We start from the raw sequence: 115343 nt of genomic DNA, 5'->3' as shown, positions 1-115343 counted from the left end.
TAATCATTTATAGGTCTGCACTGCCTGGCTGCTATAGCGGAGCAGCCAGGCAGTGCTATGACTTTGTGGCTGTTTATGAGGAGGATTCTATGAAAAGATCAGTACTTCTTGCCATCCTACTGCTGGGTTTGGTAGTGTGTCTTGCTGGGTGCGATAAACATAATCAAGACCGTAATTTGCTGACTGACGGAAAAGAAAAGACTCAAGCACCGGTAAACACAAATGTGGATGAAGGAAAACTTGCCAATGCCCAAATACCTGTAAGCGAGAAGCATGGCAGAGAAAACAATGTAACAACTGCTAAAAATGAAAAAATAGAAGTAATAGTAACTAAGGATTTTGGAAAAGAGAAACTCTTAGAGGTTAAAGTTAATTTTAAAAAAAATATGTCTGTAATGGATGCCCTTCTTCTGGCCGGCGCTGATGTAAAGACCTCTTACGGAGGTGGGTTTGTCAGCGGTATTAATGGCTTATTGACAGATACTGGCGGGGTATCAGGTGTAAGAAAAGATTGGTTTTACTATGTTAACGGGATTTTTGCTGACGTTGGAGCTTTAGATTACGAACCCAAACCGGGTGAAATCATCTGGTGGGATTATCATCCCTGGAAGCTGTCTCAAGGTATACCTGCTGTTGTCGGCTGTTTTCCTGAACCATTTTTGCACGGCTTTAGGGGTCAAGTTAAGAAGACTACCATCATGTGTGGTTCTGGCGAAACAGAGCTGGCTATAAAATTAAAAGAAAGCATGAAAGATTACGGTATTTTAAGAGTTGATGTACAGGAGATTAATGCTGAAATGCTTACGCAGAGAGAAGGCCCCACTATCCTTATCGGCGAATGGGAGAAGCTAAAAGATATTGCCTGGATGAAAGAATTAAACAATGCTTACAAAAAAAATGGCACCTTTATTCACTTTACAGAAAGTAGTATCGAATTATTGGACTATCAGGGGGAAGGGGTTAAGAAATTGCAGGGGAGTGCCGGAGTAATCGTTGCTACTGGTGAAGGCAGCGGTGATGACAGTCCGCTTTGGCTTATTTCTGGTACGGATAGAAGAGGTTTTGAGGAAGCTGTAGATGTTTTAGTTAAGTGTCCCCAAAAAATTATGGGCATGTACAGTGCTGTTGTTTTGCCCGGAGAGATTATTAGACTACCTTTGTTGAGGGATTAAAGATGTTTATTTACAGAGAAAGAGATAATCTAATTTATAGAATCCATCCTTTAACCTCAATTTTCTATATCTTTACAATAGCCCTGTTATCTTTGGTTTTTTCCCATCCGGTTTTTCTTTTGGCCCTTTTTCTGGCCCTGGGTATGGTTATAGTATCTGCAGAAATTACCAGGGAGTGGGTAACCTGTCTCAAATTTAGCCTGGGCTTTATTTTAATTATTATAATGGTAAACTGTCTTTTTGTAAGAGCTGGTACTACGGTACTCTTAGTAGGGCCAGTCATGCCGGGAATCGGGAAGATTAGAATAACTTTGGAGGCTCTGTGCTATGGAGCAGGGATGGGGTTGAGATTTTTCGTTATTATCAGTGCTTTCTGTCTATATACACATGCTGTTCATCCCGATAAAGTTTTAAAGCTTTTAGGCAAGTGGGGCAACAAAACAGTACTGGCATTGAGTCTTGCAACTCGCTTGTTCCCTTTAATGACCAGTGATTTTCAAAGAATTATGGAAGTGCAGCGCTGCCGGGGAGTAAACTTTCAGGAAAATCATTGGCAGAAAAAACTTAAAAAACTTGTGCCTGTCATTAACATTATGCTTTTGTCCAGTCTGGAAAGGTCTTTTCAGCTTGCTGAATCCATGCAGGTCAGAGGATATGGTTTGGGCAAGAGGTCCCATTATACTGAGGAATTATGGCATCCTAGAGATATTCTGATTATTACCTTTGTTGCTATAGGTATTATTATGGGAACCTGGTTAGTCTTTGCCGGCTGGACTAGTTACCGGTATTATCCCAGGTTACAGCCAGTAGATTTACAAGAGATCGTAATGGCTGGATTTCTGAGTATCTTCTTCATATTTCCTGCCTGTCTGAACTGGGGGTGGAAAAAATGGCCCTTGTTGAAGTCAAGGATTTGACTTACTATTATCCAGAAACGGATAAGCCAGCGCTAGATAAGATAAATCTTTCTATCAATGAGGGAGAATTTGTACTGATAGTAGGCGGTTCCGGCAGTGGAAAGTCTTCTTTGGTCAGGGCTTTAGCTGGACTTATACCTGACTTTTATGGCGGGAAATATGGCGGCAGTGTTAGTATTGCTGGTGTTGAGTTAAGGCAGATGGGTAGAGAGAGCCTTGTACAAAAGGTTGGCATGGTATTTCAAGATCCTGAAAGCCAGCTTGTCATGACCAATGTGGAACAGGAACTGGCCTTTGGCTTAGAAAATCTGGGCTTACCCAAGAGCCTCATGAAAAGAAGGATTATGGAAGTTGCGGAGGCTTTAAGTTTAACTCCTTTACTAAAAAGTAATACTCCCGAATTATCAGGGGGGTTAAAACAAAAAGTAGCCCTTGCTTCCATTCTGGCTATGCAGCCGGATATTTTAATCCTGGACGAACCCACTTCCCAACTGGACCCAGTGGCTGGAGAAGAAATACTCACCATCATTAGAAGATTGAATGAAGATAACGGCATTACGGTTATTCTGATAGAACAAAGGCTGGAAAGGTGTTTTCATCTGGCTGACAGGTTTTTAGTAATGGAACAGGGCCAGATTGTTTATAACCATACTGATCGGGGAGAAATCGCCAAATGGGCTGTAGAGAATAAGAGCCCCTTTATTCCGCCCTTGGCCAAGCTCTTTACTGTTGCTGGGTTTTCAGAAATCCCCCTAACAGTTAAGGAAGGGAGAAAATTGTTAAAAGCAGTTTCTTCAGTTAGTAACCAAGAATTTAAAAAAGAAGAGAGTAACCCTAGAACTGTTAGCTCAGGCAAGAAAGAACCTTTGGTAGAAATTGAAAAAATGTGGTTTGCCTACGAAAACGGCACCGAAGCTTTACAAAATATTAATTTCAAAATTTATCCAGGAGACCTGATTGTTTTAATGGGAGAGAATGCTGCCGGGAAGACTACTTTATTAAAAAACATCAGGGGTCTACTAAAACCTACAAGGGGAAAAATAAAAATTTTACACCAGGATATCCGCGAAACAAGTGTAGAACAGCTGGCGGGGATAGTGGGTTATTTATCTCAGAATCCCAACGACTATCTTTTTTTGCCGACAGTTAGGGAAGAGCTGGCTTTTACCTTACAAAACCTTTGTTTAAAGGATAATGGTAAGATTGATAAATGGCTGGAAAGGTTAGATTTAACCAGGTATGCCATGTCAAACCCCAGGGATTTAAGCTCTGGTGAAAGACAGAGAGTAGCTTTAGCTTCTGTATTGGTAGCCGAGCCTCAGCTTATCCTTCTGGATGAACCAACCAGAGGTCTAGATTATGAATTAAAGAATAACCTTGGTCAATTATTATTAGAATTACAAAAAGAAGGTAAAGCCCTTTTGGTAGTGACCCATGATGTAGAATTTGCGGCAGAATTTGCCCAAGAAGTTGTTTTAATGACCCAGGGTACTATTATAGCCAGGGGCAGTAAGTATGAGATGTTGACCCAGTCTACTTTTTATTCGCCCCAGGTTAGTAAATTATTTAACAAATTCGATGATACAGTAGTAACTCTTAGGGAAGGAGAGCAGGCTTTAAAAAGGCTTATCATTGCTGCGAGAAATTTATATTAAGTTTTGAAGCAAGGAGGCAGAACCTTATGGTTAAAAGCAAAATAAAATATATTGTTAGTTTACTACTGGTTTTCCTGCTTCTAATGACTAACCCGGTTATAGCCGCTTCGGGATCTGCTGACAAACAGGTAGCAGAGAATATTAAAAAAGCTGTTGCTTATTTGGCTGCTGTGCAAAATTCCGATGGTGGTTTTCCGAGTGAGAAAGGCCGTAAAAGCAGTATGGGTATAACGGCTTGGGTAATAATGGCCCTAAGGGCTGCAGGAGAAGATGTAAAAAGCAACAAATGGATGAAAGGTGGCCGAAATCCATTAGATTATCTTAATACAGGAAGTAATCTTCTTGAAGCCACGAATGATTATGCCAGGACTTTGTTAGCTTTAACGGCAAGTAAGTGTGGGGCTGAATTCAATGGCATCGATTTGGCTGAAAAAATCATTTCCTTTCAGCGGGACAATGGGCAATTTGCTCAACCAGACTTAGGGGAACTAGAACTTGTAAACAGCCATATGTGGGCTATTATTGCTTTGGCTTCTGCAGGACGGGAAATCCCTAATAAGGATAAAGCCAGGGAATGGCTTTTATCCCAGCAAAATGAGGATGGCGGATTTGGCTGGGCCCTTGGAGGGGAAAGTGATCCGGATGATACAGGAGTTGCCATAACGACTCTTGTGTTATTGGGAGAAAATCCCCAAGACTCTACGGCCATACAAAAGGCTCTTAAGTATTTAAAAAAGTGCCAGGAGGCCGACGGCGGTTTTGTATGGACAGGGCAAAGAAGTAATGCGGCTACTGATGCCTGGGTAATCCAAGGGCTTGTAGCTGTTGGAGAAGACCCTTTTAGTGTTGGTTGGCAAGCCAATGGAAAGAACCCTGTAGCCCATTTATTAAGTTTACAAAACAGTGACGGGTCTTTTAGCTGGATGAAGGATGTTGTCTCTTCGCCAGTACTGATGACTGCGTATGCTATAATGGCTTTGGCACAGAGACCTTTTCCAGTAAATATAGATTTTTTACAAAACTCTGAGGGTGCACAAAAGTATCCCTTTACCGATCTGGATAAACACTATTGGGCTTATAATCCTATAATGGAGTTAATCCAGGCTAAAGTTTTGGGTGGATACCCTGATGGTACTTTTCGACCGGAAAACCCTGTAACCAGGGCTGAATTTACCAAATTTATGGTTTATGGGCTAGGGCTTGCTGCCTTAGAAAGTAATTCTGCCCGGCATTTTAAGGATGTTCCTATGGAGCACTGGGCTCATACAGTCATCTCCATAGCCTATGACCAAGGATTTGTTAAAGGGAAAACGCCGGAAACCTTTGATCCTGAGGGGAAAATTACAGGCGCAGAACTTGCTGCTATGCTTGTGAGAGCACTCCCTTTAGATGAGCAGATTCTAATTAAAGCAGGTCCTTACTGGTATTCTGGGAGTGTAGACATGGCCTTGGAAAAAGGATTGTTATATCCAAGCTTTGACCATAAGAATTATGTCACCCGAGCCCAGTGCGCCTATAGTATTGCAAAACTAAGAAGCCTGACAAAAAACCAGTAAGCTAAGTAAATCACTAAGCAGTTAAGCTCAACTAAAAGTTTCATAGTTTTAGGGGCATGTACAATGAAAAAAAACTTTTGGCTAATCGTAATTCTTGTTGTTGTTTCTCTCTTGGGCATTAGTATTATCTCTTTAGACAATATCAATTGGGCAGTTCTTTCTGCGGTGATACTAGCGTTGGCTTTGCTTGCTTTTTTCTGGCGCTTTGAACAAAAGGAGGTCTCTGCCAAGGAAGTTGCACTAGTAGCGACCATGGCAGCCTTAGCCGCAGTTTCCAGGATCCCTTTTGCGATAATTATGAGTGTGCAACCCACCACTTTTATCGTAATGATTACTGGTTATGTTTTTGGAGTTCAGACAGGTTTTATGGTAGGAGCTCTGGCTGCACTGGTTTCTAATTTCTTTTTAGGGCAGGGGCCCTGGACACCCTGGCAGATGGTTTGCTGGGGCTTGTGTGGAGTGACAGCTGCCCTTCTAGCCAAAAAAGAAAAAGAGTTTAATCTAAGAAATTTTATCATTCTTGGAGCTTTCTGGGGCTATCTTTTTGGCTGGATTATGAATATATGGCACTGGGTTGGCTTTGTCTATCCCTTAACACTGAAAACCTTTATGGCTACTTATCTTGCCAGTTTTCCTTTTGATACTTTACATGCCCTTGGTAATATTGGTTTCTCTTTAACTTTTGGCCGCACATTTTACAGTATCTTGCGGCGCTTTAAAAATAAAATTAGTGTAATTACTTTAGATTAGACTACTTGCATTGAACAAAGGGGTTAAACCCTAAGATTCAGTAGAATATATTGAATTTATCAGTAACCCAAAATATGAGAACGTTTTTTTGTAAAGCGTTAAATAAAACCAGAGATAATAAACATGCAAAAACATGTTGAAAACCTAAATGTTATTACAGAATAGGGCGTAAATTGATACAAAATTTATTTTTAATCAACAAAAATTACTATTTTCTCCAAAGGGTACTGGCAAACCTTAGCGAATATTTTTATTGAGCCTAAATTAAAGTAGTATACTTAAATTGGGTTTCCCAGGAAGAGCTAAATTACTAATAAAATTTCGTGGTGATAAATTTAGGAGGCGTCAAGTGTACATCGATATTGTAGTGCTCGGTTTGTTAATGGGATTACTAATGGGAGGAAGAATTAAGAACTTGGGACGGTTACCCTTAAGGGGGACAGGCTGGTTTATACTCCTGGGAGTCATCGAAGCCAGCATGCAGTTTACTCAAACTCCGGAAAGACAGTTCCTTTATAAATCGTTAATTATGTTTGCTGGTGCCTTAATGATGTTGTTATTATGGGCTAACAGGCATATTCCCGGCGTCAAGTTAAGTTTAATCGGTCTTTTCTTAAATTTTCTTGTGATGGCGGCAAATGGCGGACGAATGCCTGTCTCTCAGTGGGCGGCAGTGATTTCAGGTCAATCAGATTATCTGCCTGAACTCCTTTCAGATATAAGCGCCCGTCACGTAATTATTGGGTCTGCCACAAAGCTGGTCTTACTGGCTGATATTATACCACTGCCCCCCCCTTACCCCTTTCCCAGAGTACTTTCCATCGGTGATGTAATACTTTTTGCAGGGATAATTAGAATTATCATTAAGGGTATGTTAGAGAGGAAGAGTGCGGCCACAGCCGATTAAAACGAGATTCTTAGGTCCTATAAATACGGAATATTCCGATTGTATTAACCCAAACATTTTTTGTTTGAAGGAGGTGTGGAATGATGGTTCGCTGGATGGTCGTATTGACAGCTTTAGTATCCATGCTGATGACAGCCGCTTCCGGCTGGCGCTGGTAACTGGAAATGGTATAAGTGATGTGGCAGCCTCATTCTGACCTTGGCATCCTGGAATCCTCATTATTTTAAAATGAGAGCTGCCACATTCGAAACGGGCAATCCCAATGAACTACCAAAAGATGCAATATTTTTGTCTATAATTAGTATAAATACTCAATACTCTCTGGTTTTGTCCGAAAAGAGGTGGGATTTATGAGGCATCTTTGGCCTTTCGTAATTGGAATTGACATTGTTGCTGCGGCTATCATTTTTTACAGCCTCAGGGGTCCCTTGATTGACTCAATGAATATTATCTGGCAGTTACTGTTTGCTTTATTGTTTATCCTGGCCGAATTATACCCACTAAACATTAACCAAGACGGCGATATGACGGTAAGCAGTTCATTGCAAATTGCCGCCTTATTAATTGCGGGGTTAAAGGTAACACTTATCGGCCTGGTAATCGGGGGGATTGTTTATGGCCTTATTCAGAAACGTCCCCTTATTAAAACTTGCTTTAATACAGCGCAAACCATCATTTCCTCTGCTGTTACGTATTATGTGTTTACAGCAGTGGGTGGACAAGCAGGGCTTTTGACGGCCCATGCCTTAATCATGCCGGTTGCCTATATGCTTCCTAATACGCTCCTGGTTTCCTGGATTCTATCTTTATCACAGCGACTGCCCCTTTGGCTAACTTGGTTGGAGTTAAACAAGGATACCGTTGCCCACAGCGCCATTTTGGGAATCGGAGGGCTCACTTTCGCCGGGTTAGTGCTTTCATACGGTTGGCTGGGCAGCTTATTAGTCATTGTGCTTATTATTTTTTTGCGGACAATTTTATATCAGGCCAGTCTTAATCTTCGTACCATGCAAGCACGTTTTGTCCAGACTGTTAAAGTTCTGATGACGGCCTTGGAATTACGGGACCCTTATACCCATGGTCACTCCAGCCGTGTGGCGGTGTGGTCCCGTAAAATAGCGCAGGAAATGGGGTTAGCGCCCAAAGAAGTGGAAATGATTGAAATGGGTGGACTTATGCATGATGTTGGTAAGGTTGGCGTACCTGATACCATTTTGAATAAACAGGGAAAATTAGATTCGGATGAATTTGAACTGATAAAGAACCATACCACCTTTGGTGAACAGATCTTGTTAGGTATGGAAGGAATGGAAACTGTCGCGTCTATGGCCAGACAACATCATCTTTACTATAACGGTGACAAACGAGGCTATAACGACCAGGTTGTGGGTGAGAATATATTTATTGGTTCCCGTATTTTGGGTGTGGCCGATGCCTGGGATGCCATGACAACAGACAGGCCCTACCGGAAAGCCCTTTCTCTCGAGAAGGCCGTAATCGAACTCATCAAAAATAAAGGAACCCAGTTTGACCCACAAGTGGTGAATGCCTTTCTTAGAGTACTACAGCGGGAAGGTGTTATCCCTACGGAGCAGACTTTGTTGGAAATCTTGGAAAAAAAACAAATTTATTATGCTCCCACCCAGGCAAAGTGATTGGGTGGGTTTTATTTTTTTAGATAAACCCAGGGACGAGCAGGAAATTAATTATGTTTAAAAAATTGTCAAAAGAAAAAGGGAAGAATAATTTTTTGTAGAAATTTAAATATAGAGGTGATAGAAATTGTACATTCAATTTTATGGAGCGGCGGGAACTGTAACAGGTTCATGTTTTCTCATTACCACAAAGAATGAACGATTTTTGGTAGATTGTGGTATGTTTCAGGGGTCTAAAGAATTAAAAGAAAACAATTATAAGGATTTTCCTTTTAACCCCTCGGAAATAGATTTTGTTGTGTTAACCCATGCCCATATTGACCATAGTGGTTTAATCCCCAAGCTTTATAAAAAAGGTTTTCAGGGTTTGGTTCATACAACTAAGGCCACCCGGGAATTATGCGCAGTGGTTTTACCGGACAGCGGTCATATTCAGGAAATGGAAGTTGAACGGAAAAACAGGAAGTTTTTAAGGATGGGTTATTCTTTGATCGAACCAATTTATACAGTAAAAGATGCAGAAACTTGCCTGCAAAATTTTAAAGGCTATCACTATGAAGAGATGATAGAGATCACGCCAAATGTTAAGGTTAGATTTCAAGATGCAGGACATATTTTGGGTTCTGCTTTGATTGAAGTTTATCTTACGGAAGACGGCATCAGTAAAAAAATTGTTTTCTCTGGGGATATAGGGAATATCAACCAGCCCATCGTGGATGATCCCACAGTCATCAGAGAGGCGGACATCATAGTCATGGAATCTACCTATGGGAACCGTTACCACCTGGAAGCAGAGGATAGGCTGGAAATTCTTACACGTGTCGTAAAGAATACCATGAAAAAGGGCGGTAATTTAATTATTCCTGCTTTTGCCGTAGAAAGAACCCAAGATCTTATTTACCATCTCATGGAATTAAAGGACAAAGGGGTTTTACCGGAACTCAACATCTATATTGATAGTCCTATGGCTGTAGAGGCTACAGAGGTATTTACCAGAAATCCACAGTTCTTTGATGAGGAGGCCCTGGCCATTTTTCAGAAAAAAGGTGGGCAAAACCTTTTCACGGGTGAAGGGATCCATTATGTACGTACGGCAGAGGAGTCTATGCAACTTAATAAGATAAAGAGCGGGGCTGTGATTATCTCTGCCAGCGGGATGGCTGAGGCCGGCAGGATAAAACACCATCTTAAGCATAATCTCTGGCGTCCTGAATGCACTGTCCTCTTTGTAGGTTACCAGGCGGAAGGAACATTGGGCAGGCGTATCCTGGACGGCGAAAAAAAGGTGAAAATCCATGGTGAAGAGGTTGCTGTCAAAGCGGATATTGTAAGGATTGATGGCTTTTCAGCCCATGCTGATCAAAAAGGTTTGGTGGAATGGTTAAAGGGTTTTCAAAAAACACCAGATAAGGTTTTCCTGGTTCACGGAGAAGAAGATGCCCTTAATACCCTGCAAAGAGTAATTCTAAGTGAAACCGGTATAAGAGCCGAGATTCCTCATTATGGAGCAAGATATGATATTGCCAGTGATACAATGGCTAATGAGGACACTAACATCTTTAAAGCGATTCCGGCAACAACCAGCCAGGAATTATTACATGCTTTTAACACCATTAAAAGGCGCATTGAGGAACTGGCTAAAATGCCCGAAAAAGACACCAGGCTGTTACAGCGTCTTTTAGCACAAGTCCACGAAGTGGAAAGAGAAATCAACAAGGCTGTTTAAGATGGAATGGACCCTTTATTTGTTAAAATGCGCCGATGGTTCGATTTATACAGGTATTACCAAGGATTTAGAACGCAGGTTAAGGAATCATCAAGAGGGGAAAGGTGCCAAGTACACAAGGGGTCGACATCCTTTCTCCTTACATTTCACGTATAAGGGATTGACGTACCGCCAAGCCCTGCAATTAGAGTACATCATTAGGCGGTTACCTCACGATAAGAAAGAAGACCTGGCAAGATATGGCACTGACTACGTATTAGGATTATTAACTGAAAAATAGGAAAAGAGGGGGCGTGACAAAGCCCCTTTTTTGATGGGCTAAATCAGTATAGGCCAGGTGACACAAGGACTCATTGACACTTTATTATGTACGTGGTAGGATTTATTGAGATTGGAATGGATGGGAGAGGGGTGTATACATCATATGAGAGTAATCATCATTGGCGCGGGAAAAGTTGGCTATAACATTGCTCAAATACTGGCCTACGAAAACCAGGATGTGGTAGTCATTGAACAAAACGAAGAAAGAGCGCGCCATCTGGAAGAAAATCTTGATGTCCAGGTAGTGATAGGCAGTGGTGCCAGCTGCCGGACTTTGGAAGAAGCAGGGATCAAAGAAGCCTCTCTCCTGGTTGCAGTTACCGAGATTGATGAAGTAAACATGATCGCCTGTATGATGGCCAAGCAGTATGGGGTTCTCAAAACCATTGCCCGGGTGAGGAATCCGGAATACGTAGAAGATAATAAGCTGAACAAAGGAGCGATTTCAGGAATTGATCTCATTATCAATCCTGAACTGGTAACAGCCAAGGAAATAGCCAAGCTCATTGAAGTACCGGAAGCTTTGGATGTGGTCTATTATGCGGACGGAAAAATACAGTTACTGGAACTAAAAATCCCCGGCCATGCTCCTGTTGCCGGTAAAAAAATGAAGGACCTGAAATTTAACTGTCCTTTTTTAATTGTGGCCATCGTTAGGGAAGGCCACATGATCATACCCCGCGGTGATGACGTGGTATTACCCGAGGATATCATTTTTATCCTGGGTAAAACTAAAGAAATGATTCGAATTGAGAGATTTTTAGGAACAGAAAGACAAAAAGCCGAACGAGTAATGATCTTAGGTGGTGACCTTACCGGGTACCACCTGGCGAAAATATTGGAGGAAAGAAAGATCTCGGTCAAGGTTATTGAAAAAGACTATAAAAGATGTATGGAGATTTCCAAACATTTGGAGAACACACTGGTATTACACGGTGATGGTACTGATCTGGACCTTCTTAAAGAAGAGGGGGCAGGAGAAACTGATGTATTCGTTTGTCTTACCGATGACGACAAACTGAATCTCTTAGTTGCTCTCCTATCCAAACACCTTGGTGCAAAACGGACCATTGCCCAGGTGCGACGCTCCGACTACATTAGCCTCATGGAGGGTGTTGGTGTTGATGTGGGGATAAGCCCCAGGATACTGACGGCCAACGCTATTCTACGCTTTATCAAAAAAGGGGTTAATGTTGTCTCTGTAACCCTGCTAAGTCAAGCTCAGGCTGAAATGATGGAGTTAGTTGTTACCCCCGAATCAAAGGTAGTAAACAAAAAGTTAAAAGAATTGGTCTTTCCCACCGGCGCCATTATTGGATCTATTTACCGCAATAACCAAGTGATTGTACCAACAGGGGAAGATTACTTGAAGTCCGGTGACACAGTGACCGTCTTTGCCCTACCCAAGGCCATAGGCAAGGTTGAAGAGTACTTTACAGCTAAATAAAGGGGTTCTAAGATGAATTATCAAAAAATTATCTCCTCATTAGGTATTATGTTAATGATTATCGGCGTCTCCATGGTATTGCCCCTGATGTGGTCCTTATATTACGGGGATTCTGACTGGCTGGCTTTTTTGGGTAGCAGTATAGTTACCTTCCTGGCTGGTTTTGTCGCCCATAAAGCAACTAAACTGGAAGGGACTTTTCACAACCGTGAAGCCTTTATCGTAGTCACTTTTAGCTGGCTGTTGGCTTCGGCCTTTGGCGCCATACCTTATATTTTAACCGGTACTTTTACCTCCTATGCCGACGCCTTTTTTGAGACTATGTCCGGTTTTACCACAACGGGAGCCAGTGTTTTGACTGATATTGAGTCTTTACCCCATGGAGTATTGTTTTGGCGTAGTTTAACCCACTGGCTGGGTGGAATGGGTATTGTTGTGCTGTTTATCGCTATTTTATCCTCCCTGGGCACGGGGGGCATGCAAATGTTTAGGGCGGAATCACCGGGTCCGGTAGCGGAAAAAATAAAACCCCGTATCAGTGAAACGGCTAAAATCTTATGGTACACCTATCTCCTGTTTACTATAGTTGAAACCTTGCTGCTCTGGTTACTGGGGATGCCCCTTTTCGATGCTTTGTGTCATACTTTTGGGACCTTAGCTACGGGGGGATTTTCTACTAAGAATGCCAGTATCGGCTATTATACTAATCCTATGATTCACTGGGTTATAACAATTTTTATGTTTATGTCCGGTGCTAATTTTGCGTTGTACTATCAGGCTCTCAGGGGCAGGAGTTTATGGACTTTTTGGCGTAATCCGGAATTTAAATTATATTCCTTGATTGTACTGGCTTCCATTGCTTTTGTCTCCTTCGATTTATTTCTTGCAGGAATAAAGGGAATAGGCAATATTTTAAACCTGGCAAGTTTTCAGGTTGTTTCCATCATTACAACTACAGGTTATGCTACCGCCGATTTTGACCGCTGGCCTTTTTTCTCCCAGGCTATCCTGGTGGCTTTAATGTTTGTAGGAGGATGTGCAGGTTCTACTGGCGGTTCTATTAAAGTGGGACGTATCCTGGTTTTACTTAAACAGTGCCTCCTGGAATTACAAAAGGTGGTTCACCCACGGGCCATTATGAACTTAAAAATTGGCGCTAAAAATGTTCCTCATGACATTGTGATAAATATTCTGCAGTTTTTCTTTATTTACATCTTAATAACAATTTTCGGTACAGTTTTTATGGCTCTGCTTGGATTAGACCTGACCAGCGCCTTTACTGCTGTGGCAGCAACATTGGGTAATGTTGGCCCCGGCCTGGCCAAGGTGGGTCCGGTACAGAACTATAGTTTTATACCGGCCACTGGCAAATATATGCTTTCTATCTTTATGCTGCTGGGCCGTTTGGAACTGTACACGGTACTGGTGCTAATCCTGCCTTCTTTCTGGAAAAAATAATAGAAATAAGGAATTATTTGTTTATACTTGAGGAAGTGGAGTATAATATAACTGATAATAATTTTCACGCAGGTGATGTAATGCCGATTAAATTGGAGGATATTAGAACACGTTTGCATGCCAAGGATTATAAGTTAACGCCGCAAAGACAGCTTATTGTTAAAGTATTCTCGGAAAATCCCAATGAACATCTTAGTGCTGAGGATGTTTACGGCTTGGTAAAGGAGGAACATCCTGAAATAGGCCTGGCTACAGTGTATCGTACCTTAGACCTTTTAGCACAGTTGGATATTTTGCGGGTGATGAATTTTGGCGATGGCCGAAGCCGCTATGAATTGACGGATATTGATGACCATCACCATCACCACCTGATTTGTCTCCAGTGTGGTACTGTGGCGGAATTCAATGACGATCTTTTAGAATCCCTGGAAGCAGTGGTACAAAAAAGGAATGGTTTCAAAGTCCAGAATCACCAGCTAAAAATGTATGGTATTTGTAAAGAATGTCAAAGTAAAGAAAATGAGAAATAAGGAAAAAAGCTAAGAACAGTTGATTCTTAGCTTTTTTGTTAACACTGCCAGCATTGTATTATTCTCCGGTGTAACAACCGGTATGGATATTAATAGACCAAAATCTGTTTGTAATATATTCCATAGTGACTACCGGTTCATTGGGTTCAATTGGTTTCCCGCATTTCAAACAATACTCTTTTTTCCTGGCCTCATTTAAAAAGATACTCCGTTCTATCCGGGACCACTTTTGCCAGCTTTTCCAGCCTGTTTTACATAAGGCTGCCCTGTTTTCCAGGTCAGCAAAAACCCATTTCAATAAACGGTGAAAACCGAAAGCATAACGGGCGTGTTTCACGAAATTCTCAGGTAATCCGAGGCTAATTACATAACGATTAAAAGCTTCTTCTACTTTTTCCTGCAGTGTACCTTCAATAATTGTACTTTTCCACCGGTAGCCTTGATCTGATAACCAGCCGCGTAAGCTGTCAAACATATAGCCACGGCATATCTCAATGGGCTCATCGTGTGATACGGAAAACCTTTGAAAAGCTTCCCGCACAATATCTATAACACATTCTTGATATTTTTTTTCAGGGAAGAGAGGCGGCTGATAATAAGGTAGAGGAATGATATCAAAGTAATATTCCCTGGTTTCTGCGCGCATGACCCCGATACCGGTCCCGCCGATTAAGCTGCCGCTGCCTGCATCATCTATCTGAATCATTTTTTGCACCTCACCTTTTAGTATGGCTGGTAAAGCTGATAAGTATTAGGTCCCGGTAAGGAAGGGAGCAGGTAGAAATTGACGATGTTTCCTGTTACAAAGTATAATAGAAAAGAATGAATATATAGTGTAATCATTCGGAAAGTTACATAATGTGGTAATTTTTCCCGCTAAGATACAGCATTTGAGGAGGCAAAAGGGTGAAGACAAAAGAATTAGATGGCCGGCTATGGTTAAAGTTAATCGTAACGGCCAGTAAATACCTTGAAGATAGAAAAAATCTGGTGGATTCCCTAAACGTGTTTCCCGTTCCTGATGGAGACACGGGAACCAATATGAGCTTAACTATGGCCTCGGCTGCCAAAGCAGTTTTACAAAAACAAGACGAACATATTGGTAACTGTGCCAAACAAGTCGCTTATGGTGCTTTGATGGGTGCCAGAGGCAACTCTGGTGTTATACTTTCTCAATTATTTGCCGGTTTTGCTAAAAGGGCGGAAGGATTAGATTCTCTCGGCCCTCAGGTGTTTTCTGAAGCATTGGAGAGTGCTGTACAAGCAGCCTATAAAGCCGTGATGAATCCAGTAGAAGGGACAATACTCACCGTGGCCCGGGAAGCATCTGAAGCCGGTCGTGAAGCTGCAATCCAGCCTCATGCCACCATTGATTCAGTATTAGAAGCCGCACATAAGGGAGCCATAGCCTCTTTACAAAGAACACCGACTCTTTTACCGGTATTAAAACAAGCAGGCGTAGTAGATGCTGGCGGCCAGGGTCTGGTGTATATTCTGGAGGGTATGCTGTCCTCCCTTAAAGGTTTAGATGTTTCGGATTTAGTGATAGAAACAGAAGAATTTAAACCAGCGGTGGCGGCAGCGGGATATGCGCCCAATGGTGATGTGCTGGAGTACCAGTATTGTACTGAATTTATCCTGAAAAAAACATTAAATGACCTGCCCCTTGATACGATTAGGAAAAACCTTACCGATAAAGGAGACTGTCTTCTGGTAGTGGGAAATCCTGATACGGCCAAAATACACATTCATACCAATTACCCTGGGACGGTACTGGATTATTGTATAAATTTTGGTTCCCTCCATGAAATACAGATACATAACATGAGCGAACAAAATAAAGAGATGCAGCTTAAAGCGCGGGCCAAAAAACATTTAGGACTTATCGCTGTGGCCGTTGGCAATGGTTTGGTAGAGATCTTCAAAAGTCTAGGGGTAGACATTATCATATCTGGTGGTCAGACCATGAATCCCAGCACAGAAAATTTCGTGGAAGCCATTGAGAATATTTTGGCGGAAGAAGTCATTATTTTACCCAACAACAGTAACGTCGTCCTGGCTGCCCGGCAAGCGGCCAAACTTTCCAGTAAACCCGTGGAAGTTATTAACACAAAAACAATACCCCAGGGTATTGCCGCACTAATGGCTTTTAATGCCGAGTATGACCTTATGGCCAACAAGTCCAAAATGGAAGACGCAAGTAAAGAGGTAATTTCTCTGGAAATAACCTATGCGGTACGTGAAGCCCAGTTTGAAGGGCATGATATCCAAAAAGGACAAATACTTGGGCTGGTAGATGGCAAACTAGTCACCACAGGCAGTAACGTGAAAGACACAGTGGAAACTGTTATTGATAGGACCTTGCGGAACGACCATGAATTGGTGACGATTTATTATGGCGAAGGGATTGGGGAAGAGGAAGCACACAATCTGGTAGAATACCTGGCAGATAAGTATCCGGGCATCGATTTTGAATTACACTTTGGTGGCCAACCCTTGTATTATTACCTAATATCCTTAGAGTAAAAAATGAGGTGTTATGATGAGTCAGGTAAAGATTGTTACTGACAGTACAGCCGATTTACCTCTGGCCTTGATAAAGGAATTGGGTATTACTGTTGTACCTCTTAAAGTCCTCTTTGGGGAAAACGTTTACTGTGAAGGTGTTGATATCAGCGCCAGGGAATTTTACGAGAAATTGAAGGAAAGTGATAAGCTCCCCACCACATCCCAGCCTTCACCGGGAGAATTTCAGGAAGTATTTAATAGTCTTTCGGCGGACGGCTCTTCTGTAATTTCCATTCACATTTCCGCTAACATGAGTGGGACATACCAGGCTGCCTTGATTGCGAAAAATGCTTTGCCTGGTAGAGATATCACCGTCATTGACAGTAAACTTGTTTCCATGGCCTTAGGTTTGGTGGTGATTGAGGCTGCCCGGGCGGCCAGGGCAGGCAAAAATAAATTGGAAATTATCAATATTGCCCATAACGTAATGAATAAGGTAAATACATACTTTGTGGTGGATACTCTGGAATACTTGCAAAAAGGAGGGCGTATTGGTAAGGCTCAGGCCCTTTTGGGCACCATGTTGAATATCAAACCCATACTCACCCTCCAGGATGGTTTTGTGGCATCTTTTGAAAAAGTAAGGGGAAAGGGGAAAGCATTAGAACGGATTTTAGAACTGGCCCGTAAATTTTCCGATGCCCATGAAGGCCGCGAGATTCGTTGTGCGCTGGTCCATGCTGATGTGCTCGATGAAACAATTGCCTTCCATAAACGTATGATTTCCGAACTCAGGTGTAGTGAACACATTATTTCTGATATCGGGGCGGTAGTAGGTACCCATGCTGGTCCCGGCACCATAGCCTTGTTCTTTTATGCCGATTAACCGGCATTTTTCTTTATATGCTGGAGTTGTAATAATATGATGGATAAAATGAACAATCTCATTTTATGTCTGGGAACATCAACGAAAGAAAATACTCTTTTGACATTTTCTCCCGGGCAAAAGTTTATGGCTACCGTGGTTTCAAGGGAAGGAAATAACTATATTTTGCAGTTGGGGGCCCGGTTAATTGTTGCCCAATCCCATATCCCCCTGGAAATCGGCCAGGTTATGCGCCTTCAGGTTTTAAGCCATGAAGGCCAAAAGGTTCTCTTTAAAACTATACCGGCCGGGATGGAGGAAAAAGAAGTTAAAAAAGAAGATCCTTTAAAACAATTGATGAAAAAATATGGGTTTTCCATCGATAAAGAGATGACAAAAATTGAAACAGCTTTAAGAAGAATTCCGGTTGCCCAAGGAGAAGCTTTGCGTTATTTGGTGGATCCCCATATCATGTTGGCTTTACTTTTCCCCAATAATAAACAAAAGGGTGGCTATGAGTCCATAGAGATATTACACTATGGGCAGAAAGCTAAAGATAAGAAGATTTTTGAAATTCACATGCAGATGGATTATAAAAAATTAGGACATATCCAGATTGTGCTCACAGTAGTAGATGGATATACCTATGTCCAAATGTGGCCGGAACAGGAAGATACGGAAATTTTACTTAAGGAGCGCATCGGTATTCTGAAGACAGCCACTACTATTTGCCAGGTCGTCCCCGCACCCATGGGTCCTTTGATTCGAAAAGAAGTGCGAGACAGTATTGATTGCACTGTATGAGGTGAGAAAATGAAAGGTAAAAAACAGGCTGCAGCTCTGGACTATAATCTGGAAGAGCCCCAAGGGGCACCGAAAGTCATAGCTGTGGGTGAGGGTTTGATGGCGGAGAAAATCTTAAGCGTAGCCCGGGACCACGGGATACCTATCCTGGAAAACAGGGAAATAGTGGCGAAACTTATAGAAGTACCCCTGGGGACGGAAATTCCTCCTGATCTGTATGAAGCGGTAGCCCGGGTTCTTGCTTTTTTGTACCGGCTTGATCAAGAAAAAAACAGTAAAAACAGGGAAGAAAGCTAAAAAGCTGGCTTCCCTGTTTTTATTTAGTTTATGTAGTTATTTTAGATAAGCTTCATGGGTGAACCACAACAATCTGCAGCACAGTTGGATTGGGCTCTGCATCTATCACAATAATATGTTCCCTGCTGCACCATGGTTTGTCCACAGCAGAATCCCGGAAGTCTTGACTTTTTACCGCATACTGGACATGCGTAACCAGCCAATTTAGGTCACCTCCTTCAATAATTTCCCATTTATAGCTTTACCAAAAATTTAGTAAATATTACCAGCAATATACAAAAATATAATGGAAATCTCATAATTTTATTAGGAAATATCATACTAGAAATAGCACTATAAAATTAGGTGATATAAATGAAAAAAAATTGGCGACAGGCTATCTGTATTATGCTGGTATTTTTGCTGGCAGCGGGTTGCAGTAGGGTACCTCAATTAAGACCTAAGAAACAACAAGAAGAGCAAAACAAGACCAAAATTGCCGTAAGCATACCCAATTCCACCAACGAAAACTATATAGTTTTGAAAGAAATCATGACGAAAAAAGCTGGAGAAGAAAAAATGGAGATTTCCTGGCTCGATGCCCAGAATGATCCCCTGAAACAGGACAAGGATTTGGAAGAAGCACTGAAAGAAAAGGTTAAAGTTATTATTGTACAGCCGGTCAACCCCGAAATGTTAACCAAGAAGTTTGGGGATATCCAGAAAAAAGATGCGAAGATTATCGCTCTTGGTTCTCTACCGCCAGACAGCACGGCTGATGCCTTTATCACCCCTGATTTTGAGAGGGCCGGGGAAATGCAGGCCCAGCAAATGCTACAAACTATTAAAGGAAACGAGCCTTATACGGTTTTGTTGCTGAGGGGTTCACGGGGGGACCCTATTGCTGAACGTATTGTAAAAGGTAATTTGAATGTTTTGCGTGAAAATAAAAACATAGGAGCCATCTGGACGGAGGAAATAGTAAACTGGGATCCTTCATTGGCCTTTAATGTTGTGAAAAAGTATCTGGAAAACAATAAAATTCCTCAAGCCATTTTAGCTTCCTCACCCGAATTGTCATTAGGTGCCTTGCAGGCTCTGGAGCAAAAAGGTATGGCCGGGAAAGTTAAGACTTTTGGTATTGGCACCGACCAAAAAATTGTGGAAGCCATGGAAAAGGGATACCATGCAGCAGAGATCGATATCATGCCTGAACTGGTTGCTCAAGTTTCGCTTCAAGCGGCCAAGGATTTGGAGAAAGATGAGCCCTGGGAATACGAACAGCTTATAAATAACGGAAGCCATACGGTACCCGCAAGGTTTACACCCATTCGCGCCATAACCAAAGAAAATCTTTCGCTGATGAAAGAAAGGCTGGAAACTATCAAGAAACAACGGGAGAAAAAAGAGAGCCCGGAAAAAAAACCTGGCGGTAACCAAGGGGGGGGGGAATCAACAAAGCCAGCAGCAAGAGGGTGGGAGTAATCAACAAGGACAAGGCCAAAAAGGTAAAAAGACTGTAGTCAAGATAAAAACCAAAGATGGGCAGGAATTCCAGATGAATATCACCGGGGAAGTGGAAAGTATAGAAATAAAGGGTGAAGAGGAAGGTAAAAAAGAAAGAGAAGGTCAGCAGCAGGGAGGATCGGGCCAGAATCAAGGTGGTTGAAAAAACCACTTTGATTTTTGTCGTTAGTAACCAATATTTGTTGCTCAACTTCCTGTGCTGCGTATATAATTATCTGTGCAAGATTATTGGACAAGGGGATGAGAAGACATTGCTGCAGACAAAATGGGGCGGGACCCTTTTAGTTTCGGGAGGACATTTTTGGGTAGATTTCTATGTAAATATGTTACCTCCTTTGTTGCCTTTTATAGGCATATTATGGGGCTTAAATAACACCCAACTAGCCCTGGCTGTAACGGTACAAACTATAACAGCCAATTTCCTGCAGCCCGTATTTGGCTATCTCATTGACAAAGCAAAGTGGAACTGGTCATTAGGTCTGGCCTTAGCGGCTATTGCCATACCCATGAGCCTGCTGGCTTATGTGCAAAATTATCCTCTGTTTCTCTTTTTGGTGGCTTTGGGAGGATTAGGCTCAGCCTTATATCACCCCTTAGGCGCTACTAAAGCCGTAGAGGGGGCAAATTCACACAAAGCCATCAAAATGTCTGTGTACAGTGCGGGTGGCAATTTCGGCTTCGCTTTTGCACCGGCCATCACTGCACTTATTGTGGCCAAATGGGGTTTAAACGGCCTTGTATATCTGGTCATTCCGGGACTTATCTGGATTATGTTGCTCCGTCTTATACCTAAATCCGAATCCGAAAAAATATATGAAGAGCCGGTTTACTGTGCCAATGATGGCAGGAATTACCGTTCGTTGTGGATGCTGAGCGGCATTGTGGGTTTACGTTCCTGGCTCGTAACGGCTACAACCACATTCATTCCCCTTTGGCTGGTGGCTCAGGGAACAGATGAAAAGCAGGCCGGGTTGGTTCTTACTTACTATTTACTGGCCGGGACATTGGGAGGTTTTCTTTGTGGTTATATCTGCCCTCTGTTAGGCAAAAAGAAAACACTTGCGGTCTATTTCTTATTGACGCTTGTGGTCCTGCCACTTTATTTTTACGTCAGCCCCCCTTTACGTAACTGGGTTCTGGTGATATTGGGCCTCATCATCCATGGTACAGGGCCCGTCACAGTGGTTATTGGCCAAGAACTATTACCGGAACGGGCAGGGTTAGCCTCAGGTATGACCATGGGCTTTGCCTTCGGCCTGGGCGGGATAGGCACTTCTCTCACCGGAATGTTAGCTGATAAAATGGGGTACATACCTGCTCTTTTAATGACAGCTCTTCTTCTCATACCAGCCCTCATTTTAACTGGTTTCCTAAAGCTATCGGAAACCTCAGCAGTAAAGAAAGAAGAAGGGGTATTATTATGAACCCCTGTGTAGAATTTGTACCCATTAACATAGAAGGAAAAACGGGAATAGATGTGGTTATACATTCGGAAGAGGCCACCCTGGCAGATTATCTTTCGGCTTTAGAAGAATATATTGAGAGGGGCACGTACCAGAGAGTACGGGCGGAGACTGGAAAATGCGAGGGCTGTGATGTCTGCTGCCAGGAACGAGTCCCCCTTACCAGTTTAGATGTATTGGTACTACAAAAGGGCCTAGCCCCCGGGCTGCCTTTGGGGGAATTTTTCAAGAGGTTTACTAATGTTTGTGTTTCGGGCCCTGTGGTGGATATTACTCTGGCCAGGCAGAGTGACGAGAAGTGTATCTTTTTAAACAGGGAGACCCGCCGCTGTTTAAACTACAATGAACGTCCTCTGGTCTGCAGGACCTATATCTGTACGCCTCTTGCCCCTAGAGCGAGAAAATTAAGGGATACCATTGTCAATACGGGAGAGGACGAGTTAGTACGGTTGTGGTTCAGGTCATCTGTAAAAGATGGGTTAGTGATTCACGAAGCCTGGGACCCGGAAATAAACGAAGAAGACTGGTCAGAAAATGCCTGGACCGGTAAAATAACTCCCCAACAGGTCTATTTAAAGGATATTGTCCCGTCAAGTTTGTGGAACGAGCTGTATGAGAAAGGTGAGTAGTTTTGTTTAACATTGTCCTGGTTGAACCGGAAATTCCTGCCAATACGGGGAATATAGCCCGAACATGTGCGGTTACAGGCTGCAGCCTGCATCTTGTAGAGCCTTTGGGTTTTTCCATTGATGACAAACATTTAAAACGAGCGGGTTTGGATTACTGGCATCTTTTAGATGTACACATCTATAAAAGCCTGGATGAATTCCTTGTGAAAACTAATCCTGAGCTATACTTTTTAGCCACTACCAAGGGTGCGCAATGCTATACAAAGATATATTACCCACCAGGCGCCTACTTAGTTTTCGGCAAAGAGACCAAAGGTTTACCGGAGAGTTTATTACACAAATATCCGGACAAGTGTTTCCGCTTGCCCATGCGGGAAGACGCCCGTTCTTTAAACCTTAGCAATTCTGTTGCTGTTATGGTTTATGAAGCTCTAAGGCAGCACGATTTCCCTGGCTTGAAATGAAAACGACGTTATCCGATTACCGCTTTCCGACTTCCGACATAGCGAGACTTGTGCCTGTGGCATTACCGATTTTCCAATTTTTATAGCAAGTCTTTTTATTAATATTTTTCTTCAACAAAAAAACTCCTGAGATCTCAGGAGTTTTTTGTTCGGTAAAAATCAACTGTTCGGATATCTGATATCGGATGTCGAAGCGGCGAAGTCGCATTACCTTTATAGTAGTAGTGGTACGCCCGGTAGGAATCGAACCTACGCACCTGGCTCCGGAGGCCAGCGCTCTATCCACTGAGCTACGGGCGCCTAGTGGGAGAAAAAATAACATTATTGAGTATATACCATAAAAGAAGAATTGTCAAAGGTAAATCAAGGATTTAGACGGGTCCATCTATGGGAATCCCTTTCATAGTATTTTTGCATTACCCGGGTAAAAGACCGGTTTAAGTCTAAACCCTGGGCATTGGCAAAACACAAGATAATAAATAAGATATCGCCCAGTTCTAGTTCTAAATCAGTTTCGGGCTCCTCAGGTTTTTTTGGTTTTTCGCCATATAAATGGTTGACCTCCCGGGCCAGTTCACCCACTTCTTCCATTAGACGTAAAGTCATGGAGGAAGGCTGCCAATAGCCTTCGGCGAATTGCCTTATCCAGCGGTCTACCTCCAACTGCATTTCCGATATGTCCAGGTTTCTCACCTCCACACATATTCTGGCACAGATTCCGGTGAAATACAAGGCAAGTTGTATTCTAACCACTGAGAAACACTTTTAGGCTGGCAGAAAAAATAATAGGCATTCGCTATGATGTTTGCTAAAATGGAAAAGTGAAAAAGACGAAGGAGAGAAAGCAAGTGTACCTTTTTAACAGGGCGAAAAATTACAGTGTCAAACTAGTGGGTGACGAATTGTGGGCACAGGTGAGTCTAACCGATACAGCACATGAAATGGTGCTTGAAGCCAAAGCCAGTCTGGCGGATTTAACGATCATAGATGTAAAAGCATGGATGGTTCGTACTCCGCACACACTATGTAAAGACGTAGAAAAACGTATCCAAAGCTTAAACGGTATCCCCATTAAGTCGGGCATAACAAAAATTGTTCAGCAAAAACTGGGTGGTCCCCAGGGCTGTTATCATTTGGCCGATTTATTTTTAGATATGGTGAAAGTGATCAAACAAGGGAAATACAGTTGGGTCCATCATCATTACAGTCCGGAAGAGAGAGTACATATTTTTAATCAGGAATTAAAAGATACCTGCTATTATTATTCCCGGAACAGGGAAGAACAGGAGGGCGACTTAAATGCTTAAAGAATCGCAGATTCGCGACATCAATCTTGCCCCTAAAGGAGAGCAAAAGCTCAGTTGGGTGCAAAAATTTATGCCTATACTTAACCAGATTAAAGACAAGTTCAGCGCCGAACAACCCTTCGCCGGGAAAAAAGTGGTTATTTGCCTGCATCTGGAAGCAAAAACAGGTTATCTTGCGCAAGTGATAAAGGCAGGAGGTGCCGAAGTTACCGTAGTAGCCTCCAACCCTTTGTCCACCCAGGACGATGTAGTGGCAGCCCTGGTACAAAACGGCATCCGGGCTTATGCCTGGCATGGGGCTACTGATGCCGAATATCACCAGCACCTGAAACTTGCCCTGGAGACAGAACCCAACTTAATCATTGACGACGGGGGGGACCTTGTTTCACTGCTTCATGGGGAATATCAGCATTTAATTCCCGCTGTCACCGGGAGCTGTGAGGAAACCACTACAGGTCTGATCAGACTGCGCAGCATGGAAAAGACTGGAGTCTTAAAAATACCCGTTGTCGCCGTCAACGATGCTTATATGAAATATTTATTCGATAACCGTTATGGTACCGGACAATCGGTTTGGGATGCCATAACAAACACCACCAACTTAGTAGTGGCAGGGAAGAATGTGGTAGTGGTAGGCTACGGCTGGTGCGGTAAAGGCGTGGCCTTACGGGCCAAAGGTTTGGGGGCCCGGGTAATCGTCACGGAAATAGACCCTATCAAAGCCAATGAGGCTATCTTGGACGGTTTTGAAGTACTGCCCATGCAGAAGGCGGCTGCCCTTGGTGACTTCTTTATTACCGTAACCGGCAACAAGGCTGTGATCCGCAAAGAACACTTCAGCGTGATGGCTGACGGCGCAATATTGGCCAATGCTGGCCATTTTGATGTAGAGATCAGTAAACCCGATTTAAAAGAACTGGCTGTGTCGGTTAGAACGGTCAAGCCTAACGTAGAAGAATTTGTTTTACAGGACGGACGAAAACTCTTCTTGCTGGCCGAAGGCAGGCTGGTCAATTTGGCCTCCGGAAACGGGCACCCTGTGGAAATAATGGATTTGTCTTTTGGCATTCAGGCCTTGTCGCTGGCCTATCTAGAAAAGAACCGGGAGCAGCTGCGCCCGGGAGTCATCCCTGTTCCCACTGAGATTGATCAGGGCGTGGCCAGGCTCCGCTTAGAAGCCCTGGGCCGCCAGATCGATGAACTAACACCGGAACAAAAGCAATATCTCAATGACTGGGCGATGTAAGAGGAGAGGGGACACACCTGCTTATCTTAGGAGTTACTAGTTATTGGTGATTTTTGTCGGACTTCGGAAGTCGGAAAACGGAAAGCGGTAAAAGGGAAGGGAATGTCCCCAATTACTTCTTTTGAGACAGGAATGTCCCCAATAGAGGAGGTTTTATGGTCCAATTTAACTGGGTTTTTTTAGACCTGGAAACTACAGGCCTGCAGCCTGAAAGGGATAAAATCATTGAAATTGCCGCCCTCAGTATGGATGAAAATGGTGAAAAACAAATATTTCACCACTTGCTTAATCCGGAGGTGCCTTTACCACCGCATATTACAAGACTGACCGGCATAACCGGGGAGATGATAAGGACCGCGCCGACCATGGCTGACATCAAAAAGGACCTGTTAGAGTTCCTGGGGCAGAAAGTAATTGTGGCCCATAATGCAGCCTTTGATCTCGGCTTTTTGGAAAAAGCCTTAGGATTTCCTCTTCCGAATTTATACATCGATACCGTGGAATTAGCCAAACTGCTTTTACCCCATACACCATCGTACAGCTTAAGAAATCTGGTAAGAACTTATCAGTTGAATCAGGAACCTGCTCACCGGGCCCTGCCGGATACCAGGGCTCTGGAAAAATTATTTTACGCCTTAACAGATACCCTAAAAAAACTTCCGATTTATGCACTCCAGGAGATATGTTCTTTCCTGCAGGATAACCCCCAGGGCTTGTCCTGGTATTTGCAGGAAATCCTCAAAGACCAGATAAGGCATTATGATTTTACACAACAGTTGGAAACAGCCTGTGTAGAAGAAAATGAAAAGAGTAGTACGGCAAAAAATAAACGTGCCTTCCAGTGGAGTGTGAAGGCCCTGGAAGAAATGTTTCTACCGGGAGGATATATTGCCGGGCAGCTACTCAATTATCAAACTCGAACACCACAAATCCAAATGTTAAAGGCCGTAGCCAAAGTATTAGAACAAGAGCGCCACCTACTGGTTGAAGCCGGGACGGGAGTTGGTAAATCCCTGGCCTATCTCGTACCTGCTTTAGCCTGGGCTGTTTCCCAGGGAGAAAAGATCGTAGTGGCCACCCACACCATCGCCTTACAGGAACAACTGGCCCGTGGTGAAATAAAATTTTTAGAAAAAGTCCTGCCTTTTCATTTTAGTGCCGCAGTTCTAAAAGGGAGAAACAACTACCTGTGCCTTCATAAATGGCGAGAATTCAAGGAAGCTGTACATGGTTTAAGCTGGCCGGAAAAACTTCTGATGTCCAGGATTAGTCTTTGGCTTAGGGAAAACGGTACAGGCGACAGGGATTCTATAAACTTAAGAGGCTGGGAAAAGGAGTTTTTTCAGCAAGTTTCTTCAGTCAAAGATATTTGTTTGGGAAGTAACTGTCCCTTTATCGGGGAGTGTTTTTACCAGCGGGCTAAGCAAAAGGCCCTGGAAGCAGATTTGATAATTGTGAACCATTCCCTGCTCTTATCTGATTTAAAATTAGGTGAGGCCCTCTTACCTAAATATCAGTATTTAGTGGTGGATGAGGCCCACCATTTAGAAGAGGAAGCTACAAAACAATTCACTGAAACTTTTTCTCTTTATGCATTACAGAAAAGAATAGGTGCCCTGTTGAAAAAGGACAATTACCGCAAATTTGGTTTGTTTTCATTTATCCAGTCCCTGTTAACCAAGGAAGTGCAGGACTTAGGTCACATCCAGAACCGCCTGGCAGATGCGCAACATCTGGCTGAAAATATAAATATGCAAATTCATGATATTCTTTGTGTGCTGGAGGAGAATCCTTCCCTTGAACTAAGCCGTGTGCAGGAAGGGGTTAAACACGCTGCCTGGTGGGAAACGCTGAATATTCTTTTTGCTAACCTGCGCTCAAACATTGTAGGGCTCTTAAGGGAACTGCAAAGTCTTTATGATTACATTGCTGCAGAATTAGATTATGCCACCTGGGAAATTCCTTTACGCCACTTGAAGGCTCATATCAACGAAAGTGTCGTGGAGGCTCAGGTAATCGAAAATTTCTTTGCTGCCGGAGGAGAAGAAAAAGTTTACTGGTTTGAAAGGGATAATGCCCTTAAAGATCTCCGTCTCCACATTACCCCTATCAAAGTTGCCCAGCAACTTTATGATCATTTGTTTATTTCAAAGACCGGCACAGTCCTTACTTCTGCCACCTTAACCGTTGATGGAAGTTTTGCCTTTCTCATTGAACAGCTGGGCTTACCCGAAGAATTGGTGGATACCCTGCAGATACCTTCGCCATTTTATTATGATGAGCAGTCCCTGCTCCTGGTGGACAGCAGCTTACCCGATCCGGGCAAAACCAGTGAAGAACTGTATTCCTTAGCCATTCAGGAAGCTTTGCTAAAAATTTTACTGGTCACGGGCGGCAGAACCCTTGTTTTGTTTACTTCCTATAAGCAGCTGCGCCTAATGTTCGATGTCCTTCATGACCCTCTGCAACAGGCAGGATTAGAATTATTCGCCGACGGCATCAATGGCAGCAGGTCATTGCTCGTGGAGGAGCTTAAAGTAAACCCCCAGGCGGTGGTTTTTGGAGCCAATGCTTTTTGGGAAGGAATTGACCTGCCCGGCGCCGCTTTAACGTCCGTAATTATGGTTAAACTGCCCTTTGCCCCGCCCAATCTTCCCCTGGTAGAAGCCAGGGTTGAGGCTTTGACCCACGAAGGCAAAGATGGTTTCTATGGTTACAGTTTGCCCCAGGCCGTATTAAGATTTAGACAGGGTTATGGCAGGCTCATCAGAACTGTGGAGGACTGGGGTGTGATTGTTGTTCTGGATAACAGGATTGTCAAAAAACGTTACGGAAAAAAATTTATTAACTCCCTGCCGCAACAGAAATACTATGCAGGAGATACCGGCTTTGTCGTTGAACAGGTTCGTAAATGGTTCAAGACTTCCGGGGGATAAATTTCAACTTTTACTTTAACGGTCCTGTAAAAGATGGTAAAATGAAGGCAAATTATAGAGAAGAAAGGAACAGAGCATTGGATAAAAGAAAATGGATCATCGTACCGGACGCTATGCCTATGCTTGCTCTTGGCATCGCGTTAACTTTAATCATATATTTCTGGCTGGGGTTTCCGTGGGCATTTATACCTTTTCTTTTCGTGATATTTACGTTGTACTTTTTCCGTAATCCTGAACGGTGTGTGGAGTGTAAGGCCGAAGATGTCGTATCCCCTGCCGACGGTGTGATTTTGGCGGTGGAGGAAGTTAGGGAAGATAGATTCTTAAATGGTCCGGCGGTGAAAGTAAGTATTTTTTTAAATATCTTTAACGTGCATGTCAATAGAAGTCCTATTGCCGGCAAAGTGGCCTATGTTTTTTACCAGGCCGGAAAATTTCTTCCCGCTTTTAAAGGCCACGCTTCTCATTTGAACGAAAGAAATTATGTTGGCATTGTTAGTGAGAATAATCCCCGCAATAGAGTTTTGGTTGTGCAAATTACAGGTTTTATCGCCCGCAGAATTGTTTGCTGGGTAAAAGAGGGGGAGGTATTACAACAAGGTGAAAGGTTTGGTCTTATAAAATTTGGCTCCTGTACCGAAGTATATTTACCAAAAGGGAGTCATATATTTGTGCAAAAGGGACAAAAGGTTAGAGGAGGAGAGACTATTATCGGGAGGTTCTATAATGAGTAAAAGGTTAATACCTAACATAGTTACCCTGGCCAATCTGTTTTTTGGGATTACATCCTTATGGTTAACTATGGAAAGTCAGTATAAAGAAGCGGCAGTGGCCATTTTATTTGCTATGGTCCTGGATGGGATGGATGGCCGCTTAGCCCGGCGTCTTCACGTTACTTCTGACTTTGGCAAAGAGTTAGATTCCTTGTCAGACTTAGTTTCTTTTGGGGTGGCACCTGCCCTGTTAACATATGGTAGTATATTAAATACCATAGGTTACTGGGGGTTATTAATTGCCATTATCTTTGCTCTCTGTGGTGCCATAAGACTTGCCAGGTTTAATGTTTTAAACATTAAGACACATTTTGTGGGTGTGCTTATTACGATTTGCGGGCCGCTTATGGCAATTTTCGTGCTCCTCTCTAATAGATTGCCCCTCGAGTTTTATGTCATCATGTCCATCGTGTTGTCTTATCTTATGGTTAGCAATATTAAAGTACCGAAGTATTAGAGGTGGTGGTTTGCCACCTCTTTTTATTTGGCATTAGTCGCCCTTGTCACACATATATATTATTGGGGACATCATTGGGGACAAGGGGTGATATTATGCTCTTTTTTTGCTTGCTGTCATTGTTAATGGGTATATTTTTTAATGAGGAAGTACTCCTTTACCGGTTAAGCAAGAATCTTTCCTATCCCCACGAGGGGTGGCTCTTAGTCAAGCATAATAAAGGGGTATTTTTCTTTTTCTTCGTCATTTTTGCCGCCATTTTTAAATCCTGGTTATGGTGTTCTGTCTTGATCACATCCTGTGGGGCCTGGTGGCTAATTCCCGCTGGGATATTTATTATGGCTAATTTTCTGGTGGTTTCCCTGGTAAAAGGGCTTTATTATTCTGCCTGGCTCTCTTTTCTTGGGATGACTATAGCCCACAATGCCCTGTGTTTTCAAGGGTCTTTCACCATGGCTATTGTCTGTTTTTTATTTACGCGCAATTTTACCTGGAGCGTGCATATCTGGCGTGTTAGTTTGGGGCTGGTGACTTTATTTCATGTGCCCTGGCCTCAAGGCTTTTATTGGAGTACCCTTATCATTCTTTGCTACTTATTTTCGAAAAAACGGTCACCTTTTATCTTAAACTTAATAAGATAAATAGAGAATCTGGTGTGATGGAGGGTGACAGTTCATGAAAGACATTAAAGCTTTATATTTTATTCCGCTGCCTAACTTTTTAAAAAACATCTTAAAAAAGGTCATTAAATAAACAGGGGTGACTGGAGATCACCCCTGTTTATTTATTACTGGGGACATTCCTGTCCCCATAGATAACCCAAGCTCCGGCAGGTGTGTCCAATACCGATGGGGACATTCCTGTCCCCATAGGTAACCCAAGCTCCGGCAGGTGTGTCCAATACCGATGGGGACATTCCTGTCCCCATAGATAACCCAAGCTCCGGCAGGTGTGTCCAATACCGATGGGGACATTCCTGTCCCCATAGGTAACCCAAGCTCCGGCAGGTGTGTCCAATACCGATGGGGACATTCCTGTCCCCATAGGTAACCCAAGCTCCGGCAGGTGTGTCCAATACCGATGGGGACATTCCTGTCCCCATAGGTAACCCAAGCTCCGGCAGGTGTGTCCAATACCGATGGGGACATTCCTGTCCCCATAGGTAACCCAAGCTCCGGCAGGTGTGTCCCCTTTCCTTAATTAATAGTATTCACCAAAAGATTGTTTCCCGCATATAAAAAGCTACTACGAGCATTTTAAGGAGGTAGCGGATATGTTAAAGAACCACAGTCTATTAACCATGAGGGTTGCCCTTATTTTAATTGGTGTGGGTGGGTTTTTAGGTCTTTTAACCTTCATCCTGCCTTAGCCTAGCGGGAAGCAAGGCCGATACCAATGATTCCCCCTAAGGCACCCGCTGCAAAAGAAAAGGCAAACTTCTTCCCTAAGACATAAAGAGAAAAACCAGCCGGGTTCCAGACAAGTCCAATGATTATGAGCAGTACGAAATAGGTGAAGCTTATGGCCAGGCCATGGATTAAACCCTTAGAACCTGCTGCCCGGGCACCAATAGTGGCCCCCAGAAACATGCTGACAAAGAAGATAAAAGTGGAAAAACTGGATAAAAGGTTTTCAGACAGCGATGTAAATTGAAGAATTAGGCTAACAATTAAACCTAATAAAATTGTTATGATAAGAGACCACATGATACCTTTGATAACTGAACGGAACTGTAAACCCTCGCCAGTATGATAATTTTCTCTCAATTGCCTCACCCCCAGCGATCTTTTTAACATATCCTTATGCTGGATACCTGTAAATATGAATTAATTAACAATGAGGTACAAAATAAAACAAATATGGAAGGAAATGTAAGTTGAGCGTAGAAAATAATAATTAAAATTTATTTTTGTGGGGGGTTAGGTTAGTGTTGAGTTTAAAGGAAAAATTTGCTGTATTCCGTTTAAGGAATATGTCCTTTTTTTACCGACTGTTAGGTAGGTACCAGGTGGCCATAGATTATTTGCAAAAAATAACGCAAACTGCACATGCTTCAGACAGGGACTGGTGGCACTTGGGTCTTTTATTATCCCAGCTAGAGAGGTGGGAGGAAGCCGCCCAGTCCTTCCAAAAGGCAGTACAAATTAGCCGGCGTAAGGCCCAATATCTATACTGGCTCGGTACTGCCCAGGAAAATTTAGGTAATACAGCAGAGGCCGAAGTCCTGTATGACGAGGCAGTCCTTGGCAATTATGGTACTGCCCTGGCCGCTAAAGGACATATCTTAATGAAAAAAGAAATTTATGAAGAAGCCCTGGAGTTGTTCCGGGAATATTTGAAAACCAGCCCCAAAGATACTGAAGTGTTAAATGCAGCGGGTTTATGTTTTTTTTATCTGGGTGATACAGACAAAGCAGGACATTATTTGGGACAAGCCCTGGCCTTAAAGCCACGTGACCAGACCATTTCACATAATTTAGGCCTGACTTATATTAGGCAGCAGAAGTATCCAGAGGCTTTACAAATATATGAAAATATGGACCAGCATCATGACAAAGAGATCTGTAAAAGCATGGCCTTTTGCTACGGATGTGTAGAAAAATGGGAAGAAAGCCTGCAGTATTACCGGAAAGCCCTGGAAGTTGATCCTGATGACCCGGAAACAAAACTTAACATGGCCAGTATTTATGCTAAAAATGGAGAATCCACCAGAGCATTGGAAATACTTAAGGATTTGCTGCTGTCTAACCCCCAGGATACGGATATTTTAAATAACCTGGCCTGGACCTACGAAAACCTCCAGCTCCTGGAGGAAGCCGAGCACAATTATTGGCGAAGTCTTGCTTTATCACCCGGCAATCCTTATGTTATCTACAATTTAGCTTGCTGCCTCAAAAAACAGGAAAAGTATCTGGAAGCCATTGATATCTTGGAACATCTGGGCAAGATGAAGGGCTGGCAAAAAATTGCCTGGACAACTATAGCGCAAATTTATGAAGGCCTAGAGGCCAAATCCCTGGCCGTGGATTATTATAATAAAGCGTTAGGTTTAGAATAATCTTTGATTGTGATAGAATAAGATGGAAGATCTTTAGAAAGAGGTTAGTAAATGGACGAGGCAAAAATCCAAAAAGCGGTCAGGATGATTCTCGAGGCTATTGGCGAGGATCCGGAAAGGGAAGGTTTGCGGGGAACCCCTTTACGGGTAGCGAAGATGTGTGAGGAGATATTCTCGGGAATGAAAGAAGACCCCGGTATGCATTTGGAAGTATGCTTTACGGAAGAACATGAAGAAATGGTCCTGATCAAAGATATCCCCCTTTACTCTTTTTGTGAACATCATCTCTTACCATTCTTCGGTAAAGCCCATGTAGCCTATATACCGCGCAAAGGTAAAATAACGGGCCTGTCGAAGTTGGCCCGTGTTGTGGAGGGATATGCCCGGAGACCCCAGCTTCAGGAACGCTTAACCACACAAATAGCTGACTCCATCATGAAGGTTCTAAACCCGCTGGGCGTTATCGTGGTTATTGAAGCGGAACACATGTGTATGACTGTGCGTGGGGTCAAGAAGCCTGGCAGTAAAACCATCACTTCGGCGGTAAGAGGATTATTCCGCAGCAATAATGCCACCAGGGCCGAGGCTCTTTCACTTATCAGGGGGAAATAAATTTGAAAACTTCAAGGAGGATAGCGTGAAAACATTCTCGACAAGCGTCGAAGACCCCTGAGCTTAAAAAAGGGTATAGCAAACAAGCCCTAACGGAAGCAGAGCGCAGAAAGATTAAGCAGGCAGCGTGATATGTTCGGGGTTTACGATACCATGGGCAACCAAGAGTTTAGCAGCTTGCCTCAAAGCTTTCTCCTTTTGCTTATTGCGAAGCTCCACCGGCATATCAACATGGTAGAGGTCACAAGGATTGAAGACTTCACCTGATTGGAGCATATGATAAGTGGCTGTAAGTATCATTCTGGCAATGGCGATTATGGCTCGTTTCTTCCCTCGGCGCTTGGATATCCGCTCATATTTGATACGGTAGTAAGCGGAAGAATTCGATTTTACAGCGGCATGGGCTGCTTGCACGAGCGTGGGCTTGAGATAAACCCCGGCCCTCGTAATGCGAACGGACTTCTTTTTGCCTGCGGATTGATTGTTGCCGGGCGTTAGTCCCCCCCAGCAGCATAAGCGTTTCGAGGATGAGAACTGAGACATATCCGTACCAATTTCGGAGAGGATCGTAATGGCTATGTTACGGTCAACTCCGGGAATGGTACACAGTAGGGCAATGGCGCTTTCCAAGGGTGCAGCCAACCGGGCGATGGTTTGGTCGAGGTCGGCAATGAGCTGCTCCACGAAATCCAAGTGTTTGCGGACGAAACGGATGCGTGTCTTCTGTTCCGCAGACATTTGAAAACCCTCAATAGATTCGATGACCTCGTCGGCTTTCTTCTTCAAGGAGCGTTGCAGCAAGGAAACGCAATGTTTTGGATCGAAAGAATCCGAGTTTACAAGGTAGTCCGTGATGGAAGAGGCAGATTTGCCAAACATGTCGGAAACGACAGCATCAAGGGCGACATTGCAAACGGTGAAAGCGTTCTGAAAGCGGTTCTTTTCGCTGGATTTACAGGAAACGAGCTTGAAGCGGTATCGCGTATACTCCCGCAAAATGCGGATGTTCTTGGACGGGATAAAGCTACCGGGAACCAGACCGAGGCGAAAAAGATCGCCGATCCACTTGGAATCCTTGACATCATCCTTGTTGCCCTTAACAGCAGCAACCCACTTGGGGTTGGCGACGGTAACCCGGATGCTGTCCTCCAGCAAATTGTATATGGGAACATAATACTTCCCGGTGCTCTCCATGCAAACGTCAAAGCAGTTGTTGTCAATCAGCCACTGCTTAAACGCCAGAATGGATTTGTTAAAGGTAGAAAAACGCTTTTTTTTGTAACTCGGAACGATACCCTGCGTTGTGATGAGCGTAGCGACGAGAAATGTCTTGTGTACATCGACGCCACAACAGATGGGATAAACGATTCTCAGAATTCTCCCTCCTTGCAATGAAATTGTGAGGGAGAAGACAGTGACTGGATCGCCGCACATTTAACGCTGAGTTAAAACAATGATTAGCGTGCGGCCTCATGGCACCACTTATTTGTGCTTGTAAGGCGATCCTTACACTGGTTTTTATACTGATTTAAGCCAAGAGGCAGTCTGCAACTCGCCTCACCGTGCTTTGTAGTGTGCCTTCTCCTCAGACAGATTGTACTGTAATCAGGGTGGGTGTGCACCTGTTTTCATTACTATTTGTGTCGCCCGCACCGGCGGCGCGAGATGGAGGTTTTTATGGAAATAACTGAAGAAAAGTTAGAACTTGTGGCCACCAAAAGTTTTGCAGAATACGAAGAAATGTATAAAGTTATCGATTTTCTTAATAAAAATCTAAAAGAAAAAAGAGTTATGCTAGGTCTTAAAAAGGATAAAGAAAAGAAAAGGCTGTACATTAATATTTACGAGTTCTAACCTAAGTGGACTCATCCGGCAAAACAGGAGGAAGATATGCAGATTTTAGTGACCAATGACGATGGTATTATGGCGCCGGGCCTTTTAGAACTGGCCAAAACAATGACAAAACTGGGAGAAGTCATTGTAGTAGCACCGGCGGAAGAAAAGAGTGCCACCGGACATGGCATTACTATTCACCAGCCCCTGCGAATCAAAGAATTTCACTTACCCGGTATAGGGCAAGCTTGGGCCGTAACCGGCACACCGGCAGATTGTGTAAAACTTGGTCTTAAAGAACTGGTCTCTAAGGAATGCAGCCTGGTCATTTCCGGAATTAATAATGGCCCTAACCTAGGGACCGATGTTTTGTATTCAGGGACAGTCTCTGCAGCCATTGAAGGTGTACTTTTAGGTATACCTTCGATAGCTGTTTCCCTGGCTTCATATGAAGCAGATGATTACAAACTTTCCGCAGAGGTAGCTTTATTTGTGGCAGAACAACTGTATGCCAACAAGGAGACTTTGCCGCCGGATACCCTTCTGAACATTAATGTACCCCCGGTGCCCAGAGAGCGGCTCAAAGGTTACAAAGTTACCAAACTGGGGATTCGTGAATATGAAAATGTCTTTGATAAACGTACTGACCCCAGGGGGCGGCCCTATTACTGGCTGGCTGGCGACATCATTCCTTCGCGGGAAGAAGACCCGGAAATTGATTTGGTGGCTGTGGAATACAATTTTGTCTCAGTAACACCCATCCATTTTGATTTGACCAATTATCGAATTATCAATAAAGTAAAAGAGTGGGGAATTGAAGCGGTAAAACCCTAAAAGCCTGATTAGACAGGCTTTTTTATTATATTTTGTTTCACCTGTTCTATAATCAGACGGATATATTTATCACCGGTCAAGAACATCACCAGGTAAAAAATACCGGTAAAAAGGAATGACAGAGTTAATAAGACCATGAGATTCTGCTCAATCATGGGTGCAAAGGTGAATAATAAAAAGATTAGAATCATGCTGCTCAAAAAAAGCCTCACGTACAGAGTGTGATTAAGCGTAAATTTGGTTTTGTTTTTAACAACACATAGATTAATAAAACAGGTAATAACGTAGCTTAAGATATAACTGAGGGCAATTGCCGTTTCTGCCATGTCCGGTTGGGCACCGAAATAATAAATTCCGGAGATACGGATGAGCCCCCCTAATAAAGTGGTGAGAAAAATAATTTTTACGTAACCCAATCCTTGTAACATACCTGACATGGTTTGTGACAAATATAAGAAGATACAGCCGCAAGACATAATTTTCAGCAATACGCCGGCCTGTGTTACATTAAATAACAAAGCGGAGAGGGCAGGACCCCAAAAAAATAAAACCAGTATACTGGGGACCCCTGCCAGCAGGGTGATCCCGATAGCGTCTGCTGTACGCTGGCTCAAAAAGTTTGCCTGTTTTCGGCTTTGGGCTTCAGCAATGGCTGGTACTAAGGTGGTGGCCAGGGAGAAGGTTAAAATAGAAGGGATGGAGATGAGGGTAAACACAATTCCTGTTAATTCACCGTAAAATGAGGTGGCCCGGGAAAGAGAAAAGCCTGATTTCATTAACTGCTGTGGAATCAAACTGGCCTCTACGGCCATACAAAGCGTTATTACCAGCCTGGTGATGGTAACTGGTATCCCGAAAGAAAATAATTTGTGCAAGACTTTCAAGGAAGGCCAGACAATGAGCCGACTAACGTCCACATTTCGCCTGTACCTGTGCCAAATGTAGACTAAGCCTGCGATTTCACTGAGAAAAATGCCGCCGGCCAAACCAACCGCCGCCCAGGTTAAACCATAGGGAACTAATATAATTACCAGGGACAACCCCGTTATAAACCGAACTACCTGTTCCACAAGCTGCGTCAAGGCCGTTGGTCTCATATCCTGGGTACCCTGGAAATAGCCCCGGAAACCTGAAGATACTGCCACCAGAAGGAGAGAGGAGATAAGTACCAGAAAGCAGGGGATGACCCGGGGATCGGCGTATAATTTACTAATGATAAAAGGTGAGAAAAGGATTAAAAGAAATGACCCGCCGGTAGATAAGAGGATGAGGAGGGTCAGAGCCATTCCTAATATTTTTTGGGATTCTTTCTCGTTATTTGTTTCAGCAACGCTCTTGGATACGGCCAGGGGGATTCCTGCGTTGGTGATGACCATGGCTGTAATATAAAGAGGGAAAACCATGTTAAAAACTCCCACCCCCTCGGTGCCGATGATTCTGACAATAATGATTTGATAAATGAACCCTATTATTTTCACCAGGCCGTTGGCCATAACCAGGATAAAAGCTCCCTTCAGAAAAGAATGTTTAGCCATAATAATCCTCCAACGTTTTACACTTAAAAATAACTATGTCATTACGGAGAAAAATATCATCACTATTTCCGGGAGAGCCATGTAAAAGCATAAAAAAAGACTGCCACATGCAGCATTCTCAGTTTTAATCATAAATTTTTCAATGGAGCGGGGAAGAGATGCCCCTGCACCTTATAGATAACCCATAGTAACCTGTTGAGAAAAATACAAAAAATATATTAAAAGAAAAAAAGGGGAAATAATATAAGCAAACAGAGCCATAACCTTCCATTTGGTAAAATTGCCGGAAATTTGGTGTAATTTTATGATTAACAAAAAGAAGGATTTTTTAAACTTGTGATTAATATTATTAGTTAAATAAACCACGTTTGTCCTTATTGCCTACAGACGAACGTAATAAAAAATTCTTCCAAAGGAGGGGCTCATATTGCGAACCTATGACAGTAAGAAACTCAGAAATGTGGGCATATTAGCTCATGGAGGTGCGGGTAAAACCTCTTTAACCGAGGCCATACTGTTTAATGCCGGTCACACCACTCGTTTAGGTAAAGTTGATGACGGAAATACGGTTACGGATTATCTTCCCGAGGAAATCAAACGTAAAGTTACTGTTAGTACAACCCTTGCTCCTGTAGAATGGAAGGACACAAAGATCAATATTCTGGATACACCGGGTTATGCTGATTTTATAGGTGAAGTCAAAAGTGCAATGAGGGCTATTGATAGTATTATCATGGTGGTGTGTGGTGCTTCCGGCGTGGAAGTCCAAACCGAAGTACACTGGGATGCCGCTGAAGAGGCTAAAATACCTCGTCTGGCCTTTATCAATAAACTGGACCGGGAAAATTCCAACTTTTACCGGGTGTTAGACGATATGCAGCAGCGTTTCGGTAACCATGTGGTGCCTATTATGCTGCCTATCGGTGCGGAAGACAGTTTTGCCGGCGTTGTCGATATTCTTAAACAAAAAGCCTACAAATTTGACGGAAATAAAGTAAAAGAAGAGCCCATTCCCGATAACCTGAAAACCGAGGTGGAGAAATACAGAGAGGCTTTAATGGAAGCCGCGGCTGAAGGCGATGACGAGCTTCTCATGAAATATTTGGAGGGAGAGCCCCTTACCGATGAAGAGATTTACACTGGTTTGAAGGCCGGTGTTATGAATGCTAAAGTAGTTCCCGTCTTTTGTGGTTCTGCCTTGAAAAATATCGGTATTCAACCTCTCATGGACGCTGTTTTGGAACTGCTGCCCTCTCCTGTGGATCATGCAGAGGGAAAAGACTTAACCAAAGAACCTCTGGCTGCTATTGTTTTTAAGACCCTGGCCGACCCCTTTGTTGGTAAACTCAGTTTTGTGAAAGTTGTCAGCGGTATCTTGAAAGGTGATAGTACGGTTTACAATGTCAATAAGGAAAAAGAGGAACGCTTTGGTTCATTAATGGTCATGCGGGGTAAAAACCAGGATACAGTGACGGAAGCATATCCCGGGGATATTGTAGCTATTGCCAAGCTGGCTGTCACTGTAACCGGTGATACACTGGGTATAAAAGACAAAACTCCAATTCTCCCGGGTGTTAACTTCCCTGCTCCCACCTACTCTGTAGCTGTAGAAGCAAAATCCCGTAATGATGAAGATAAAGTAGGTAATGCACTCTACAGGTTATTAGAGGAAGATCCCACCTTAAGACTGGAGAAGAATACGGAAACGAAACAAACAATTCTCACCGGTATGGGTGAGCAGCACCTGGATATTATCATGGAAAGACTGCAACGAAAATTCGGGGTAGAAGTAAATCTTTCTACGCCGCGTGTACCTTATCGTGAAACCATCCGCGGCACTGCTGAATATGAATACAAACACAAGAAGCAGTCGGGCGGACATGGACAGTACGGACACGTTAAGCTCCGTTTTGAACCCCTTCCTGATAAAGAATTTGAGTTTGCCGAAACCATTTTTGGCGGTGCTGTGCCTAAGAACTACCATCCAGCTGTAGAAAAAGGCGTGCGGGAAGCTATGGTAGAAGGAATCCTGGCCGGATATCCCGTGACCAATATCAAGGTAACTCTCTATGACGGTTCTTATCATGAAGTTGACTCTTCTGAAATGTCCTTCAAGATTGCCGCCAATATGGCTTTTAAAAAGGGTGTAGAGAAGGCGAGACCTGTTTTAATGGAACCTATTATGAACGTGGAAGTCTATGTACCTGAACAGTTCATGGGAGATATTATCAGTGATTTGAACGGTAAGAGAGGACGCATCATGGGTATGGAACCAAAAGGAAAATGGCAGGTAGTAAAAGCCCAGGTTCCCCTTTCCGAAATGTATCGTTACGCTATTGATTTAAAATCCATTACCCAGGGGCGTGGTCATTTCAAGATGGAGTTCTCCCATTATGAAGATGTACCGCAGCAAATTGCCAAAGAAATTATTGAAGAGGCCATGAGAAACCAGGAGAAAACCAGTTAAGTCAGGCAGGCACCAAAAAAAGGGAGTGCAACACTCCCTTTTTCTTTTGGATATCTTAACACGAGGGAGACAATGATTTGCCTAAAATACTATGATATAATTATTTCCGAGCTTCACATCCCCACGGCTGGGTATAAAAAAAACACCCTGTACAGGTGTTGTATTTAAAGTTTTGGCAGGGGCAGTAGGACTTGAACCCACAACCAACGGATTTGGAGTCCGCTACTCTACCAATTGAGCTATACCCCTGCGCGTGTTACGTTTAATATTATAGGTGAAACAGGCTATGATGTCAATAAAACATTATTAACAATTGATGGCATAATGAAATGAACCAAAATCAAGCTGAGTAAATGGTAGACAAGTATATGGTTTAAGCATTATAGGAGGCAGATGGATGATTTTACTTAGTTTAGCTCTCATGTTCACTGGTTTCTATCTCCTGAAAATACTGATAGTGCCCCCAGTACTCTATAAGGTATCGCCTGTACTTATCTGGTTTATCTTTAGTATTGTACTAGTCATATCTTTTAGTCTTAGTATTAGACTATGGAAATGGTATGACCGTATTCTCAATATTTTTTCTAAAAAATTGCGGGTGGTTGATATTTTGACCTGGGCTATTACCCTTTGGGTATGTATCGATTTATTCAGGGATGAGTACCTTCGGCTGGGACAGGTTTTATTAAAAATTGGCACGGAGAATGTTAGCCTCGCTTATTTACCGCTCTATGCAAATCTTTATACCTGGGGAGGTTTAACATCTTTAGGATTTATGATTATTGGTCTCTTACGCATTTTTATCAATGATAATATTTTACAGGATTAAGGGGGGAAAGCAATGAGCAATAAATTCTGGTGGTCGTATTTCCTGGAAACTTTGGGGGCCGGAATGGTTATTTACGGGTCTGCATCAGCCTGGGGTAAAAAGGGCTTAAACATAATCAACGGCGTAGAAGACTGGTTTGGTGCCGTCACCTTATTTTTAGGTCTTGTTACTTTATATAATCTTTACCTGGCCAAAGAAAGAGAAAGGCATTCTCTTTTAGCAATCGGTATAATCGTACCTCTTACTGCCGCCTTAAGTTTTTTTACTATGCCCGTCCGTTATCATATTGGTGGATTCAATTTGGCTACCAGTATTCAACTGGCTTTTCCTGGTGTTTATATTGCTTTTGTGGGTGGCATCATCATACTGGTGGCAGGATTAGGTTTATATCTTAAAAAAGGTCAGTCTAAATAAATTTTGTACGGGGGAATGTTAATTAGTTGAGGTGCCAGGCACCTCAACTAATTAACATAAATTTAACATAAAATAAGAGGAGCGTTGCTCCTCTTGCTTTTTTAAGGGGAAGATACTATAGCATCCGGTTATAGTCTACAGGCAAAGCCTTGATATCGGCACGGCTCAGATAATATTCCAGCTTTTGCAGGATAAGGTTTCTTTCCTGGTTAAGTACCCCGGCCAGGCTAAAATAATTAGAAACATGATTAGCGCGGTAAATGCATTTATCCAGGTTAACATGCTGCATTAATAAGTATAATTCCCTTAAGGTTTCCCAGGGAGTCAAGAAGATAAACCTGCCTTCTTTGATTTTCCGTAAAAGGGGAGCCCCTTCTTCCAACAGCAAGGTTAAAGAAGCAAGGTAATGGGGATTAATTTCTGAAGCTACCCGTGCCGTTTCCAGGGCATGTTCTTCCCACAGTTCTTTACCCCCCAGTCCCGAAATAATGGTGGCTGATAATTGAAGTCCGCTTTTTTTAACCTTCTGGCCTGCCTCAATCATTTCCAGTGGAGAAACGCCTTTATTGACGAGTTTTAAAATTTTTTCACTGCCGCTTTCAATCCCTAAGTAGACAAGGCCTAACCCTTCTTGATAAAGGGTTTCCAGTTCGGCAGAGGTTTTGCTAAGAATGTCTTTCGGTCCCCCGTAGATACTAACCCGCTCTAGCGAAGGGAAGTTTTCATATAATAGCTTAAGGGTCTTGACAAGGGTTTCCGTAGGCAGAGCCAGGGCATTGCCATCGGCCAAAAAGATTCTTTTGGTACGGGGGTATTCTTGAGATGCGGTGTTAATCAGTTCACTGATTTCCGGCCAGTCTTTCTGCCGGAATCTTTTTTGTTTGTACATTGTACAAAAAGTACAAGCGTTATGGGAACAGCCAATAGTGACCTGTAAAATTAAACTGTAGGCTTCACTGGGCGGCCGGTACAGCGGGTAATCATAATTCAAGAAAAGCTACCTCCCGTTCTATCTCCGTAAAAGAGTTATTTCATGGTTCCCCATAAAACCAGGAAGACACCAATGATTAAAGCCATGAGTTTAGGAAGTGATATTTGGGAAGCCATATTGGCAATTCCCAGGAGACTGATACTTAAAAAGATTATAGGGTTTACAAGACCGACGAAAGCATTGATTCTTAAGGCATCAGGAATGGTGTTGAATTTTAGCATTAAAAGAGCGGCACCGGTAGAAATGACGGCAATAAGGATACGTAAAGCAAACATCAATTTTATTGTAATATCTTCACCCATGTGAACTCCACCTTTTGCATAAAATTTTATTGATTTACTAATTTATTAATAATTATATCTTATTACGTAAAGAAAATCGAAAATTTTTAATAACTTAGTTGGAATCATTTACATAAAGGCAAAATAGCAAGTGGTGTCGAATAACACAGAATCATTATATTTGCGTGAAGAGGAGATGTAAAGTGTTGATTCGTCTAATTTACGAGGATGAAGAGGTTACGAAAATAAAAGAAAGTATACAAAATTTAAATGTAAAACAGCTCCGTTTTCTAGAAGAAATTATCCGCAGGGAAAAAATGAACCGAAAAAAGGATGTTTTTAACCAGTGGGTAAAAGTGTTAAACGAGTACGTAACAGATAAGAAGGAAGAATAACCTGCATATTACGTGAAACAACTCCTGGTCATTGACTAAGTACGGAAAGTAAAGATATAATGGTAGAAAAAACCAGGAGTGATGGCCTTGTTAAATTTAATTTTTCATGGACATGCTTGTTTTAGGTTAGTGAACAGTACATATGATGTGATCATTGATCCCTTTATCACCAATAACCCGCTGGCTGATGTAACGATAAAAGATCTTCATCCCACACATATCCTGGTAACACATGGTCACGGTGACCATTTAGGTGATGCCATAGCCCTTTCTAAGGACACGGGTGCTCCCATTATCGCTCCCAATGAACTGGCCCTATACTGCCAGTCCAAAGGCGCTAACATTCATCCCATGCATATCGGGGGTTCTTATCAATTTTCTTTCGGCAGGGTTAAATTAACACCTGCCTGGCACGGTTCGGCCGTGATCGATGAAAAAGGCATTACTTATACCGGTACACCCTGCGGATTTCTTGTGCACATGGACAATAAGTATATTTATCACGCCGGAGATACGGGACTTTTTGGCGATATGAAGCTGATCGCGGAGATGTACCCTCTCGCCTGTGCCCTTTTACCCATTGGCGATAATTATGTCATGGGTCCCGATGATGCCTTACGGGCAGCCACCATGCTCCAGGCCAAACTGACAGTTCCTATGCATTACAATACATTTCCTGTCATAGCCCAGGACCCCGACCAGTTTGTGAAAAAACTCAAGGATTTGCATTTAAAAGGTCAGGTCATGAAACCAGGGGACAAAATAATACTCAACGATTAAAAGATAGCGCTCAGCTATCTCTTTTATTTTAATGGATTTACCAAAGACCAACACAATAAAATCACAAATTCCCAACAACTTTCGCCGGGAAAGCAGGAATAATCTCACTCCTACCGAAGAGAGTAAAACAAGGGAGTGATTACAATGGACCAGATCTACGCCGTGGCCTTACATCAGATTTTTGGGCTGCAGTTTAATAAACATTTCCTTCCATTATATGAGTACTATGGTTCCTGGCAGGAGATGTGGGAAAGGGGACACCAAGCTCCGCCACCGGGAAATATGCCTTTATACATGTGGGAAAAGTTTCTGGAGCGCCGTAAAACACTTAATCCTTTAGCCCTGGTGCAAGAATTAGAGAGGAAGAAAATTAAGGTTGTTACCCGCTTAGAAGAAACATTTCCGGCTACCTTGTTGCAAATTGCCAACACACCGTGTATGCTATATTATCGTGGTGATCTTAACTTTTTACAGAAAAAAGCCCTTGCCGTTGTCGGTGCCAGGAAAGCCAGCCCTTATGGTTTAACTCAAACCAAAACCATCGTTCAAGAATTAGCGCAGCATGATTTGGTGATTGTCAGCGGCCTGGCCCGGGGGATTGATGGTGCGGCTCACGAAGCAGCCCTTGCCGCCGGTGGAAAGACAGTTGCCGTATTAGGGTCAGGAGTGGATATACCGTATCCCCGCGAGAATAAAGACCTTTATCATAAAATTGGCGAGGCCGGTTTATTGCTCAGCGAATTTCCTCCCGGTACCCAGCCCCTGGATATCAATTTCCCGGTACGTAACAGGATCATCAGTGGGTTAAGTTCAGGTGTTTTTATTGTGGAGGGACAGGCTAAAAGTGGGTCTCTGATTACATGCGACTATGCCCTGGAACAGGGTAAAGAAGTATTCGCCCTGCCTGGTCCTGTTACCAGTCCTTTGAGCATGGGCCCCTTACGCCTGATCCAGCAGGGTGCTAAACTTGTCATCTATGCCCAGGATATTTTGGAAGAATTGGGTTATGAATATACATATAATTTATTTAACAGGCATCAGGAAAAAATAATAAACATAACCCGTGAAGAAAAAGAGCTTTTAAATATAATTGCCTGGGAACCGCTCCATATTGACAGTATTTTGGCCAGGTGGGATATACAAAGGGGAAATGTTTACGAAATTTTGTTAAAACTTGAATTACAGGGTTTAATAAGACAGCTTCCAGGAAAGTATTATGTAAAGATATAAAATCAAATGATTGTTTTTATATTGGGGATATTCCTGTCTCCTCAGAATGACCAAAACTTCAGCAGGTGTGTCCCCTGACCTTGTTACTTCAGCAGGTGTGTCCCCTTACCCTTTTATTTGAGGTGATAGATTTGACAAAAGTTTTAGTCGTTGTGGAATCTCCAGCCAAAGCCAAAACGATTGGTAAGTTTTTAGGAAGAAATTATACCGTACGGGCCTCTATGGGTCATGTGAGGGATCTCCCCAAAAGCCAATTCGGGGTAGATGTGGAGAATGATTTTTCCATAAAATACATTACGATTCGCGGCAAAGGGGAGCTTTTGCAAGAATTAAAAAACACTGCTTCCAAAAGTGCTAGGATACTGTTAGCCACTGACCCCGACCGGGAAGGGGAAGCTATCGCCTGGCACCTGCAGCATGTCTTAAAAATACCTGAGGATGCTCAATGCCGTATTGAATTTAATGAAATAACAAAAAAGGCGGTTACCGAAGCTGTTAAAAAACCCCGCCAAATTGACCGCGACCGGGTCGAGGCCCAGCAAGCCCGCCGGGTCTTAGACAGGTTGGTTGGCTATAACCTGAGTCCCTTGCTCTGGCGGAAAATTAAAAAGGGTTTAAGTGCCGGACGGGTCCAGTCTGTCGTTGTACGTCTTATCTGCGACCGCGAAGAGGAAATCAACAGTTTTATTCCTGAAGAGTTTTGGTCTATCACTGCCAGACTAAATAAAGATAAAACGGCCTTCGAAGCCAAACTGGTTAAAATTAACGAGGATAAAGCCGAGCTTAAGAATGAACAAGAAGTTAATGAGATAATTAAAAAAATAGGTAAGAACAACCTGACTGTAGATTCTATCAAGAAACGACAGCAAAGGCGTAATCCCGCGCCTCCTTTTACAACCAGCAGTTTACAGCAGGAGGCTTCTCGCAAATTAAATTTTACAGCCAAAAAGACCATGATGATAGCCCAGCAGTTGTATGAAGGACTGGATTTGGGCAAGGAAATTGGCTCAGTCGGTTTAGTCACCTATATACGGACTGATTCCACCCGGATTAGTGAAGAGGCACAAAAAGAAGCCCAAGAATATATCCTGGAAAAGTACGGGAAAGACTATCTCCCTGAAAAACCCCGGGAATATACGACTAAAGGGAAAATTCAAAATGCCCACGAGGCCATCAGGCCTACCTATGTGCAGAGAACGCCGGAAGAAATTAAAAAATTTCTTTCAAATGAACAATATAAGCTGTATAAACTCATCTGGGACCGGTTTATCGCTTCCCAAATGGCCTCGGCCCTCCTTGATGTAACGACAGTCGATTTGAAGTACGATTATTTTACCTTCCGGGCAACGGGGTCTATTCTCGTCTTCCCCGGTTTTACGAAAGTTTATATCGAAGGCCGGGATGACAGTGAAAAGGACGAAAATAATATTTTACCGCCCCTCGAGGTAGGAGAAGAAATCAAAGTAAATAAAATAGTGCCCAAACAGCATTTTACCCAGCCCCCACCTCGCTATACTGAGGCCACACTCGTTAAAACACTGGAGGAAAAAGGGATAGGAAGACCCAGTACTTATGCGCCTATCCTGGATACCATTGTTACCAGGGGCTATGCGGTAAGGGAACAGAAACAGTTTCATCCTACGGAACTTGGCTGTGTCGTCGTTGATTTATTAAAAAAGTATTTTCCCGAAATCATTGATGAAGAATTTACGGCCCAAATGGAAGAAAAACTTGATTCTATTGAAGAAGGAAATGTAGATTGGAAAAAAATACTCATGGATTTTTATCAACCCTTTCTGCAAGAATTGGAGTTTGCAGATAAAGATATTGGACGTATTGCAGTAGCGGAAGAAGAGACGGAAGAGAAATGTGAAAAATGCGGGCGCAATATGGTAATAAAGTTTGGACGTTATGGTAAATTCCTGGCCTGCCCCGGATTTCCCGAGTGCCAGAACACCAGGCCCCTCTTGGAAGAAACAGGAATAACCTGTCCCCAGTGTCAACAGGGGAAAGTGGTGCTTAGACGCAGTAAAAAAGGGAAAAAGTTTTACGGCTGCAGTAGTTACCCGGAATGCAAGTATGTTTCCTGGGATGAACCTACCGCAGAAAAATGCCCTCGCTGTATGAGTTATATGGTCAAGAAGCAGGGTAAAAAAGCAGGAGAAAGACTGGTCTGTTCTAATGAGAATTGCAAATATGTCCAAACTATAGATAAGTAGTAGGAATGGTGAAAACTAAGGAGGGCTCTTTTTGGATGCTGTAACCGTCATCGGGGCAGGACTTGCCGGTAGTGAGGCGGCCTGGCAAATTGCCCAAAGAGGTATCAAAGTGAAGTTATATGAGATGCGCCCGGATAAAATGACACCGGCTCACCATACTCCCTATTTCGCCGAATTGGTCTGCAGCAATTCACTGCGGGCCAACAATCTGGAAAATGCCGTAGGCCTTTTAAAAGAGGAAATGCGCCGGCTTAACTCCCTCATTATGCTTTGTGCCGATGAAAATGCGGTGGCGGCAGGGGGAGCTTTAGCTGTTGACCGTACGGGATTTTCCCAGGCGGTAACGAAGAGGCTCCAGGAGCATCCTCTTGTGGAAATCATCAGGGAAGAAGTAAAAATGCTGCCCCGGGATGGAGTCACTGTGCTAGCCTCGGGTCCTCTCACCAGCGAGGCTTTGGTCGATGATTTGCGAAAACTTACAGGCACTGATTACCTGTATTTTTATGACGCTGCTGCCCCCATTGTTGATGGTGAGACCATCAATTATGACAAAGTTTTTTGGGGTTCTCGCTATAACAAGGGAACCGCTGATTATCTCAATTGCCCCATGAATCAGGAAGAGTATGAGCGATTCTACCAGGCCCTTATCTCGGCAGAAGTGCATAAATTACATGATTTTGAAAAAGAAATTTATTTTGAGGGTTGTATGCCGGTGGAAGTTATGGCCAGCCGGGGGCCTCAAACCCTTTTGTTTGGCCCCCTCAAACCTGTGGGGTTGGCAGACCCAAGGACCAATACTCGTCCTTATGCCGTTGTCCAGCTCAGGAAAGACAATGCCGCGGGAACCCTTTTCAACCTGGTGGGTTTTCAAACCCATTTAAAATGGGGAGAACAGCAGAGAGTTTTCCGGATGATACCGGGCCTGGAAGAGGCAGAATTTGTACGTTACGGTGTCATGCACCGTAATACATATATCAATGCGCCACAGCTACTGGAAATGACAACGCAGTTGAAAACAAGACATAATCTCTTGATTGCCGGACAGATATCAGGGGTGGAGGGTTACGTGGAATCTGCGGCGTCCGGATTAATCAGCGGTATTAATGCATCACGCCTGGCCCGTCAGCAAGAACCCCTGGTCCCGCCGCGTAATTCGGCCATTGGTTCTTTGTTGTATTACATTACACATGCTTCAACAGGGGACTTTCAACCTATGAATATAACCTTTGGTCTCATCCCGCCCTGGCCGGAAAAAATCAAAGACAAGAAAGCAAAAAATCTCCGGATTGCCAAACGGGCTCTGGAAGAAGTTGAAATGTGGAAAAACAAGGTTACTTGAGGGGGATAGATAGATGCTTTTGGCACCTCTGGTAGATACCTTTTTCTATTACTTACAAGCCGAAAAGAACATGTCCTCTAAAACCATTAAAGCCTATAACAGTGACTGGCAAGATTTTTTTAATTTTCTAGAAGAGGAAATGAAACTAAGTTCTCACACCGCACATGTGGAAGATGTTGATCACGGAGTGGTAAGAAAATACCTGGCCTTTTTAAATCATAGGGGACTAACCAAGACGACTATGGCCAGGAGACTTGCCTCCCTAAAAAGTTTCTTCCGTTACTTGCTGCGGAAGGAAATTATTTTACAAAACCCCCTGGTTCATGTGGCTACGCCTAAAATACCCAAAAAGTTACCCCAATATTTAGAACAAAAGGAAATGGCCAGAGTTTTGGAACAGCCTTCCTCTGCTACGGAAACAGGTATACGTGACAAAGCTATCCTTGAACTGTTGTATGGTGCCGGTATACGAGTCAGTGAACTGGTGATGCTGGACACGGAGCACCTGGATTTAAGATACGGGTTTGTCCGTGTTTTCGGCAAAGGAAGCAAAGAAAGGCTTGTGCCCATAGGAAAGCCCGCCATAGAAGCTCTGGAGCAATATCAAAAGGTGGCCCGACCCCTTTGGGCCAACCCGGATAATCCTGCCCTATTTGTTAATCAAAAGGGCGGGCGTTTGAGTGACAGGTCAGTCCGGACATTTGTCCGAAAATACTGTCATGGAGCACAAACCAAAGAATGTATTTCACCCCACGGTTTCCGGCATAGCTTTGCCACGCATTTACTGGATAACGGAGCAGATTTACGGGTTGTCCAGGAATTATTAGGTCATAGTAAAATTTCCTCAACGCAAGTGTATACCCACGTTTCTCGCAGTAAATTACGAAAAGTATATCATCTGGCCCATCCCAGGGCCTGAGGGAGGGAAAAGCGTGTTTCACGGTACTACTATAGTTGCGGTCAAGAAAGACAAAAAGACGGCTGTGGCCGGCGACGGTCAGGTAACCCTCGGACAAAATACTATTATGAAACATACGGCCAAAAAGGTAAGACGCCTTTACCAGGGTAAGGTAGTGGCCGGTTTCGCCGGTTCGGTAGCCGATGCTTTTATGCTTTTTGAGAAATTTGAGAAAAAGCTGGAGGAATACCGGGGAAACCTGTCACGGGCCGCAGTGGAATTGGCTAAAGAATGGCGTACGGACAGATACATGCGTCATTTGGAAGCTATGCTGATTGTGGCTGACAGTACCAATTTATTAATCATCTCCGGCACAGGGGAAGTCATAGAGCCTGATGACGGCATTGCTGCCATAGGTTCGGGAGGAGCCTATGCCCTGGCTGCGGCTAAGGCTTTAACCAGGCACACCAGTCTCACGGCGGCAGAAATAGCCAGGACGGCCATGGAAATAGCCGCTTCCATTTGCGTTTATACAAATGAAAATATTATTATTGAAGAAGTATGAAGAGGGGATTAAAAATGTTAGAAACTTTAACGCCCAAAGAGGTAGTCAAAGAGATTGACAAATACATCGTGGGACAAGAAAAAGCCAAAAAGAGTGTCGCTATTGCTTTAAGAAACAGGTACAGGCGGAGCCAGCTACCTCCGGAATTAAGAGAGGAAGTAATGCCTAAAAATATTTTGATGATTGGCCCCACTGGCGTAGGGAAAACCGAAATCGCCAGAAGACTGGCTAAATTAGTCAATGCTCCTTTTATTAAAGTGGAAGCTACCAAATTCACGGAAGTGGGGTACGTGGGTCGTGATGTAGAATCCATGATCCGTGATTTATTAGAAGTTTCTATTAGAATGGTCAAACATGAGAAAGTCCGTCAAGTTGAAAAAAAAGCTTCCGAGATTGCCGATGACTTGCTGGTGGAAATCATGGTGCCATTACCTCCCGGTGACCAGGCCATGAAGAATCCTTTTGAGGTTCTCTTTGGTAACAATCCAGCTCCTGCAGAACAAAAAAAACCCCAGGAGGAAAATATTTTAAGGGAAAGGAAAATAATAAAAGAAAGACTATTAAAAGGCGAATTGGATCAGGAATATGTGGAAATAGAAGTTGAAGACGCCGTGGCTCCGCCCCTGGATATGTTTGTAGGGGGAAATATGGAGGAAGTGGGACTGAATTTTCAGGACCTCTTTGGCAACATGTTCCCCAAAAAGAAGAAAAAGAGGAAAGTCACGGTAAAAGAGGCCAGAAAAATCTTAACACAGGCTGAAGCACAAAAGCTAATCGATATGGAGCAGGTAACAGCAGAAGCTATAAATAATGCCGAACAAAATGGTATTATTTTTCTGGATGAAATCGATAAAATAGCAAGCCGGGAGTCCTACGGCCCAGATGTATCACGAGGGGGTGTCCAGAGAGATATTCTGCCTATTGTTGAAGGTTCCACTGTGATGACAAAGTACGGACCGGTAAAAACAGACTATATCTTGTTTATTGCCGCAGGCGCTTTCCATGTCACCAAACCATCGGATCTTATCCCGGAACTCCAGGGACGTTTTCCCATTCGGGTAGAGTTAGACAACCTTAGTTGTGAGGACTTTAAGCTGATTTTGACCCAGCCGCGCAACTCTCTGATCAAACAATACACTGAATTATTAAAAATTGAGGGCATTTCGCTTGAATTTACTGAAAATGCTATTGATGAAATAGCAGATATTGCGTATACTGTAAACGACCAAACTGAAAATATTGGTGCACGACGGCTTCATACCATTATGGAAAAGTTACTTGAGGACATTTTGTTTAATGCCCCCGATCTGGAAGACAAGCACATCTTAATTGATAGCGACTATGTCCGGGAAAAACTGCAGTCCATTGTCAAGAACGAAGACCTAAGCCGTTACATTTTGTAATTAAAAACAGGAGGAAGATAAATGAAAAGTTTATTGGAAAAAACCCGTACTATTAACAAACTGCTGCAAAAAACAGCAGGCAATCCTGTGGAATTTACAGAGATGGCGAAAGTATTAAGTGATTTAATAGATGCCAACATCTATATTGTAGGCAGACGAGGTAAAATTTTAGGTTATGCTTTTATGGATGGTTTCCAGTGCAAAACCATCGAAGATATTGTCCTCAATACGGAAAGGTTCCCGGAAAACTATAACGAAGATCTTTTGAGGATTACCCAAACCCAGGCCAATCTGAAAAAAGAGAAAGCGGAATGTGTTTTTGGTGTTGCCAGTGAAGGAGGGTGTCTCTTTGAAGGTAAGATTACCACCGTTGTCCCCATCATGGGCGGCGGTGAAAGACAAGGTACGCTTCTTCTAGCCAAATTCGACCAGGAATTTACCCATGAGGATTTGATTCTGGCGGAATACGGGGCCACTGTAATAGGTATGGAAATTCTCCGGGCCAAAGCTGAAAGGATTGAAGAAGATGCCCGGCGTAAAGCTGCGGTACAGATTGCCATTGGAACTCTCTCCTATTCGGAATTAGAAGCTATTGAGCATATCTTTGCGGAGTTAAAAGGTAAAGAAGGGCTGTTGGTTGCCAGCAAGATTGCCGATAGAGTAGGCATAACCCGTTCCGTCATCGTTAACGCCCTCAGAAAGTTTGAAAGTGCCGGCGTGATTGAATCAAAGTCTTTAGGGATGAAGGGTACTTACATCCGTATCTTAAACGAAAACCTATTAGATGAGCTGGCTAAATTACGCTAAATATCAAAAGACTGTAGAACAAAAATCTACAGTCTTTTTTTGCGTTTTTCTTAACTAACAGTCTAGCAAAATCATACATTTATCAATTAGAATAAAAAGGAATTTTGCATTATAAGGCGAATTTAGTATCAGATGTCAAATCTTTTATCTTTAAGTAAAACTTTGTATAATAAGGTGGTTTTATGTTAAAAACAAACACCATGAATCTCCTGGAAAAAGCTTTGACCGGCAGTTCATTGCGTCACAGCGCTATCGGCAATAATATTGCCAATGCCAACACACCGGGCTATAAAAAAATTGAAGTAAGTTTCCAGCACGTTTTAGAAAATACATTAGAACCCCGGCAGACTCTCAAAACCACAAGCAAAAAACATTTGCCCATGGCTAACGAGGAGTTGCAACCCTTTATACAGGAAAACAGGGAAACAACTTTACGGAATGATGGCAACAACGTGGACATCGACATGGAACTTTCTGCTCTGGCTGAGAATAACCTGTACTTTAACAGCCTGACCCACTTGCTGTCTTCACAGCTGGCACTCTTAAGACAGTCTATTTCGGAAGGGAGACGCTAAGCATGAATCTCTTTAATCCCCTGAAAATAAGCGCATCAGGGCTAAGTGCTGAAAGGCTGCGGATGGATGTGATATCTGCCAACATTGCCAATGCCAATACAACCCGTTCCCCCCAGGGGGGGCCTTACCGGAGGCAGGTGGCCTTACTGTCACCGGGTATGTACAACACCAATAATTTCAAAAAGACTTTGCAGAATGCCATGCAAAATAATTTCCCCTATTCCGGTGTCCGGGTAGAGAAAATTGTCACCGACCCTACGCCCAATAAAAGAGTGTATGATCCCAAACACCCCGATGCCTCTGCCGACGGCTACGTGGAGTATCCCAACGTCGATGTCATGAAGGAAATTGTGGAGTTGATCACTGCCTCCCGGGCCTACGAAGCCAACGTCACCACCTTAAATGCCACGAAGAACATGGCTTTGAAAACACTGGAAATCGGAAGAGGTTAGGAGGTAATATATGGAGATTAATAAGATTACTTCAACACTGACTACCCCTCTCCTGGATAAAGAAACTCCCAAAAATTCCCCTTCGGAACAAAATTTTGGAGCTCTTTTGGCCGAGTATCTCGGCAAAGTAAATCAGGCCAATCTCCAGGCAGAAAAACTCAGCCAAGATTTAGCCTTGGGCAAGAACGTAGAATTACATCAAGTCATGCTGGCAACGGAACAAGCAAGTCTCGCTTTACAGTTAACAGTACAGATACGTAATAAAGTCATCGAAGCATATCAGGAAGTAATGAGAATGCAGGTGTAATCTTGAGGTGATAAAATGGGTTTTTGGGCGCAGCTTACGGAACAAGTAAAAAACTTGTGGCGCAAATTTAGTTTATGGCAAAAAATCATGCTCAGCGGTGTGGGTGGCATTGCTCTAATTGTCATCATTGTCATGAGCTATTATGCTCAGCAGCCGAAAATGGAGCCGCTGTTTACCAATCTGGATCCTAGAGACGCCAGTGCCATTACAGCAAAGCTGAAAGAACAGAAAGTGAATTATAAATTAGCGGATGACGGGAAAACCATTCTGGTTCCGAAGGAGGATAAATATCAACTGCGCCTGGATGTGGCAGGAAAGGTTAACTTAGGCGGGGTAGTTGGATTTGAGTCCTTTAACGAGACCCGTTTTGGGGAAACGGAAAACGATAAACGAGTAAAGTTTTTAGTGGCTTTACAGGGCGAACTCACCAGGACCATTGAGGAATTAGACGAAGTAGACTCTGCCAAAGTACATATCGCTCTTCCCCAGCCAAGCCTTTTTATTAAAGACCAGAAAGAAGCCACCGCTTCCGTTCTCTTGCGCCTGAAACCCTATGCGCAGCTAAAACCTGAACAGGTTAAATCTATTTTGGCTTTTGTCAGTCATAGTGTGGAAGGCTTAAAACCGCAAAATGTTACGGTGATGGATGTAAACGGCAACCTGCTTTCAGAAGGGCTTGCCGACGGACCGGGTGCCAATCTCTCCCGTATTTCGGCCAATCAACTGGCTATAAAACAACAATATGAACAGGATTTAGCCCGTTCTATCCAGAGTATGCTGGAAAGAATGCGGGGACCGGGTAAAGCTGTGGTCAGGGTTAATGTCACTATGGATTTCGACCAGGTGGAGAAACGTTCCGAAACCTACGGCGATGCCGTGTTAGTGAGCGAACATGCCAAAGAAGAGTCGTCGAAGGGAAGAACCAATGGCACAGGTGGTAACCCTGCCGATGCCAATATGGGCGGGCCCAGTTATGGAAATATGGGTTCATCCGGTGACTCGGAATACCAGTCCAGTGAAAGAACCCGTAATTATGAAGTCAGCAAAACCGTAGAAACAAAAGTGGCTGCAACAGGAAAAATTACGAAGGTTTCTGTTTCCGTATTGCTGGACGGAGAAATTCCCCAGCAGGAACAGGAACAAATTACCAATGCTGTGAAAATGGCGGCAGGTGTTGACTTAAGCAGGGGAGACCAGGTTTCGGTGGTGGCCCTGCCTTTTAATAACGAACTGTCGAAAAAACTGGAAGAGGAAATGGCCCTGGCCGAAAAAGCTAAGCAAAGAAATGAATATATCAAAATAGCTTTAGCTTCTTTGGGAGCCCTGTTAACCCTGGGACTTATCTATTTTATCGGCCGCAATCTGGCCAGGCAAAAAACACAGGTTCCTGTCAGCGGCTTTCAGCAAGTTGCCGCTATGGGTGATCTTGAAGTAGATTTATCCTTATCGCCGGAGGCTTTGGAAAAGAAGGCTCTGCGTACGCAAATAGAGAAACTTGCCCAAACGAATTCAGAAGATGTAGCACAAGTACTAAAAACATGGTTAGTTGAAGAGTAGGGGGAAAGGAGATGGCTAACAAGCAACAGCGTTTAACAGGGCGACAGAAAGCAGCCATCCTTCTCATTAGTTTGGGACCAGAGAAGTCGGCCCGTGTTATGAAACATCTCACGGAAGAAGAAATAGAACAGTTAACCCTGGAAATAGCCAATGTGAGAAAAATTCAAGGAGAGCAGTTAGATGCCGTTCTAGAGGAATTTAACCAGATCTTTATGGCTTCCCAGTATATTGCCCAAGGCGGTATAGATTATGCCAAGCAGATTCTGGAACGGGCCTTAGGTACAGAAAAAGCCTTTAGTATTATCAACAGGCTTTCCTCCAACCTGCAGTTGCGACCTTTCGACTTTGTGCGCAAGACTGACCCCGGTCAGCTCTTGAACTTTATCCAAAACGAACATCCCCAGACTATCGCTTTAATCATGTCGTATTTGGACCCGCAGCAGGCCGCTGTCATCCTTTCGGCTCTGCCCACTGACCGCCAGTCCGACGTGGCCCGGAGAATTGCCATTATGGACAGGACTTCTCCCGAAATCATCAGGGAAGTGGAAGGTGTCCTGGAAAAAAAATTAGCCACTCTGGGCACCCAGGACTATACCATCGCCGGCGGCATCAATGCCATCGTACAGATTTTAAACAATGTGGACAGGGCTACGGAAAAAACTATTCTGGAAACCCTGGAGGTACAGGACCCTGATTTATCCGAAGAGATTAAGAAACTGATGTTTGTCTTTGAAGACATTACGAAAATGGATGACAGAAGCATTCAAATGGTATTGCGGGAAGTTGACAGCAAAGACCTGGCTTTGGCCCTTAAAGGTTCCAGTGAAGAGGTCGCCAGTAAGGTTAAAAAGAACATGTCCAAGCGGGCGGCGGAGATGCTGGACGAAGATATTGCCTTCCTGGGGCCGGTGCGTTTGCGAGATGTAGAAGAAGCACAGCAGCGTATTGTTAATGTCATCCGGAGACTGGAAGAAGCCGGTGAGATCATTATATCCCGTGGTGGAGGAGATGAGCTGATTGTCTAAGATCATAAAGGCAAACTTCGTGAAAAATGAAGGCCGCACCAAATTACCTGCCGCAGATAATCAGGACATTCCTCTGACCCGTGATACTGCCCAGGCTATTTACTTGGAAACTAAAGTGATGATTGAAGAACTAATTGCCGAAGCCCAGCAGAAAGCCGATGAAATTACGCTGAAATCCAGGAGTCAGGCTCAGATGATCCTGGAAACGGCTCATCAGGAAAGCCAGGACATTAAAAACAGGGCTTATGAGGAAGGCTACCGCCTGGGATATGAAAAAGGTTTGGCAGAGGCCCAGCATGAAATTAAAGAACTGCACGGGCATGCCCAGGAATTAATCGGTGCCTTACAACAAGAAAAACTGAATATGCTAAAAGCTTATGAATCTGAGCTGTTAGATTTAGTTATGCTGATAACAGAAAAAATCTTAGGTGTAATCGTTGAGGTCAAACCGGAAATTATTAACGGTGTGATCTCCCGTACTTTAAGCCAAACTGCGGAAAACGGAAAGATTATGGTAAAAGTGAATCCTTTCCATATACCCTATTTGAATATCTCCCGTGAGCAGGCTTTCGATTTTCCCGATAATGTTGTGATCCAGGAGGATGTATCCGTTAAACCCGGGGGATGTGTCATCATCTCCGAAAATGGTATTATCGATGCCCAATTGGAAGGTCAGATCGCTCTCTTAAAACAGGCTTTACGGGATGTGGCCGGTACATGCTAGAATTCGCCAGATTAAAACAAGCCGTCAAAGAAACTAAGACCATACAGTTTAAAGGCCATGTCAGCGAAATCATCGGTTTGATCATCCATGCTGCCGGCCCCAGGGCCAGCATCGGTGAGTTGGTATATATTGATAACGACATAGAACTTATCCCAGCGGAAGTGGTGGGTTTTCGCGAAAAGAAAACACTGCTGATGCCTCTGGGGAATTTAAAAGGTATCTCGCCGGGCAATAAGATTATTGCAACCGGTGGTTCTTTAAAGGTAAAGGTTGGCCCTCATATAGTGGGACGCGTTCTCAATGGTTTGGGAGAACCCCTTGATGACAAAGGAAAAATTTCCTGGGATCTTGAGTATCCCCTGGATGCGGCACCGCCCCACCCTTTAAAACGAAAAAGAATCGTTGAGCCACTGCCTTTGGGAGTGAGAGCCATCGACGGCCTGTTGACCTGTGGCGACGGGCAGCGCTTGGGAATCTTTGCCGGAAGCGGTGTGGGCAAAAGTACTCTTTTAGGCATGGTGGCCAGGAACAGCGACGCCGATGTCAATGTCATTGCCCTGATTGGGGAAAGAGGCAGAGAAGTTCGCGAATTTATGGAAAATGACCTGGGCGAAAAAGGCCTGGAACGTTCCGTAGTCATCGTGGCCTCTTCCGATCAACCCGCCCTGGTCAGAATAAAGGGAGCCTTTGTGGCCACAGCCATTGCTGAATATTTTAGGGATCTGGGGGCCAGAGTCATTTTGATGATGGATTCCGTAACCCGTTTTGCCATGGCCCAGCGTGAAGTTGGATTGGCCATCGGGGAGCCCCCCGCTACCAAAGGGTATACTCCTTCTGTATTTGCCTTATTGCCCAGGCTGCTGGAAAGAACCGGTACATCGGAGAACGGAAGCATCACAGGTTTGTACACAGTCCTGGTGGACAGCGATGATATGAACGAGCCCATTGCCGACGCTGTACGGGGGATACTGGACGGGCATATCGTGCTCTCCAGGCAGCTGGCCGCTTTAGGCCATTACCCGGCTATAGATGTGTTAAACAGCATCAGCAGGGTAATGTATAATATCATAGAACAGCAGCATTTTGATGCCGCCGGCAGGTTCAAGGAACTCCTGGCCGTTTACAGTGAAGCCAAAGATTTAATTGATGTGGGAGCATATCAGCAAGGGACGAACAAGAAAATAGATTTAGCCATGAGTCTGATCGATGTATTAAATGATTTTTTAAGACAAGGGATCGACGAAAGAAGCGGTTATGAGGATACTTTGCAGCAGTTAATGGCTATCCGGGATAGAATAAACATTTTCTAAAAGGAGGACACTATGTTCAAGTTTCGCTTAGCCAGTGTTCGAAGGCTCTATGAATATAAAGAGAAGAGATGCCAGGAAGAAGTGGGACAATGTATAAACAGGCTGAGGCTGGCCGAACAAAAACAGGGCGAACTTGAACAAATGGTGAAAGAAATCCAAGGGGAGCTGGCCCGTGTCCAGGAAGGAAATGTATCTCTAACGGCGGTAATGGTTAACAGTTATTACCTTGAACATTTACAGGAACTTTTAGAAAGGCAAACAGAGCTCGTAACGCAAAGATATACCGAACTCAGAGATGCACAAGGAAGGTTAAGAGAAGCTGTGAAGAACCGGAAAATCATAGATAAAATCCGGGAAAAACAATACCGGCGCTTCATGGTGGAAGAAAATAGAAGAGAACAGATTTTTATCGATGAACTGGCATTAGCCGCTAGGAGAAGATAATTCTCATGCAAGGACAACAGAGTATTTCGTTAAAATTAATAATTTTGTGTCTCATTGCCATTGTATTGGGCGGGTTATGGGCCGCTGACAAAGCTGGGTTAATTGATTTACGCATTGCCTTGCAAAAAATACCGGTCCTTAGTAAATATGCAAAAGAGCCTGCCCCTGTTCCAAAAATCCCTGTTATTTCACCCATTGAGCAGGAAAATCAAAAACTGAGAAGTGACCTTAAAGATTTTGAAGCTAAGATGATGGCTTTGGAAAGCGAAAAAACCAAAATGCTGGAGCAGATTTATCAGCTCCAGCAAGAGGTAACCTCTCTCCGCGCATATAAAGAGAACAACGAAAAAAAAGCCATTCACGCCAAACAACTGGCTCTTTATTACAGTGAAATGAAACCGGAAGCTATTGTCAAGGTCATGGAAAATTTAGATGATGATACTGTGATTACCATACTTCCTTTGCTGAATAAGGAACAAACGGGAAAAATACTGGCATTAATGGAACCCCAGCGGGCAGCACGAATCACGCAGCTGTTATTGGGGAACCAGTAATGAGTGATAACAAACTCTGGAAAGGAGGTGAGAATGTGTTAAACGTAAATAATGTTTTATTGGGGCAGCTGGGACAAACTGTTAAAATCCAGGAAAATGTGCAGGTGGAAACTGGCGGGGACTTTCTTGGTATGCTGTTTTCTATCCTTTCCAATGGGAATATGACAGCCAATCAGGATGAGCGAAAAGAGAGACTGCAGGAAGTAAATGTTCAACCGGATGGAGCCACCTTTATTCAGCCGGCTTTGCTGTTTCACAACCCATATCTTGTTGAGGACGTCCAGATGCCGGGAATGAATAAAGGTATGGACTTGCTGCAGGGAGAAACGGCAGCCTTTAAAGGTACTGAGTTCCAGCCTGCGGCTCTAGGTATTTTCCCGGAGTATCCTAAGGCGCTTCCGGTTTTAACCGCTCAAACCATACCGCCCAGGCAATTCCCGGTTACAATGAAGGAAAATCCCATACCTACCCAGAATCCGGTCCCTCATCTGTCCGGCCTGGACAATAGCCTGCTAAACCCTCAGTTAGTTCAGCAGCTAGGTATAAACAGGATGGAAGTGAAGAAGGAAAATGAGAAGGGCGAGGCTCTGGTTTTTACCGCTGGACAGGTTGAAAACAGGGAAGTGATACTTGTTACCCGGCAGGCGGCTGTGAACACCGCGAAAGTCTCACCGGAACTTCTTAAACCTTTAGTTCCACCTGTTGGAAAGACAGAAGAATTACAGGAAGCCACTAACCAGCCGGAACTAAAAGGCGACAATAATCTGGTATGGAAAGACACAACACTAACGGCTCTACCGGTCGATGGTGCCCCTCCGTCTGAAGAAATACCCCAGCATCCTGTGAAAGTACCTGTCCAGGAATTTCCCAAAGAATTCCCCAAGGTAGTGTTTTCCCGCCTTGTTTCTGGAGGGAAAAACGCCGCCAGCGAAGTGGTTATTCACCTGGAACCACAGGATTTAGGCAAGATGGTGGTAAAATTGCTTAGCGAAGAAGGGGTCGTCTCCGTAAGAATTATTGCGGAACACCCAGTGACCCGGGACCTCCTGGAAAACGGTTTGCAAGCCTTACGTCAGTCTTTCTCCGAACAAGGGCTTAAGCCCGGCAGGATGGAGATAGAGCTGGGCGGCCAGTCCTTAAGCCAGCAGCAGTTTTACCAACAACACCAACAACAGCAACCATCCTGGAACAGAGGAAACTATTGGGCGCAGAACTGGTTACGGGCCGACAGCGGCTACCTTTCCGAAAGTGAACAACCAGGGGAACCAAGGATGCAAATGATGAGTCGCGGATCAGTAGATTATACGGTGTAAAGGAGTGAGGATATGACGGTAACCGCCGCAACAAGTGTGCAAAACACAAATTCCCAAACTGCTCTCAAGGATAAAACCTTGGGTAAAGATGATTTCTTGAAGCTGCTCGTCACCGAGTTGCGTTACCAGGACCCCATGAAACCCATGGAAGATAGGGAGTTTATTACCCAGATGGCCCAGTTTTCTTCGCTGGAACAAATGCAGAACATCAATAAATCCCTGGAATCGGGTTTAATGGCCCTGGCTGAAGCGCAAAAGGGTTTGGAAACAAAATTAACAGGGATAATGCAACAATTAGGTTATCTCATGGCCGGAAATGAACTGAAGCAAGGGCTGAACCTCCTGGGACACGTGGTTACTTTTAAGAAAGGTACGGAAGAGCTGTCAGGCATAGTGACAGCATTGAAACAGAAAGACGGGCAGTACGTGGCTGTGGTAGACGGAGAAGAGGTGACACTGGATAAAATTACATTAATCAAGTAGGTGAGATCATGGTAGACAAACCCTTTATCATACCCCAACCCATACAACCTGTAGGCAAACCAGCGGTCCCCAGACAAACACCTGCGGGTGTAAAAACACCCTTTAACCAGGTGCTGCAAGAAGAACTGCAGAAAGGGGAAGAACTGAAATTTTCCCGCCATGCCCAGGAGAGACTGGATTTACGGAAAATCAAACTGACACCTCAACATCTGGAAAGGCTTAACGTGGCGGTGCAAAAAGCCCAGGCCAAAGGGGCCAGGGAATCCCTGGTTTTAATTGACGACCTGGCTTTTGTGGTCAGCATTAAAAACAAGACGGTGATCACGGCCGTAGATGGTGAAAGTCGTAAAGAAAACGTCTTTACCAACATTGACAGTGCCGTCATCATTTAAATTAGACGGGCTGGACCTCTCAGAGGAAGCCCGAAACCGATGATTGACAGAAATCGGTTCTTTTGAGTTTCTAATTAAAAGGAGGTCATTTATTTATGATGCGTTCACTTTTTGCCGGTGTTTCCGGCTTGAAAAACCACCAGACCCGTATGGACGTCATTGGCAACAACATTGCCAACGTCAACACCGTCGGTTTTAAAAAGAGCCGGGTTACTTTCCAGGATATGCTAAGCCAGACCCTGCGCGGGGCTTCTACCCCCCAGGGGAACAGGGCAGGTACTAACCCCATGCAGGTTGGTCTGGGTATGTCCTTAGCTTCCATTGATGTGATTCATACTCCCGGCAGTCCCCAGTCCACAGGAAAGAATACAGACTTGTCTATCGAAGGGGAAGGCTTCTTCATGCTAAGTGACGGGCAAAATATATATTATACCCGAGCGGGCAATTTCGATTTCGATTACAATAAGACATTTTATAACACTGCAAACGGCATGATTGTTCAGGGTATTATGGCAGACGCTAATGGCGGGATTGATCCCAAGGGGGCCATTACGGATATTAACTTGGCATCAAAGTTATCTACGATTCCCAGTGCAACTACAAAAGTGGAGTTTGCCAAAAACCTTGATGCAAGGGCAACTGCCCCTACTAGTTTCAGCAGTACAATTACGGTATATGATTCACAGGGTAATACTCACACTTTAACAGCCATATTTACACCAAGTGGCACAGACAACGAGTGGAACGTGGATGTGGAGATAGACGGTATCATTGCAGGGCCGACAAGTACCATAAGCTTCAATACAGATGGGACATTTAACTCTGGTACATTTAATGCTACTCTGCCGTTATTGCCTGGTGCCAATGATTTGAATATATCATTGGACTTTAGCAAAATGACCCAATTTGCGGGAGATTTTACCGCTTTGGCCTTTAATCAAAATGGTTATACATATGGTGACCTTCAGAGTGTTAGCGTAGATACTACCGGTACCATTACCGGTAGTTACTCCAACGGACAAAGCCGCAAACTGGCCCAAGTAGCCATTGCCACTTTTACGAACCCATCTGGTCTGATAAAAGCAGGGAACAACCTTTTCCAGTTTTCCAACAACTCCGGCGAGCCTGATAAAGGGATCCCCGGTATTTCCGGCAGAGGTATCATCAAGCCCGAGACCCTGGAAATGTCCAACGTGGATTTATCCCAAGAATTTGTGGATATGATCATTACCCAGCGGGGTTTCCAGGCCAATTCCCGGGTAATTACCACTTCCGACCAGGTTTTGGAAGAACTGGTGAACCTGCGTAGATAATAATAAATAAGAAAGCCCCCACCCTTACTACGGGGTGGTGGGCTTTTCAGAAAGAGGGTTAAGATGATTACATTAACCAGACTTAACGGCGATATCATCACGGTTAATGCCGAGCTGATTGAAACAGTGGAAGCCACTCCCGATTCCATAATTACGCTGACTACGGGTAAAAAGTTTGTGGTCAAAGAATCGGTAGAGGAAATCATTGCAAAGACCATCACTTACAAGCAAGCTATCTACCATAGAGCAGTTTCCCTGTAGAAAGAGGGGGTTTCATGGATCTCGCAACGATTATTGGCGCAGTATCAGGAATCATCTTAATTGTAGCCTCAATTCTTGTGGAAGGTGAACTATCCTCCTTTTGGAGTTTGTCTTCGGCGATGATTGTGTTGGGTGGCACCATGGCCGCTACCCTCATCAATTATCCCCTTTCCCAAATTGTCAGTGTGATGAGTATAGTGAAAGTTGCTTTTAAGGGAGAGACCCAGAAGCCTGCAGAGGTTATCATAACCCTGGTAAAACTGGCGGAAAAAGCCAGAAGAGAGGGGCTTTTAGCCCTGGAGGCGGAAGCGGAAGAGTCGAAAGACGAATTCTTGAAGAAAGGTATCCAGTTGATTGTAGACGGTACTGATCCTGAGCTTGTCCGTAATATCCTGGAGACGGAGATAAGTTTTGTGGAAGAGCGTCATAAAGTGGGGGCAGGCATCTTTGAAGCCATGGGTGCCAGCGCACCGGCCTTCGGTATGCTGGGAACCCTGATCGGCCTTATTCTCATGCTGCGTGACCTCAACGACCCCAGTAAATTAGGCCCCGGCATGGCGGTAGCCTTAATCACCACTTTTTACGGTTCCCTCTTAGCTAACCTGCTTTTTTTACCTATCGCGGGCAAGTTAAAACTCAGGAGCAGTGAAGAGTTATTAATCAAAGAAGTTATGATTGAAGGGATCCTCTCTATCCAGGCTGGGGAAAACCCCCGTATTGTGGGTGAGAAGATGAAGGCCTTCCTGGAGCCCAAAGAAAGAATGCGTTTGGAAAAGCTAAGGGAAGAGGGTACGGCCCATGGTTAGGCGCAGACGTAAACAAGATTCGCCTCCCCCGGGGGCTCCCCTCTGGCTCACTACATACGGTGATATGGTAACGCTGATCCTTACTTTCTTTGTCCTTCTCTATTCCTATTCCTCCATCGATGCCGTTAAATGGCAGGCTGTGGTGATGTCCATCAAAGGGGCTTTAGGTGTATTGGACGGCGGTAATACCTTAGTTACTGGGCCGGCCATGGAACTGGCCGAGAGTGGTCAAGGGGTAGGTAAAAAGGATTTGGACGAATATTTACAATCCCAAAAAGAGATGCAGAGTCTCCAGGAAATTAAGAAAAATTTAGAAGCTTACCTGGAAGAAAAAAAACTCCAGGCACAAATAACGGTAAACTTAGAAGAAAGAGGTTTGATTTTAAGGTTTCAGGACAGTGTGCTTTTTGCCAAGGGCAAGGCTGACCTGTTGAATGATTCTATTTCTACCTTAAAACATGTCAGCGGGATACTGAAAGACATCCCCAATGCTGTCCGCATCGAGGGCCATACCGACGATTTACCCATCAATACACCACAATTTCCTTCCAACTGGGAATTATCCACCACACGGGCCACCAACGTGCTAAGGTTTTTAATCACTCAAGGATTAGACGGGCGTAAATTATCAGCCGTTGGCTATGGAGAATACCGTCCTTTGGTGCCAAATAACAATAGTGAAGAGAACCGCCGCAAAAACCGCCGCGTGGATATTGTCATTCTCCGTGAGAGTATTATGAAAAATGAACCCAAATAGCAAAGGAAGTGTTCCAAATGAATACCAAGGAAGGTCTTGCCAAAAACATACGGTTGATTTTACTGGCTGTGGTTATCCTCTTGCTTGGTGTTTTCGTCTTTTGGATTGTTAATCTGTCCCAGCCCACAAAGGGCCAGGAAACGGAAAACAAAAAGGTTCAATTGGGTCCCATGTTTGAGACAGAATCTTTTACGGTAAATCTTTCCGAATCCACAAAACGTTATATCAAAGCCCAATTTGCTTTAGAATTATCTAACAGTAAAGTAAAATCAGAACTGGAAGAAAAACTGCCCCTCTTACAGGATGCTATTATTACAGTTTTAGCCAAACAATCCCTGGAGGTTTTAAGCACACCCGAAGGAAAAGAAAAACTGAAGGAGTCGGTAATGGAGGCCGTTAATTCTTTCCTGGAGAAAGGTAAAGTACAAAAAGTATACTTTAAAAGTTTCTTGTTTAGCTAGATATATACTAATCTAGCTGTGCGGCTGCGTGGGAGGTGAGTAAGTGAGTGAGGTTTTATCCCAATCGGAAATAGATGCGTTATTGTCAGCCCTGCAGTCGGGGGAAGTTGACGTTGAAGCAATTCGTGAAGAACAAAACACAAAAAAAATCAGGGTTTACGATTTCCGCCGTCCCAATAAATTTTCTAAAGACCAGTTGAATACGATAGAAGTCATTTATGATAATTTCTGTCGACTCCTCACAACCCTGCTTTCGGGCAGCCTGCGGACCCGGGTAATGGTCAAGGTGGCTTCGGTGGAACAGGTAACCTATGAGGAATTTACCCGTTCCATACCAAACCCAACCATTTTAAATATTTTTAGTCTAGCTCCTTTGGAAGGAAAGGCCATCCTGGAAATTAACCCCGTTATCGGCTTCAGTATTATCGACAGGCTGTTCGGCGGACCGGGCTTTAGTACAATTAAAGGCAGACCCCTTACCGAAATCGAAAAAACCGTCATGGAAAGAATCGTAGAAAAAATTCTTTCCCTCTTTACAGAAACCTGGGCCAGTCTGATTCATGTAGACGCCTTTTTAGAAAACATCGAGATTAACCCCCAATTCACCCAAATTGTTTCGCCTCTGGAGATGGTGGTTATCATTACTCTCAATACCCAGATAGGGGAAACGGAAGGCTTAATCAACATTTGTTTGCCTTGTTTAATGCTGGAGACCCTTTCGGGCAAACTGAACACGAAATTTTGGTTTACTACAAATATTAAAGCCCAGCATCAGGACAGCTCCAAGTTTATTCAGAAAGTGGTGGAAAAAGCCAGGATTCCTCTCACGGCTGTACTAGGTAAAACCAGTCTTACCGTAAAAGAATTATTGGAACTCCAGGTGGGAGATGTCATAGATTTGGAAAGAAAAAAGGACTCTGAGATTGAAATTTATGCCGGGTCGCGTTTGAAATTCTATGGCAAACCTGGTTTGTTGGGCAGCAAGCTGGCTGTGCAAATCAGCAGGATTCAACAGGAGGGGAGTGAGGATAATGAGTAGCATTCTGTCTCAAGAGGAGATAGATGCCCTGTTAAGGGGAACTGTGACCCCGAATACTTCTACAAATGAAATACTTCCTGATACGTTAAGTGATTTGGAAAAAGATGCCTTAGGTGAGCTGGCCAATATCTCCATGGGATCGGCGGCAACTACCTTGTCTTACCTGCTAGGGAAAAAAGTTGAAATTACTACACCGCAGATTTCCATCACAAATCTGCGGGCCATCAGAGAAAATTACCCCAAACCCTATGTGGTGGTTGATGTGAAATATACCCATGGTTTAAAAGGATCTAACGTTCTTGTGATCCATACCTACGATGCGGGAGTCATTGTTGACTTAATGATGGGGGGGGATGGCAGTAACCCTCCTCTGGAGCTTACAGATCTACATATCAGCGCCGTGAGCGAAGCCATGAACCAAATGATGGGTTCTGCGGCCACTTCTATGTCCCAGATGTTGAATAAACGTATCGATATCTCGCCCCCGACTCTGGATTTAATTGACCTGCGGGAACAGGACATTATGGGAGGGTATCCCGACAGCCTGGTGAAAATATCTTTTCGGGTTGTCATCCAGGGTCTGGTAGACAGTGAGATGATGCAGTTAATCCCCGTACCTTTCGCCAAGGATATGGTGGCTGAACTTCTGGGTACAAATGATATGTCCAAATATCAACCCAAGCAAAAACCGGTACAAAATGAATTCACGAAAAAGGCGGAGCCCGTATCACAACCCTATATCCCCGAACATAAACCGGCGCCGGAAACACCGTCGCAGGCCCATGTTTCCGTTTCTCAGGTGCAATTTGCGCAGTTGCATCATGAAATGAACCCGATGAATGTACCACCCAATCTTAACTTGATCATGGATGTCAGTCTCCAGTTATCAGTTGAGCTGGGCCGTACCCATAAAAAGATTAGGGAAATTTTAGAATTGACCTCAGGTTCCATTATAGAATTGGATAAACTGGCCGGTGAACCTGTGGATATCCTGGTAAACGGAAAGCTCTTGGCAAAAGGTGAAGTTGTTGTTATTGATGAAAACTTTGGTGTAAGGGTTACAGAAATTGTTTCACCTATGGAAAGGGTAAAAAATTTACAATAGACATGATGAATTAAAGGAGGAGCACAAATGGGATTCAAAATACTGATTGTTGATGACGCAGCTTTTATGAGGATGATGTTAAAAGACATCCTGACAAAAAACGGCTATGATGTGATAGGTGAAGCTGAAAATGGACAAATTGCCGTGGATAAATATAAAGACCTGCGCCCCGACCTGGTCACCATGGATATTACGATGCCTGAACTTGATGGGATATCGGCGGTAAAAAAGATCAAGCAGTTTGATCCTAATGCCCGTATCGTCATGTGCAGTGCCATGGGGCAGCAGGCTATGGTAATCGATGCTATTCAAGCTGGAGCCAGAGACTTTATCGTAAAACCCTTCCAGCCTGAGAGAGTACTGGAAGCTGTCAAAAAAGCCTTAGGTTAAGGCGACTCGGTTTTGCCGTAAAGGGGAGTTAGTGTGTACAGGAGCATAATGATGGACTTTTTTCCTTTCATATTGACTGCACAGAGTGATCCTTCGACACAGGAGATTGCAAAACTTCCCAGTGTGGCAGGGTTATTTTTCCGCATTATCATAAGTCTTGCGCTTATTCTTTTATTAACCTACGGAATTCTTAAGCTTCTTAAAAAACAGCAAACTCTGGAGCAGAGACAGAAAGGCTGGATTGAAATCTACGACTATCAAGCCTTAGGTATGAACAGAGGCATCTATCTGATGCAAATCTTCTCCAGGATTTATGTTGTCGGGGTAAGTGAGGGGCAAATCAACATTTTACAAGAAATCGAACCCGACAACACTACCTGGCTGGAATTAAAAGACAGTATGATGAATCCTCCGAAACCCCTGAAAGGCGGTTTGTTCAGGATGAAGGAGCTCTGGAAAACTCTTGGCCAAGGTTCGGGGAAAGATGAAACAAACTCCTTTGAACGGCAGTTAAAAGAGCAAATTGATCGTGCCCATCGTTTGACACGTATGGTAAAAAGAGGAGAGCACGATGAGTAGGATGAAGAAACTTTTCATAGTCACGATAGTTTTATTGGTCCTGATATCTTCCACAGCATTAGCTGCTCCCTTACCTATTCCCAAAATAGGTATTGATGTGGGTACGTCGGAGAAACCCCAGGATATTGCTCTAAGCTTACAGATTCTGGCCCTTTTAACCATCTTAAGCTTAGCCCCGGCTATCCTTATTCTGATGACAGCCTTTACCCGGATTATTGTAGTCTTTTCTTTTCTCAGAAACGCCCTGGCTACGCAGCAAATGCCGCCCAACCAGGTGTTAATTGGACTGGCACTCTTCTTAACCTTTTTTGTCATGGCTCCCGTCTGGAACGAAGTAAATCAAAATGCTCTGCAGCCATATCTTAGGGGAGCTATTACGCAAGAAGAAGCCTTAACCAAAGGGATGACTCCGCTCCGTGATTTTATGGTCAAACAGACCAGGGAGAAAGATTTGGCCTTATTCGTTAACTTGGCTAAAATGAATAAGCCTAATAGTATTCAGGAAGTTCCCACTTACGTGATCATTCCCGCTTTTGCCATCAGTGAGTTAAAAACCGCTTTCCAAATAGGCTTTATCATCTATATTCCTTTTATAGTCATTGATATGGTTGTCTCCAGCACCTTAATGTCTATGGGTATGATGATGCTCCCGCCTATGATGATCTCACTACCCTTTAAGTTGCTCCTGTTTATCCTGGTGGATGGCTGGAACCTGGTAGTGCAAACCTTGATCATGAGCTTCCGTTAGTCTGATGAGGAGGATAGAACCCATGTCTCAGGAGTTTATTATTTATTTAGGCCGGGAAGCTGTTTACACTATTCTCCTTTTGGCAGGGCCACTCTTAGGAGCCAGTCTCCTTATCGGCCTTTTGGTGAGCATTTTCCAGGCTACCACCCAAATTCAGGAACAAACGTTGACTTTTGTGCCCAAGATCGTGGTAGTGTTCTTGAGTTTAATCATTTTCGGCCCCTGGATGCTCAATTTATTAATTGCCTTTACCAGCAATCTCTTTGCAGTTATACCCAGGTTGATGTATTAATATTTAAGGAAGTAGTATGGACATTTTGACAATTTTTTTACAGGAAAATGACAAGTTCTTGATCCTCTTAGCACGTCTTTCTGGTTTGGCCTTTGCCCCGATTTTCAGTACGAGGGGTATTCCGGCTCTCTGGAAAGGTGCCCTGGCCTTAATTTTATCCTTCCTGGCCTGGAGACTGGGAGTTGCTGATGATTTTAGTGTCCCGGAAAGTTTTCTGGCCTATACCGTCATATTTATCTCTGAGTTTTTAATCGGTTTTGCCCTGGCCCTCACGACACAGTTTTTCTTTGCCGCTGTTCAGTTGGCAGGACAAATTATTGATACCCAAATGGGTTTTGGTATTGTCAATGTCATTGACCCCATGAGTGGTACGCAAGCTCCCCTGTTGGGTAATTTTAAATACATCCTGGCGCTCTTAGTATACCTGCAGATAGACGGTCATCACCTGTTTTTGCAAGCCCTTTTCGAAAGTTTTCAGGTAATCCCCATTGGCAGTCTCTCGCTTCGTCCGGAATTTTACCAAAGTATGATTAGTTTATTCGGCAATATCTTTGAACTTGGCTTTAAGTTATCCCTACCGCTGGTGGGCGCACTCCTGGCTGCTGATTTTATCCTGGGGATTATGTCCAGGACCGTTCCCCAAATGAATATCTTCATGGTTGGCATGCCCGCTAAAATCGTTTTGGGTTTTGCCATTCTCATCGTCGTCATTCCCTTTTATGTTTATCTTTTAAATGCAATGCTTACGGATTTAATTCAACAAACCTATAAGATCATGAGTGTTCTGGTATGATAAATCATTTCAAAATCAATTTACAGCTTTTTGCCGGGGAAAAAACGGAAAAAGCCACGCCGCGCAGAAGAGAGGAAGCCAGAAAAAAGGGGCAGGTCAGTAAAAGTAATGAGATCATTACTGTTATCGTTCTGACCTTGTCGCTTCTGGTGCTTAAGATGTGGCTTCCCCAGATGATGGTAGAATTCAAAGCATTTTTTGCTAATGTTTTTAACTACGCTGGAAATGACCTGACGGTAGAAAATGCCTCACTTTTGATCTATGAGGTACTGTTATTAACTTTGAAAATGGTAGGTCCTGTTGTTCTCACGGCTTTAGTGGCGGGATATGTGGCCAATGTGGGTCAGGTTGGTTTCCTTTTTACCACAGAACCCTTAAAGTTTGATTTAAACAGGATAAATCCCATCTCCGGTTTAAAACGGATTCTATCCAAGCGGGCCTTGGCTGAACTGGTAAAGTCTGTTTTAAAGACTGTTTTAGTGGGTTTTATTGCTGTTTCTTTTCTGCTGGAACAGCTTCCCCGCCTCACCGTCTTAATGGATTATCCCCTCATGAGCGCCATCACGGTGGTGGGTGATGTCATCTTCTCTGCTCTTTGGCGCATTATCCTTGTTTTGTTGGTACTTGCTGTGCTTGATTTTGCTTACCAGCGCTATGAATATGAGCAATCGTTAAAAATGAGCAAACAGGAGATTAAAGAGGAGTATAAAACCATCGAAGGAGACCCCCTGTTAAAGGCAAAAATAAAAGAACGGCAGCGCCAGCTGGCCACCCGGCGTATGATGCACGATGTGCCTAAAGCCACAGTTGTGATTACGAACCCTACGCACTACGCCGTAGCCTTACAGTACACAGAAAACATGAGTGCACCCGTAGTCGTGGCGAAAGGGCAGGACCAGATCGCCCTGAAGATTAAAGAAATCGCCCGGGAAAATAACGTGGTGATGGTAGAGAATAAACCTCTGGCCAGGTTATTGTATCAGAAAGTGGAAATAGGAGAGGCCATTCCCGCCGAATTATATCAGGCTGTAGCGGAGGTACTGGCCTATGTTTATAGAATGAAGCGGCGAACTTAGGAGAGAAAACAATGTCAACAACCCCTCTAACCCATAAATTAATGCGGCATACCGATATTATCGTAGCAGTAGGGATTATTGCTATGGTCATCATGATGATTATTCCGCTGAATCCCCGGCTGCTCGATGTCTTGCTGGTCTTCAATATCACCTGCTCCCTGGTTATTCTCCTGGTAGCTATGTACAACAAGGAACCCCTGGACTTTTCCGTATTTCCTTCTTTACTTCTGGTAATGACCTTGTATCGTTTGTCCTTAAATGTTTCCTCCACGCGTTTGATCTTACTGGAGGGTAATGCCGGGGAAGTGATACAGCAATTTGGTCAATTCGTGGTGGGAGGAAACCCTTTTGTTGGCTTGGTTATCTTTTTAATTTTGATTGTTATTCAATTTATTGTTATCACCAAAGGTGCCGAACGTGTAGCAGAGGTAGCGGCGCGGTTTACACTGGATGCTATGCCCGGTAAACAAATGAGCATCGATGCTGACTTAAATGCCGGTCTGATTTCCGAAGATGAAGCCAGGAAAAGAAGAATGACCATTCAACGGGAAGCCGATTTCTATGGTGCCATGGATGGTGCCAGTAAGTTTGTGAAAGGAGATGCCATTGCCGGTATTGTGATTACCATCATCAATATTCTGGGAGGCATGGCAGTGGGGCTCCTCCAAAAAGAAATGGGCAGTATTACGGAGGTAGCTAAAGTGTATACTTTGCTCACCGTGGGTGACGGACTGGTCAGCCAGATACCGGCATTACTCCTGTCCACTGCCACAGGCATTATTGTGACCCGGGCTGCTTCAGATAACAGTTTGGGGGATGATTTAACGGCACAAGTCTTTTCCCAGCCCAAAGTGCTGTCTATTGCTGCCGGTGTCCTTCTTTTCCTGGGGCTTGTTCCCGGTTTGCCCAAACTGCCCTTTTTCTTATTAGGTTTTGGTTTGGCTGCCTTGGCCTATATCATGTATCAAGCGAAGCGGACTATTCTCCGGGAGGAAGCCCAAGAAGCGGAGAAAGCGGAAGTGGCTGAAATCAAAAAGCCCGACAGTGTCTACTCACTTCTCCAGTTGGATCCCATAGAGTTAGAAATGGGATACGGGTTGATCCCCTTAGTGGATACGCAGCAAGGGGGAGATCTTCTGGAAAGGGTAGTCATGATCAGGCGCCAGTGTGCCGTGGAATTGGGCCTGGTGATCCCGCCTATCCGCATACGTGATAACATGCAGCTTGTGCCTAATACATATTTGCTGAAATTGAAAGGTGTCCCTTTAGCCCGGGGTGAAATAATGCTGAATCATTATCTGGCCATGGGAGGAGACGCTGAGCTGCCGGGTATACCCACCCGGGAACCTGCTTTTGGCTTACCTGCCAAATGGATCAGCGAGTCAGTGCGGGAGCAGGCGGAACTCCTCGGTTTTACCGTGGTTGATCCTCCCTCGGTACTTGCCACCCATTTGACAGAGTTCCTGAAAAACAACGCCGCGGATATCTTGAGCAGGCAAGATATAAAAGTTTTACTGGATAATGTGAAAAAAGAATATCCTGCTGTGGTGGAGGAAGTTGTACCCAATGTCCTTTCCTTGGCCGATGTACATAAAGTCCTTGCTAACCTGTTAAGGGAGCGCATTCCCATTAGAGATATGGTCTCTATCCTGGAAGCATTGGGAGATTGGGGTACTGTCACCAAGGATACGGATATTTTGACGGAATATGTGCGGCAAAAATTAGCAAGGCAGATTGGCCAGCTTTATAGTGATGAAGAAGGTAAATTATATTGTATTACCCTGGACCCAAGGGTGGAAGAAATAGTGAAGGATAGCATAAAGATGAGCGAACATGGCACCTATCTTGCCATAAATCCTGCCACTGCCCAGGATATTATCCGGCAGTTAACGGGGCTTATGGAAAAAACAGGGCATTTAGGCAAACAACTGGTGGTTTTGGTTAACCCAATAATTAGGCCTTATTTTCGCAAACTAATCGAACGGGTAGCCCCCAGTCTTCCCGTAGTGTCTTATAATGAAATACCCGGCCACCTGGAGGTAGAATCAGTGGGGATGGTGAAGATTTAAATGCGGGTTAAACGTTTCGTGGCCACAAATATGCAGGAAGCCATGGCAAAGGTTAAAAACGAAATGGGTAATGATGCTGTCATTCTTCATACTCGCCACTTTAAAGAAGGGGGATTCCTGGGGCTTTTTGCCAAAAACTATGTGGAAGTGACGGCCGCCCTGGAACAGCCTAAACCTAATCTGCAGCCGGTATTTCAGGTTGCCAAATCCTTGGTAACCAGGGATGAAGACAGGAGCGACTCCGAAACAAACCCAAGCGTGCCCCTGGTCAAGACCTCCTCACTTCTCACTTATGAATTAAAAGAAATGAAAGATTTAATGCAGGAGATGGTAGAGCAAATTGAGCAGGTCGCTCAAATGCCCCAGTTTCCCAGGCTAGGACAGAATTTATACCAGCGTCTAATCAAACAAGAAGTTGAAGATAAAATCGCCAGGAAAATTGTAAAAACAATGCTGCAGCAAGTAACCCTGCAGCCCCAGCTTACACCGGAACAGTTAGAGCATATTTTCTTAACCAATATTTTGAAATCTCTCAAAAAAAGTAAACCCATTGCCTTAGGAAAAGACAGGCAAAAGAGACCTTTACTCTGTGCTCTGGTAGGTCCTACCGGTGTGGGCAAAACCACTACCATCGCCAAACTGGCCGCCATGTATGCCATTATGGAACGCAAAAAGGTGGCTCTGGTTACGGTCGATACTTATCGTATCGCAGCTGTGGAGCAGTTAAAAACAGTAGGAGAAATTATGGGTGTACCCGTTAGGGTTGTGTTTACCCCGCAAAATTTACGAGAATGTCTCGGGGAGCTTACGGATAAAGATATTATTTTCCTGGATACGGCGGGACGCAGCCATAAAAATGTCATGCAGATTACGGAACTAAAAAGTTACCTGGAAATAGCCAATCCTGATCATACTTTTCTAGTACTTTCCAGTACGGCCAAATACCAGGATATGCTGGAGATCATCAATACCTATCTGGATTTAAATATCAACCGTTTGATTTTCACCAAATTGGATGAAACATCCAGCTTTGGCCCTATCTATAACATAGCCTGCCGCAGCAAGCTCCCCCTTTCTTATTTTACAACGGGGCAGAATATTCCTGATGATATTGAGATAGCCGACCCCATCAAACTTGCTCAATTGTTGGTAAAGGAGTAACCAGTTATGAACAATCAGGCCGAAAATCTACGTTTATTAGCGCAGCGTATGAAAAGCAATTTACAGGCCCAGATAAATGGTGAGACAAAGATAACCAGAGTCATAACGGTTACCAGCGGTAAGGGCGGGGTAGGTAAGTCCAATTTCACGGTAAACTTAGGCATTGCCTTATGTGAATTGGGACAGAAGGTAATCATTTTAGATGCGGATTTGGGCCTGGCCAATATAGATGTAATTTTGGGGATATCCCCCGCCTATAATCTGGCTCACGTCATGGCGGGGGAACAAACCATCAAGGAAATCCTGTGCGAGGGACCCAAAGGTGTGAAAATTATCCCCGGTGGTTCCGGCATGCATGAATTAGCCAATTTAAAGGACTGGCAGCTGGAACATTTTCTTGCCAAGCTGAGCCAACTGGAAGGAGATGCGGATATTCTCCTCATTGACACAGGTGCGGGGCTTTCCCGCAGTGTCTTAAGCTTTGCCCTGGCGGCCGATGAAATCATCGTAATTACCACTCCTGAGCCTACAGCCCTTACTGATGCCTATGGGCTTATTAAAACTATTCGCCAGCAGCGCTATCAGGGTAAAGTTAATCTCGTGGTGAACAGGGTTTTTTCTTCTGCCGAAGCCAATGTTGCCTATAATAAACTGAAAATAGTTGTAAATCGCTTCCTGAAGTATTCTTTAGATTTTTTGGGGTATATCAATGAAGATCCCAAAGTAGCTCAGGCTGTCAGAGAGCAGCAGCCTTTTGCTCTTGCTTTTCCCCACACACAGGCTACCCATGACATTTATTTAATGGCGGCAAAAATTTGTAACCAGGAGTATAAACCTCCCCTTTACCATGGCGTGAAAGGCTTCTTTCATAAGGTTGCAAACTTTTTGAAATAGATGAAAATAGGTGAGCGGCATGGATATTACGAAGGTGCTCAAGGTCAATCAACTGATACAAATTGAAGTAAGGGATGAAACCGGTGAAACAGAACGGTACCCTAGCCGCGTGGAGAATATCGGCGAAACGGAAATAATTGTCGTTGCACCCATCAGAGACAGGGTGACCATTCCTGTTTGCGTTGATACAACTCTGAACATTATACTGTGGGATAATTCTGCCGCTTATAACTTCACAACTAAAGTTATCAATAGAAGCAATTCCCGTATCCCCTTATTGCACCTGGCCATTCCCGGTAAAATTAATAAAATACAACAGCGGGATTTTGTCCGGGTGCCTGTAAGCCTGGAGGCTGTCGTAAGTTTTGTGCATCACCATTTTGGTTACCAGGAAATAAAATGCGTGACCAGGGATATCAGTGGTGGCGGCGTGATGCTGATTTTTACAAAGTCCCCCAAACTTGTTAAAGGTAATGAGGTTGATATTGCTTTTACTCTGGAAAATGAGGAAATCAGGGCCCGTGGCAAAGTGGCATGGCTCAGTCTGGAAACAGACGCAAGTGGAATCCAGCGATATTTTGTTGGTATAAAATTTACATGTATTTCAGAAAAGGCCAGGGGTCGTATTATTAAATATGTTTTCCAACGCCAAATAGAGCTGAGAAAAAGGGGGCTGCTATGATTGCATAATACAGGGGAAAAGATACGGGTTTTGGTGGCCGATGATTCAGCTTTCATGCGGAAAGTTTTGAGCGATATCATCAACAGCGATTCAGACCTCGAAGTGGTGGGAACAGCCCGTAACGGTGAGGAAGCATTACAGAAGGCTTTAACCCTGCAACCTGACGTCATTACCCTGGATGTGGAGATGCCGGTGCTGGACGGGCTTTCTACCCTTGAGAAAATCATGGAACAGTACCCTGTACCGGTGATCATGCTGTCTGCCTTAACCAGGGCAGGAGCCAGTGCTACCATCAGTGCCCTGGAAAGAGGGGCAGTTGATTTTTTAGCCAAACCGGGAGGGTCTATTTCTTTAGATATAGGCAAATCCAAAGAAGAAATCAACAATAAAATAAGAATGGCCGCGGAAATACCGCGGCATAAATGCAAAAACTGCCGGCAAGATTCCTTAGGCTTGCAGAAAAAGAATTATATAAACAGAACCTTCTCCCCTAACGTCTTTACCCTGGTAGCCATCGGTACATCTACCGGTGGACCTAAAGCGTTACACGAGGTGATCAGCAGGATACCAGCCGACTTAAATGCGGCCCTGTTTATTGTCCAGCATATGCCCCCGGGTTTCACCAAATCTCTGGCGCAGCGCTTGGATTCCATTTCACCCTTAGCAATCAAAGAAGCAGAAGAGGGAGATGAGGTAAAAAACGGTTTTGCTTACATAGCGCCGGGTAATTACCACATGGAAGTGCTGCCAAGACAGGAAAAATTATTTATCCATTTACATCAAGGACCAAATGTCAATGGCCACAGGCCCTCAGTCGATGTCCTCATGCACTCTGTAGCCAGGATTAATGCCCCAAAGGTTGGTGTGATTATGACGGGCATGGGCCATGATGGTGCCCAGGGAATGCTGGCCCTCAAAAAGGCAGGTGCCATTAATATAGGAGAAAGCCCTGAAACATGCGTCGTTTACGGTATGCCCAAAGCCGCTATGCAGTTGGGTGCTGTTGATTATGAAGTGCCCGTTCAGGAGATAGCAGAGAGAATTGTACAAGCCCTGAGATAAAATGGAGGTGTTATTTATGGATATGAATCAATACTTAGACTTATTTTTGGAAGAATCCCTGGAACATTTACAAAACCTAAACCAAAGCCTGCTTGCTCTGGAGAATAATCCGGAAAGGTTAGACCTGCTGGATGAAATTTTCCGCGCAGCCCACACCTTAAAAGGCATGTCGGCAACCATGGGATATAATTCCATTGCACAATTGACGCACCAAATGGAAAACCTCCTGGATAAGTTACGGGAAAGAAAGTTGTCTTTAAGCCCGGAAATTATTGATACCCTCTTTCAATGTGTCGATGCCCTGGAAGAAATGGTGGGCAGCATTAGAGAAGGAAGGGAACCTCAAACAGCCATTGGCCAACTGGCAGCAGGCTTGGCTCTTTTGGAAAAAGGCGAGAGTAAACATGCGCTCATAAAACAAAATGTAGAATCCCCTGCCCCCACGGCAGATGTCTCTATTCAGTTTAATGAATATGAAAAGAATTTAATTAATGCCGCCTTAGAAAAGGGCTATCATGCCTACCAGCTGCAAATCCATATTGATGAGCAGTGTTTAATGAAAGGCGTCAGGGCCTTTATGGTTTTTCGCAACCTGGAAACTGTCGGTGAGATTATTGCCTCCCGCCCCAGTGTGCAGGATATTGAAGACGAAAAGTTCGATAACCACATTACCGTTGTCCTTGTTACACACCAGAAAGAAACTGAAATCAAAACCCAGCTGGATGTCATCTCTGAAGTAAAACTGGCCAACATTACTCCCCTTGGTTCGTATAAACCCAGTTCTCAGCCCTATGAAGAAATTCCAGGAACCAATAGCAATAACAACATCGTCAAAGAGGAAAATAAAATAAATAACAATAAAAAACAGAGAATACACCAGACGGTAAGGGTAGATATTGGGCGTTTAGACAAACTGATGAGTCTCGTCGGTGAATTAGTCATTAACAAAACCCGCCTGGAACAAATTCATTTAACCAATAACACCATGGGATTGAATGAAACCATTGAACAGATTGACCGGATTGCCACAGACCTGCAAAACGTGGTACAAAATGTGCGAATGGTCTCAATTGAACAAGTGTTTAACAGATTTCCCCGGATGGTGCGGGATTTAGCCAAAGAATTAGGTAAAGAAGTAAACCTTATCCTGGAAGGAAAGGAAACTGAATTAGACCGTACAGTGATTGACGAAATTGGTGATCCCCTGGTTCATTTGATTCGCAATGCCATCGACCATGGCCTGGAATCTCCCGAAGAAAGGGTCAAGGCCAACAAAAATAGGGAAGGAATGTTAAAACTGGCGGCGCGCCATGAAGGAAACCAGGTGGTGATTGTGGTAGAGGATGACGGTAAGGGTATTAATGTCAATGCGGTAAGGGAAATGGCCCTTAAGAACGGCCTGGTTACGCCTGCCCAGGTAGAAAATATGGATGACCAGGCCATTGTCAATCTTGTCTTTGAACCGGGTTTTTCTACGGCTCAAACTATTACGGATATCTCAGGCCGCGGTGTGGGCCTCGATGTGGTTAAGAGTAGGATTCAGGCCTTAAGTGGGCAAGTTCATTTAGAAACGAAACAGAGCCAAGGTACTAAATTTGTGATTAAACTTCCCTTAACCCTTGCCATTATCCAGTCCTTATTGGTCAAGGTACAAGAGGAAACCTTTGCCATACCTCTTGGCAATATTGATGAAACGACTAACCTGGAAGCAGATCATATCAAAAATATTCAGGGACAAAAGGTCATGGTTTTAAGAGGTAAAGTCCTGCCCCTATTATTTATTAAAAATCTCCTGGCAGTACCCGGCCATAAGGAACAGCATGAGCTGTATGTGGTTGTCGTGAGAAAAGGTGAGCAGCAGGTGGGCTTAGTAGTTGATGAACTCATTGGACAGCAGGAGATCGTCATCAATTCCCTGGGCAAGTTACTCACCGGTTTACCGGGTATAGCCGGTGCCTCCATTCTGGGTGATGGCAAAGTTTCCTTAATTCTTGATATCGGGACTTTATTCTAAGGAGGATTTTCTCATGAATGATAAGAATCAAGGGAATATAGCAGATGAAATTCAACTGGTGGCCTTTAAATTGGGGAACGAAGAATATGCTGTCGACATTTTAGCTGTACAGGAAATCATACGCTGGACACATATCACACGGGTTCCCAAGGCTCCTCCCTTTGTTAAGGGTGTTATCAATTTACGGGGCACGGTCATACCTGTTATTGATTCCCACAAGCGTTTTAATCTTCCCCAGGTAGAAACCACTGATACCGCCCGAATCATTGTTTTTCGCCTGGAAGACGTGACTGTTGGTCTTACCGTAGATCTGGTTACGGAAGTAATACGCCTTTCTTTTGAGCAAATAGAAAAACCCCAAAGTGTCGGAGGCATAAATGATCAATTTGTCAAAGGAATTGGTAAAATCGCCGATCGCCTGCTGATTATCCTTGATTTAGATAGAGTATTGGATTTCAGTATAGAGCAGCAATGAGGATAGGAGCGATAAAATGAAAGACTTTAGTGAGCTCAATGCCATTCAGCTCGATGCCCTTAAAGAAATCAGCAATATTGGAGCCGGTAATGCCGCCACTTCTCTTTCTCTCATGCTGGGGAGAAAAATTGATATGAGCGTTCCCAAAGCCAATATTGCCCCCTTTAATCAGATTATGAATTATCTTGGCGGGGCGGAATCAGAAGTTGCCGGCGGCTACATGAGGGTGGACGGAGAATCACCCATGGGGATTCTCTTTCTCATTCCTAAAGATCAGGTGTATTTTTTTATCGACCTCATTTTCGGACAACCCCTGGGAACTACTCAGGATTTAAATGAGATGCATTTTTCGGCCCTCAAAGAAATCGTCAATATTTTGGCCGGTTCTTACCTCAATGCCCTTTCCGCTTTTACGCAGCAAGTGTATTCGCCCTCGGTTCCCGCCCTGGCCATTGATATGGCCGGAGCCATCCTGGGCGATGTTCTCCAGCAAATAGGTGAATTTAGCGACTATGCCTTAGTCATAGAAAACGTGTTTATTGAACAAGAAAGGCATATCAACGGGCACTTCTTTTTATTACCCGAACCCAAAACCTTGGAGTTATTATTGCGTACGCTGGGAGTGTTATGATGACGACAGAACCCATAAAAGTGGGGATGGCCGATTTAAGAGCTGCACCGGCCCCCCTTACGTTAATTACAACGGGATTGGGGTCATGCGTGGGAGTTTGTTTATGGGACCCTATTATGAAGGTGGGAGGACTGGCCCATATTATGCTGCCCGACAGTACCCAGTCTCGCAGTATACAAAATAAAGCCAAATATGCTGATACGGGAGTTACCCTTTTAATAGAAGAGATGGTTAAACTGGGAGCTGTAAAGTCCCGCCTGGTGGCCAAAATTGCCGGTGGCGCCCAGATGTTCAATTTTCCTGGGGCAAGTAACGTCATGCGGATTGGTGAACGTAATACAGAAGCAGTGAAAAAGTGTCTCGAACAGGAGAAAATAAGAATTTTGGCGGAAGATACGGGGGGCAATTTCGGTAGAACCATTGAATTCTCTACGACCGATGGTCAGCTGTTGATTAAAACCATCAGTAAAGGAGAAAAAGTTGTCTAGACAGGGGAGTCTAAAATGAAATCAGAACCTTATGAACTTTGGTTGAATTACGTGAATGACAAAAACCCTGCACTCAAAGAACAACTTATTTTACATTATGTAACACTGGTACAGAAAATCGCCAACAAGGTTTCTTATTACCTGCCATCCCATATTACGAAAGAGGACCTTTTCAGCTATGGAATCTTTGGCCTTCTGGAAGCCATAGATCGTTATGATCCTAAACTGGGTATTCCCTTTCCCGTCTTTGCCGGAAAAAGAATAAAAGGTGCCATTATTGACGGGGTAAGGAAGGAAGATTGGATCCCCGTAAATATTCGCCGCCAGGCAAGACTTTTGGAACAGACCTATCAAAAATTAGAAATGAAGCTTGCACGTAATGCCACCGATGAAGAGGTAGCGGCGGAATTAAACATAACTCCGGAAGAACTGGAACGCTGGTTGAAAAATACCCATTTATTCACCATAATCTCTTTGGATGAACCTGTTACGGAAGGGCAGGAAATATCATTAAAAGATAATCTTACGGATAATGTTAGTCTAAATCCTGTACAAATAGCGGAGAATAACGAAATTAAAATGATCCTGGCCAAAGCGGTGGAAGAACTGCCTGAAAAGGAAAAACTTGTGATCAGTCTTTTTTACTATCATGATCTAAACAATAAAGAGATTGCCCGTGTCTTAGAGCTGTCAGATGCCAGGGTATCACAAATACATACGAAAGCCATTTTTCGCCTGCGGGGTAAGCTTTCCAGAATGAAAAAAACGTTATTAGGATTAGGGTAAGGGAGGGATATCTAATGGAGGAGAAAAACATAGGTTCATCAGGCCGGAATTATTATTTAACCGTGAAAGATGATGGGATTTATCTAAAGATCGTTCACGAGCCCCTTCTGTTCCCTGTTGTGCCGGAAGATATTTTTGCCGACTTAAGAAAGAGAAAAATCCCCTTTGAGGAAAATAAAATAGAAAAAATCTATGCAGCAGCAGATGGAACTGAACATAAAATTTCTCCTCTCCTGGACGGTTGTAATTTAGATCCTCTTCTCAAAATCAAAGTGAGTCCCGATAAAAACAAAGCCTACCTGCAAGTTTATCCTGCTTTGAATAAACGACAATTTAATGCCGAAGATATAATAAACATTGTGGCTGAGCACGGTATTGTCGAGGGCATCAAGACTGAAATTTTTCCGAAAATTGTTGCTGAACAGGATAATTTTCATGAATGGTTAATCGCCGAGGGCATTGAGTGTAAAAACGGAGAAGACGCTAAACTTATTTTTCATTTCAACCCTAAAGGTTTAGATATAAAACCCAGAGAATTAGAGGACGGCAGTGTCGATTTTTACAATCTTAATTTGATTCAATTAGTACAGGCAGGTACGACACTGGTAGAAAAAATTCCCGCCACCCAGGGCGTGGATGGCAAAAATATTTATGGAGAAAACATCAAAGCTGCCGCTGGCAAAGACATTCGCCTGCCCCTGGGACTAAACACCCAGGCTATTAACAATAACACGGCCATAATAGCCACAGCCCAGGGTCATGTGGTCATGGCCAACAATAAAATAAATGTTTTCCCAATTTACGAAGTTCGAGGGGATGTGGATTTTGCCACAGGCAATATTAAGTTTCCTGGCAACGTAAAAGTTTATGGCAGTGTAAGGCACGGCTTCCAGATTGAATCCGGGGGAGATGTGGAGATTGCCGGTAATTTGGAAGGGGAAATTATAGCTGATGGTAATGTACAGGTAAAGAAAGGCATAGTGAGAGGTAAGGTTACAGCTAAAGGTTATGTTTATGCCCGTTCCATTGAACATGGCTATATAGAAAGCGGTGCTGATGTCATTGTGACCGAAGCCATCATGCACAGTACGGTTCTGGCCACACGCAAAATTTCCGTTGGCGGCAAAAAAGGTCTCATTGTCGGCGGCCAATGCAGTGCTGTAGAAGAAATACTGGCAAAAAATATTGGTTCCCACATGGCCACCGTTACCACCCTGGAAGTAGGCGTCCGCCCGGAACTGCGCCAGGAATACAAGGAGATTAGTCGAAAACTTACGGTTAATCAAGAAAACTATGATAAAGTCCAAAAGGCCATTAAGATGTTACAGGAGGTTAAGCAAAAAATTGGAGAATTGCCTCCCGATAAAAACAGTCTCTTATTAAAATTAAACAAGACCCAGTATCAAATCACACAAGAAAACGAAGAACTTGGAAAAAGAAAAGCCGAACTTGAAGGGATTTTTCAAGATATGGTTAACGCTAAAGTTCGTGTGGAAAATACTGTCTATCCTGGTGTCACAGTCATCATTGGTAAAGCTACTTATACAGTAAGGGATGAGATGAGGAAGGTCATACTAAAACTTGATGGTCTTGATGTTAAGCCTTTCCCATCACAGGGTAGGAGGGATTGGTTATGACTGTCAATCCTGTTGATATGCAGGTATTATTGCCCAGAGTCGGTGAAGTTAATAAAATCCAGAGGAATCTTCAACAGCAGCAACAGATGGAGCAGCAGGTTCTGGCCCAGGTGGTACAGCAGGATATCAAAAATAAAGAACAAGCAGTGCAGCGTTCAAATTCTACTGAAAACAAAAACATCTCTAACGACAGCCATAAGAAGGAAAAAGGTAAGCAAAAGGGAACCAAGACCACAAAAAATGACAAAGAGGAAGAGAATGTGGTGGTTACCTGCCCGGAAAATATTGGAAAAATTTTTGATATTAAAATTTAGAAGTGGGCCGGAGGTTGTTTCATGGTGTTTTTAAACATCTTTATTTTAATTTGCAATATTCTCCTCATGGCCATGCTTGGAAAAAAAACCAAAGTTTTGCAGGAAATAAACAGGGAAAACCGGTTAATTCAAAAGAATGTGCAAACTCTGGTAGAGGAAAACAGTAAACTTACCAACCTGATTTTAGATGAGTTAGAAAGTAAATTGGCCGAGGCAAGACAAGTGATCGAGTTTTTTGAGCAAAACACGTTAGTGCTGCCTCAAAAACAAGAGGACAGTGTCCCTAAGAAGAGTAAAGTTCTTCATTCCGCTGAAAAACCGCTGGCAACGGTAGAAGAGACTCCGCTGAAAAAGTCAAACAATTCTCCTGTAGATTTACTAAGAATGGGAATGTCCATAAGAGAAATTGCGGAAAAACTGAATATGACCCAGGGGGAAATAGCCCTTAAATTGAATTTACAGGAGAAAATGGAGAACTATAAATATAACGCCAAATAAATTGCGAAAAATATTTGTCATGAACAATGGTTTTTGTTATACTAACAATTGGTGTTAAATACACACGCTATTTGATTTACTCCAAGGTGCCGGTTGGTCTGGAGTAAAAATGAAGATAGCGGCGGAGAAACCTAAAGGGGAAGGAGGTGTAGTAAATGTCTGTAATTTCTATGAAGCAGCTGTTGGAAGCAGGCGTTCATTTCGGTCACCAAACCCGTCGTTGGAACCCTAAAATGGCTCCCTATATTTTCACAGAACGTAATGGCATCTATATTATTGACCTGCAAAAAACTGTGAAAAAGGTGGAAGAGGCTTACGAATTTATTCGTAGTGTGGTAGCGGAGGGTAAGCATATCCTTTTTGTTGGCACAAAAAAGCAAGCCCAGGAAACAGTAAAAGAGGAAGCAGAACGCTGCGGTATGTACTACGTTCATGAACGTTGGTTAGGGGGCATGCTCACCAACTATCATACCATCCAAAAGAGAATCCAGTACTTAAAAGAACTGGAAGAAATGGAGAACAACGGTACATTCGAAGTTCTACCCAAAAAAGAAGTGGCTAAGCTTTTAGGTGAAAAAGAAAAGCTGGAGAGATTCCTTGGTGGAATTAAGGATATGCCTGGTCTTCCCGGTGCCTTATTTGTCATAGATCCTCGTAAGGAACATATTGCCGTCGCGGAAGCGAGACGTTTAGGTATTCCTATCGTCGCTATTGTCGATACAAACTGTGATCCCGACGAGGTGGATTATGTCATTCCCGGCAACGATGACGCTATTCGTGCTGTTAAATTATTAACGGCAAAAATCGCCGATGCCGTGCTGGAAGCGAATCAGGGTCAAGTAGGCAACGAAGGCAATGAAGAAGAGTAAAAAATTAGGGGTGACCGAGGGGTAATTGGTACCCCTAGTCACCTCTTTTCTTTTTAATTTATCTCCCCCGGGAAATACTACTAGTTAAATAGGAACACAGGAGGATGTGTAGTATGATTACTGCGGAAATGGTTAAAGAATTGCGCGAACGTACCGGTGCGGGTATGATGGATTGCAAAAAAGCCCTCATGGAAAAAAACGGAGACATGGAAAAAGCCATTGAATACCTGAGAGAAAAAGGACTGGCCGCAGCTGCTAAGAAAGCCGGCCGTGTGGCTGCAGAAGGCCTTGTTGAATCCTACATACATGGCGGGGGCAGAATTGGTGTTCTGGTTGAAGTTAACTGTGAGACTGATTTTGTAGCTAAGACCCCTGGCTTTAGGGAATTCGTGAAAGATATCGCTATGCAGATTGCAGCAGCTAAGCCGGAATATGTGCGTAAGGAAGATGTGCCCCAGGATATTATCGAAAAAGAAAAGCAGATTTTAAGAGCCCAGGCTTTAAATGAAGGCAAACCCGAAAAAGTTGTGGAAAAAATGGTGGAAGGCAGAATTGAGAAATTCTATAAGGAAGTATGCCTGCTGGAGCAGCCTTTTATCAAAGACACCGATATCACCGTTCAACAACTCTTAACTGAAAAAATTGCCCAGATCGGTGAAAATATTAACATCCGTCGTTTCGTCCGTTATGAATTAGGCGAAGGTATTGAAAAGAAACAGGCAAACTTTGCGGAAGAGGTTATGGCTCAAATCAAAGAGTAATAATTAAGAGAACACTTGTGTGTTCTCTTTTTAAAAATTTACACAACCCTCTAAAAAGAGGATTTTTTGAGTGTGTGTAGAAGTAGCAGAAATGGAGGTAATTTCCCCTATGGAATCACCTAAATACAAAAGAGTGGTGATTAAGCTCAGCGGGGAGGCATTAGCCGGCGAGCTTGGTTATGGGTTGGAACATAAAATTCTCGATTCTATCGCTCAACAAGTCAAGGAAATCGTATCTATCGGTATAGAAATTGCCATCGTGGTGGGCGGCGGCAACATCTGGCGCGGAGTATCCGGCAGTGCCAGAGGCATGGACAGGGCCACTGCCGATTATATGGGTATGTTAGCCACAGTAATTAATGCTTTAGCCCTGCAAGATGCTCTGGAAAGTCGTGGGGTACCCACCAGGGTCCTCTCCGCTATCGAAATGCGCCAGGTAGCCGAGCCCTATATTAGGCGAAGAGCAATCCGACACCTGGAAAAAGGAAGAGTTGTGATATTTGCAGCGGGAACAGGCAATCCTTATTTTTCTACCGATACTACCGCAGCTTTAAGAGCGGCTGAAATTGAAGCTGAAGTTATTTTAATGGCCAAGAAAGTGGACGGGGTATATGATTCAGACCCCAAGAAAAATCCGGATGCTCAAAAATTTAAGGAACTTACTTACATCGATGTCTTAAACAAGGGTTTGGGGGTTATGGATTCTACGGCTACATCTCTCTGCATGGATAATAATATACCACTCATTGTTTTTAGTATTTTGGAAGAAGGAAATATTAAAAAAGTGTTAATGGGTGAAGAGATAGGGACAATTGTAGGGAGGGAACAAAATGGTTAAAGATGTGATTAAAGAAACTGAAGACAAAATGAAAAAGACCATTGAAGTGTTGCGTAAAGATTATGCTACTTTACGGGCAGGGCGGGCTAATCCAGCGATACTGGAAAAGGTAACGGTGGATTATTATGGTACTCCTACCCCCATCAATCAGGTTGCTAATATTTCTGCCCCGGAACCAAGATTATTAACGATTCAACCCTGGGATAAGTCCCTGGTTCCCACAATTGAAAAAGCCATCTTAAAGTCAGATTTGGGTTTAAACCCCAGCAGTGATGGCAATTTAATCCGTATTGTCATACCGCAGCTGACCCAGGAACGCCGGCTGGAACTGGTGAAAACGATTAAAAAGAAAGCTGAAGAAGCCAGGGTCAGTATTAGAAACATCCGGCGAGACAGTAATGATAAGGTAAAAAATCTCGAAAAAACTAAAGTTATCTCCGAAGATGAAACCAAAAAAGGCCAGGATGAAATTCAAAAACTTACCGATAAATATATTAAAGAAGTGGACCATGTTTTAGAGGTAAAAGAAAAGGAGATAATGGAAGTATAAGTGGATAACCGGTTTATTCATTTATTGGGAAGAAGGGAAGAAGAGGCCGTAGAGTTCTTAAATTCCCAAAATTACGTATACCAGATAAAACATACGGTAAATCCGCGGGATCATATGGATAATAAGATAAATAGAGTGATTCGGGTGAAACAGAGAAACGATATCATTGAAGTGGTTGTGGGACTGTTTGAGGCTCCTGTCACGCCGCACTAAGATGAATAAGGAATAACCCCCTCACTGAGGGGGTTTTCCTACATAGGGAGGGAAGAGGCTATCGTGAATTCATATTTAGCCAGGCTTTATAAATACTTTTCCAAAACAGATAAAAAAATAGATATAAACGCTTTACAAACGAAGACTCTACCTCAACATATTGCGATCATTATGGATGGGAACGGACGCTGGGCCAAGAAACGCGGCCTGCCCAGAACCATAGGACATAGAGCAGGCGTGGAATCGTTGAAAAAAATTGTTGAAGCTTGTGGTGAAATTGGCATAAAATATTTAACGGTGTACGCTTTTTCCACAGAAAACTGGAAACGTCCCAAAGAAGAAGTGGATACTTTGATGAATTTACTTGTTGAGTATATTGAAAAAGAACTGGATACCCTTGATAAAAACGGGGTCTGTATTAAACCCATTGGCAATCTTCTCGAACTCCCGGAAAATGCCAAACACCAAATTTATAAAGCAATTGAAAAAACGAAAAACAATCACAAGCTCTATCTGCAAATCGCCTTAAATTACGGTGGCCGCCGGGAATTGGTCCATGCTATTCAGGGTATAGTGAGAGATGTATCAGATGGAAAATTGAGCCGGGAGTTGATTGATGAACAGGTGGTTTCCCAGTATCTCTATACCGCTGGCATACCCGACCCTGATTTAATCATCAGACCATCAGGTGAAATGCGGGTAAGCAACTTTTTGTTATGGCAGTTAGCCTATGCAGAATTGTGGGTCACAAATGTTCTCTGGCCGGACTTCAGGCCTGAGCACCTTCTCCAGGCCATCTTTGAGTATCAACAGCGCCAGCGCCGTTTCGGAGCTTTATGATTTGGATATTGAATAAGGGTTGGTGACAAACATGTTATGGCAACGGATAGTCACTGCGGTTATGGGGATTCCAGCCTTACTTTATATTGTATATCTTGGGGATATCTATTTAACCTTAGTCATTACCTTTTTGACCTTATTGGGTATTTACGAGTATGGAAATATCGTGAGAAAAGCCGGTTGGCAGCTTTTAACCATACCTCTTTGGCTGGGAGGCTGTCTTTTTCCCTTAGCCACCCTGTTTAAGAAAGATATAGCTTCTTTCCTTATCTTTATTTTTTTTATGTTTTGTTTCATGTATTACCTTTACTCTTTTCCCAAATCTTCCCCCAGCGATTTAGCCATAACCTTATTGGGTGTTCTCTATGTAAGCTGGACTTTTACTCACCTTATCTTATTACGCCAGCTTAATTACGGTTTTTGGCTTGTTTTATTTGTTTTTATCATCATCTGGAGTACAGATACGGGGGCATATTTTACGGGTGTCTATTTTGGTAAACGCAAATTTGCACCTTCCATAAGTCCTAATAAGACCTGGGAAGGCTTTTTTGGTGGATTACTATTCAGCGTATTAGGCGCATATCTTCTTATCAGAAATATTACCATTCCCCATGCCAGGTACTTACTACTGATGGCCCCCGTTATTTCCCTGGCTGGACAGATCGGGGACCTTTTCGAGAGTTCTATCAAAAGAACGGCCCACATCAAGGATTCCAGCCGTATTATCCCTGGTCACGGAGGCATATTAGACCGGTTTGACAGTACATTATGGGCGGCACCCCTTACTTATTATTTAATCGTTTTAATGGGATGGCGGTGAGTGAGCATGTTTCCGGAACTACAGCGTTATATCACAATGCTTTTAAAAATTTCTATCCTTCTGATCATAGTCGCCGGAATATATTTTTTTATTCAGTACTTTATTCCCTTGCTCTTTAACGTATCCGCCATTCTTTTATTGGGGTTTAGTCCTTTTATCCTGGCCTTAATCACAGCCATTCTCATAGACCCGGTTGTGGATTGGCTGGAGAAGAAAAAAGGCATTAAGCGGGGCATTGCTGTTGCCTTTACTTTAATTGTCTTATTAATATTCATTACCTTGATTTTAATCTTTGTGATTTCACGCCTGGCTATAGAATTAGCCAAACTTTATGCTGACCTGCCAGGGCTTACTCGCCACATAGTAAACTTTACTTTACAATATATACAAGATATCAGAATCTTTATCACCAATAACCCTTTACCTATAGAAGCGCAAAACGCTTTGCACCAGAATATTAAATTTGTGATAGACGGGCTGACCGAGGTTGTTGCGAAAACAACAAATATACTGATTGCTTTTTTAACAGGGCTGCCGGGTTTTATTACAGTCTTAATCGTGGCCGGGCTCGCTACCTTTTTTATAAGCAGGGATAAAACCCTTATTTCCAAATTTATTTATGGGATCATGCCTAAAAGACTTATTACGCCTACCAGTACAGTGATAGGAGAGTTAAGCGCCGCCCTTGTTGGTTTTTTTAGAGCTCAGACCATCTTGATCAGTATCACCGCAGTTCAGACTATCATTGGCCTTTATATCTTAGGGGTGGACTATGCCCTGACCTTAGGAATTATTGTGGGCCTTGTGGATTTGCTTCCTGTGCTTGGTCCGGGGACCGTGTTTATACCCTGGGCCGTCATCCATTTTGTCACAGGTGACCTGCGTTTTGGGGTGGCCTTGCTCATTCTGTACGGTATACTGGTAGGCGTAAGACAGCTCATTGAGCCCAAGATCCTGGCGGAGAATATCGGCTTACACCCTTTGGCAACCTTATTAGCGCTGTATTTGGGCTTAAAATTTCTTGGGGTCTTGGGGATTATTATTGGCCCCTTCCTGGTTATTGTGATTAAGGCTATGATTAAGGGCTTTACTTTACAAAAATGACAAGAACGGAGTTAAGTCATGACTAAAAGAATTGTTTTACTGGGTTCCACCGGTTCTATAGGTAGACAAGTTTTAGATGTAGTGGAAAGTTTCCCCGATTCCTTTGAAATTATGGCTTTGGCCGCAGGTTCCAATACAGACCTTTTAGCGGAACAAATCAATAAACACCGGCCTAAGTTTGTTGGTGTGGGTTCTCAGGAATCTGCTGTCATCTTAAAAGATAGACTCAAAGAGCCGGCGGAAATATTAACGGGCAACGAGGGATTAGTGCATTTGGCCAAACTCAGCGGCATAGACTTAGTAATAGTTGCCGTGTCCGGAATTATTGGTTTGGTGCCCACCCTGGCAGCCCTGGATTCCGGTACATCGGTGGCTTTAGCCAATAAAGAAACTATTGTGGCCGGTGGTTCTTTAGTATTAGAAAAAGCGCAGCAAAAAGGTGTTCCTCTTATTCCCGTAGATAGTGAGCATTCGGCAATTTTTCAATGCCTGGAGCAAGAGAATAAAGAAGCCGTTGATAAAATAATCTTAACAGCCTCAGGGGGACCCTTTTTAACATATACCAGGGAACAACTGGCAAACGTTACACCGGAGATGGCTTTGAAGCATCCCAGGTGGCAGATGGGCGCCAAAATTACCATAGATTCAGCGGGTCTGATTAATAAAGGCCTGGAGGTTATTGAGGCCCACTGGCTCTTTCAGGTGCCCTATGAAAAAATAGAAGTGGTGATACATCCCCAAAGTGTTGTCCACTCGATGGTTCAATATGGTGATGGATCAGTTTTGGCCCAGCTTGGCTGTCCGGACATGCGGATACCTATTCAATATGCATTAACATATCCGGAACGCTGGTACAATAAATTCCCCCGCTTAAATTTTTTGGAAACCCAGGAATTGACTTTCCAAAGGCCTGATTACAAGAAATTCCCGGGACTCGCCCTGGCCTACCAGGCCGGTAAGACCGGGGGATCCATGACGGCTGTCTATAACGCAGCTAATGAAGTGGCAGTGGAAATGTTTTTGCAGGGCAAAATTAACTTTACCAGGATACCCGAGATCATTGAATCCGTCATGACTGAACATCATCCTCTAAAAACCTTCACTCTTGAGGATATTTTAACAGTGGACAGTTGGGCACGGACCGCTGCACGTAAAGTAACTGAGAAATATTGAAAATGGGGTGTTGCTGTGCAAACTTTAATTGCCTCTATTCTAGTTTTTGGTATGATTATTTTTGTCCATGAGTTGGGACATTTTCTTGTGGCTAAAGCCGCGGGTATTCGCGTAGAAGAGTTTAGTCTGGGTATGGGGCCTAAAATTACGAGTGCAAGAAGGGGAGAAACCCTCTATTCCTTACGTGTGCTTCCTATTGGCGGTTATGTGAAGATGGCCGGGGAAATGGGAGAAGAGGAGACAGCCGGTTATGACCCCCGCAAGTTTAATCAAAAACCCCTTTTAGCCCGCATGGCTGTGATTATTGCCGGCCCGTTGATGAATTTTGCTCTTGCCGCTTTATTATTTGCTGCCGTATTTACCGTGGTAGGCATCCCCCAGATTACAACGAATATTGGCCAGGTAATCGCCAATAGCCCGGCGGAAGCCGCGGGGTTAAAAGCCGGCGATAAGATTACGCATATTAACGAAAAACCTATGTCATCCTGGAATGAAATGGTAGAAGTGATCCACGCCAGTCCCGAAAAGAAGATAAAACTCACTGTGGTGAGAGAAAATAAGACTTTAAACATTGAGGTAGTACCGAAATACGATCCTGAAGGCAAAGTGGGTATTATTGGCATTACCCCCGATAAGCCATACTGGGCTCGCCAAGGCATATGGGCAGGGATTAAAGGTGGAATTGTTAAAACCTATGAAATTACTGCTTTAACCATCTCCGCCTTAGTTCAGATGATAGCCGGAAAAGCGTCGGCAGAAGGATTAACGGGGCCTATAGGCATCGTGCAGTTAATTGATGAGTCTGCCAGAGTGGGACTCGTCTACCTTACCAATTTAACCGCCGTTATCTCCATTAACCTTGGTTTGTTAAATTTACTGCCAATTCCCGCTCTGGACGGCAGCCGCTTATTTTTCCTGTTTATCGAGGGATTAAGGGGAAGGCCCATCAATCCTTCCAAAGAAAATTTTGTTCATTTAATAGGTTTTGCGCTCTTGATGCTCCTCATGGTTCTCGTGACCTATCGTGATTTGCTCAGGTTCTTTGGTTAAGGAGTTTTGGAAACGTATGGAAGAAACAAAAACTGAGCTCATTAAACGCAGAAAAACGAAAAACTTTAAGATCGGTCCTGTGGGTATTGGCCATGAATTTCCTGTATCCATTCAATCCATGACCAATACAGACACACGGGATATTGACGCTACGTTAAAGCAAATAAGAAAATTAGCGGAAGAGGGTTGTGAGATTATCCGTGTGGCTGTACCCGACCAGGAGGCCGCCGAAGCTCTCTCTTCAATCGTCGGGTCATCGCCTCTTCCAGTAGTTGCCGACATCCATTTTGATTACAAGCTTGCCTTAACAGCCATCAAGAACGGTGTCCAGGGCTTAAGAATCAACCCCGGTAATATCGGAGCCCAATGGAAAGTCCGGGAGGTTGTCAAGGCTGCCTTGGACAAGAAAACGCCGATTCGCATTGGGGTTAACAGCGGTTCCCTGGAAAAATCCATCTTGGACAAATACGGAGGTGTGACTCCGGAAGCCATGGTGGAAAGTGCCCTAAAACATGTTGATATCCTGGAGAAACAGGGTTTTTCCCTGATTAAAGTGTCCTTGAAGGCCTCTCTCGTTCCCTTGATGATTGAGGCTTATCGCTTATTTGCCCAGAAAACAGATTACCCCCTGCATCTGGGTGTAACGGAGGCAGGCCTGGTGAACCAGGGGACCATTAAGTCTGCTGTGGGCATAGGTACTTTACTGGCGGAGGGGATAGGGGACACGATTCGTGTATCTTTAACCGGTGACCCTCTACCTGAAATAAAAGTGGCGCGGGAGATTCTAAAGACGCTGGGACTTAGAAAACAAGGGGTGGAAATTATTTCCTGCCCGACCTGTGGCCGCTGCCGTATTGATTTAGCCAAGATTGCGGCCCAGGTGGAAGAAAGGACACGGGATTTACCAATGCCTCTCAAAATTGCGGTCATGGGCTGTGCCGTCAACGGTCCGGGCGAAGCACGGGAAGCTGATCTTGGTATTGCGGGTGGTGACGGGGAAGGAATTATTTTTGTGAAAGGCGTAGTTAAACGAAAGGTTCCCGAAGATATGCTGGTACAAGCTCTTTGGGAAGAAATTGCTGAGATAAGCGAAAAAGGAGAGAAAGAAGATGTACTTTAGTAAACTGTTTGCACCCACTCTGCGGGAAGTACCTGCCGAGGCTGAGGTAATCAGCCATCAACTTTTAGTCAGAGCAGGTTTTATCCGGAAATCGTCATCAGGTGTTTATACATATTTACCCCTGGCTCAAAAAGTATTAATGAAAATTATGAATATCGTTCGCGAGGAAATGAACAAGGCTGACGGCCAGGAAGTGATGCTGCCCATCATCCAGCCGGCAGAATTATGGTTAGAATCAGGACGCTGGTATGTTTACGGTAAAGAGCTTTTCCGGCTGAAAGACCGCCATGACCGGGATTTTTGCCTGGGACCCACCCATGAAGAAATCATCACCGACCTGGTGCGCGGTGATGTATATTCCTATCGCCAGCTGCCATTACTGCTCTATCAGATCCAGAATAAATACCGTGACGAACGGCGTCCTCGTTTCGGATTAATGCGGGGAAGAGAATTCATCATGAAAGACCTCTATTCTTTTGATAAAGACGAGGCAGGCCTGGATGTGAGTTATAAGAAAATGTACGATGCCTATACTGCCGTGTTCTCACGCTGCGGTCTAAACTTTAGGCCCGTTGAAGCCGACTCCGGAGTTATCGGCGGCAGTACAACCCATGAGTTTATGGTGATTGCCGAATCCGGTGAAGCACAAATCGTATACTGTCCGGAATGCAGTTATGCAGCCAACGTAGAGATTGCTCCCTGCAAACCATCTGAAAACCCCCAGGATATCCCAAAAAACAGGGAAAAAGTTGCTACTCCCGGGCAAACAACTATTGAACAAGTTACCGGTTATTTGCAAATAGCGTCCCACAAATTAATAAAAACATTATTTTTCCGTGCAGATAATGAAATCATCGGTGTATTAGTTAGAGGGGACAGGACGGTAAATGAAATAAAAGTGCAGCGCTTACACCCTTCTCTGACTATGGAAATGGCTACACCTGAGGAGATTAGGGGAGTAACGGGCTGCGAGCCCGGTTACGTTGGTCCCATTGGATTAAAAGCCAACGTAAAGATTTACGCCGACGAAGAAATCCGCACTTTAGTCAACGGGGTGTGTGGCGCTAATGAAGTTGATCATCACTATATCAATGTTGTTCCAGGCAGAGACTTTACGGTAACAGCTTTCGGAGACCTTCGCCTTATCGAGGAAGGAGAAACCTGTCCCCAGTGTAACGCTGTGCTAAAGAGCGCCCGGGGCATAGAAGTTGGGCAGGTATTCAAACTAGGGACAAAATACTCAAAGGCCCTCAATGCTAAATTCGTTGATGAAACCGGTCAGGAAAAACTGATGGTGATGGGCTGTTACGGCATCGGTGTCAGCAGAACCATGGCGGCTGCCGTAGAACAGAACTACGATGCCGACGGCATCATCTGGCCCATGGCTATTGCTCCTTTCCAGGCCGTGGTTGTGCCAGTGTCTGTAAAAGACGAGGAAATATGGCAGGCCTCCCTGGAAATTTACGAAGGGCTATTAAAGCAGGGAATAGAAGTGGTCATAGACGACAGGAATGAAAGACCGGGAGTTAAGTTCAAGGATGCAGACCTTATCGGTTATCCTGTGAGGATTACCATAGGCAAGAAAGCTCTAAACGAAGGCGTGGTTGAGGTCAAACTCCGTCAGGAGAAAGAAGTAAATTTTGTCAACAAAAATGATATAATAAGTTATATAAAAGAACTTGTTACCAAGGCTGGAGTATCCCTACCATGACGGGCAGGTAAATTTGGTTATTAGGAGGTAAACCATGCTTGTAACCGTGGTTATTCCTGCTTTTAACGAAGAAAATTATCTTGGCGGTGTACTGGAACCCCTTAAATCAATCCCCGAGATCACCCAGATTATTGTCGTCAGTGACGGGTCCACCGACGGTACCGTGCAAGTGGCGAGAAATTGGGGTGTAGAGGTCATTGACCTGCCGCAAAATTTGGGTAAAGGCGGCGCTATGTCCATGGGTGTAAAGGCTGCCCGGGAAGACATTATCCTCTTTCTCGATGCTGACCTCATTGGTTTAAAAGTTGAACATGTCCGGAGCCTCATTTACCCTGTGCTTAATAACCAGGCGGATATGACTGTGGGGGTATTTGAAGGAGGCCGGCTGGCTACTGATGTAGCCCAACTGATAGCGCCGTTTTTATCAGGACAGCGCTGCATAAAGAAGTACTGGTTAGAGCAGATTGGGAATTTAGAATCGATGCGTTTTGGTGTAGAAACTGCTATTACGCAATTCGCTTACGAGAATAACCTGCGTATCATGGAAGTGGAGCTGCCTGCCATGTCCCATGTCATGAAGGAAGAAAAGCTGGGTTTTGTCAAAGGTTTCGCCTACCGGCTGAAAATGTACTGGGAAATCGCCAAAAATGTTCGTTTAGGAGGATAAGCGGTGATGGGTTATGAGTTAAATGTTACCCTGCGACTCATCATGGCGGCCGTTTTGGGAGGGCTCATCGGACTGGAACGTGAAAGCCTCAACAAAGCTGCCGGGTTTAGAACTCATACCCTTGTTTGTGTAGGTTCCTGCCTGATTATGATTATTTCCATAGAAATGTATACACGGGTCGGGCAGCAGCAAATTGGGGACCCTGCCCGTTTGGCCGCCCAGGTTGTAAGCGGCATAGGCTTCCTGGGGGCCGGAACAATTATGCGTTCGGGGCTGGGGGTGAAAGGGCTTACCACCGCCGCCACTCTGTGGGTAGTGGCCGGAATAGGTCTGGCTGTGGGGGCAGGCAGTTATTTTCCCGCCGTAGTCTCAACAGCTATCGTCTTTCTAGTACTGGTTTATTTGTCACGTATTGAGGCTGTGATTAGGACTAACAAGAAACAGAGGATTTTAAGCCTATTAATTGAAGATAAACCTGGACAAATTGGCCTTGTATGTTCAGCCTTAGGTGACATGGAAGTAGATATTCGCAATATAGAGTTAAGTGAACCCCAAAAAGACCAAAGGGTGAAGGTAGCTTTAACCCTTATTCTTCCTTATTACTTAAAAGAAACGGAAATGATTGATACCATCAGGCGTTTGCCAGGTGTTTACAGCGTCAATTTCTGATCAACAACAAACTCATGGAGGATTCTCGATGGCACTAGTGCAGGAAAAGCATAATAATCCTCAATGGCATATTTTTTTGGAATCATTGGATGTACCCTCGGTCCTCAAACAATATCTCTCCCAATGTTCTATAAAGAAAATCATTGTTTCCCAGGCTGAAAACGCTTGGGAAATCTATTTTGGCTGTCCTAAACTACCGGAAGCTGAAGAGCTTAAGCTCCTTACCGGGGCCTGGCAAAAGTATTTTCACTTAAATCAGTCGCCCAAAATGTACTTCCAGTTAAATCATACCTACCCTGACCTGGAAACCCTCTGCCAGCAATGCTGGCAGGAGATTGTTGACAAATTGACCGTTAAAATTCCAAGCATCCGCGGCTGGCTGGCAGGCGCTGTTTATGCTATTTCCGGCAGGCTTCTGCAAATCAAAATCAACCAGGAAATTGGCTGGCTATATCTCAATAACCGGCACATTAAAAGGGAAATTGAGCAAATATTAGAAAATGAGTACAATATCAAGGCCGATGTGGAGCTGGTGCTGGAGGAAAACGGTGACACAAATGATGAGGAGTGCTTATGGGAAATAGAAAAGCTCTACCAGGAAAAGCTCAGGGAAGCGGTGGCACAGCAGGAAACCAGCAAACCTAAAAAAGAGCAGTTGGAAGAAAACAATGTCATTTTCGGTAAAAAGATTAGCGGTGAGGCGGTACCCTTAAAAGATATCGTCGAGGAAGAAAAAAATATTATCGTCAAAGGTTATGTCTTCGGACTGGAAATCAGGGAATTGAAAACAGGGCGCCTCTTAATCAGCTTTAATATCAGTGACAAAACAGATTCCCTTTCCTGTAAAATCATTGCAGACCCCACTGAAGCAGCCGGTGTCCGTGAAAGACTGGAAGAGAATAAGTGGTATATGTTACGGGGGACAGTACAAATTGACCGTTTTACCCAAGAATTGACCCTGATGCCGCGAGATATTATGGGAATTGTTCCTACTTTGAGGATGGATACATACCCGGAGAAAAGGGTGGAACTCCACTTGCACACCAGGATGAGCACCTTAGACGCTGTGGCAGGCATTAAGGAGATTATTAACAGAGCGGCGGCCTGGGGCCATCCTGCCCTTGCCATCACGGACCACGGTAATGTCCAGGCTTTTCCCGAAGCCTATGAGGAGGCAAAAGGCAAAAACATCCGCATCATCTTTGGCGTAGAGGGATACCTTTTTGATGATTCCAATGTAGAATCAGCGGGAAGAGGGCCTACATACCATTGTGTTATCCTGGCGATAAATCAAGAAGGATTGCGCAATTTATATGAGCTGGTAACTATCTCTCACCTGGACTTTTATCATCGTGTTCCCCGCATCCCCAAGAGCAAACTTCAGGCCTTGAGACAAGGCTTGCTCATTGGTTCTGCTTGTGAAGCAGGGGAATTAATCCAACAGTATCTTAAGGGTGCCTCCACCGAGGAACTGGAAAGATTAGCAGAGTTTTATGATTACCTGGAAATACAACCGCGGGGTAACAACAGATTTCTTGTGGAAAATGGTACCTTTACCTCAGAAGACGATTTGCTCAAAATGAATGCCTTTATTTACCAGCTCGGGCAAAAATTAAACAAGCCTGTGGTAGCCACCGGGGATGTCCATTTCCTTGACCCGGAGGACGAAGTGTACAGGCGAATCCTCATGGCTGGTAAAGGTTTCGAGGATGCGGACAACCAGGCACCCCTCTATTTAAAAACCACTGAGGAAATGCTTGAGGAATTCTCTTATCTTGGTGAAGGGGGAGCAAGGGAGGTAGTCATTGACAACCCGCAAAAAATAGCGGCCCTGGTAGAAGAAATCAAACCCATTCCTGACGAGTTTTATCCTCCAGAAATTGAAGGCGCCGAAAAAGAGATTAACCATTTAACCATGACCAGGGCCTATGAACTCTATGGCAATCCTTTACCGGAAACGGTAAAAAAGCGGGTGGAAAAAGAACTGAATTCCATCATTGGCAACGGATTTGCTGTCCTTTACTTAATTGCCCACAAGCTGGTGAAAAAATCTAATGAGGACGGTTACCTAGTTGGGTCCCGGGGGTCCGTAGGATCATCGCTGGTAGCTACTTTTTGCGGCATCACAGAGGTAAATCCTTTACCTCCCCATTATCGCTGTGGTAAGTGTCATTACAGCGAGTTCATTCAAGACGGTTCTGTTGGTTCGGGGGCGGATTTACCCGATAAAAATTGTCCCCGCTGCCAGACAAAATTAACTAAGGACGGTCATGATATTCCCTTTGAAGTGTTTTTGGGCTTTAAAGGTGATAAGGTACCCGATATCGATTTAAATTTTTCCGGAGAATACCAGCCCCGTGCCCATAAATATACGGAAGAACTCTTTGGTAAGGACAATGTCTTCCGGGCAGGTACCATTGCCACAATCGCCAATAAAACAGCATTTGGCTTTGTCAAGAACTATTTTCAAGAGAAAAATATTAATGTGCGTAATGCAGAAATAGCCCGCCTTGTGGAAGGATGCACGGGTGTGAAGAGGACAACGGGGCAGCACCCCGGCGGAGTTATGGTCTTACCCAAAGGGTTGGATATACACCGCTTTACTCCTTTACAGCGACCCGCCGATGATGTCCGTTCCGATACCATCACCACACACTTCGATTACCACTCCATTTCCAGCCGCCTGGTGAAATTGGATATCCTGGGCCATGACGACCCCACAGTCATTAAGATGCTGGAGGACCTGACGGGAATAGATTGTAAAACCATTCCCCTGGACGAGCCTAAAGTCCTCTCCCTATTCCATAGCACGGAAGCCTTAGGAGTAGATCCCAAGGAATTAGGGTCTAATGTAGGCACACTGGGCATACCTGAATTCGGCACCAAGTTTGTACGCCAAATGCTGGAAGATACCAATCCCCAGACCTTCTCCGACCTGGTACGGATCAGTGGTTTTTCCCATGGGACCGATGTGTGGTTAAATAACGCCCAGGACCTCATCAAGTCTGGGATTGCCAAGGTATCGGAAGTTATCTCCGCCCGGGACGATATCATGACTTACCTCATCTATAAAGGCGTAGAACCCAGTAAAGCCTTTAAAATCATGGAAGGTGTACGGAAAGGAAAAGGTGTTAAACCGGAAGATGTAGAGGTCATGAAGAGCCAGAAGGTACCGGATTGGTATATCGAGTCCTGCCAGAAAATCAAATACATGTTCCCCAAGGCCCACGCTGTGGCTTATGTGATGATGGCTTTTCGCATAGCATATTTTAAAGTCTATTATCCTGCTGCTTTTTATGCCAGCTTCTTCTCCATCCGTGCCGATGAATTTGACGCTGATATTATTGTGGGAGGAATACCCATGATTAAGAGGGTGATGGAGGAAATTACGAAGAAAGGGAATGAGGCCAGTGCGAAAGAAGCTAAATTGTATAATATTTTAGAATTAGCATTGGAAATGTATCTTCGGGGTATCACCATTAAAAAAGTCGATTTGCGTTGTTCTGACAGCACACGCTTTCTCATAGTAGACGATGGCAAAGCCCTTTTACCCCCTTTAGTATCCCTGCAGGGAGTGGGGGAAGCAGCGGCCTTGAGTATTGCCAAGGCCCGGGAAGAGAAAGCATTTACTTCCAGGGAAGACCTGCGCATCAGAGGCAAAGTCAGTAAAACGGTCATCGAAGTTCTGGATAACCACGGAAGCCTGGATGATTTACCCGAAAATGACCAGATCTCCCTTTTCTGAGTAAAAACTTGCCAATGGCTGGTTGATGTGATATACTTTGTGTGGATTGAGACTTGTGACATTTTATCGTCTGATGACGAAAGAGTGGGTGGCCCCCACTCTTTCGTATTATTTCCTAAATTGAAAGGTCGAGTTCAGTATATGTACTACAAATATTACCAAAAATAATGTGTACAATCTGAAGGAGGGAAGCTATATGCAGGGCAAGAAAACGCAGGATGTGGTGTATGAATTGGTTAAACCTCTCATCGAAGATAAAGGTATGGAACTTGTGGATGTAGAATTCGTCAAAGAAGGACCCAACTGGTATTTACGGATTTATATAGATAAGGAAAATGGCGTTGATCTTGATGATTGCCAGGAAATCAGCGGGATAATTTCCGATTTGCTGGATGAGGCTGACCCCATACCCCAGTCTTATTTTCTCGAGGTTTCCTCTCCAGGTATTGAACGTCCCTTAAAAAAAGAAAAAGATTTTATTAAGTACAAAAATCATGCGGTTAATGTCAGTACCTTTGTACCTATTGAAGGGAAAAAAGTACTACAGGGTAAACTCGGTAACGTAACCTCAGAAGTTCTGGCGGTGATACTGCCCAATGGCCAGGAAATACAGGTTCCGCGTGATAAAATATCCCAGGTGCGTCTAGCATGGGAAGATTAAGGAGGGGGAGAAACAAAACATGAATTTGGAACTCATTGAAGCCCTAAATGATCTGGAAAAAGAAAGAGGAATTAATACTGATGTCTTAATTGAAGCAATCCAACAGGCTCTGATCTCTGCCTATAAAAAGAATTTTGGTTCCTTACAGAACGTCAGGGTTCATTTTGACCGTGTCAGTGGCGAAATTAAAGTTTTTGCCCGCAAAACTATTGTAGAAGAAATGAAAGACCCGCGCTCGGAAATTTCCCTGGCGGAAGCCCGCAGGTTGGATCCCCGCTATGAGCTGGATGATGTGGTAGAAACAGAAGTCACGCCCAAAGATTTTGGGCGTATCGCCGCCCAAACAGCGAAACAGGTAGTGGTACAGCGGATCAGAGAAGCTGAGCGGGATCTGATTTTTGATGAATTTTCTAATCGTGAAGGTGACATTGTTACCGGGACAGTACAGAGGCTGGAAAACAAAAATGTCTACATTGATTTAGGTAAAACGGAAGCAGTCCTCAGCCAAAACGAACAGATGCCTGGAGAGCACTACAACATAGGTGACAGGCTTAAGAATTATATCATTGAAGTGAAAAAGACCACGAAGGGTCCACAAATCATGGTGTCCAGAACTCATCCCGGCCTCTTGAAGCGGCTCTTTGAACTGGAGGTACCGGAAATTCATGACGGTACTGTGGAGATAAAATCGGTAGCCCGGGAAGCGGGATCCCGTTCCAAAATAGCCGTATACTCAAGAAACGAAAATGTTGACCCTGTGGGAGCCTGTGTAGGTCCTAAGGGATTAAGGGTCCAGGCCATCGTGAATGAGTTAAAAGGGGAAAAAATCGACATCGTCAAGTGGAATTCCGATGTGACTAAGTTCATTGCCAGTTCCCTCAGTCCGGCCAAAGTATTAAGCGTCGATATAAACCCGGAGGAAAAAGTGGCCCAGGTCGTGGTCCCCGATTACCAGCTGTCCTTGGCTATTGGGAAAGAAGGACAGAACGCCAGGCTGGCGGCAAAACTCACTGGCTGGAAGATCGATATCAAGAGCGAATCCCAAGCACAAGCGGCAAATCCTAGAGAATAAGGTGAAGGATATGCGGGTTAAAAAAGTCCCCCTCAGAATGTGTGTGGGTTGTCAGGAGATGAAACCCAAGAAAGAACTTATTCGCATAGTGAGAACACCTGAAGCTGAGATTATCTTAGATGCTACCGGAAAAAAATCGGGGCGGGGCGCTTATCTCTGTCCCAAAAAAGAGTGCCTGGAAAAGGCCCTTAAGGCCAAAAGGTTAGAAAAGAACCTGGAACAGCCGATTTCCGAAGATATCATCAACCGTCTTAAAGTAGGATTGGGATATGACGATACCAACTAGCATGCAAACACTCCTTGGTTTTGCAAAAAAAGCAGGCAAACTGGCAGCGGGAGAATCTGCCGTGGAAGCTATGCTTAAGCGGGGAATAGTAAACCTGGTGATCCTGGCGGAGGATTTGCCGGAAAAGCGTAAAAGCTACTGGTTACGCCGGTGTGATCATCTCAATGTCGACTCATTAACCCTGGGTACAAAAGATGAACTGGGAAGGGCCCTGGGACTTTCCCCTCGCAGTATCCTTGCTGTTACCGATACCCAGATGGCTCAGGCCATTAAACTAAAGGGCAAACAAATAACTTAAATTTTCCCGATTTTTATGGGGGTGATTAGATGGCTACCATACGCGTACATGAATTGGCCAAAGATATGAATTTATCAAGTAAAGACCTGCTTGATAAATTGCAGGAATTGGGTTTAAATATGAAAAATCACATGAGTACGATTCCCAGTGCGGAAGTAAACAGGATAAAGTCTATGGTCTTAAATCTTGAGAAAAATCGTAATAATACAGGTTCTCCAGTTCAACCGGCAAAAACTAAAGGTCCGGAACAAAGACCGGCTCTTCCGGCAGAAGGACAAAAAACAAAAGAGCCTGAACGCAGTACCGGGCCGGTAAAACCTAACCCATTCCAACAGCAGACTAAAAAAGATAATAAGCCTAATCAGTTTAAGAACAACCAAAAGCAAGGGCAGGACAAGTCTTTTAATCAACAGAACAGACCGCAAAAGAATAACCAGGGTCAAGGCCACCAGGGGCAATTCACCCCAAACAATAAAGCCCAACAAAAACCCGGCGGGGCTCACCAGGGAAACAAGAAGGGTCCTAACACACAAACCTTGAGATATAACGAGCCGGTCCTAACGGAAAATGTTTTTGATGAGGAAGATACTCTTTTAAACAAAGTAGAACGTGCGGTAGGTGAGAAAGCCTATGAACGGGGCGGCAAAACGAAAGCACCTGCACGGAAGGTCTCCAAGTTCGACGATAAGAAGACCGATCATAAAAAAGGCCCCAAAACCTTTGGCAAAGACAGAAATCGCTTTAGACAAAATGTGAAAGAACCTGCTCCTGTGGTGGTTAAACATATTACCCTGGACGGTCCTATCACCGTACAGGAATTTGCCCACCTGCTCAATAAAAAAGCGGCAGATGTGATCAAGAAACTCTTAAACTTAGGGGTCCTGGCCACCATTAACCAGGAGCTTGATGTGGAGACTTTGATACTACTGGGTGCAGAATTTGGTACAACCGTGGAAGTTAAGGCTTCCAAAGAAGAAATCCTCTTTGCCGAGGAACCGGATAAACCGGAGGAACTGGAAGAAAGACCGCCGGTAGTAACGATCATGGGACACGTTGACCATGGTAAAACCTCACTCTTGGATGTCATCAGACACACCAATGTAACCGCCTCCGAGGCAGGCGGCATCACGCAGCATATTGGTGCTTACCAGGTAGAAATCAATGGACGTAAAATCACCTTCCTTGATACTCCCGGTCATGAAGCTTTTACAGCCATGCGGGCCAGAGGCGCCCAGGTAACAGATATTGCGGTGTTAGTCGTTGCCGCCGATGACGGCGTTATGCCCCAGACCGTAGAGGCCATCAACCACGCCCAGGCAGCCAATGTTCCCATTATTGTCGCCATTAACAAAATAGATAAAGAAGATGCCAATCCGGAACGTGTCAAACAGGAACTGACAGAATATGGGCTTGTTCCAGAAGAATGGGGCGGGGAAACTATTTGCGTGAATGTTTCCGCCCATACCAAAGTAGGTTTGGAAAACCTGTTGGAAATGATTCTTCTGGTGGCAGAGGTAAGAGAACTAAAGGCCAATCCCAACAGGAAAGCGAAAGGCACTGTGGTGGAAGCCAAACTGGATAAAGGACGGGGGCCTGTGGCTACTGTCCTGGTACAAAACGGCACTTTGGAGGTAGGGGACTTTATCATAGCGGGAACTACCCAAGGCCGTATCAGGGCCATGCAGGATGATAAAGGCCGTCGTTTAAAGAAAGCTCCTCCTTCCACACCCGTAGAAATCATTGGCCTTTCCGAAGTACCCCAGGCGGGAGATATCTTTTTGGCTGTAGATGATGAAAGACTGGCGAAACAAATTACCAGTGAGCGTTCTGCCTTGAAACGGGAGGAGGCTATCCAGTCCCGGGGCCGTGTTTCTCTGGATGATTTATTTGCCCGCATTCAGCAGGGCGAAGTAAGAGAGCTCAATATTATTATTAAAGCTGATGTGCAAGGGTCCATTGAAGCCATTAAGCAATCCCTGGAGAAACTGAGCAATAACGAAGTGAGAGTCAATATTATTCACCAGGGCGTAGGCGGTATCACAGAAACTGATGTCATGCTGGCATCTGCTTCCAACGCCATTATTATCGGCTTTAATGTGCGGCCAGATGCCAATGCCCGTAAGACTGCGGAAAGTCAGCAAATTGACATCAGACTCTATCGTGTCATTTATAATGCTATTGAAGACGTTAAAGCAGCTATGAGCGGCCTTTTGAAACCGGAAATACGTGAAGTTGTGCTGGGCAGGGCTGAAGTGAGAGCAACCTTCCGTGTGCCTAAGGTTGGTGTGATTGCCGGTTGTTATGTTACCGAGGGCAAAATTGCGCGCAATGCCCAGGTCCGTGTGATTAGAAACGGTATCGTTGTCCATGAAGGAGAGATTGACTCCCTCAAGAGATTCAAAGATGATGCCAAAGAAGTGAATGCCGGTTATGAATGTGGCATAGGACTAGCCAGATTTAACGATATTCATGAAGGTGACCAGTTAGAAGCCTTCACCTTTGAAGAAATCAAGAGGGAACTCTCTTAGGAGGTAGAGATCTATGGCTAAACATCGAATCAGCCGCATTGCCGAAGAAATTAAGAGAGAAGTAGCGCAGATGATCCGGGATGAGATTAAGGACCCGCGCATTACGGGCTTAATCAGCGTGACACAGGTGGAAGTAACCAATGACCTGAGCATTGCTAAGATTTATATCAGTCTCTTAGGGGACGAGGAAAAACGTAAAAGTTGTCTCCAGGGCCTGGAAAAAGCCTGCGGTTATATTCGTACCGAATTAGCCAAAAGGTTAAAACTGCGTTATACCCCGGAACTGGTCTTTAAAATGGACGAATCTATCGAGTACGGTGCGAAAATCTCTAAAATTTTAGCAGAGGTCAATAAAACCGGAGGAGATTTAAACTCCGATGTCTGAATGGAAGACTTTTTACGCCCACATTAGAGATAAAAAGAAAATATATGTATTGATTCATGAAAAACCTGACGGTGATTGTTTAGGTACAGCTTTAGGTCTATCCCTCTTTTTAAAGGAATTAGGTTACGAGGCAGCCATATTACACCCAGCGCCGATTCCCTCAGTATATACTTTTTTGCCGGGGCAGCAGCATCTAAAATTATGGAAGGATGTTTTGCCCGCCCATGCCCTTTATGTGTGTGTGGATTGTGCCGATTGGGAAAGAACCGGCTATCCAATGCCGGAGAATCCTTATGTTATCAATATTGATCACCATGTCAGCAACGTATACTACGGTAACCTAAACCTGGTAGAAACCAGTGCCGCTGCCACAGGAGAGATTGTCTATAAAATGCTGAAAAGTTCCGGGATCGTCATAGACCCTGAAGTGGCTACCTGTCTCTACGTTGCCTTAATTACAGATACTGGTTCTTTCAGTTACAGCAATACGACAGCCGAGAGTTTAAAGATAGGCAGTGAACTGGTAATGATGGGTGCAAATATCGATACGATCCGGCAAAACCTTTATGAGAAAAGGCCCTTCGCTGAATTGCTTATCGTCAAATTATCCCTTAACAATCTCTTTTTAGCGGCAAATGGCAAAATCATCGCCGCCGCCATCAGTTACGAAGAAATGAGGGCCTACGATTTACTGGATGCCGATACAGATGGTTTAATCAGTATGCTGAGGGCCGTTGAGGGTGTGGAAGTTGCCCTGCTCTTGAAAGAATTTACACCTGGGCAGATCAAGGTCAGTTTGCGTTCCAAACTTACCTGCGATGTAAATCTGCTGGCACAGAAGTTTGGCGGTGGAGGTCACCCGCGGGCCGCTGGTTTTGTCACCAGTGGTAAAATAAATGAAGTTAGAGATGCTGTAATCAAATTGATAGAAAACACGTTTTAAGGGGTTTCATTTTATGGATGGGCTGATTAACGTATTAAAACCCCCGGGGATGACATCCCACGATGTTGTTTCATTCTTGAGGCGGGAATTCCAGCAAAAAAAAATAGGGCATGCCGGTACCCTTGACCCCCAGGCTGCAGGTGTACTACCTGTTTGCCTGGGACAGGCCACCCGGCTTGTGGAATATCTGAGCCATGACCACAAAGAATATCTTTGTGAGTTAACGCTGGGGATTACAACGACTACCCAGGACGCCTGGGGGGAAGTAATAGAGCAATGTGAAGCAAGTGAAATAATGCTTGCTAAGATTAAAGAAGTGCTCAGCTCTTTTGAGGGTGAAGTATGGCAAATTCCCCCTATGTATTCAGCCATTAAACTGGATGGTGTCCCTTTATATAAGCTGGCGCGCAAGGGGGAAGAAATAGAAAGGGAACCCAGGCAAGTATATATTGAAAAAATCACGCTGTTAGATTACCGGCATCCCAAATTATTACTGCTCGTCAATTGTTCCAAGGGAACTTACATCAGGACATTATGTCACGATATTGGCAGCGCTTTAGGTGCAGGTGGCATCATGTCATTTTTACTTCGCACCAGAGTAGGCAATTTTACCCTGGAAGACAGCTTTACCCTTGAAGAAATACAGGAGTTTAAAAAAGGTGCCCTTCTCCCGTTAACTTATGGTATTGCCGGTTTACCCAAAATATCTTTGCCCAACGACCACATTACCCGGCTCAAAAACGGTCAAGCCATCCCTTATATCCGGGAACTGCCCGCTCATGAGTCAGCAGCAGTGCTGGATGAGCAGCAAAATCTCCATGCTATTGTTTCTATTGATAATGGAATGAATGGTACTTGTCTATTAAAACCAAAAAAAGTATTTCATTTGGAGTAGGTCATGAGGTTGATAAAAAGTGTAGAAGAGGCCCTTCTTTATTCCCAGGATACGGTAATGGCCCTGGGGAATTTTGACGGTGTCCATAAAGGTCACCAGACCTTAATTAAATACTGTATAAGAGAAGGCAAGAAAGGGATAGGGATTCCCTCTGTATTAATACTGGATCCTCATCCTTCCCTTGTCTTTAACAAGAGCAACTTTAAACTTATCAATACGACTGAACAGAAAATCAAACTGATGGAACAGTTAGGCATTGAAAATATTTTTTTGCTACCTTTCGACGATAAATTAGCCAATGTTACGGCGGAAGAGTTTGGGCGCCATTATTTAAAAGGAATTTTTAAAACGCAAAAAGTGATTGTCGGTTTTAATTACTCCTTTGGACGGAAGGGTTTAGGTACACCGGGGTTACTTAAGGATCTGGGGGGCGCAATGGGTTTTGCTGTAGAGATAGTCCAACCTGTAATGTGCGAAGGAGAAATCGTCAGCTCTACTTTAATAAGAAAAAAGCTGCAAAAAGGGGATATAAGAGGGGCCCAAAAATTATTAGGTTATTGGCCTGTCCTGGGGGGCAGGGTTATCCCGGGAGAACAAAGGGGTCGCGTCTTAGGCTTTCCTACAGCCAATATTGACGTGCCTGATTATATCCTTTTACCCGCTTTGGGCGTTTATGCCGCCCTGGCCAACCATAAAAATACCTTAATCCCGGCAATAGTGAATATCGGAAATAAACCTACTTTTAGGAGCAATAAAATAACTATAGAAGCCCATTTGCTAGATTATGAACAAAATCTTTATGACGAGTATTTAGAAATAAGTCTCTTAAAACACATACGTCCGGAACAAAAATTCGACCAGATCAGCCAGTTGCAGCACCAAGTAGCCAGCGACATTAAAGCCGCACGTTCGCTATTTCAAGAATTTAAGAATGATTTTGCTCATATTTCCCTTAGCTCCAAATAAAATTGTAGTACACGAGAGCAGAGGAGGGGTAATATGGTGCATGTACATGAAACTCACTATAAATCCCAATCTACTACCCAATTAGTGGTAGATATTATATTCAATCAAGAGTTCAATACCTTATGTAATGAATTAGCACGCATCTATAAAAAGGCCAGCATGGATAAACCGGAACAGGAAGCTTTTCAGGATGCATTTTACAGTATTCTTACTCAAAGGGACGCACAAGTAAAAGCCTTATCGCTGTAAGGTAGGGCTGGCCTTATGAGAGTGATTATTACAGATCATGCCAAAAAACGTTTAAAAGACTACCGCCAGGACAGGATTACGGTTGCAGACATCATTCATGCCGTAAATCAAATCCCCGGCCACGTCCCCACGGCTACACGGTTTCGGGGTTTTATCAGTAAGTCGGGACGTGTGTTTGATGTTGTGGCCAAAGATATTCCCAATGGCAGGCTGGTCATCACCATCATCGGTAAATAGGTGAATAGACTTGCAAATATCATAAGATTAGCTTATAATACATCTGGTAACGATACCGTACACTAGGTTAAGCGCCTCACCAACGTTTGACTTGGGTACGGCGAATAGACAAGGAGGTGAGCCCTATGGCCATGGAGCAAACAAGAAAAAACGAAATTATCAGCAAGTATCGTGTTCATGAAAATGACACCGGTTCCCCCGAGGTACAAATTGCACTTCTCACAGAAAGAATCAACTATTTAACAGAGCACTTGCAGAAGCACAAAAAGGACCACCATTCCCGTCGTGGCCTGCTTAAAATGGTTGGACAGCGCAGAGGTTTACTTAATTACCTCAAGGAAAAAGATCTGGACAGATACAGGAGCATCATTGAAAGTCTTGGCATCAGAAGGTAGGGCGGAATTATCCGCCCTTTCTTTTATTCAATTTACGCTGGTATTTTTTACCCTGGCGGAAGGAAATAATATACACAGTGTAGAATAGTCACTATTTGGTAAGAAAAAGGAAGATATAAATGATAGGGAGGTTTTTTGACACAGATGGACTATCAAAACAAAATACTTGTAAAGGAATTGGAGATAGGCGGACGGGTACTGCAATTGGAAGCAGGCCGGCTGGCCAAGCAGGCAGGCGGCGCAGTGCTTGTTAAATATGGCGATACATGTGTCCTGGCAACAGCGACCTCATCCGCCGAACCCCGCGAAGGGATTGATTTTTTCCCTTTGACGGTGGATTATGAAGAAAGGCTCTATTCAGTAGGTAAAATTCCCGGTGGTTTTATCAAAAGGGAAGGAAGACCCAGTGAGAAAGCCATCCTCTCCAGCCGTCTCATCGACAGGCCCATTAGACCCTTATTCCCCAAGGGGTATCGAAATGATGTCCATATTGTAGCCACGGTGATGTCTGTGGATCAGGATAATTCCCCTGATGTGGCCGCAATGGTTGGCGCCTCCGCAGCATTACATATTTCCGAAATTCCTTTTCTGGGACCCATTGGTGCCGTGGCAGTAGGTTATGTGGATGGAGAATTCATTATTAATCCCACGATTGTGCAAAACGAGAGAAGCAGTCTTTATCTTGTGGTGGCTGGAACCAAAGATGCTGTCATGATGGTGGAAGCGGGAGCGAACGAAGTCCCGGAAGAGACCTGTTTAGAAGCCATTATGTTCGGCCATGAAAAGATTAAAGAAATAGTAGCCTTTATAGAGGACTTTAGAAAAGAAGCATTAGCCCTTGGAATTGCCAAGGAAAAGAAAGAGCCTAATATTTATATTATTGATGCAGAATTAGAGCAGGCCGTGCGGGACTATGCGACCAAACCCCTGCAAGAAGCTGTTATACTTAAGGACAAGCTGGAACGTGAAGAAGCTATTGCCAAAGTCAAGGATGAAGCCCTGACTAAATTTATGGAATTTTATCCTGAGCAGGTAAAAGACATCAAAACCGTGCTGGACAGCATTGTCAAGGAATATGTGCGTAAACTGATCACTGTTGACAAGATTAGGCCCGATGGCCGGGCTACCGATGAGATCCGTCCCATTACCTGTGAAGTCGGCGTATTGCCACGCACTCATGGGAGTGGTCTCTTTACACGCGGGCAGACTCAGGTACTGACCATTACCACACTGGGGGCTATCGGCGAAGAGCAGATTCTGGACGGGCTCGGTGTGGAAGAATCAAAACGGTATATGCACCATTATAATTTCCCACCCTACAGCGTGGGTGAAGCCAGGCCCATGCGCGGTCCCGGGAGAAGGGAAATCGGGCACGGGGCCTTAGCCGAGAGAGCATTGGAACCCATGATTCCTTCCGAAGAGGAATTCCCTTACACCATCCGGTTAGTGTCGGAAGTGCTGGAATCTAACGGTTCTACTTCCATGGGCAGCGTATGCGGCAGTACTCTTTCTCTCATGGATGCCGGGGTTCCTATTAAAGCCCCTGTGTCCGGTGTGGCCATGGGTTTAATCAAAGAAGGTGATCATTATACGATTCTTACAGACATACAAGGCATGGAAGATGCTCTGGGGGATATGGATTTTAAGGTTGCGGGAACCGAAAAAGGTGTCACTGCTATTCAAATGGACATTAAGATTGCCGGCATTGACAGGAATATCCTGAAGGATGCCCTGGAACAAGCCCGTAAAGGCCGCCTCTTTATTTTGGAGAAAATGCTGGCCGTCATCAAAGAACCGCGCCTCGATTTATCGCCATATGCCCCGCGTATCTTAACCACCATGATCGATCCCGATAAAATCCGGGATGTTATTGGTCCTGGCGGCAAAACCATCAAGAAAATTATTGAGGATACCGGTGTAAAAATTGATATTGAAGATGACGGTCGGGTCTTTATTGCAGCAGTTGATGTGGAAGCCGGGAAGAAGGCCTTGCGGATTATTGAAGATTTAACAAGAGATGTGGAAGTAGGCAAAATTTATATAGGTAAGGTCACGCGTATCACTAATTTCGGGGCCTTTGTGGAGATCATGCCGGGGAAAGAAGGGCTGGTGCACATTTCTCACCTGGCTGAGGAAAGAGTGGGCAAAGTGGAGGATGTTGTCTCCATCGGTGATGAAATCCTGGTAAGAGTGACGGAAATAGACAGGCAGGGCAGGATCAACTTGTCACGGAAAGAAGCATTACGACAGCAAAAAACCACGGTTCAATAATAGACCATTAAAAATAAGCGATTGGCAAAATCGCTTTATTTTTATTGCAATTTGACTTATTCACCCCCTTTCTTGCATATAGATTATTTGACACTATTCTTAGGGGTGAATTTTTGATGTATATTATTTTTCTAAGGAAAAAACATATTTTACTATTCATAATGTTGACTGTTGTGATTGTATTGGTATTTGGCTCCATGATTTACTTTAGGGATAAAGACGTGCCCACTGTTAATCCCATTTACCTGGGTAACACCAAAGACAAAACTATGGCTTTTACTATCAATGTGGACTGGGGCGAAGATGTTCTGCCGGGTATGCTGGCAGCCCTTCGCAGCAAAAATATTAAAGCATCCTTTTTTATCACAGGAAGATTTGCCAGGAAGTTTCCGGAGATAGTGCAGCAGATTGCCAAAGAAGGACATGAAATCGGTAATCATGGGTACTCTCATCCCCATGCCGATAAACTTAGCCTTGAACAAAACAAGAAAGAAATAAGGGATACGGAAAAAGTATTGCAGGACTTGGGTATCACCGTGAGTAAAATTTTTGCTCCACCCTATGGTGAACATAAGCCCCACGTGGTTGCTGCCGCAGAAGCTTTGGGTTATAAGACCATTATGTGGACGGCTGATACAGTGGACTGGCAAAATCCTTCAGCGGAAGTAATCAAACATAGGGTCCTTTCCAAGGCTGATAACGGTGTCATTGTGTTAATGCATCCTAAAAAATGTACCCTTGATGCCTTGCCGGCCCTGATTGATGCCTTAAAAGATAAAGGTTTTACCCTTAAAACGGTTAGTGAAATATTACAATAGCATCATCTTTATTTTCTAAGCTGATAGGCCATACTAAAGGCAAAGACAGACAGACAAGGTGAGATCATGTTGAAAAAGGCCTTTCTCATTCTCAGTATCAGTTTTTGCTTATTCCTTCCCTTAGAAGCAAGAGGTGAAGGGCCCGTTGTCTATGCCAAATCCGCTATACTTCTCGATGGCAGAACAGGAAAAATTCTTTTTCAAAAGGACTGTTTTAAGCCAATGCCGCCTGCCAGTACGACGAAAATCTTAACAACTATTCTGGCCCTGGAGACAGGAAATACCGAAGAAATTGTCGAAGTAAGCTTTAGGGCTGCCTCGACTGGTGAAGCAGCTCTGGGGCTTGTTGAGGGTGACAAAATTCGTCTCCTGGAGCTTATTCATGGTGCCCTGATCAGGTCTGGCAATGACAGCTGTGTAGCTATTGCGGAAGAAATAGCCCCCAGTGTCGAGGAATTTGTGGGTTTAATGAATCTCAAAGCAAAAACCATAGGGGCTTTGCAAACAGATTTTTATAACCCTCATGGTTTACCACACCCTAAGCATCTTACCACGGCTTATGATTTAGCTTTAATAACACGATATGCCCTTGAAAACCCAATCTTTGCCGACATAGTAAAAAAAAAGTATTATCACGTACACTGGGAAAGTCCCAGGCGCACGCAATTTATCAAGAATACAAATTATTTGTTATGGACTTATCCCTTAGCCACAGGCGTCAAAACCGGTACCACGTTTAAAGCGGGTAAGTGTCTGGTAGCCTCAGCCGAATATAAAGGTCGTGAAGTGATTGCCGTAGTATTAAATACGAAAGACCGATTTGGCGATGCTAAAAGGTTATTAGAATATGGCTTACGGCAGCTAACCGGCGATTAAATCTTGCAAATAAAGGGGTTTTTCTATGCATACCAACGATTTTGTCAAAATACAATTGGATAACGGCGTCCGCATCGTTACAGAGAAAGTACCGGTCGTGAGGTCAGTAGCCCTTGGCATTTGGGTAGGGGCGGGCTCCCGCCATGAAAATGAAAAAATAGCCGGTATTTCTCATTTTATCGAGCACCTGATGTTTAAAGGAACGGAAAACCGTTCCGCCTCCGACATTGCGGAAGCTTTAGATGCAGTAGGTGGACAGCTTAACGCCTTTACCACCAAAGAATTTACCTGTTATTACGCCAAAATATTGGACGAACATTTTGATTTAGCCCTCGATGTGCTGAGCGATATGTTTTTTAACTCCACGTTTACGGAAAAAGCCATTGAGAAAGAACGGGGAGTCATTGAAGAAGAAATAAAGATGTACGAGGACACCCCTGATGAACTGATTCATGATTTATTTGTGCAAACAGCCTGGCCCGACCATCCTCTGGGTAAACCTATACTGGGTACCGTCAATTCCCTGGAAGCGATTACACGCAATGATATCATCAACTATATGGACAAGCATTATACGGCAAATAACATTGTGGTTGCCGTAGCGGGCAATATCGACCATCAAACTGTGCAAAACAAGATTGCCAGGATTTTTGCAAAAATTAAACCCGCCAAAAAACCGGAGGGGCTGGTTCCGCCGAGAAGTACCCATGCCGATACATCCAACATTTCCAGGGATACGGGACAGGTCCAGATCTGTTTGGGAACGGCCGGTTTACCCCAGGGTGACGAAAGAATATACAGCGTTTATATCTTAAATAATGTATTAGGCGGCGGTTTATCCTCACGCCTGGTACAGTCTATCCGTGAGGAAAGAGGACTGGCCTATTCTGTCTATAGTTATCACTCGGCCTTTTGTGATACGGGACTATTCACCTTTTATGCCGGCACAAGCCCTGCGAAATACGATGAAGTTATCAGGCTGTTAATCAAGGAAGTTTCAGATATTATGGAAAATGGTATCACGGAAAGGGAACTGCGGCGAACCCAAGAACAAATAAAAGGCAACTTATACTTGGGATTAGAAAGTGTGAGCAGCCGTATGACCAGAATCGGCCGTACTGAACTATGCCTCAATAGAATCATTACACCCGAAGAAGTAGTAAAAAGAATATCTGCTGTGACCTTGGAAGACGTAAAATCCATTGCCAACACTTTGTTTAACAATTATCATTTTACCTTAAGTACCATAGGTCCTTTGGAAAAACCGGTAAACTTGCATAATTTTCTCAGGTAAGGCCGGGGAGGAGAAGAGAAGTTGGAAAAGGATAAACTGAAGGCCATTTTTGCACAACAGGCTAACTTTGACCAAAAAGTGATAGAAGGACGTAAGCTTAATTTTGACCTGGAAACATGGTTACAAAAAGAATGTATGGCCATTAATGTAGAAGTTGCAGAACTGCTCAATGAAATCAACTATAAATGGTGGAAAAATCGTAAAGAAATCGACTTAGAGGCAGTAAAAGAGGAACTGGTGGATATTTTACATTTTCTCATCAGCATGTGTATTAAAACGGGCATGACTGCCGACGAACTTTATGCCAGGTATATGGACAAAAATAAAGAAAATCACCGCAGGCAGGACGGAACGTCCACTAAAACCGGATATGAAATGAAGAAGTAAGGATAAACTCCTTACTTCTTTCTTTTTCTATCATTATGAGAGGCTAGTTTGCATAATATTCTAAATAGAGGAGGGGATGTTTATGTTGATTAAGGGGATACTAGCCTTAATTCTCATTGGTCTTGTGGCCTGGGCTGTACGCACAAGAGTGAGGCTTAAAAAGACCCGCGGTGTGGAGAATGTGGAAAGTACGGTAGCCTCACCGGCCTCTATCGCTTTAGGTGAACTGGTGGCCATCGCCGGGGGGATTTATCTGTCACTGGTACTGCTTACCTCTTTCCTAAAACTGTCACTACCGGAAAAAGTGTGTATCTATGATAACCTCTTAATTGATCCATTGGCACTGGCAGCTATTGTTATTGCCATCTTACAACCGCTGTTTTTAAGTTTGCTGCGCAGATTTAGGTAGATCGCTAAACTTGAATGGAGTGAGATTCGTGAACAATGTCAGACTAACTGACCTGATCGGGAAAGATATTGTCAATATCCAAAACGGAGCCAGGCTGGGGACGGTAGCCGATTCCGACTTAGTCATTCACGCGGAAACCGGCAACATTGAATCCATTATTTTACCAAGCAAAGGCGGCCTTTTAAATCTTTGGGATAAAAATAATCTTACCATACCCTGGGAAGCCGTTCGTAAAATCGGTTCTGAGGTTATTATCGTGGAGCTGGATGAATCCCATATGCGTTATAAAAAATATCCCTATTAGAAAAATTTTACCACCACAAAAATTTTACCACCATCATTGACATATTTTACATATTAGTATACAATACACAATAAAATTGAATAAGATACCTCACTCAAAAAGAGTGGGGTAGGGGCGCGGATTGTCAAGAGTAAGCCGGGGAGTGGGGACACTATGAACCGGTGGAAAGGGGCATCCGCCGAAGTGTAGATGACTATCCAGGTCTCTATGCTGGGGTTGCATTGAAGAAATGCAGAACTGTCATCTGGTAAGGGCCCGTTACCAGGTGGAGCACTATCTCACTACGGGCAGAGGAAGGAGGTACTATAGCTTTTTACAGCTAGAGGTAGACCCTTTAGCTGTTTTTTCGTTTTCTCTTCATAAGGGAGGCACACAATATTGCTGTCCGCATATACTGCTGTTAGTTGAGTATCTATTTGATAATTAGGTCCTCATCGATGAGCACCTAATTATTTGCTCAATAAAATAATTTAGAGGAAAGGTAAGGTGGCTTGCATGAGCATGATTAAAGCAGTAGTAGTAGGCGCCTGTGGCAAGATGGGGCAGGAGATTATCAAGGGGATATCTAAAACTGACGATATACAGCTTGTCGGTGCGTGTGATGTGCAAAATGTGGGTAAAGAAATCGGTGAA

123 protein-coding genes, 2 tRNA genes and 1 riboswitch (1 of these 126 cut by a window edge) are annotated in these 115343 nt (G+C 44.0%); of the genes, 115 read left to right on the top strand and 10 right to left on the bottom strand.

All coding sequences use genetic code 11. The features are described 5' to 3' along the window. Positions 1 to 89: 89 nt before the first annotated feature. From BR63_RS05565 to BR63_RS05510, 12 genes are all read left to right on the top strand, one after another. On the top strand, positions 90 to 1172 hold the full coding sequence (locus BR63_RS05565) for a DUF4430 domain-containing protein (RefSeq protein ID WP_051966055.1): 1083 nt from the start codon (positions 90 to 92) through the stop codon (positions 1170 to 1172). 2 nt (positions 1173 to 1174) lie between these two features. Beyond that, positions 1175 to 2089 carry an energy-coupling factor transporter transmembrane component T family protein gene (locus tag BR63_RS05560; RefSeq protein ID WP_034424199.1) on the top strand — a complete coding sequence of 305 codons (915 nt, stop codon included), beginning with the start codon at positions 1175 to 1177 and terminating at the stop codon, positions 2087 to 2089. After that, positions 2062 to 3744: an ABC transporter ATP-binding protein gene (locus BR63_RS05555; RefSeq protein WP_034424196.1), complete on the top strand. Its 1683-nt coding sequence runs from the start codon at positions 2062 to 2064 to the stop codon at positions 3742 to 3744. The genes BR63_RS05560 and BR63_RS05555 overlap by 28 nt, the downstream gene beginning before the upstream one ends. Positions 3745 to 3770: 26 nt before the next feature. Continuing rightward, complete coding sequence (locus BR63_RS05550) at positions 3771 to 5300, top strand: S-layer homology domain-containing protein (protein ID WP_051966052.1); 1530 nt, start codon at positions 3771 to 3773, stop codon at positions 5298 to 5300. Between the two features lie 63 nt (positions 5301 to 5363). After that, positions 5364 to 6050 (top strand): ECF transporter S component, encoded by a 687-nt coding sequence (locus tag BR63_RS05545; RefSeq protein WP_034424193.1) that lies wholly within the window; start codon positions 5364 to 5366, stop codon positions 6048 to 6050. A 349-nt stretch (positions 6051 to 6399) separates the two neighbouring features. Then, positions 6400 to 6957: a DUF5317 domain-containing protein gene (locus tag BR63_RS05540; RefSeq protein WP_051966050.1), complete on the top strand. Its 558-nt coding sequence runs from the start codon at positions 6400 to 6402 to the stop codon at positions 6955 to 6957. 350 nt (positions 6958 to 7307) lie between these two features. Further along, a complete protein-coding gene (locus tag BR63_RS05535) occupies positions 7308 to 8612 on the top strand; it encodes an HD-GYP domain-containing protein (RefSeq protein WP_034424190.1) in 1305 nt (434 codons plus the stop codon). Between the two features lie 127 nt (positions 8613 to 8739). Then, the gene (locus BR63_RS05530; RefSeq protein WP_034424188.1) at positions 8740 to 10338 is read left to right on the top strand and encodes an MBL fold metallo-hydrolase RNA specificity domain-containing protein; all 1599 of its coding nucleotides are present in this window, start codon (positions 8740 to 8742) and stop codon (positions 10336 to 10338) included. A gap of 1 nt (position 10339) precedes the next feature. Beyond that, positions 10340 to 10618 carry a GIY-YIG nuclease family protein gene (locus BR63_RS05525; protein ID WP_051966048.1) on the top strand — a complete coding sequence of 93 codons (279 nt, stop codon included), beginning with the start codon at positions 10340 to 10342 and terminating at the stop codon, positions 10616 to 10618. Positions 10619 to 10762: 144 nt separating this feature from the next. Further along, positions 10763 to 12106, top strand: a complete 1344-nt coding sequence (gene trkA / locus BR63_RS05520) for a Trk system potassium transporter TrkA (protein WP_034424186.1) — start codon at positions 10763 to 10765, stop codon at positions 12104 to 12106. A 12-nt stretch (positions 12107 to 12118) separates the two neighbouring features. After that, complete coding sequence (locus BR63_RS05515; protein ID WP_034424183.1) at positions 12119 to 13564, top strand: TrkH family potassium uptake protein; 1446 nt, start codon at positions 12119 to 12121, stop codon at positions 13562 to 13564. An 80-nt stretch (positions 13565 to 13644) separates the two neighbouring features. Continuing rightward, complete coding sequence (locus BR63_RS05510) at positions 13645 to 14094, top strand: Fur family transcriptional regulator (RefSeq protein WP_034424180.1); 450 nt, start codon at positions 13645 to 13647, stop codon at positions 14092 to 14094. Between the two features lie 58 nt (positions 14095 to 14152). On the opposite strand, the gene BR63_RS05505 is transcribed toward BR63_RS05510, so the two are convergent. Continuing rightward, positions 14153 to 14800, bottom strand: coding sequence for a hypothetical protein (locus BR63_RS05505; protein WP_034424178.1), 648 nt, complete (start codon positions 14798 to 14800; stop codon positions 14153 to 14155). 200 nt (positions 14801 to 15000) lie between these two features. Between BR63_RS05505 and BR63_RS05500 the strand changes: the two genes are divergently transcribed. From BR63_RS05500 to trmL, 8 genes are all read left to right on the top strand, one after another. After that, positions 15001 to 16620: a DAK2 domain-containing protein gene (locus BR63_RS05500; protein WP_034424171.1), complete on the top strand. Its 1620-nt coding sequence runs from the start codon at positions 15001 to 15003 to the stop codon at positions 16618 to 16620. A 13-nt stretch (positions 16621 to 16633) separates the two neighbouring features. Next, positions 16634 to 17488, top strand: coding sequence for a DegV family protein (locus BR63_RS05495; protein ID WP_207724766.1), 855 nt, complete (start codon positions 16634 to 16636; stop codon positions 17486 to 17488). 36 nt (positions 17489 to 17524) lie between these two features. Further along, positions 17525 to 18271 (top strand): flagellar hook-length control protein FliK, encoded by a 747-nt coding sequence (locus BR63_RS05490; RefSeq protein ID WP_034424163.1) that lies wholly within the window; start codon positions 17525 to 17527, stop codon positions 18269 to 18271. A gap of 9 nt (positions 18272 to 18280) precedes the next feature. Next, positions 18281 to 18568, top strand: coding sequence for an EscU/YscU/HrcU family type III secretion system export apparatus switch protein (locus BR63_RS05485; protein WP_034424161.1), 288 nt, complete (start codon positions 18281 to 18283; stop codon positions 18566 to 18568). Between the two features lie 354 nt (positions 18569 to 18922). Further along, the gene (locus BR63_RS05480) at positions 18923 to 20032 is read left to right on the top strand and encodes a sugar ABC transporter substrate-binding protein (RefSeq protein ID WP_034424158.1); all 1110 of its coding nucleotides are present in this window, start codon (positions 18923 to 18925) and stop codon (positions 20030 to 20032) included. A gap of 293 nt (positions 20033 to 20325) precedes the next feature. Then, positions 20326 to 21498 carry an MFS transporter gene (locus BR63_RS05475; RefSeq protein WP_153802139.1) on the top strand — a complete coding sequence of 391 codons (1173 nt, stop codon included), beginning with the start codon at positions 20326 to 20328 and terminating at the stop codon, positions 21496 to 21498. Next, complete coding sequence (locus tag BR63_RS05470; RefSeq protein ID WP_051966046.1) at positions 21495 to 22166, top strand: YkgJ family cysteine cluster protein; 672 nt, start codon at positions 21495 to 21497, stop codon at positions 22164 to 22166. The genes BR63_RS05475 and BR63_RS05470 overlap by 4 nt, the downstream gene beginning before the upstream one ends. Positions 22167 to 22168: 2 nt before the next feature. Then, a complete protein-coding gene (gene trmL / locus BR63_RS05465) occupies positions 22169 to 22630 on the top strand; it encodes a tRNA (uridine(34)/cytosine(34)/5-carboxymethylaminomethyluridine(34)-2'-O)-methyltransferase TrmL (protein WP_034424154.1) in 462 nt (153 codons plus the stop codon). Positions 22631 to 22855: 225 nt separating this feature from the next. On the opposite strand, the gene BR63_RS05460 is transcribed toward trmL, so the two are convergent. Further along, positions 22856 to 22930, bottom strand: a tRNA-Arg gene (locus tag BR63_RS05460). A 63-nt stretch (positions 22931 to 22993) separates the two neighbouring features. Next, the gene (locus tag BR63_RS05455) at positions 22994 to 23314 is read right to left on the bottom strand and encodes a nucleotide pyrophosphohydrolase (RefSeq protein WP_081908248.1); all 321 of its coding nucleotides are present in this window, start codon (positions 23312 to 23314) and stop codon (positions 22994 to 22996) included. A 164-nt stretch (positions 23315 to 23478) separates the two neighbouring features. Between BR63_RS05455 and BR63_RS05450 the strand changes: the two genes are divergently transcribed. The 6 genes from BR63_RS05450 to BR63_RS05425 all read left to right on the top strand — a co-directional run bounded on the left by BR63_RS05450 (position 23479) and on the right by BR63_RS05425 (position 29990). Beyond that, on the top strand, positions 23479 to 23937 hold the full coding sequence (locus BR63_RS05450) for a DUF2889 domain-containing protein (RefSeq protein WP_034424150.1): 459 nt from the start codon (positions 23479 to 23481) through the stop codon (positions 23935 to 23937). Further along, positions 23930 to 25183: an adenosylhomocysteinase gene (locus BR63_RS05445; RefSeq protein WP_034424148.1), complete on the top strand. Its 1254-nt coding sequence runs from the start codon at positions 23930 to 23932 to the stop codon at positions 25181 to 25183. The genes BR63_RS05450 and BR63_RS05445 overlap by 8 nt, the downstream gene beginning before the upstream one ends. A gap of 155 nt (positions 25184 to 25338) precedes the next feature. Next, entirely contained in the window at positions 25339 to 28119 is a 2781-nt protein-coding gene (locus tag BR63_RS05440; RefSeq protein WP_034424143.1) for a helicase C-terminal domain-containing protein, read from the top strand. Next, positions 28095 to 28853, top strand: a complete 759-nt coding sequence (locus BR63_RS05435) for a phosphatidylserine decarboxylase family protein (protein ID WP_243270069.1) — start codon at positions 28095 to 28097, stop codon at positions 28851 to 28853. The genes BR63_RS05440 and BR63_RS05435 overlap by 25 nt, the downstream gene beginning before the upstream one ends. Beyond that, positions 28846 to 29349, top strand: coding sequence for a CDP-diacylglycerol--serine O-phosphatidyltransferase (gene pssA, locus BR63_RS05430; protein ID WP_034424140.1), 504 nt, complete (start codon positions 28846 to 28848; stop codon positions 29347 to 29349). The genes BR63_RS05435 and pssA overlap by 8 nt, the downstream gene beginning before the upstream one ends. Positions 29350 to 29444: 95 nt before the next feature. Beyond that, positions 29445 to 29990: a hypothetical protein gene (locus BR63_RS05425; protein ID WP_034424139.1), complete on the top strand. Its 546-nt coding sequence runs from the start codon at positions 29445 to 29447 to the stop codon at positions 29988 to 29990. Positions 29991 to 30136: 146 nt separating this feature from the next. On the opposite strand, the gene BR63_RS05420 is transcribed toward BR63_RS05425, so the two are convergent. After that, a complete protein-coding gene (locus tag BR63_RS05420) occupies positions 30137 to 30439 on the bottom strand; it encodes a hypothetical protein (RefSeq protein WP_187142841.1) in 303 nt (100 codons plus the stop codon). A 280-nt stretch (positions 30440 to 30719) separates the two neighbouring features. Then, positions 30720 to 31115: a TIGR04086 family membrane protein gene (locus tag BR63_RS05415; protein WP_034426084.1), complete on the bottom strand. Its 396-nt coding sequence runs from the start codon at positions 31113 to 31115 to the stop codon at positions 30720 to 30722. Positions 31116 to 31276: 161 nt separating this feature from the next. Here BR63_RS05415 and BR63_RS05410 point away from each other — a divergent pair, with 161 nt between their 5' ends. Continuing rightward, positions 31277 to 32407: a tetratricopeptide repeat protein gene (locus BR63_RS05410; RefSeq protein ID WP_034426086.1), complete on the top strand. Its 1131-nt coding sequence runs from the start codon at positions 31277 to 31279 to the stop codon at positions 32405 to 32407. 51 nt (positions 32408 to 32458) lie between these two features. Further along, a complete protein-coding gene (folE, locus tag BR63_RS05405) occupies positions 32459 to 33019 on the top strand; it encodes a GTP cyclohydrolase I FolE (RefSeq protein ID WP_034426089.1) in 561 nt (186 codons plus the stop codon). A 114-nt stretch (positions 33020 to 33133) separates the two neighbouring features. Here the strand turns inward: folE and BR63_RS05400 are convergent, their stop codons facing one another. Beyond that, a complete protein-coding gene (locus tag BR63_RS05400; RefSeq protein WP_187142874.1) occupies positions 33134 to 34393 on the bottom strand; it encodes an IS110 family RNA-guided transposase in 1260 nt (419 codons plus the stop codon). Positions 34394 to 34696: 303 nt separating this feature from the next. On the opposite strand from BR63_RS05400, the gene BR63_RS05395 reads away from it, so the two are divergent. Then, on the top strand, positions 34697 to 34873 hold the full coding sequence (locus BR63_RS05395; RefSeq protein WP_153801983.1) for a YpmA family protein: 177 nt from the start codon (positions 34697 to 34699) through the stop codon (positions 34871 to 34873). Between the two features lie 36 nt (positions 34874 to 34909). Continuing rightward, positions 34910 to 35686, top strand: a complete 777-nt coding sequence (gene surE / locus BR63_RS05390) for a 5'/3'-nucleotidase SurE (protein WP_034419667.1) — start codon at positions 34910 to 34912, stop codon at positions 35684 to 35686. 8 nt (positions 35687 to 35694) lie between these two features. Here the strand turns inward: surE and BR63_RS05385 are convergent, their stop codons facing one another. Continuing rightward, positions 35695 to 37221 (bottom strand): putative polysaccharide biosynthesis protein, encoded by a 1527-nt coding sequence (locus tag BR63_RS05385; RefSeq protein ID WP_051965356.1) that lies wholly within the window; start codon positions 37219 to 37221, stop codon positions 35695 to 35697. Positions 37222 to 37648: 427 nt separating this feature from the next. Here BR63_RS05385 and fusA point away from each other — a divergent pair, with 427 nt between their 5' ends. Further along, positions 37649 to 39688: an elongation factor G gene (fusA, locus tag BR63_RS05380; protein WP_034419671.1), complete on the top strand. Its 2040-nt coding sequence runs from the start codon at positions 37649 to 37651 to the stop codon at positions 39686 to 39688. Positions 39689 to 39861: 173 nt separating this feature from the next. On the opposite strand, the gene BR63_RS05375 is transcribed toward fusA, so the two are convergent. Continuing rightward, positions 39862 to 39937, bottom strand: a tRNA-Trp gene (locus BR63_RS05375). A 148-nt stretch (positions 39938 to 40085) separates the two neighbouring features. Between BR63_RS05375 and BR63_RS05370 the strand changes: the two genes are divergently transcribed. After that, on the top strand, positions 40086 to 40517 hold the full coding sequence (locus tag BR63_RS05370; protein ID WP_034419673.1) for a hypothetical protein: 432 nt from the start codon (positions 40086 to 40088) through the stop codon (positions 40515 to 40517). 12 nt (positions 40518 to 40529) lie between these two features. Next, entirely contained in the window at positions 40530 to 40931 is a 402-nt protein-coding gene (locus tag BR63_RS05365) for a hypothetical protein (RefSeq protein ID WP_034419675.1), read from the top strand. Positions 40932 to 41046: 115 nt separating this feature from the next. Here the strand turns inward: BR63_RS05365 and BR63_RS05360 are convergent, their stop codons facing one another. Then, positions 41047 to 41922, bottom strand: a complete 876-nt coding sequence (locus tag BR63_RS05360) for a radical SAM protein (RefSeq protein WP_034419677.1) — start codon at positions 41920 to 41922, stop codon at positions 41047 to 41049. Positions 41923 to 41957: 35 nt separating this feature from the next. Beyond that, on the bottom strand, positions 41958 to 42224 hold the full coding sequence (locus tag BR63_RS05355) for a DUF2619 domain-containing protein (RefSeq protein WP_034419679.1): 267 nt from the start codon (positions 42222 to 42224) through the stop codon (positions 41958 to 41960). A gap of 182 nt (positions 42225 to 42406) precedes the next feature. Between BR63_RS05355 and BR63_RS05350 the strand changes: the two genes are divergently transcribed. From BR63_RS05350 to dapB, 82 genes are all read left to right on the top strand, one after another. After that, a complete protein-coding gene (locus BR63_RS05350) occupies positions 42407 to 42598 on the top strand; it encodes a hypothetical protein (RefSeq protein ID WP_034419681.1) in 192 nt (63 codons plus the stop codon). An 81-nt stretch (positions 42599 to 42679) separates the two neighbouring features. Beyond that, positions 42680 to 43378: a metal-dependent hydrolase gene (locus BR63_RS05345; protein WP_034419683.1), complete on the top strand. Its 699-nt coding sequence runs from the start codon at positions 42680 to 42682 to the stop codon at positions 43376 to 43378. 144 nt (positions 43379 to 43522) lie between these two features. Beyond that, the gene (gene dprA / locus BR63_RS05340) at positions 43523 to 44608 is read left to right on the top strand and encodes a DNA-processing protein DprA (protein WP_034419685.1); all 1086 of its coding nucleotides are present in this window, start codon (positions 43523 to 43525) and stop codon (positions 44606 to 44608) included. Positions 44609 to 44739: 131 nt separating this feature from the next. Then, positions 44740 to 46827 (top strand): type I DNA topoisomerase, encoded by a 2088-nt coding sequence (gene topA, locus BR63_RS05335; RefSeq protein ID WP_051965387.1) that lies wholly within the window; start codon positions 44740 to 44742, stop codon positions 46825 to 46827. 31 nt (positions 46828 to 46858) lie between these two features. Beyond that, entirely contained in the window at positions 46859 to 48166 is a 1308-nt protein-coding gene (trmFO, locus tag BR63_RS05330; RefSeq protein ID WP_034419687.1) for a methylenetetrahydrofolate--tRNA-(uracil(54)-C(5))-methyltransferase (FADH(2)-oxidizing) TrmFO, read from the top strand. Between the two features lie 13 nt (positions 48167 to 48179). After that, entirely contained in the window at positions 48180 to 49085 is a 906-nt protein-coding gene (xerC, locus tag BR63_RS05325) for a tyrosine recombinase XerC (RefSeq protein WP_034419689.1), read from the top strand. A 13-nt stretch (positions 49086 to 49098) separates the two neighbouring features. Then, complete coding sequence (hslV, locus tag BR63_RS05320; RefSeq protein ID WP_034419691.1) at positions 49099 to 49629, top strand: ATP-dependent protease subunit HslV; 531 nt, start codon at positions 49099 to 49101, stop codon at positions 49627 to 49629. A gap of 14 nt (positions 49630 to 49643) precedes the next feature. Then, a complete protein-coding gene (gene hslU / locus BR63_RS05315) occupies positions 49644 to 51032 on the top strand; it encodes an ATP-dependent protease ATPase subunit HslU (RefSeq protein ID WP_034419693.1) in 1389 nt (462 codons plus the stop codon). 21 nt (positions 51033 to 51053) lie between these two features. Next, complete coding sequence (gene codY, locus BR63_RS05310; RefSeq protein ID WP_034419694.1) at positions 51054 to 51839, top strand: GTP-sensing pleiotropic transcriptional regulator CodY; 786 nt, start codon at positions 51054 to 51056, stop codon at positions 51837 to 51839. A 182-nt stretch (positions 51840 to 52021) separates the two neighbouring features. Continuing rightward, positions 52022 to 52414: a flagellar basal body rod protein FlgB gene (gene flgB, locus BR63_RS05305; RefSeq protein ID WP_034419695.1), complete on the top strand. Its 393-nt coding sequence runs from the start codon at positions 52022 to 52024 to the stop codon at positions 52412 to 52414. Positions 52415 to 52416: 2 nt separating this feature from the next. Continuing rightward, positions 52417 to 52866 carry a flagellar basal body rod protein FlgC gene (gene flgC / locus BR63_RS05300; protein WP_034419696.1) on the top strand — a complete coding sequence of 150 codons (450 nt, stop codon included), beginning with the start codon at positions 52417 to 52419 and terminating at the stop codon, positions 52864 to 52866. A gap of 10 nt (positions 52867 to 52876) precedes the next feature. Beyond that, positions 52877 to 53173 carry a flagellar hook-basal body complex protein FliE gene (fliE, locus tag BR63_RS05295; RefSeq protein ID WP_034419697.1) on the top strand — a complete coding sequence of 99 codons (297 nt, stop codon included), beginning with the start codon at positions 52877 to 52879 and terminating at the stop codon, positions 53171 to 53173. Between the two features lie 15 nt (positions 53174 to 53188). Then, positions 53189 to 54730, top strand: coding sequence for a flagellar basal-body MS-ring/collar protein FliF (gene fliF, locus BR63_RS05290; RefSeq protein WP_034419699.1), 1542 nt, complete (start codon positions 53189 to 53191; stop codon positions 54728 to 54730). Between the two features lie 11 nt (positions 54731 to 54741). Then, the gene (gene fliG / locus BR63_RS05285; protein ID WP_034419701.1) at positions 54742 to 55755 is read left to right on the top strand and encodes a flagellar motor switch protein FliG; all 1014 of its coding nucleotides are present in this window, start codon (positions 54742 to 54744) and stop codon (positions 55753 to 55755) included. Then, on the top strand, positions 55748 to 56479 hold the full coding sequence (locus tag BR63_RS05280) for a FliH/SctL family protein (RefSeq protein WP_051965357.1): 732 nt from the start codon (positions 55748 to 55750) through the stop codon (positions 56477 to 56479). The genes fliG and BR63_RS05280 overlap by 8 nt, the downstream gene beginning before the upstream one ends. Continuing rightward, the gene (gene fliI, locus BR63_RS05275; RefSeq protein ID WP_051965358.1) at positions 56473 to 57789 is read left to right on the top strand and encodes a flagellar protein export ATPase FliI; all 1317 of its coding nucleotides are present in this window, start codon (positions 56473 to 56475) and stop codon (positions 57787 to 57789) included. Before BR63_RS05280 ends, fliI begins: the two co-directional genes overlap by 7 nt. A gap of 12 nt (positions 57790 to 57801) precedes the next feature. Beyond that, a complete protein-coding gene (gene fliJ / locus BR63_RS05270; protein ID WP_034419703.1) occupies positions 57802 to 58233 on the top strand; it encodes a flagellar export protein FliJ in 432 nt (143 codons plus the stop codon). A 5-nt stretch (positions 58234 to 58238) separates the two neighbouring features. Continuing rightward, positions 58239 to 58787, top strand: coding sequence for a MotE family protein (locus tag BR63_RS05265; RefSeq protein ID WP_051965359.1), 549 nt, complete (start codon positions 58239 to 58241; stop codon positions 58785 to 58787). Positions 58788 to 58822: 35 nt separating this feature from the next. After that, entirely contained in the window at positions 58823 to 60100 is a 1278-nt protein-coding gene (locus tag BR63_RS05260; protein WP_161781843.1) for a flagellar hook-length control protein FliK, read from the top strand. A 12-nt stretch (positions 60101 to 60112) separates the two neighbouring features. Further along, on the top strand, positions 60113 to 60583 hold the full coding sequence (locus tag BR63_RS05255; RefSeq protein WP_051965360.1) for a flagellar hook capping FlgD N-terminal domain-containing protein: 471 nt from the start codon (positions 60113 to 60115) through the stop codon (positions 60581 to 60583). An 8-nt stretch (positions 60584 to 60591) separates the two neighbouring features. Continuing rightward, positions 60592 to 60975 carry a TIGR02530 family flagellar biosynthesis protein gene (locus BR63_RS05250; protein ID WP_051965361.1) on the top strand — a complete coding sequence of 128 codons (384 nt, stop codon included), beginning with the start codon at positions 60592 to 60594 and terminating at the stop codon, positions 60973 to 60975. A gap of 95 nt (positions 60976 to 61070) precedes the next feature. Beyond that, a complete protein-coding gene (locus tag BR63_RS05245) occupies positions 61071 to 62288 on the top strand; it encodes a flagellar hook protein FlgE (RefSeq protein ID WP_034419706.1) in 1218 nt (405 codons plus the stop codon). A 63-nt stretch (positions 62289 to 62351) separates the two neighbouring features. After that, positions 62352 to 62549: a flagellar FlbD family protein gene (locus tag BR63_RS05240; protein ID WP_034419708.1), complete on the top strand. Its 198-nt coding sequence runs from the start codon at positions 62352 to 62354 to the stop codon at positions 62547 to 62549. Between the two features lie 14 nt (positions 62550 to 62563). Then, complete coding sequence (locus BR63_RS05235) at positions 62564 to 63355, top strand: flagellar motor protein (protein ID WP_034419710.1); 792 nt, start codon at positions 62564 to 62566, stop codon at positions 63353 to 63355. Beyond that, a complete protein-coding gene (locus tag BR63_RS05230) occupies positions 63348 to 64112 on the top strand; it encodes an OmpA/MotB family protein (protein ID WP_034419712.1) in 765 nt (254 codons plus the stop codon). Before BR63_RS05235 ends, BR63_RS05230 begins: the two co-directional genes overlap by 8 nt. Before the next feature lie 17 nt (positions 64113 to 64129). Then, positions 64130 to 64573 (top strand): flagellar basal body-associated FliL family protein, encoded by a 444-nt coding sequence (locus BR63_RS05225; protein ID WP_034419713.1) that lies wholly within the window; start codon positions 64130 to 64132, stop codon positions 64571 to 64573. Between the two features lie 43 nt (positions 64574 to 64616). Further along, positions 64617 to 65612 (top strand): flagellar motor switch protein FliM, encoded by a 996-nt coding sequence (gene fliM / locus BR63_RS05220; protein WP_034419715.1) that lies wholly within the window; start codon positions 64617 to 64619, stop codon positions 65610 to 65612. Further along, positions 65605 to 66717: a flagellar motor switch phosphatase FliY gene (gene fliY, locus BR63_RS05215; RefSeq protein WP_034419717.1), complete on the top strand. Its 1113-nt coding sequence runs from the start codon at positions 65605 to 65607 to the stop codon at positions 66715 to 66717. Before fliM ends, fliY begins: the two co-directional genes overlap by 8 nt. A 27-nt stretch (positions 66718 to 66744) precedes the next feature. Continuing rightward, entirely contained in the window at positions 66745 to 67107 is a 363-nt protein-coding gene (locus tag BR63_RS05210; protein ID WP_034419719.1) for a response regulator, read from the top strand. 33 nt (positions 67108 to 67140) lie between these two features. Further along, complete coding sequence (locus BR63_RS05205) at positions 67141 to 67686, top strand: flagellar biosynthetic protein FliO (protein ID WP_081907973.1); 546 nt, start codon at positions 67141 to 67143, stop codon at positions 67684 to 67686. Beyond that, positions 67679 to 68434: a flagellar type III secretion system pore protein FliP gene (fliP, locus tag BR63_RS05200; protein WP_034419723.1), complete on the top strand. Its 756-nt coding sequence runs from the start codon at positions 67679 to 67681 to the stop codon at positions 68432 to 68434. The genes BR63_RS05205 and fliP overlap by 8 nt, the downstream gene beginning before the upstream one ends. Positions 68435 to 68456: 22 nt before the next feature. Then, positions 68457 to 68726, top strand: coding sequence for a flagellar biosynthesis protein FliQ (gene fliQ / locus BR63_RS05195; RefSeq protein ID WP_034419725.1), 270 nt, complete (start codon positions 68457 to 68459; stop codon positions 68724 to 68726). Between the two features lie 16 nt (positions 68727 to 68742). Further along, positions 68743 to 69519, top strand: coding sequence for a flagellar biosynthetic protein FliR (fliR, locus tag BR63_RS05190; protein ID WP_034419726.1), 777 nt, complete (start codon positions 68743 to 68745; stop codon positions 69517 to 69519). After that, positions 69516 to 70595 (top strand): flagellar biosynthesis protein FlhB, encoded by a 1080-nt coding sequence (gene flhB, locus BR63_RS05185; RefSeq protein WP_034419728.1) that lies wholly within the window; start codon positions 69516 to 69518, stop codon positions 70593 to 70595. The genes fliR and flhB overlap by 4 nt, the downstream gene beginning before the upstream one ends. Positions 70596 to 70606: 11 nt before the next feature. Continuing rightward, a complete protein-coding gene (gene flhA, locus BR63_RS05180) occupies positions 70607 to 72664 on the top strand; it encodes a flagellar biosynthesis protein FlhA (protein ID WP_034419729.1) in 2058 nt (685 codons plus the stop codon). Then, on the top strand, positions 72665 to 73825 hold the full coding sequence (flhF, locus tag BR63_RS05175; protein WP_034419731.1) for a flagellar biosynthesis GTPase FlhF: 1161 nt from the start codon (positions 72665 to 72667) through the stop codon (positions 73823 to 73825). Positions 73826 to 73831: 6 nt separating this feature from the next. Continuing rightward, positions 73832 to 74719 carry a MinD/ParA family protein gene (locus tag BR63_RS05170; RefSeq protein WP_034419732.1) on the top strand — a complete coding sequence of 296 codons (888 nt, stop codon included), beginning with the start codon at positions 73832 to 73834 and terminating at the stop codon, positions 74717 to 74719. Between the two features lie 19 nt (positions 74720 to 74738). Continuing rightward, a complete protein-coding gene (locus tag BR63_RS05165) occupies positions 74739 to 75401 on the top strand; it encodes a flagellar brake protein (protein WP_034419733.1) in 663 nt (220 codons plus the stop codon). Further along, entirely contained in the window at positions 75402 to 76463 is a 1062-nt protein-coding gene (locus BR63_RS05160) for a protein-glutamate methylesterase/protein-glutamine glutaminase (protein ID WP_034419734.1), read from the top strand. Between the two features lie 16 nt (positions 76464 to 76479). Next, positions 76480 to 78477 carry a chemotaxis protein CheA gene (locus BR63_RS05155; protein ID WP_034419735.1) on the top strand — a complete coding sequence of 666 codons (1998 nt, stop codon included), beginning with the start codon at positions 76480 to 76482 and terminating at the stop codon, positions 78475 to 78477. 13 nt (positions 78478 to 78490) lie between these two features. Next, a complete protein-coding gene (locus tag BR63_RS05150) occupies positions 78491 to 78952 on the top strand; it encodes a chemotaxis protein CheW (RefSeq protein WP_034419736.1) in 462 nt (153 codons plus the stop codon). A 16-nt stretch (positions 78953 to 78968) separates the two neighbouring features. Continuing rightward, entirely contained in the window at positions 78969 to 79583 is a 615-nt protein-coding gene (locus BR63_RS05145) for a chemotaxis protein CheC (protein WP_034419737.1), read from the top strand. Next, positions 79583 to 80071, top strand: a complete 489-nt coding sequence (locus BR63_RS05140; protein WP_034419738.1) for a chemotaxis protein CheD — start codon at positions 79583 to 79585, stop codon at positions 80069 to 80071. Before BR63_RS05145 ends, BR63_RS05140 begins: the two co-directional genes overlap by 1 nt. Before the next feature lie 15 nt (positions 80072 to 80086). Beyond that, entirely contained in the window at positions 80087 to 80857 is a 771-nt protein-coding gene (locus BR63_RS05135) for a FliA/WhiG family RNA polymerase sigma factor (protein WP_034419739.1), read from the top strand. 14 nt (positions 80858 to 80871) lie between these two features. Further along, a complete protein-coding gene (locus BR63_RS05130) occupies positions 80872 to 82494 on the top strand; it encodes a DUF342 domain-containing protein (protein ID WP_034419740.1) in 1623 nt (540 codons plus the stop codon). Continuing rightward, positions 82491 to 82808 (top strand): hypothetical protein, encoded by a 318-nt coding sequence (locus BR63_RS05125; protein ID WP_034419741.1) that lies wholly within the window; start codon positions 82491 to 82493, stop codon positions 82806 to 82808. Before BR63_RS05130 ends, BR63_RS05125 begins: the two co-directional genes overlap by 4 nt. Positions 82809 to 82829: 21 nt before the next feature. Continuing rightward, entirely contained in the window at positions 82830 to 83306 is a 477-nt protein-coding gene (locus tag BR63_RS05120) for a hypothetical protein (protein WP_034419742.1), read from the top strand. A gap of 155 nt (positions 83307 to 83461) precedes the next feature. Further along, on the top strand, positions 83462 to 84175 hold the full coding sequence (gene rpsB, locus BR63_RS05115) for a 30S ribosomal protein S2 (RefSeq protein WP_034419743.1): 714 nt from the start codon (positions 83462 to 83464) through the stop codon (positions 84173 to 84175). A 113-nt stretch (positions 84176 to 84288) separates the two neighbouring features. Beyond that, entirely contained in the window at positions 84289 to 84936 is a 648-nt protein-coding gene (tsf, locus tag BR63_RS05110) for a translation elongation factor Ts (protein ID WP_034419744.1), read from the top strand. A 109-nt stretch (positions 84937 to 85045) separates the two neighbouring features. Next, positions 85046 to 85774 carry a UMP kinase gene (gene pyrH / locus BR63_RS05105; RefSeq protein ID WP_034419962.1) on the top strand — a complete coding sequence of 243 codons (729 nt, stop codon included), beginning with the start codon at positions 85046 to 85048 and terminating at the stop codon, positions 85772 to 85774. Beyond that, positions 85767 to 86324: a ribosome recycling factor gene (gene frr / locus BR63_RS05100; protein ID WP_034419745.1), complete on the top strand. Its 558-nt coding sequence runs from the start codon at positions 85767 to 85769 to the stop codon at positions 86322 to 86324. The genes pyrH and frr overlap by 8 nt, the downstream gene beginning before the upstream one ends. Continuing rightward, entirely contained in the window at positions 86325 to 86537 is a 213-nt protein-coding gene (locus tag BR63_RS05095; protein ID WP_034419746.1) for a hypothetical protein, read from the top strand. Between the two features lie 63 nt (positions 86538 to 86600). Then, entirely contained in the window at positions 86601 to 87377 is a 777-nt protein-coding gene (locus BR63_RS05090) for an isoprenyl transferase (protein WP_034419750.1), read from the top strand. Positions 87378 to 87408: 31 nt separating this feature from the next. After that, positions 87409 to 88197 (top strand): phosphatidate cytidylyltransferase, encoded by a 789-nt coding sequence (locus BR63_RS05085; protein WP_034419752.1) that lies wholly within the window; start codon positions 87409 to 87411, stop codon positions 88195 to 88197. Between the two features lie 6 nt (positions 88198 to 88203). Next, positions 88204 to 89301, top strand: coding sequence for a sporulation integral membrane protein YtvI (gene ytvI, locus BR63_RS05080; protein ID WP_243270108.1), 1098 nt, complete (start codon positions 88204 to 88206; stop codon positions 89299 to 89301). 18 nt (positions 89302 to 89319) lie between these two features. Then, complete coding sequence (locus tag BR63_RS05075) at positions 89320 to 90474, top strand: 1-deoxy-D-xylulose-5-phosphate reductoisomerase (RefSeq protein ID WP_034419754.1); 1155 nt, start codon at positions 89320 to 89322, stop codon at positions 90472 to 90474. 15 nt (positions 90475 to 90489) lie between these two features. After that, positions 90490 to 91524, top strand: a complete 1035-nt coding sequence (gene rseP, locus BR63_RS05070; RefSeq protein WP_034419755.1) for an RIP metalloprotease RseP — start codon at positions 90490 to 90492, stop codon at positions 91522 to 91524. 16 nt (positions 91525 to 91540) lie between these two features. Next, complete coding sequence (gene ispG, locus BR63_RS05065) at positions 91541 to 92644, top strand: flavodoxin-dependent (E)-4-hydroxy-3-methylbut-2-enyl-diphosphate synthase (RefSeq protein ID WP_081907974.1); 1104 nt, start codon at positions 91541 to 91543, stop codon at positions 92642 to 92644. Then, positions 92634 to 94355 carry a proline--tRNA ligase gene (locus tag BR63_RS05060; RefSeq protein WP_034419757.1) on the top strand — a complete coding sequence of 574 codons (1722 nt, stop codon included), beginning with the start codon at positions 92634 to 92636 and terminating at the stop codon, positions 94353 to 94355. Before ispG ends, BR63_RS05060 begins: the two co-directional genes overlap by 11 nt. Before the next feature lie 34 nt (positions 94356 to 94389). Continuing rightward, a complete protein-coding gene (locus BR63_RS05055) occupies positions 94390 to 95022 on the top strand; it encodes a glycosyltransferase family 2 protein (RefSeq protein ID WP_034419759.1) in 633 nt (210 codons plus the stop codon). 6 nt (positions 95023 to 95028) lie between these two features. Continuing rightward, positions 95029 to 95691 (top strand): MgtC/SapB family protein, encoded by a 663-nt coding sequence (locus BR63_RS05050; protein WP_034419968.1) that lies wholly within the window; start codon positions 95029 to 95031, stop codon positions 95689 to 95691. Positions 95692 to 95719: 28 nt separating this feature from the next. Next, positions 95720 to 99436, top strand: coding sequence for a PolC-type DNA polymerase III (locus tag BR63_RS05045; RefSeq protein WP_051965363.1), 3717 nt, complete (start codon positions 95720 to 95722; stop codon positions 99434 to 99436). Positions 99437 to 99632: 196 nt separating this feature from the next. Beyond that, a complete protein-coding gene (gene rimP / locus BR63_RS05040) occupies positions 99633 to 100097 on the top strand; it encodes a ribosome maturation factor RimP (RefSeq protein WP_034419761.1) in 465 nt (154 codons plus the stop codon). A gap of 19 nt (positions 100098 to 100116) precedes the next feature. Continuing rightward, positions 100117 to 101169: a transcription termination factor NusA gene (nusA, locus tag BR63_RS05035; RefSeq protein WP_034419762.1), complete on the top strand. Its 1053-nt coding sequence runs from the start codon at positions 100117 to 100119 to the stop codon at positions 101167 to 101169. Positions 101170 to 101179: 10 nt separating this feature from the next. Then, entirely contained in the window at positions 101180 to 101455 is a 276-nt protein-coding gene (gene rnpM / locus BR63_RS05030) for an RNase P modulator RnpM (RefSeq protein WP_034419764.1), read from the top strand. After that, positions 101439 to 101753, top strand: a complete 315-nt coding sequence (locus BR63_RS05025; protein ID WP_243270068.1) for a L7Ae/L30e/S12e/Gadd45 family ribosomal protein — start codon at positions 101439 to 101441, stop codon at positions 101751 to 101753. Before rnpM ends, BR63_RS05025 begins: the two co-directional genes overlap by 17 nt. Positions 101754 to 101782: 29 nt before the next feature. Next, on the top strand, positions 101783 to 104281 hold the full coding sequence (gene infB / locus BR63_RS05020; protein ID WP_034419766.1) for a translation initiation factor IF-2: 2499 nt from the start codon (positions 101783 to 101785) through the stop codon (positions 104279 to 104281). A 13-nt stretch (positions 104282 to 104294) separates the two neighbouring features. Beyond that, entirely contained in the window at positions 104295 to 104666 is a 372-nt protein-coding gene (rbfA, locus tag BR63_RS05015) for a 30S ribosome-binding factor RbfA (RefSeq protein WP_034419768.1), read from the top strand. Further along, on the top strand, positions 104659 to 105609 hold the full coding sequence (locus BR63_RS05010; protein ID WP_051965365.1) for a DHH family phosphoesterase: 951 nt from the start codon (positions 104659 to 104661) through the stop codon (positions 105607 to 105609). The genes rbfA and BR63_RS05010 overlap by 8 nt, the downstream gene beginning before the upstream one ends. 13 nt (positions 105610 to 105622) lie before the next feature. Continuing rightward, positions 105623 to 106504 (top strand): tRNA pseudouridine(55) synthase TruB, encoded by an 882-nt coding sequence (truB, locus tag BR63_RS05005; protein ID WP_051965366.1) that lies wholly within the window; start codon positions 105623 to 105625, stop codon positions 106502 to 106504. A 3-nt stretch (positions 106505 to 106507) separates the two neighbouring features. Beyond that, positions 106508 to 107470 (top strand): bifunctional riboflavin kinase/FAD synthetase, encoded by a 963-nt coding sequence (locus BR63_RS05000; RefSeq protein ID WP_051965367.1) that lies wholly within the window; start codon positions 106508 to 106510, stop codon positions 107468 to 107470. 33 nt (positions 107471 to 107503) lie between these two features. Then, positions 107504 to 107719: a hypothetical protein gene (locus BR63_RS04995; protein WP_034419771.1), complete on the top strand. Its 216-nt coding sequence runs from the start codon at positions 107504 to 107506 to the stop codon at positions 107717 to 107719. A 15-nt stretch (positions 107720 to 107734) separates the two neighbouring features. Then, entirely contained in the window at positions 107735 to 107956 is a 222-nt protein-coding gene (locus BR63_RS04990) for a hypothetical protein (protein WP_034419772.1), read from the top strand. A gap of 131 nt (positions 107957 to 108087) precedes the next feature. Next, entirely contained in the window at positions 108088 to 108351 is a 264-nt protein-coding gene (gene rpsO / locus BR63_RS04985) for a 30S ribosomal protein S15 (RefSeq protein WP_420825502.1), read from the top strand. A 144-nt stretch (positions 108352 to 108495) separates the two neighbouring features. Next, positions 108496 to 110622: a polyribonucleotide nucleotidyltransferase gene (locus BR63_RS04980; RefSeq protein ID WP_034419776.1), complete on the top strand. Its 2127-nt coding sequence runs from the start codon at positions 108496 to 108498 to the stop codon at positions 110620 to 110622. A gap of 116 nt (positions 110623 to 110738) precedes the next feature. Then, positions 110739 to 111440, top strand: coding sequence for a polysaccharide deacetylase family protein (locus tag BR63_RS04975; protein WP_034419778.1), 702 nt, complete (start codon positions 110739 to 110741; stop codon positions 111438 to 111440). Positions 111441 to 111506: 66 nt separating this feature from the next. After that, the gene (locus BR63_RS04970) at positions 111507 to 112316 is read left to right on the top strand and encodes a D-alanyl-D-alanine carboxypeptidase family protein (protein ID WP_081907975.1); all 810 of its coding nucleotides are present in this window, start codon (positions 111507 to 111509) and stop codon (positions 112314 to 112316) included. Between the two features lie 25 nt (positions 112317 to 112341). After that, complete coding sequence (locus BR63_RS04965) at positions 112342 to 113610, top strand: M16 family metallopeptidase (RefSeq protein WP_034419779.1); 1269 nt, start codon at positions 112342 to 112344, stop codon at positions 113608 to 113610. A 21-nt stretch (positions 113611 to 113631) separates the two neighbouring features. Then, positions 113632 to 113997 carry a dUTPase gene (locus tag BR63_RS04960; protein ID WP_034419780.1) on the top strand — a complete coding sequence of 122 codons (366 nt, stop codon included), beginning with the start codon at positions 113632 to 113634 and terminating at the stop codon, positions 113995 to 113997. An 82-nt stretch (positions 113998 to 114079) separates the two neighbouring features. Then, positions 114080 to 114406: a hypothetical protein gene (locus tag BR63_RS04955; RefSeq protein WP_051965369.1), complete on the top strand. Its 327-nt coding sequence runs from the start codon at positions 114080 to 114082 to the stop codon at positions 114404 to 114406. A 28-nt stretch (positions 114407 to 114434) separates the two neighbouring features. Next, a complete protein-coding gene (locus BR63_RS04950) occupies positions 114435 to 114710 on the top strand; it encodes a YlmC/YmxH family sporulation protein (protein WP_034419782.1) in 276 nt (91 codons plus the stop codon). 101 nt (positions 114711 to 114811) lie between these two features. After that, positions 114812 to 114994: riboswitch (Lysine riboswitch) on the top strand. A 211-nt stretch (positions 114995 to 115205) separates the two neighbouring features. Beyond that, positions 115206 to 115343: the beginning of a 4-hydroxy-tetrahydrodipicolinate reductase gene (gene dapB, locus BR63_RS04945; RefSeq protein ID WP_034419783.1), read on the top strand. The gene runs 651 nt beyond the window's last position; 138 of the gene's 789 nt are visible here — the first part of the coding sequence; it begins with the start codon at positions 115206 to 115208; its stop codon lies beyond the right edge, outside the window.

The organism is Thermanaerosceptrum fracticalcis (assembly GCF_000746025.2).
GTDB classification, from domain to species: Bacteria; Bacillota; Peptococcia; order DRI-13; family DRI-13; genus Thermanaerosceptrum; species Thermanaerosceptrum fracticalcis.
The sequence above is the reverse complement of the archived record's forward strand: the minus strand, read 5'-3'. Positions and strand labels throughout refer to the sequence as shown.

Bases quoted from the DNA above. Each gene is read 5' to 3' on its own strand.
- BR63_RS05565 (WP_051966055.1), top strand. From the start codon at position 90: ATGAAAAGATCAGTACTTCTTGCCATCCTACTGCTGGGTTTGGTAGTG.
- BR63_RS05560 (WP_034424199.1), top strand. From the start codon at position 1,175: ATGTTTATTTACAGAGAAAGAGATAATCTAATTTATAGAATCCATCCT.
- BR63_RS05555 (WP_034424196.1), top strand. From the start codon at position 2,062: ATGGCCCTTGTTGAAGTCAAGGATTTGACTTACTATTATCCAGAAACG.
- BR63_RS05550 (WP_051966052.1), top strand. From the start codon at position 3,771: ATGGTTAAAAGCAAAATAAAATATATTGTTAGTTTACTACTGGTTTTC.
- BR63_RS05545 (WP_034424193.1), top strand. From the start codon at position 5,364: ATGAAAAAAAACTTTTGGCTAATCGTAATTCTTGTTGTTGTTTCTCTC.
- BR63_RS05535 (WP_034424190.1), top strand. From the start codon at position 7,308: ATGAGGCATCTTTGGCCTTTCGTAATTGGAATTGACATTGTTGCTGCG.
- BR63_RS05525 (WP_051966048.1), top strand. From the start codon at position 10,340: ATGGAATGGACCCTTTATTTGTTAAAATGCGCCGATGGTTCGATTTAT.
- trkA (WP_034424186.1), top strand. From the start codon at position 10,763: ATGAGAGTAATCATCATTGGCGCGGGAAAAGTTGGCTATAACATTGCT.
- BR63_RS05515 (WP_034424183.1), top strand. From the start codon at position 12,119: ATGAATTATCAAAAAATTATCTCCTCATTAGGTATTATGTTAATGATT.
- BR63_RS05510 (WP_034424180.1), top strand. From the start codon at position 13,645: ATGCCGATTAAATTGGAGGATATTAGAACACGTTTGCATGCCAAGGAT.
- BR63_RS05505 (WP_034424178.1), bottom strand. From the start codon at position 14,800: ATGATTCAGATAGATGATGCAGGCAGCGGCAGCTTAATCGGCGGGACC.
- BR63_RS05495 (WP_207724766.1), top strand. From the start codon at position 16,634: ATGATGAGTCAGGTAAAGATTGTTACTGACAGTACAGCCGATTTACCT.
- BR63_RS05490 (WP_034424163.1), top strand. From the start codon at position 17,525: ATGATGGATAAAATGAACAATCTCATTTTATGTCTGGGAACATCAACG.
- BR63_RS05485 (WP_034424161.1), top strand. From the start codon at position 18,281: ATGAAAGGTAAAAAACAGGCTGCAGCTCTGGACTATAATCTGGAAGAG.
- BR63_RS05480 (WP_034424158.1), top strand. From the start codon at position 18,923: ATGAAAAAAAATTGGCGACAGGCTATCTGTATTATGCTGGTATTTTTG.
- BR63_RS05470 (WP_051966046.1), top strand. From the start codon at position 21,495: ATGAACCCCTGTGTAGAATTTGTACCCATTAACATAGAAGGAAAAACG.
- BR63_RS05445 (WP_034424148.1), top strand. From the start codon at position 23,930: ATGCTTAAAGAATCGCAGATTCGCGACATCAATCTTGCCCCTAAAGGA.
- BR63_RS05440 (WP_034424143.1), top strand. From the start codon at position 25,339: ATGGTCCAATTTAACTGGGTTTTTTTAGACCTGGAAACTACAGGCCTG.
- BR63_RS05435 (WP_243270069.1), top strand. From the start codon at position 28,095: ATGGTTCAAGACTTCCGGGGGATAAATTTCAACTTTTACTTTAACGGT.
- pssA (WP_034424140.1), top strand. From the start codon at position 28,846: ATGAGTAAAAGGTTAATACCTAACATAGTTACCCTGGCCAATCTGTTT.
- BR63_RS05425 (WP_034424139.1), top strand. From the start codon at position 29,445: ATGCTCTTTTTTTGCTTGCTGTCATTGTTAATGGGTATATTTTTTAAT.
- BR63_RS05420 (WP_187142841.1), bottom strand. From the start codon at position 30,439: ATGTCCCCATCGGTATTGGACACACCTGCCGGAGCTTGGGTTACCTAT.
- folE (WP_034426089.1), top strand. From the start codon at position 32,459: ATGGACGAGGCAAAAATCCAAAAAGCGGTCAGGATGATTCTCGAGGCT.
- BR63_RS05395 (WP_153801983.1), top strand. From the start codon at position 34,697: ATGGAAATAACTGAAGAAAAGTTAGAACTTGTGGCCACCAAAAGTTTT.
- surE (WP_034419667.1), top strand. From the start codon at position 34,910: ATGCAGATTTTAGTGACCAATGACGATGGTATTATGGCGCCGGGCCTT.
- BR63_RS05385 (WP_051965356.1), bottom strand. From the start codon at position 37,221: ATGGCTAAACATTCTTTTCTGAAGGGAGCTTTTATCCTGGTTATGGCC.
- BR63_RS05370 (WP_034419673.1), top strand. From the start codon at position 40,086: ATGATTTTACTTAGTTTAGCTCTCATGTTCACTGGTTTCTATCTCCTG.
- BR63_RS05365 (WP_034419675.1), top strand. From the start codon at position 40,530: ATGAGCAATAAATTCTGGTGGTCGTATTTCCTGGAAACTTTGGGGGCC.
- BR63_RS05355 (WP_034419679.1), bottom strand. From the start codon at position 42,224: ATGGGTGAAGATATTACAATAAAATTGATGTTTGCTTTACGTATCCTT.
- BR63_RS05345 (WP_034419683.1), top strand. From the start codon at position 42,680: ATGGCCTTGTTAAATTTAATTTTTCATGGACATGCTTGTTTTAGGTTA.
- dprA (WP_034419685.1), top strand. From the start codon at position 43,523: ATGGACCAGATCTACGCCGTGGCCTTACATCAGATTTTTGGGCTGCAG.
- xerC (WP_034419689.1), top strand. From the start codon at position 48,180: ATGCTTTTGGCACCTCTGGTAGATACCTTTTTCTATTACTTACAAGCC.
- hslU (WP_034419693.1), top strand. From the start codon at position 49,644: ATGTTAGAAACTTTAACGCCCAAAGAGGTAGTCAAAGAGATTGACAAA.
- codY (WP_034419694.1), top strand. From the start codon at position 51,054: ATGAAAAGTTTATTGGAAAAAACCCGTACTATTAACAAACTGCTGCAA.
- flgB (WP_034419695.1), top strand. From the start codon at position 52,022: ATGTTAAAAACAAACACCATGAATCTCCTGGAAAAAGCTTTGACCGGC.
- flgC (WP_034419696.1), top strand. From the start codon at position 52,417: ATGAATCTCTTTAATCCCCTGAAAATAAGCGCATCAGGGCTAAGTGCT.
- fliE (WP_034419697.1), top strand. From the start codon at position 52,877: ATGGAGATTAATAAGATTACTTCAACACTGACTACCCCTCTCCTGGAT.
- fliF (WP_034419699.1), top strand. From the start codon at position 53,189: ATGGGTTTTTGGGCGCAGCTTACGGAACAAGTAAAAAACTTGTGGCGC.
- fliG (WP_034419701.1), top strand. From the start codon at position 54,742: ATGGCTAACAAGCAACAGCGTTTAACAGGGCGACAGAAAGCAGCCATC.
- fliI (WP_051965358.1), top strand. From the start codon at position 56,473: ATGCTAGAATTCGCCAGATTAAAACAAGCCGTCAAAGAAACTAAGACC.
- fliJ (WP_034419703.1), top strand. From the start codon at position 57,802: ATGTTCAAGTTTCGCTTAGCCAGTGTTCGAAGGCTCTATGAATATAAA.
- BR63_RS05265 (WP_051965359.1), top strand. From the start codon at position 58,239: ATGCAAGGACAACAGAGTATTTCGTTAAAATTAATAATTTTGTGTCTC.
- BR63_RS05255 (WP_051965360.1), top strand. From the start codon at position 60,113: ATGACGGTAACCGCCGCAACAAGTGTGCAAAACACAAATTCCCAAACT.
- BR63_RS05250 (WP_051965361.1), top strand. From the start codon at position 60,592: ATGGTAGACAAACCCTTTATCATACCCCAACCCATACAACCTGTAGGC.
- BR63_RS05245 (WP_034419706.1), top strand. From the start codon at position 61,071: ATGATGCGTTCACTTTTTGCCGGTGTTTCCGGCTTGAAAAACCACCAG.
- BR63_RS05240 (WP_034419708.1), top strand. From the start codon at position 62,352: ATGATTACATTAACCAGACTTAACGGCGATATCATCACGGTTAATGCC.
- BR63_RS05235 (WP_034419710.1), top strand. From the start codon at position 62,564: ATGGATCTCGCAACGATTATTGGCGCAGTATCAGGAATCATCTTAATT.
- BR63_RS05230 (WP_034419712.1), top strand. From the start codon at position 63,348: ATGGTTAGGCGCAGACGTAAACAAGATTCGCCTCCCCCGGGGGCTCCC.
- BR63_RS05225 (WP_034419713.1), top strand. From the start codon at position 64,130: ATGAATACCAAGGAAGGTCTTGCCAAAAACATACGGTTGATTTTACTG.
- fliY (WP_034419717.1), top strand. From the start codon at position 65,605: ATGAGTAGCATTCTGTCTCAAGAGGAGATAGATGCCCTGTTAAGGGGA.
- BR63_RS05210 (WP_034419719.1), top strand. From the start codon at position 66,745: ATGGGATTCAAAATACTGATTGTTGATGACGCAGCTTTTATGAGGATG.
- fliP (WP_034419723.1), top strand. From the start codon at position 67,679: ATGAGTAGGATGAAGAAACTTTTCATAGTCACGATAGTTTTATTGGTC.
- fliQ (WP_034419725.1), top strand. From the start codon at position 68,457: ATGTCTCAGGAGTTTATTATTTATTTAGGCCGGGAAGCTGTTTACACT.
- fliR (WP_034419726.1), top strand. From the start codon at position 68,743: ATGGACATTTTGACAATTTTTTTACAGGAAAATGACAAGTTCTTGATC.
- flhB (WP_034419728.1), top strand. From the start codon at position 69,516: ATGATAAATCATTTCAAAATCAATTTACAGCTTTTTGCCGGGGAAAAA.
- flhA (WP_034419729.1), top strand. From the start codon at position 70,607: ATGTCAACAACCCCTCTAACCCATAAATTAATGCGGCATACCGATATT.
- flhF (WP_034419731.1), top strand. From the start codon at position 72,665: ATGCGGGTTAAACGTTTCGTGGCCACAAATATGCAGGAAGCCATGGCA.
- BR63_RS05170 (WP_034419732.1), top strand. From the start codon at position 73,832: ATGAACAATCAGGCCGAAAATCTACGTTTATTAGCGCAGCGTATGAAA.
- BR63_RS05165 (WP_034419733.1), top strand. From the start codon at position 74,739: ATGGATATTACGAAGGTGCTCAAGGTCAATCAACTGATACAAATTGAA.
- BR63_RS05155 (WP_034419735.1), top strand. From the start codon at position 76,480: ATGGATATGAATCAATACTTAGACTTATTTTTGGAAGAATCCCTGGAA.
- BR63_RS05150 (WP_034419736.1), top strand. From the start codon at position 78,491: ATGAATGATAAGAATCAAGGGAATATAGCAGATGAAATTCAACTGGTG.
- BR63_RS05145 (WP_034419737.1), top strand. From the start codon at position 78,969: ATGAAAGACTTTAGTGAGCTCAATGCCATTCAGCTCGATGCCCTTAAA.
- BR63_RS05140 (WP_034419738.1), top strand. From the start codon at position 79,583: ATGACGACAGAACCCATAAAAGTGGGGATGGCCGATTTAAGAGCTGCA.
- BR63_RS05135 (WP_034419739.1), top strand. From the start codon at position 80,087: ATGAAATCAGAACCTTATGAACTTTGGTTGAATTACGTGAATGACAAA.
- BR63_RS05130 (WP_034419740.1), top strand. From the start codon at position 80,872: ATGGAGGAGAAAAACATAGGTTCATCAGGCCGGAATTATTATTTAACC.
- BR63_RS05125 (WP_034419741.1), top strand. From the start codon at position 82,491: ATGACTGTCAATCCTGTTGATATGCAGGTATTATTGCCCAGAGTCGGT.
- BR63_RS05120 (WP_034419742.1), top strand. From the start codon at position 82,830: ATGGTGTTTTTAAACATCTTTATTTTAATTTGCAATATTCTCCTCATG.
- rpsB (WP_034419743.1), top strand. From the start codon at position 83,462: ATGTCTGTAATTTCTATGAAGCAGCTGTTGGAAGCAGGCGTTCATTTC.
- tsf (WP_034419744.1), top strand. From the start codon at position 84,289: ATGATTACTGCGGAAATGGTTAAAGAATTGCGCGAACGTACCGGTGCG.
- pyrH (WP_034419962.1), top strand. From the start codon at position 85,046: ATGGAATCACCTAAATACAAAAGAGTGGTGATTAAGCTCAGCGGGGAG.
- frr (WP_034419745.1), top strand. From the start codon at position 85,767: ATGGTTAAAGATGTGATTAAAGAAACTGAAGACAAAATGAAAAAGACC.
- BR63_RS05085 (WP_034419752.1), top strand. From the start codon at position 87,409: ATGTTATGGCAACGGATAGTCACTGCGGTTATGGGGATTCCAGCCTTA.
- ytvI (WP_243270108.1), top strand. From the start codon at position 88,204: ATGTTTCCGGAACTACAGCGTTATATCACAATGCTTTTAAAAATTTCT.
- BR63_RS05075 (WP_034419754.1), top strand. From the start codon at position 89,320: ATGACTAAAAGAATTGTTTTACTGGGTTCCACCGGTTCTATAGGTAGA.
- ispG (WP_081907974.1), top strand. From the start codon at position 91,541: ATGGAAGAAACAAAAACTGAGCTCATTAAACGCAGAAAAACGAAAAAC.
- BR63_RS05060 (WP_034419757.1), top strand. From the start codon at position 92,634: ATGTACTTTAGTAAACTGTTTGCACCCACTCTGCGGGAAGTACCTGCC.
- BR63_RS05055 (WP_034419759.1), top strand. From the start codon at position 94,390: ATGCTTGTAACCGTGGTTATTCCTGCTTTTAACGAAGAAAATTATCTT.
- BR63_RS05050 (WP_034419968.1), top strand. From the start codon at position 95,029: ATGGGTTATGAGTTAAATGTTACCCTGCGACTCATCATGGCGGCCGTT.
- BR63_RS05045 (WP_051965363.1), top strand. From the start codon at position 95,720: ATGGCACTAGTGCAGGAAAAGCATAATAATCCTCAATGGCATATTTTT.
- rimP (WP_034419761.1), top strand. From the start codon at position 99,633: ATGCAGGGCAAGAAAACGCAGGATGTGGTGTATGAATTGGTTAAACCT.
- nusA (WP_034419762.1), top strand. From the start codon at position 100,117: ATGAATTTGGAACTCATTGAAGCCCTAAATGATCTGGAAAAAGAAAGA.
- rnpM (WP_034419764.1), top strand. From the start codon at position 101,180: ATGCGGGTTAAAAAAGTCCCCCTCAGAATGTGTGTGGGTTGTCAGGAG.
- BR63_RS05025 (WP_243270068.1), top strand. From the start codon at position 101,439: ATGACGATACCAACTAGCATGCAAACACTCCTTGGTTTTGCAAAAAAA.
- infB (WP_034419766.1), top strand. From the start codon at position 101,783: ATGGCTACCATACGCGTACATGAATTGGCCAAAGATATGAATTTATCA.
- rbfA (WP_034419768.1), top strand. From the start codon at position 104,295: ATGGCTAAACATCGAATCAGCCGCATTGCCGAAGAAATTAAGAGAGAA.
- BR63_RS05010 (WP_051965365.1), top strand. From the start codon at position 104,659: ATGTCTGAATGGAAGACTTTTTACGCCCACATTAGAGATAAAAAGAAA.
- truB (WP_051965366.1), top strand. From the start codon at position 105,623: ATGGATGGGCTGATTAACGTATTAAAACCCCCGGGGATGACATCCCAC.
- BR63_RS05000 (WP_051965367.1), top strand. From the start codon at position 106,508: ATGAGGTTGATAAAAAGTGTAGAAGAGGCCCTTCTTTATTCCCAGGAT.
- BR63_RS04995 (WP_034419771.1), top strand. From the start codon at position 107,504: ATGGTGCATGTACATGAAACTCACTATAAATCCCAATCTACTACCCAA.
- BR63_RS04990 (WP_034419772.1), top strand. From the start codon at position 107,735: ATGAGAGTGATTATTACAGATCATGCCAAAAAACGTTTAAAAGACTAC.
- rpsO (WP_420825502.1), top strand. From the start codon at position 108,088: ATGGAGCAAACAAGAAAAAACGAAATTATCAGCAAGTATCGTGTTCAT.
- BR63_RS04980 (WP_034419776.1), top strand. From the start codon at position 108,496: ATGGACTATCAAAACAAAATACTTGTAAAGGAATTGGAGATAGGCGGA.
- BR63_RS04975 (WP_034419778.1), top strand. From the start codon at position 110,739: ATGTATATTATTTTTCTAAGGAAAAAACATATTTTACTATTCATAATG.
- BR63_RS04970 (WP_081907975.1), top strand. From the start codon at position 111,507: ATGTTGAAAAAGGCCTTTCTCATTCTCAGTATCAGTTTTTGCTTATTC.
- BR63_RS04965 (WP_034419779.1), top strand. From the start codon at position 112,342: ATGCATACCAACGATTTTGTCAAAATACAATTGGATAACGGCGTCCGC.
- BR63_RS04955 (WP_051965369.1), top strand. From the start codon at position 114,080: ATGTTGATTAAGGGGATACTAGCCTTAATTCTCATTGGTCTTGTGGCC.